We start from the raw sequence: 115343 nt of genomic DNA on the forward strand, positions 1-115343 counted from the left end.
GGAGAAAGCAGCCAAGAGCTACAGCAGATAAGAACGGTTGATAACCCTCGGAGGAGAAAAGTATCAGAATCTATAACAGATTAGAGGCATGGATAAACATACCATGCCTTTTTATTGCAAATGGTTTTAGGAATAAAACCTAAAACATACTCAACCGATAATTCTTTGATAAAAGTTCCAAAAGTTTAATTCCCGCCACACTGTTACCTTTTTCATCCAGCGCAGGACCAAAGATTCCGATTCCAAATTTACCTGGAACCGCGCCCATAATCCCGCCCGATACCCCGCTTTTCGCCGGAATCCCGATTTTTATGGCAAATTCTCCAGATGCATTATACATTCCGCATGTAACCATAAAGGTTTTGCAAATTCGGGCTACATCTTCAGGCATAATCCTTTTACCATTAAGAGGATCTATTCCATCCATGGCAAAAATCATCCCGATGCGACCTAAATCCAAACAGTTCATTTCAATTGCACACTGTTTTGTATATAAATCCAATAATGCATCGACATCCTCTGTGATGATATGATGCTGCTTAAGAAAATAACATAATGCCCGATTTAAATCCGCTGTTTCAAATTCGGATTGAGCTACTTGCTCACAATATCCAATGGAAGAGTCATCGGCCAATTCCCGAATAAAGCTTAATAAGCGATTAAAGCGATCCGCTATAGAATCCCCTTTGATCATATGCGTCACCACAAGTGCTCCTGCATTGATCATCGGGTTTAACGGTTTAGCAGGAGCCATTGTTTCCAATTTGGCAATTGAATTAAACGGGTCTCCTGTCGGTTCCATTCCCACCCGTTCAAATACATAATGAAATCCTCTTTCCATTAAAACAAGGGCTAAACTTATTACCTTTGAGATACTTTGCAGCGTAATCTTTTTATCAATATCTCCGGCCGAGATACACCTTCCATCGGGATAATGAATCGCAATGGACAAATCATCCCGATTTGCTTTCCCTAGCTCCGGTATATAGTCTGCAACCTTGCCATCTTTTGTATAACGTTTTGCTTCTTCGACTAATAGCTTTAATTCGCTACTTTTTTGACATGGCATTTTCATCACCCATAGTAGTATAGGCCTGTGACATCACCCTCATTCATCAGCGATAATGGACCTTGTATTAAAAACGATTGGGAGTATGTGATTATGATGAAAAACTGTTTAATAATAGACAAATCGATGTCGTTTAACACATGTATGAAACATTGCCAAACCATCAGATTATAATAAATGATTTTACAAAAAATTTAGAAATTGGTATTTCGAAGCTTTTTTCTTGAAAAAAGTGCTCAATTACTCTATTATATTTCTTTGTTAATTAATTTTTTAATAGTGTATATATTGTTTAATAAAAAGGCTCGTGGGAAGATCACTTTTATAAAAATGTGCTTTTTATAATTGTTTTTTTAATCGATTCACCTATACCATCCATACCGGCCAATCGAAAGGGGAATTAGAGATGTTAGAAGTTATGGAAAAATCGAAGGAATTGAAAGCAGAGCAACTGGATGTCCTTGACCAATTGTTAAAGCCAGAGGTTCAGGAGTCCTTGACTACTTTAGTGGAGCAGCTTCCAAAATTGACCGAACTTGTGAATGTTTTAACAAAATCGTATGACTTTGCTCAGTCAGTTGCTACGGACGAAGTATTAAAAAACGATACAATCGGTGCCATTACAGAGATTGTTGAACCTATTAAAGATACAGTGAAAAGCGTTGCTGCAACAGTGATCGAAGCAAAAGATCGTGCAGAGGATAGTAATGAAGTGATTGGTTTATTCGGACTTTTGAAAATGATTAAAGATCCTCAAGCTCAAAAGCTTTTCCGTTTCGTTAACGCATACCTTGAAGTTTCCGGAGAACGTTCAGCAAAATAATTATTATACTACATCCATAGAGACGGGGGAGAGACCATGTCAAAAAAAGTTGTCATCTTAGGTGCCGGTTATGGCGGACTATTAGCTGCAATGAATATTCGTAAGTATTTAAATAAAGATCAAGCACAAGTAACTGTGATTAATCAGTACCCTACACACCAAATTATCACAGAGCTTCACCGTTTGGCTGCAGGAAGTGTGGCAGAACAAGCTGTTGCAATGCCTTTAGCGAAGCTTTTCAAAGGAAAAGATATTGATCTTAAAATTGCAAAGGTTGAATCTTTCTCTGCAGATCAGAAAGAAGTAAAACTATCAGATGGATCTTCTTTATCCTACGATGCTTTAGTTGTTGCATTGGGAAGCAAAACTGCTTACTTCGGTATTCCGGGATTAGAAGAAAACAGCATGGTGTTAAAATCAGCAGACGATGCCAATAAAATCTATCAACATATCGAAGAACGAATTGCTGAATATGCCAAAACTAAGAATGAAGCAGATGCAACGATCCTTATTGGCGGCGGCGGTCTAACCGGCGTTGAGTTGGTAGGAGAAATTGCGGATATGATGCCTAAACTTGCGAGAAGCTATGGCGTAAATCCTAAAGAAGTGAAGCTAATGCTAGTTGAAGCAGGTCCTAGGATCTTACCAGTGTTACCAGCAGCATTAATCGAACGCGCAACTGCAAGTCTAGAAGCTCGTGGTGTTCAGTTCTTAACAGGTCTTCCGGTAACAAACGTAGACAAAAATGTCATTGATTTAAAAGATGGACAAAAGATTACGGCTAATACGTTTGTTTGGACTGGCGGCGTACAAGGTAATCCACTAGTAGGTCAATCAGGCCTTGATGTGGATCGTGGACGCGCAACCGTTAATGAATATCTTCAATCTACTTCTCATAAAGACGTATTTGTTGTTGGTGACAGTGCGGTTGTTTTTGGAGAAGATGGACGCCCATTCCCTCCTACTGCCCAAATAGCTTGGCAAATGGGAGAGCAAACAGGTTACAATGTATTTGCTTTCTTGGAAAATAAATCATTTAAAGAGTTTACTCAAGTTAATTCTGGAACACTAGCAAGCTTGGGACGTAAAGATGCAGTTGCTTCCATTGGTGCAAACTCCATCCCCCTTAAAGGACTTCCAGCTTCGTTAATGAAAGAAGCTAGTAATGTTCGATATTTATCACATATTAAAGCATTATATAGTTTAGCTTATTAATTCTATGGGTTTTAACGTTTTGTTCGGTAGGACGTTATTTCTATCTTTCCATAATATTCTCTTTAAGGAGATTAGGCTTATTTATAGTAAAACCACGGCGTTCCATTAAACGCTGTGGTTTTATTATTATTTAAAAAATAATATAAACATATTGTCACATACCTACAATCGTGTTACTATTAGATGAAATTAATTCCTTTAACTTGGTCCAGAGAGGCCAAAAAGGCAAAAGTAAACTTTATATATATATTTATGTATATAATGCCCTTTTGTCCATTGGATAAAAGGGCTTTTATTTTGCCGACTATCTTTTAATCAAAGTCCCGTGAGGCTTGAAAGGAGAACGACAAAAATGGATTATCGTAAAAAAACAGTAGTTGCATCAGTAGCAGGTTTAACACTAGAGGGTATGGATATTATGTTCATCTCCTTTGCAATGTCAATGATTATTGCCCAGTTTCATATTGACATGGTATCCGGAGGTCTTATTTCCTCAATTACAAACATAGGAATGCTAGCAGGAGGAATGATTTTCGGTATTTTAGCAGATAAATTCGGGAGAGTTCGAGTATTTACCTATACAATTCTACTTTTTGCGATTGGAACAGCGTTAACAGGGCTGGCTCAAAATATTGAACAGGTTTACGTTTTTCGATTTATAGCCGGTTTAGGTGCAGGTGGAGAATATGGGATTGGTATGGCGCTTGTCGCGGAAGCATGGCCAAAGAATAAACAGGGTCGCGCTTCTTCCTACGTTAGTATCGGTGCTCAATACGGTGTGATCCTTGCAGCACTTCTTAGTGCCATGATTCTTCCTGCCTGGGGATGGAGAGGATTGTTTTTCGTTGGTTTGGTTCCGGTTATCTTCGCTTTTATCGTAAGAAGGAAATTAGACGAATCTCCTGTTTGGGTAGAAACTCAAAAGCAAAAACAACTTCTGCCTCGGCAGGGGAAATTAAAGCAATTGTTTGCTGATCCTAGAACTTCAGTCACAACGATTGCGTTAGCCATCATGGCAACTGTCCAAATCGCTGGTTATAATGGTTTGATGATTTGGCTGCCATCGATGCTTCAACAATCTCAAGGATTATCCGTATCCAATTCGGCTCTTTGGACAATTAGTACGGCTGTAGGGATGATTGCCGGAATGTTAACCTTTGGCCAATTTATCGATCGATTTGGAATGAAGCGGTCATATGGAATTTTCCTTGCTGCTTCTGCTTTAGCGGTGTTCTTATATTCCTATGCATCAGGAAGTGCGGGTCTTTTAATCGGCGGGGCGCTTGTCGGATTCTTCTCAAATGGAATGTTTGCCGGATATGGTGCCTTAATCAGTAATTATTATCCAGTTGAAGTTCGCAGTACAGCAACCAATACCATCTTTAACTTTGGCAGAGCATTGGGCGGATTATCTCCCATTTTAGTGGGTTACATCCTGCAGCATACGAATGTTAAGGTCGCAATGGGCTATCTTGCCGTACTTTACTGCATCTCCTTTATCGCTATGATTAGTTTGAAAAAAGGAAAAGGTTCCAAAAAACAGCTCCCTGTATTTTCTAAAGTGGAGTCCTTTTAAGAAAAAAACCCAAGTGAATGTACTTCACTTGGGTTTTTTGTCTAGTTGGATGATAATAATATAAGAGGGCATTTTAACTTATTTATATAATAAAAATGCGTATAAAAGTGAATTAGGTATTTAGAAAGAAGTGAAAAGAATGAAAGAAATCCCCTCGATCTCTTCATCGATTATTAAACAGGCTTTATCGGTTAATAAAAAGCCGTTTCCATGGTTAAAGGCATTTTCTGCAGGAGTAGCTGCGTCTTTGCCTATTTTAATTGGCTTATTATTAGGCAATTTTAAATATGGGTTGATCGCTGGAATGGGTGGTTTTACCTATCTTTACGTATTTAATATTCCATATGCTCAAAGGGCTAAAAAAATATTTTTTGTCTTAGTTGCTTTGTCAATACTAACTGCGTTAGGGACACTTGTTGCTCCATATCCAATGGCAATTGCCATTTTAATGGGGATGATTGGAGCAGCAGCCATATTCACTTTTGGAGCATTAAGAATTACAGGTCCTTCGGCCATCTTTTTTGTTCTAGTTTTTTCAATGACAACAGGTATGCCTGTTCAACCAGAACAAGCCCTTGTTCGAGCAGGACTTGTTTTCCTTGGCGGAAGCCTGTCGTGGATTATTGCGATGCTAGGTTATTTTTTTGACCCGCATGGTCCAGAAAAGAGTGTAATGAAAAGGACCTTAATCGAGCTAGTAGCCTTTCTTGATTCTGTCGGAACTGAGCGTTTTAACGAGTCGAGACATCGTGTCATGTCAGTCTTGAATGAGGCCGAAGAAACACTTGCTTCGGGTTATATCTCCTGGAATCAAACAGACTTTTTTAAAAGATTATATGTATTAAATAATTCGGCTCGTACGTTATTCACATACATTCTTGAAAATTACTCCGAACATCCTGTCAAGTTGCCGCCTGAATTAGGGCATTCGCTTCGGAAAATGACTTTATCGTTAGACACTAAAAGGAAAGGTCATTATTCCGAACAGAAAATTTTACAGCCGGATCTAATGGATGATCAAATTGCTTACTTGTTTAAACTCATCTATGATGCAGATGCAATCTTTAACGAACCCGCTTCTAAAATTAATAAAGAAGTTGAATTTGCGAAGTCCTCCACAAAGACTGTGCTTGGGGGGGCATTTGACAAAAATTCGATCATTTTTATTTCAGCTTTAAGGTTTGGTATTGTCACAACGATAGCTGCCATTATCGCTTTTCAATTTGGACTGGTGCGGTCTTATTGGGTACCGTTATCCTGTGTGGCTGTTATGTCAGGAGTCTCGATTGTGGCCACTTTTCATCGCGCTATCCAAAGAGGAATTGGTACATTGCTAGGGATCTTAATCGCAAGTGTCATACTCTCCTTTCATCCGAGTGGTTATTTAATCGCTTTGCTTGTTTTATTATTAACGTTTATAACAGAGCTGTTTATCGTGAAAAATTATGGATTAGCCGCACTGTTTTTTACACCGAACGCTTTACTTATGGCTGAAAGTACCAGTTTGGGGAATTTTAACTTTACCTATTTTGCTTCTGCAAGAATAATGGATGTTATAATCGGCAGTTTCATTGGTCTCTTGGGAGTATGGTTAGTAGGGAGGAGATCGGCCTCTAGTCGTATTCCTCACCTGATATCGAAAACGATTCGGAGTCAAGCACAATTGTTAATTATTCTGTTCTCTGACCAAGGAAAAGGGGTCAAGGCAAGAGAAAACAGAGGGTTAAACAAGATAAAAACGAATATCAATAATTTAAAAACCCTTTATAATACAGCTTTAGGTGAAATTCCTGCTGATCGAAGTGCGTTAGATTATTACTGGACTGTGGTATTCTCCATTGAACATTTAGGCTATTTATTGGAAGATTGCGCTAAAACAGGTGCACGACGGGCCCTTTCGGATGAGATACTAGCCCAATTGCTTTATGTTTGTGAAACAATGGCCATCGCGGCAGAGCTGAAAAGGTCGCCAACAATGAGAAGAGTTCCTGAAATAGAAGCATTTCCAGGCATCCAAAATGAGATTGTAAATTTACAAAAAGGACTTCAAACAAGCGACTAGTATGCTAAAAAAATAAAGAGAAACAAAGGCCTATCAACGAGATAGGCCTTTGTTTCTCTTTATTATGGAATTTTCTGTTAGCTTTTCTTACCAGTTTTGATACAACTTACGATTCTTTCAGTAGAATACAATCAATAGTTGTACTTATATCACGAAAGGCAAAAAAGGGAAGGGGGGCTATATTGCACAGATGAAATTCAGAACACTCAGGAAGAATACGAAGATTTTAATCTATCCTTCAATGATGAAAAGAAAAAGGAGTGAATGCAATGAGTACCATATCTATGGAAGAACAAGAAACCTTGATAGAAAAGGACCCCTCTTTATACAATGAGGATCTTGCACCACTTGAAAAGGGAAAGAGGAATTGGAATTGGCTGAACTATACGACCGTTTGGATGGGGATGGTTCATAATATTGTCGCCTATGAAACAGCAGGTAGTTTGCTTGGTTTAGGAATGAGTGTGTGGCAGGCGCTAGCGACAGTAATAGCCGCAAATATCATCCTCATTATCGCGATGTGGCTGAATAGTGCAGCTGGAGCTAAATACGGTATTCCATTTCCGGTTCTCATTCGCGCTTCTTTTGGCTATAAAGGGGCACAGCTTCCCATCATTATCAGGGCGTTTGTGGCGATCTTCTGGTTTGCCGTTCAAGCCTATTTGGGCAGTAAAGCTGTTGGTGCCGTTCTAGGGGCATTAATTCCAAGCTGGAACAGTTTGTCTTCTATTCATGTTTTAGGTATGGGATTAAATGATGCCCTTGCAGTGGCGCTTTTCTGGATCCTACATGCGTGGGTCATCTCTCATGGGATGGATAGAGTTAAATTCTTTGAACTTTGGGCAGGCCCCCTTGTAATTGTTCTAGGTTTAGCTTTAGTCATTTGGGCGATTTCTGTATCAAATGGATTGGGACCACTATTTGATGAACCAGCAAAATTAACAGGTGGAGCCTTTTGGAGTGCATTTGGGATATCGATTACCGGACTGATTGGAACGTGGGCGACTTTAATATTGAATATTCCAGATTTTACGAGGTTTGCCCGAAGTCAAAAAGATCAAGTCATAGGTCAGGCAATTGGTTTGCCAGGAACAGCGATTATTTTTGCCATTATGAGTATTATTACCACTTCGGGAACGATTATTGCTTTTGGCAGACCGATTTGGGATCCAGTCGAATTACTTCAGCAATTCGGAAATCCAATTGTTTTATTCCTAGGTGCTTTTGCCCTGCTTATAGCTACTTTGTCTGTCAATGTGGCTGCAAATGTAGTTTCTCCTGCCTATGATCTAGTAAATTTATTTCCTAGAAAACTTAATTTTGTTAAAGCTGGACTTATTTCGATTGTGGTTGCTTTATTTTTTGCACCATGGCTTTGGTATAACAACTCAGGTACCATTTTTAATGTACTAGGGGCAATCGGCGGCGCACTTGGACCAGTCGGTGGTATTATGATTGCCGATTATTATTTGATTGCACGTAGAAAATATGATTTAGCTAGTTTTTATAAAAAAGATGGAATATACGAGTATACAAATGGCTGGAACGTTAAGGCACTTATTGCCTTGGTGATCGGGCTGATTGCATCCTTTATTGGATTAATAATCCCTGCTTTGAAGGAGCTTTACACGTATTCATGGTTCTTTGGGATTGGTCTCGGTTTCATTTCCTACCTTCTCTTAATGAAATCAGAAAAATGGTCGAAAGCAAATCTTGAAAACGTAGAGACTACGATCTAATTTCTCATTCAAAAACAAAGGCCCATCAATATAGACGGGCCTTTGTTTCTGTTCTTTACATTTATCTAGGTGCTTGCATTTGCTTGTCCTGAACCCAAGTATTATACTAAAGTCAGTTTGTTTACCATAAGTAGAACCGTTTGCTTTATAAGGGGGAAGGACTTTTGAATCGCGACTCACTCCAATCTATTGAATATGAAATTGCCTTGTTGGTTCGGCTTACAACAGCTTATAGTCCTAAATTAGGTGAATTGGACCGTTCGGAGTATCTTATATTGAGTGAAATTAATGAAAATGGCCCGCTGGCCATTAATGTTATTGCTGAAAAACTAATGTTAAACATATCAACAGCGAGCAGGCAGGTTGGTACATTAGAATCCAAAGAATATATTAAACGTTTTCCAGACCCAGACAATGGCAGGATTAGTCTAATCGAAATTACCAATAAGGGACAAGAGATCCTAAACATTGTTCAAAGTGCTCGCTATAAGTTTTATTCCGAAGTACTTCAACATTGGTCTAATTCGGAATTAAAACAATTGGAGGATAATTTAGTTCGTTTAAATATGGATTTTAAAAAGAGGAAATAATCCTATTTTTTTTATATTTCCAAAAAAATAAGAAGAACTTTACATAGAGAAGGATTGTGGCCCGTTGTCACGATCTTTTTTATTTTCACTAGTACTTAAAAAGTAAAGTTATCATTGATTTTTTTTCTATAAGTTGTATAATACAAGTTGCTATATACAATATAGATATAGTGATTATGTTGATAAGCATTATGAAACAAAACTATTACGAAAATTTTCAAATATTGAAAGGAGGAAAATCAATGAGTCGACAAATCAATACGGCAGCTTCAGAGACTGAAAAAGTTGCTGTCCCACAATATTTGGTTATATCCATCTTGACAATCCTTGCGATTGGTTCACAGTATTTTTCTAATCTGTCTTACATCTTAAACCAAGGTATTATTCAAAATGGGCTGGGGCTAGGTTCAAATCATTTGCTAATCCCATCTACCTTATCGAATTTGGCATTTGCACTTGGTGTTCCACTGGGTCCAGTACTTACGAGAAAGTTTGGATTAAGAAAAAATTATTTAACATTTGTGTTTATTTTTTTATGTGGCTCCATTATTTCTGTACTCTCACCTGGATTGATTATTTTAATTGTAGGTAGAATCATTCAAGGGTTGAGTGCGGGTATGCTTTTTTTAACCATTTTGCCAGTGAGTCTGAGATCTTTCCCAAATGCCATCCGAAATACCTTTTTGTTTATGGTCATTACCGGATTATTTGGATCAAGTGCCATTGGAGCTTTATTTGGTTCGATTTCTTTAAGAGCTGATGCATGGCGTTGGTTATTTGTTTTAAATGTAATTGCATCAGTATGCTGCTTAATAATTGGTTTTTTTGGTTTACCTAAGCATGAAGAGCCTGTTCATGATCATAGTCCTGTGGATAAAACAGGCGTATTTTTGTTGAGTCTTCTTATGATTGTACTCGCTTTTCCACTCTGTAACCTATTAGAAAAAGGGTTTACTTCCTTATATGTTTGGCCCTTTCTTCTTGTAGGGCTAATCTTGCTGCTTTTGTTTGTTTATGTGGACGTAAAAGCCGAAACACCAATCGTTCCGTTTAGGACATTAAAGGCACCAAAACCTATTTCTGGTACCATTATGGCTGTCGCATCCCATGTTTCCCTTATCGTAGCCATTGCAGGGATAAACGGATTTTTAAGAAATAATTTGAACCTGCCATTTTTATATCTAAGCCATTTTTACTTTTGGTTTTTTGTAGGCATTGTGTTTACTGCCATATTCAAAACCCTATTTTATGATAAATGGGGGGCCGGCGTACTTGGAATAATGGGCTCACTTATCGTTTTATATATAAGCATTAAGTGGAGAGTGATTGGTCCAGAAACAACTTTATCTTCATTATATTTTCAAGTTGCCTGTTTGGGCGCCGGGATCAGTATGACTCTCGTTTCAGGTGCACTTGGAACTGCGCTAGCCGGAGATATTCATCAGGCATCGATGAGGTCCGTCACCTTGCACTCTATTCGAAATTTTATTGGTGCAGTTATTTCACCAGTGATTGGCTGGTTTTTAACAAGACAAAATGCTCAAAACTATGAAGATATACGCGGACAAGTTGACCCAAATAGTTCAGAATTTAAATGGGAAATGACAAAATTAATTCATTCCTTAATGGGTAAACACGTGTCTTTATCGGATGCAAAAAGTACAGCGGCATATGAACTAGTCGCCAATTCTAAAAAATCGGCTATTTTGGGTGCCTATCATGATTTGTTTACGTTCTTACTTGTTCTCAGCATTATCATGCTGATTGGCTCGATAGGAAAAACTTTAACTGGCAAAGGACGGTCATTGGTTCAGAAACAGAAGAAAGTACTCTTATCAGATAAAAAAGTGAAAGCTGGAATGGAGACATCTGTTTAAATTTACAAGGAAATTTTTAAAAAATGTGAGGAGAGATTTCAAACATGAGTAAAGGTCGTTTATTACTGATTAATGTTGTTGGGATGATCGTTGTTTTGGCTTTAATTGCAGCAGGTGGATACTTCTACTATGAAAATCAGAACTTTGTAAAAACCGATGATGCCGTTGTATCAGCAGAAATTAACCAAATCGTCGCAACTAATTCCGGCATACTGACTAATTGGACTGCGAAAGAGGGGGAAGTTGTCACTGGAAATCAAGAAATTGGAAAAATTGCAACGGGACAACAAGCTCTTCCTGTCGATAGCATGGCTAAAGGAACCATCATCAAAAATGAAGCAAAAACAAATCAAATGGTACAGGCTGGTCAGGTTTTGGCGCAAACAGCGGATATGGATCATTTATATATTACAGCCAACATTGATGAAGACCAATTAAACAATATTGTAGTAGGAGATACTGTCGATATTACAGTCGACGGAGATGCTGAAGCAACCTTTAATGGTCAGATCGAGGAAATTGGTTATGCGACCAATTCCGTATTTTCTGCTCTTCCGTCTCAAAACTCGAACGGTACCTATACAAAGGTAACTCAAAAAGTACCTGTGAAAATTTCAGTTGAAAATCCTTCAAGTAAGGTACTTCCAGGCATGAATGCCGAGGTCAAAATTTCTATTTAGTACTCCTCCAAATACCCTTTTGCTCTTTCAATGGAGGATTTTCTTTTTACCTAATGAAAAAGGCCACCTCCGAGTAGGGAAGTGGCCTTTATGTAATTACATAGATTGTCGATCTTCGAATGGGAAATCATCTCTTGAGATTCGTTTTTTCAGCAGTCCAAAGAAATTTTCAATTTCTCGTTCGGCACTTAAGAGAGAATCAGAGCCATGGATCACATTTTCTTCTTTTGAAAAGGCAAAGTCACCACGAATGGTGCCTGGCACTGCTTCCGTCGGACTTGTCTTTCCAATCATGAGACGAGAAACTTCGATAATATTTTCTCCTTCCCAGACCATGGCAAAAACAGGACCTGAGGTAATGAAATCCACTAATTCTCCAAAAAACGGCTTTTCCTGATGTTCCATATAATGATATTCAGCTTTACTGCGGTCCACTGTCATTAGCTCGGCATTCAATAGGATAAAGCCCTTTTGTTCAAAGCGGCGGATAACTTCTCCGATTAACCCGCGTTTCACCCCATCAGGTTTAACCATGATAAACGTGCGTTGTAAACTCATACGATCACCTCGAAAAAAATAGATAGTTTGATGAGAACCACCGGACAGCACATAGAATGCTATATTTTTCAAAGGTGGATTCTACACATATTCATTATGGGAAAATAATATAGATTTCAAACGAAGAAAATAAAAAAGGAATATACCTATAGTATATTTGGAAAGCTCTTTCAGTTAACTAGGAGAGAAATTTTTTTGCATCCTCATGAACGAATTGATCAATACTAAATACTAGTTGATAAATTCCTGAGGAGTGGAACATATTGTGTGTCGATGGATTGAAACAAACCTACATGAAAGTAGATAATATTAATTTGTACTGTGAATACCTACTAACTGATAAACCACCCATTCTTCTGATCCACGGCTTCGCTTCTTCTACTTATACGTTTCGTCGTATCATCCCTTTATTACAAGAGAAGTTTTCAATACTGGCGATTGACCTCCCAGGTTTTGGGAAAAGTGAGAAATCTACCTCGTTTGTTTATAGTTTTGAAAACTATGCAAAGTTAATGATTGAATGTATCCACCATTTTGGATTTGCTAGCACCTGTATAGTTGCCCATTCGATGGGCGGTCAAATTGCTTTAAATATGGCGCGCATCGCTCCTGAGAAAATTAATAAACTAATTTTATTAAGTAGTTCAGGCTATTTAAAGCGTGCAAAAAAACTTCTCATTTGCAGTTCCTATTTACCATTCTTTGATAAAATCATTCATTATTATATTGGAAGAAAGGATGTCAAATATCACTTGGGCAATGTTTTTTTTAATCAATCCTTAATCAATGATGAATTGATTCGTGAATTTGGCAGGCCCCTGGCGGAAAAAGGATTTTATAAAGCTTTAATCCGACTAATTCGTCACCGTGAGGGTGATTTGTTGCCACAACAACTAAAGGATATTCAAGTTCCAACATTATTATTATGGGGAGAAGAAGATCGAGTGGTACCAGTGGAGGTTGGCAAACAATTAGTTCAGGATTTACCAGATGCCAGGTTAATTACTTATGAAGAAACAGGACATTTAATTACGGAGGAAAGACCAGAGTTTGTTTTCAGAAATATATTGATGCATACAAACTAATGATTAAAACAAAATTCCAACATTCTAGTGAAAAAGGAAGCTGACTCAAAAAAGTTGTTAGTTAACGATTTTATGAGCCAGCTTATTTCTTTTAAAAAAGTTATGGAAATTAGGATAGTTTAACTTTTGCCTCTTCATAATAAGGCTCTCCGACTTTCAGAATAAATTGTAGAATGTCATCAGCTGCATTTTCATTTATAAAATTTCTCTGGCAGTTGATAATTTTAGTTAATTTATCACCATCATTTTCAAGTAATTTGGTTATAGTCTGCTTTATGTCCTTTGGGTTTTTACATACCACTCCCAAACCGAAATTCTCAGCAAATGCTGGATTATCCTCTTCCTGGCCTGGCAATGCACCCGTAATAATTAGCGGTGTATTGGAAGCTATTGCTTCAAACATGACATTCGGACTTCCACGAGTAATAGCGATATCAGAAGTGATCATTAAATCTTGTATATTTTGCGTGAAACCATAAATCTCTACTCGATTGCCATATTGGGCTTTAAGGGATTTTTCCAGCTTGGTTTTTAGTTTTTCATTTTTCCCGGCTACAAGTGTTACGGTACAGTCAAAATGATCAAGCAGGTTTTCTGCTATTTTCTTCATATTTCCTACACCTTCACCACCACTCATGATCAAACAGTTTAAAGATTGGCCATTTCTATAGAAGGTGCGCTGATTGTAGTTCTTCGGAAAAAATCGTGATCGGACTGGAAATCCCGATACCTTAATTTTCTCATTAGGAATTCCAAATTCAATACACTTGTTTTGGGCTTCAAACGTTGGGCTAATAATGTAATTTGCCCTTTTATCAGCCCAAAGAGGATAAATGTTTACAAGATCGGCAATGAGAGTGATGAAAGGAATATCTATATTTTGCTTTTCTAATATATTCAGTATGGAGCCATTAAAATTAGGATGAACGGATAAAATTAGATCTGGTTTAACTTCGGACAGCAATCTGAGAAAATTATCCTTTATATGTGTTTCAATAAAATTGTCTATTATAGAGGGTTTCAATGCTGTGATTTTCCAAATCATCTTCCATAACTGTTCTGAATTTCTTGTGATGGGACCATAGGATTTTCCAATCTTTAAGAGTAGCTGTTTACCAAGCAAAAAACCATCTACTACATGAATGTTGACGTTATGATGAGCTTTGACTCTCTCACACAGAGATTCTGTAATACTCTTATGTCCATGCCCTGTATGGTTGGAAGAAATGATTAATAATGTTTTTTTCATCCTATCATCCCTTTTTAAGAATATGATTTGGAACGGTCACTCTCATGCATCCAAAGCTTTTTATTGAATCGTTTCATTCTAAATTACTTACCTTAACTTAACTTTAACTTACTAAGTGGGACCATCCACTTTTAATTGAAGGAAGAAGGGCTGTTGGTTAGATTTTTTACGACTTTCTTATACTGTTTCAACGAATTAACTCTGCCAATATAACAATTCTTTTTCTCAAAGTCAGACGTGAAAAATTGTATTGCTTGTGTAGGGAAAAATCTTTTTGTACGGAAACGAAGATCCTTCCAATACACGAAATAGCCATTTTTTCTGACATCTACAAATGGATAGGCATAATTAGTACATGATAGAAAATCTGAAACGATTTGATCATTCCGACTAGTTGAGACCAAACTAGGGAAGTTGATTTTTTTGGTAAAGCTATGCTCAATGGTTAAATTTTTAACAGAATAAGTACCAAATAAGAAATCTTCTTCGGTCTCGATGATGACATCCCATTTAAACAACGAAATACGGGGGATTAGTTTGATTCGTTCTGCATGGATAAAATGACTTTGTAGGTGTCTTTTTGCGAATATGGCAGAAAGAGTGCGGATAACAAGGTAGAAAAATAGGAATAGATAAATGATAAGAAAGGTGATTCCTGCTTGATAGAATAAGATTAGCGCGAAACCGAGAAAATGGAGAAGTAAAATGTAGGGATCTACTAAAGGAACAGCATCCAATGCAATCCATTTTCGAGAAAAGGGCCGCAGTATTTGTGTTCCGTGTACATTAAATAAATCAAAAACTACATGAAGGATAACAGCTAAAAATGTCCATAAAAATAGATGTGAAAATGATGTGCTAGTGAAGAATGGGTATAGCATACCGGATACAAGAATCCCCCATAAGGGAAGAGCAGGAAGTGAATGGGATAGGCCTCTGTGATTCCGAAAATAATTTCCTTTTCCCTTCAAACGATAGAGAAAATCAAAATCGGGAGCATTTGAACCAATAACAGTACCTAAAATGACAGCTTGTGATAAGGTATCATTTGCAGAGACGGACGGATCAATTTGAGAAAGAGCACCTATGCCTAAGCCAATCACAACATGCGAAAAAGTATCCACACTATCACTCCTTAGACTTAATCTTAATTTAACAACCTGTCAAATTTCTAATCCCATGATTCCTAGAAAACTAATTCCCTTTATCATACTGGATAACTAAGAGATTTCTTCCTAAGATATCGTTAAATAATTGTAAATATTTTGTATTCCACTTTTGCTCCCTACCTTTAAGTAAGAATATACAAATTCAAATAAACACTTGATTGGTAAAAGAGGTACTTTCAGCAGAGTAACTGTTAATAGATTACTAAGCTATTCATTTTTATTCTTTTTAAGTAAATCTTTACCGGGCCTTAACAATAGATTAACAATCTTGATTTATATTAGGGAATGAGAAAGATTAAAATTTGATTAAAATATTTAATCTACTTTTAATAATTAACCAGAGGGGGATAGAAGAGGTTACTACTAGGGATATTTAAAGTTGCCATTGTTGTTTATGAATCTGGCAATCTAATGAAAATGTAAACAATGGAAGATACTGCAAACATACTTGGGAGGTTAGGGGAAAATGAAATCTCGTTTTAAGAAGGCTATACCTTTAATCGCAACAACGGTTCTTGCAACAACTGCACTTACCACACAAACCATATTTAATGACAGTGGTAACCAAAATGCTAAGGCACAATCGTTATCAAAAGAAGAAGTGAAAAAGAATGGTGCATCATGGCTCGCAGGTGACCACCATGTACATAGTGAATGGAGTGTAGGCTGGGACAATTCTACAAACCCTCCAACTGCCATAAGAGGTGGCGATGCCATTTATCCAATAGTGAAAAATGCAGAAAATGGTAAGAAGTATGGCCTTGATTGGATGATGACAACCGATCATGGGGGTCCTAACCATTCCAAAGTTAACTTAGAACAGGCTTATCCTGAATTATTAAAATCCCGTGAAGCTGTTCCTGAAGTTCTTCAATTTTACGGAATGGAGTTAGACACACCGGGAGCTGATCACAGCACGCTAATGATTCCAAAAGGTGAAAATGAATCAGAAGTGCTTTATGACCTTGAAAGCAAGTTTAATTCTCGTGAAGCTTATCCAAATGACCCAAGTCGTAACACTGAATCAAAAATGATTGACGCTCTTAATTATATGAAACAAATGGACGAACTTCCGATTTCTATCGCACATCATCCATCTCGTTCTGCGACAGGTGTTGGTGTATGGGGACAAGATACTCCGCAAGAGTTCCGTAATTGGAATGATACTGCACCAAATATATCTATCGGTATGGAAGGTGCTCCTGGTCACCAAGCAGGTGCTATTAATCCAGATGGCTCTCTTGACCCTAAAGGATCTCGTGGTAGTTACTCAAACGCAAACGCACAAACCATGGGTGGATTTGATCAAATGTCAGCTATCGTTGGTGGTTTATGGGATTCGATGTTAGGGGAAGGAAGACATTGGTGGATTACGGCTACGTCTGACTCACATGTTAACTGGCGTGATGGAGGAAGTGACTTCTGGCCAGGTGAATATTCTAAAACATATGTAAAAGCTGAGAAAAACTATGAAGATGTAATGGAAAACCTTCGTAAAGGTAATGTATTTGTTACAACGGGTGACCTTATCTCAGAACTAGATGTAAAAGTACAAGCAGGAGGCAAATCACCATTACATGCAGTGGCAAAAGGAAATTCAGCATCAATCGGTGAAACACTTACACTTCCAAGTAAGCAATCTGATGTAACTGTTACAGTTCGTATCAAAGATCCAAACGCTGCGAATTCTCATGGTGATAAGCCAAATGTTCAACGTGTTGACTTAATCATGGGAGAAGTTAAGGGAAAAGTGGAAGACCGCTCAACGGCATCTAATCCGACAACAAAAGTCGTAAAGCGTTTCACAGAAAGTGACTGGAAAAAAGACGGTGAATACATCTCAATTACTTATACTTTAAAAAATGTCGACAAAGATAGCTATATTCGTTTACGTGGTACTAACACTGACCAATTAGAACCAGTAGCAGATCCAAAAGGTGAAAATCCTTGGAATGATCTTTGGTTCTACTCAAACCCAATTTTCCTCAAATCTAGTAAATAATTATTTATACGAACAGAATAAAGACGGGGGGTCTTAATACTCCTCGTCTTTCCATTATCTAAATTAACAAAGAAATGGACGTTGATACTATGAAAAAAATACTAGTTCCTTTATTGCTCATTCTTCTTGCATTAAATTCACTTTGGTCCAATACCGCTTGCGCACATACAAATAACAGTGAGGGTTTTTCCACTATAAATGTCAAGGATAAAACACTGGATTATGAATTGAAACTGGATTTAGAAGAGCTTGGGCATGCCTTAAATAAGGCAACGGATGAAAAGGAATTAATTAATCACAAGGTTCTGCAAAAATATATAAATTCTCATATAAAGCTTTATGCGGACAGCGAGCTGGTAGAGGGCAGCCTGTTAGAAACGAATATAGAAACGATTAATGAGCGTCCGTTTGCGGGAATTAATTTGGCGTATAAGATCGGGCATAAACCTGAAAAACTTGTGGTTGAGTATAATATGTTTATGGATGATTCCGACCCAAGCCACGCGAACTATGCAACCATTAAAATGGATGGGGAACAACAAGAAAAGGTTTTAACCTTCGAATCAAGAGAAATGGAAATTGGTGAAATAAGCTTCTTGCAAAATGTTAAACAGTTTTTAATTCTTGGATTAAAACATATTTTCACAGGTTATGATCATATTCTGTTTGTCATTAGTTTGCTATTTGGGGCAAAAACGATCCGTCATATCCTCTCTTTAATTACAGCTTTTACAGTAGCACATAGTATCACTTTGGCTTTGGCAACTTTTGATATTGTCCAGCTTCCTAGTAGATTTGTAGAATCGGCTATCGCTCTAAGCATTATTTATGTGGCACTCATAAATATTTTTAATCAGGACTCGAATCACCAGCCATGGCTTGCGTTTGCCTTTGGTTTAATCCATGGCTTTGGTTTTGCGGGGATTCTTTCAGAAATGAGATTAGATACGGGTCATCTGGCAGCGTCATTACTTTCTTTTAATATCGGGATTGAAATGGGCCAACTTTTAATTGTCTGTCTAGCTTTCCCATTAATTTTGTGGATTAGGAAATTAACCTTGAGACCGATAAAATGGGTTATCCCTGGAACTTCGGCAGCAATCTTAGCCTTCGGTCTTGTATGGTTTATACAGCGTGCTTTTTAAGTTGGTGAAACATCGATTCCTTCACTGAGTGGAGGAATCGATTTAGTTCGGGTGTTTTTTTTAAGGGAAAATATCAAAATCCTCAAACCTTAATTAATCAAGACTACCAGACATTATTGGAGTTCAAAGTGCCGGCTGATCGCTTGACAAGTATGAATCAGGGCCGCCGCTAGTCTTTCTTCATGGCCATAAAAACGAGTGGATGGGAGCGGAATCGAGACAGCGCTTATATTCCCCATGCGATCAACAACCGCTGCGCCCACTGCACAAATCCCTAGAATATGCTCTTCCCTTACAAAACTGACTCCTTTTATCCGAACTTGTTCTAACTCCCTTAACAGCTCAGTCCGGCTTGTGATGGTATGTTCCGTATACTGTTGCAGGTGTTCAGGCAACAAATTTTCTACCTTAGCTAAAGGCAGAGAGGCGAGGATGGCCTTCCCGTTTGCTGTACAATGAAGTGGAAAAGACGCCCCAGGCTGTGAAGTTGCTTGCAATGGATGTGGCGCAATAATTTGATCAACAAAAAGCACCTTCCCATTGTCTAGTACGGAAAGGTCTACTGTTTCATTAATTTGATTGGATAATTCTATTAAAAATGGCCTGATTTCTTCTCGTAAATCACTATGAACAGCACCTGCAAGCATCGCAATCTCAGGTCCAAGGCGGAAACCGCCTTTTACAGACGCGGAAGCAATAAACCTTTCTTGTTCGAGTGTTGTAACAATTCTTTGAACTGTTGATCTGGCCATGCCCACTTCTTTCGCAATTTGCGATAAGCTTAATCCTTTTGGATGAGCTCTAAGAGTCCTCAAGATTTTAGCAGCACGAGAAATTACTTGTACATTAGCTGCCTTAGATTGATCCTGGTTATCATTTGTCATATGTATGTTTTCCTTTCACTGATATATCCTTTTTTTTCTATCAATTCCATTTTATACTAATACCTGTATAAGGGAAGAATAGTACATAGTTATTGACTAGTATTTTAATCTTTCATTATAATGAGTATAACCATTATGTGATACAAGTGTACCACTATGTGGTTAAAAATAAAAATTTTTCAATTACTGTCTCCATTTAAGATTATTTGTTTTTGGGGTAATTTCCTAGATTGATATATTGTGGCAATAATAATTCTTAAAAAGAGGGAATTTAGATGAGTATTGTTAAAATTGGTGTGATTGGAATTGGAAATATGGGCAGCTCACATGTGCAAATGTTGAGCGAAGGACAAATTAAAGGAGCACAGTTAACTGCCGTTTGCAGCAGCAACGATAGCCGAATTGACTGGGTAAAGAACCATACAAAGGGAGAGGTAAGGGTTTTTAAAAATGTCGAGTCTTTTTTAAATGAATCAGCAATTGATGCTGTCCTCATTGCAACCCCGCATTACAGTCATCCGGAGCTAGCTATAAAAGCCTTTGCAAAAGGAAAACATGTGATGATTGAAAAACCAGCTGGGGTTTATACCAAAAATGTGCTGGAAATGAATGCTGCAGCATTAAAAAGTGGAAAAGTATTCAGTATCATGTATAACCAAAGGGCTAATCCACTTTATCAAAAAGTACGCGAACTTATTCAATCAGATCAACTGGGTGAAATTAAGCGGACCAATTGGATCGTTACCGATTCGTACCGTCCACAAAGCTATTATGATTCAAGTAAATGGAGAGCTACCTGGAAAGGTGAAGGTGGCGGGGTCCTCTTAAATCAGGCCCTTCACCAATTAGATCTTTGGCAGTGGACGACAGGTTATATGCCAAAGCGCATTCGTGCCATAACCAGTCTTGGAAAATATCATGATATTGAAGTGGAAGATGATGTAACCGCCTTTGTGGAATATGAAAATGGGGCAACAGGTGTGTTTATTGCATCTACTGGAGAGGCTCCTGGTACAAATCGTTTTGAGATTGTCGGAGATCGTGGGAAAATCGTCATTGAAAATGAAGAACTTATCTTTTACCAATTAAGCGAATCAGAACGTGAATTTAATTCTTCGTACACAGGCGGATTTGGTCAGCCTCCATGTGAAAAAATTGAGATTCCCGTCAAATGTGATAATGGTAATCATGCTATCATTGTTCAAAACTGGATTGAGGCCATCCTTAAGGGTACACCTTTACTTTCACCTGGGGAAGATGGTGTCAAGGCGCTAGAAATTTCAAATGGTATCTACTTATCTTCATGGTTAAACGAAACGGTTGATTTGCCCGTAGACGCAGACCTTTATTATGAAAAATTACAGAAGAAAATCCATTCTTCCTCTTTTAAGAAAAAGCATGTGACAAATACGATATTAGATGTCAGTGGGACGCATTAAGATGAAAGATATAGAATTTTACGTAGAGAAGGGGAAGATATCTATGAAATTTGAAAAAGTACGTTGGGGTATTATTGGATGCGGTGATGTAACGGAAGTGAAAAGTGGACCAGCATTCCAAAAAATCAGGCATTCAGAGTTGGTCGCCGTGATGAGAAGAACTAGTAAACTTGCAAAAGACTATGCGGAAAGACACCATGTTCCAAAATGGTACGAAGATGCTGATGCGCTTATTAACGATCCAGATGTGGATGCAGTCTATATTGCGACACCACCGAGTTCACATAAAGATTATGCAATAAAAGTCGCAAAGGCTGGCAAACCAGTTTATGTAGAAAAGCCAATGGCACTTAATTTTGCTGAGTGTAATGAAATGATTGCTGCTTGCAAGGCAGCTGGTGTTCCTTTATATGTAGCTTACTACCGTAGAGCGCTGCCTCGTTTTGTAAAAATAAAAGAGTTGTTGGAGACGAAAGCAATCGGAGATGTTCGTTTCGTCTCGACGACGCAGTATCAAAAAGTATCTGAAAATGTAAAGGATTCACAAACTCTCCCATGGAGGGTTCAGCCTGAATTGTCAGGAGGAGGACTATTTTTCGATTTGGCTAGTCATACACTCGACTTATTAGATTTCTTACTGGGGCCAATTAAGGAGGCGCAAGGTTTTTCTTCCAATCAAGCAGGTTATTATCGTGCGGAAGATATCGTCACAGGGACGTATCGATTTGAATCTGGGGTCCACGGTGTTGGAAACTGGTGTTTTTCTGCGTTTGAAGATGTGGATGTGAATGAAATCGTCGGCAGTAAAGGGAAAATTACTTTTTCCACTTTTGGAAATGAGCCCATTATGTTAACGACATCTAGTGGAACAGAGCAATGGAGTTTTGACCCGCCGATGCATGTCCATCAATACCTTGTAGAAACCATTGTGGCTGAATTAACAGTAGAGAGCAGCCAGTGCCCAAGTACGGGAGTGACCGGTGCAAGAACCAATTGGGTGATGGGTGAGATTGCTTACTAGTTACTTACTCTATTGATGACTCTTATGGATTATTTTTGAGGAAGACGGTCGACAATAGGAAACTCTTGACGACTCTGATAGATTATTTTTGAGGTAGAAGGTCGACAATAGGAGCTCTTGACCACTCAGATGAATTATTTTTGAGGTAGAAGGTCGACAATAGGAGCTCTTGACGACCCAGATGATTTATTTTTGAGGAAGACGGTCGACAATTGGCACTCTTGACGACTCTGATAGATTATTTTTGAGGTAGAAGGTCGACAATAAGCACTCTTGACGACTCGGATGAATTCTTTTTGATCCTGACGGTAGTCAATAGACTCACTTGACGACCCTGCTGAATTCTTTTAGAGCCAGACAGTCGTCAATAAGTTCTATTGACGACTCTAATTTTTCTTCATCATTTAAGGTTAAAAAACAAAACATAGTCACCAGGACCGATTAGAGCAACGCCAATAACAGCAGCAATTAACACAAGATTATATTCAAATCCATTGTTGGTCATCCAGTAGCCATTTTTTCCATGAACAGTAAAAATAGCATCAATCATCACAATCACAATCATGATTGCACCAAGCCAAGTACGAAAACCAGCGGCAAAAAGTAATCCGCCTATCAACTCAAATAGGCCCGCCAAAGTCGCCCAAACCTTGGCTCCCTTTTCGAGACCAAGTGTTTCAAGCCAGTTTCCCATACCCGCTATACCAGGGCCGCCAAACCAGCCAAATAACTTTTGTGCACCATGCCCAAAAAAGGTTAGCCCGATCACGAGCCGAATAAGTAACAGCCCGATATTAACCAGTGCCATATTTTCAGTCATATTATACCTTCTTCCGCCTTATGTAATTTCAAAAAAAGTGTCGAAAAGAAATGGATATCTTATTTTGGCTAATTAATCCAATTCTTATTCTAGTCTAGTTGTTAGATTACTATTTAATCAACCAAAAGACTAGAGTAAAAAGACCTCATCTTTTCCCAATTAAATACATGAAAAAAGATCTGCCGCACCTGGCAGACCTCTTTCTATCCTAATTTTTCACTTCACTTATGGTTTGTCCTGAGACATCAATCAAATAGTTCTTCGTATTTTTATTAATGGATCCGCCATCACCTTTAAAAATTGTTGACTTTGTTTCGGTAGAAGGCTCGATGTGAACAGGTACAGAAGTTTGACCTGCTTGGAGTGTGAAGGATTGTGTGAAATTCATATCCTTGCCCACTGCCACTTTTTCTCCATTGATAGTCAAGTCTGAGCCTTTAATCGCATTTCCAGTTACCGTCATCGTTGAACCATTCACATTGATTTGACTTAAGACTAATGGCATATCAATCCAGCGCAGGATGGTGTCTTGGACAACCATTTTATTGTTGCCTTGATTGGTAATGACAATCTTCATATCCGTTCCTTGGGCACCATACCCATAGTAACTAATATCGTCATCCGAAGGATCGTTTGGAGTATGGTCTGTTAAACCTTCCTGATCCCAAGAATTGTTTTTTACATATTTATAGGTGAGTTCGGTTCCTTCTTCTAACTCCATCGTATATTCCCAATCCGGTGTAACCGCACCATTGCGGCTCATCGACCAAGCGCCTGTATTCCATCCATTTAGGCTGCCAGGTATATTGACTTGAGCGGACAATGGAGTGTAATCCGGTGCATGCACCTTAAAGGTCACTTGAACCATGACAATTTCCGGTGTCACGCTAACGGTGTTTGAATCTACATAATTACCAGCCTGGTCAAAGACACGGATTTGGTACTTATAGTCCGTGCCATTTGCTACCTGATAATCACGGAAAGAGGTAACATCCCCATTTAATGTGGTTAGAACTTGGCCGTCTCGGTAGATGAGCGTTTTAAATGGCTGATCTGGATCCGATAGTTTCCAGGTTAAGTTAACCTGACCAGACTCTTTTACTGGTGTATCCAATACAACTTGTTTAGCAGGTGGAGTGGTATCAGACGTACTTTGAGTATAGGTCACTTCTCTTGTAGTGGAGTAAACCCAGGTTGTTCCTAGGTCCGGCGTAAAGGCCATCCGGTATTCATACGTGCCCGCTTCAAATGCCGTGAAGTTTCCTTGAAATTCATTTGCCACGCCATCTTGTGTCTGGCCATTATATAGGGCAGGGGAGGATTGCCATTCTGTTTGTCCTTTTAGCCTTACTTGAAGCTGAGCTGTCACTCCTTCAGCTGCTCCTGTTTCTGTCGCGCCAGACAAGTAAAAAGTTGCTTTTACAGTTGAGGATTGAGCAAGATTCAGTTCACTTTTTTCTAATCCAGTTAGATCTTTGATGCTGGCCTTCGACACATCGAAATGAGGGACTAACCCAGAAGTGGTAACAGGGACAGATTCATTCCCATTTCCATCCACAGATGTAACAGCAAAATAATAGGTTCGGCCATTATCTAAGTTAGATATGGTGACAGATGGATCAGTTGTTTCTTGTACTTTTGTCCATAAGCCGCCAGAGACTGTCGATTGATAAACAGTGTAGTGGGCACTGGTTCCTGACCAGTTTAACATCACCTTTTTTGAACCTGCTGTTCCGGTTAGAGCTTTTACGGAAACTGGCTTCTTGACTTCATTAACTGATACTAGCATACGGCCTGATTCAGCCGGTACAGTTAAGCTCAATTTTCCATCCTTTGTAGCAGCTTCATATTTCTTATTTAATTGATCAACAAAACGAAGACCATTCCCTAGCAGTTCTTTTGTATCGATCTCGACCGTTTGAGCGTTTTTCCCTCTATTAATGATGACAAGGCCGGACTTTGCTTCTTTTGTCCGGACATAGGCTAATACATCGCCTTTAGCATAAATGTGGTGTAAATCCCCATAAGCAAATAGGTCGGCATTTTCTTTCCGGATTTGACCAATTTTTTGATAATGGGCAATAAGGGACTTATCTTCCTTGCCCCAAGGATAGGTCCTGCGGTCATCTGGATCCTTCGATCCTGTCTGGCCTGCTTCATCTCCATAATAAATGGTCGGTGCTCCTGGATAGCCCATTTGAAGGATGGAAGCCAGCTTCAGTCGCTTAACACCTTCATCATAATTATAGTTCGGGTCTTGTTCTGCCCGGTAATACGTATCTGTTCCATTGCCTAACAGAAAAATGGCCCGAGCTGTATCATGTGATCCCATTAGGTTCATAAGGGCATAAAACGCTTCTTTTGGATAGTCCTCTTGTACAGCGAGAAGGGTGTTCTCCGCATTAGCAGCGTTACCGTTTTTTAAGTAATCCAAAATGGCCCCGCGGAACCGATAGTTCATAACTGAATCATATTGATCTCCCAAGAAATACTTGGATGCATCATCCCAAATTTCACCTAAAATAAGGGGTTCTTCCTCTTTTTGAAGTGTTTTTCCCGCACCGGTCATCGCCTTGGATTTCATTTGCTTGCGGAATTCCTGCCAGAAGGAGCTGTCCACTTCATTGGCTACATCGAGACGCCAGCCAGAGGAACCTTGATCAATCCACGATTTTGCAACGGAATCTTTGTCATAAAAAATATAATTCGCTAATTGTGTATTGTTTAGCTCACTTGGGTGGTCGACCTTCGCACCGTCCACTGATTTAAACACTGGTAGACTGTCATATCCCCACCAGTCATCATATTTATAATGCTGACCTGTTGAAACGCCGTTAACTTTTTCGTTGTCTACCTTTTCGTTTTTGATATCGAACCAGTTTTCAAAGCCGTAGGGACTAAAGGTTTGGCCTTCGGCTAGAAATTGCTTCTTAGCCTTATCCTTGGCTGCTGTTTCGGTCATCTTTTCTTGATTCATCAAGTCATAAATACGGGACCAATATTCATATGCACCAACGGTTTTATATTTATTGTAGCGGTCAAAATAGATGGAATCGTCGGAAACATGGTTAAAGACCCCGTCTAAAATAAGATGCATATGACGTTTTGATAATTCCTTTGCAAAATCCGCGAATTCTTTCTGCGTCCCAAACATCGGATCGACTTGTTTATAATCAGTAGCATCGTATTTATGGTTGGATGGTGCAAGTGCGATTGGATTTAAATACAGAGTATTAACGCCAAGAGACTGCAGATAATCAAGCTTCGCTTTAATACCAGCAAGATCGCCGCCAAAAAAGTCATTAGTAAACTCTCCATCCCCCGTATAGGATCCAGTACCTTGTTCATATGGATTATCCGGTAATGAACTCCAAGAAGCTGGATGTTCGATTGGCTGGCTGCCACGTGCGCCAATTTTGTCCTTCGCATGATCGTTCGCCTTGTTTCCATTATAAAAACGGTCTGGAAAGATCTGATAAACGACAGCTTCTTTCATCCAATCCGGTGTTTTGTAGGCAGGGTCGTAAACGGTCAATTGGAATAGTCCTGCATTTTTATCTTCTGCTTTTCCAGTGTGGCCTTCCTGTGTATCTTCACCGTATTCGGCTGTAGCATCTTGATCCCCAACAATGAATTTATACCCATAGATCCCTTTTTCAGAAGGGGTGAATGAGGCTTTCCAAAACTCAAGAGGACCTTTGTCGGTTGTATCGGTCCAGCCGGCATTCTTCATAGAAATGACATTGGATGTTCCTGTATTATAGTTTTTTACATACAGACTCGCCCTTGTCAGGTCACCCTTCTTAGCGGATACACGCATGGTTACAGGCTGTTGTGCAGGTACTGCCCCGAAAGGAGTCCGGTAGAGTTTGTCCCATGAATCATGAGATAGTGCAGACATATCAATTAAACCATCAGACCCAGCTGGTCTATAATCTGTATACACTTCATTTGTTTGCTGGTTATAAAAAAAGGTGATCGTAGTATCTGCTAGTACATTTAGTTTTTCATTGGAAGATGGGTAAGACTCCGTCCAGTCCTTGCCCAGAACAATCTTGTATTCATAGCTGCCTCGGGGTACTTTTGTGGTGAAAGAGTAGACATTGTTAAAATGATCATCTGATAGCAATGCAGTTGATTCGGCAGGGCTCCATGCTGAACCGGCTTGAATGGCAGGCTGTATGGTTCCAGCAATACGAGGCTGTTTGTCTCCTGTTAATGGAGTGTAATGGCTGCTGTCGGCAATGGAGTGGGTGTTATCATTGTAGTAGAAGGTTACCTCTTTTTGTTCAGTGAGTGATAGTTTAATATTGTTCCCTCCTGGAGTACCGCCTTCTCCGTAATTTTCATTCCAGCTGCCGCCGATGGCGATCTTATACTCATATGTACCGGCTGGTAATGTCCCAGTTAAGGTATAGAGACCATTTCCTTTGTCAGTCATTTTTGTAATGGCGGAGGATGGATCCCAATCCCCTGAATTTCCTAAAGCGGTTTGCAGGTTTCCAACAAGTACAACCTGCTTAGCTGACGTTTCTGCTGCCTTTACAGTTCCACTTGAGAGACCTGTTAACAGCTGGAGTATTAATCCGGTAATGGTGACAAGCGACAGTAGTGTGCGCTTCTTCTTTTTCATAAAAAAACCCCTTTCCCCTTGTTCGATTGTTTTGCGAAATCGTTTGCACAAAAATGTGATAGAAAGATCCTCCTGAGATGAATAAAGGAGGATCTTTATAAGTAGTGCAATCGTTTTCACATTCAAATAATACTATTTTTGGAAGGTTAATTCAATAGAAAATTAGTATAATAGTCGAAAATTTCTGTGAAATGTTAGAGGTTTGTAATTAAAAAAAGAGATTCATATGAAGCCCAATGTGCTTGGCCTTTTTATAGTGCTACCAAAGTACTATTTCTGTTATGATAAAATTAAATAAAATCCCTAGTAAGAAGGGTGAAAAATATGACGGTAACAATAAAAGATGTCGCAAAGCTTGCAAAGGTTGCCCCTTCAACGGTTTCAAGAGTTATTGCTAATAATCCGAGAATTAGTGAAGCAACGAAACGAAAAGTTAAACAAGTAATGGAAGAGCTGGGGTACCATCCTAACCTGAATGCAAGAAGTCTATCTAGTAAAACAACCCAAACCATTGGGCTTGTAATGCCAAGCTCTGGAGATGTTGTTTTCCAAAACCCTTTTTTTTCGACGGTGTTACAGGGGATTAGCGAAGGGGCACACGAAAAAAAGTATGCCTTGCAAATGACAACAGGAAGATCAGAACAAGAAACTTTTGAAGCAGTTATTGAAATGGTTCAAGGAAAACGCGTAGATGGGATGATTCTCTTACATTCTAAAGTAGAGGATCAGGTCATCATGTACTTAAGAAAAATGGATTTTCCGTTTGTTGTGATAGGAAAACCAGCTAAATATACAGAAGAAATTGCACATGTTGATAATGATAATGTTGGTGCAATGAAAGAGGCGACCGATTACCTGATTAAACTGGGACACCAGCAAATTGCTTTTATTGGCGGCAGTACGGAACTAATGGTCACTGTAGATCGTTTAACTGGCTATAAACAAGCTTTAAATGAAGCAAACGTTCCTTTAAATGAGGAATATATCAAACATGAGGAATTCTTAAGGGAAGGGGGCCAAGAAGCTGTTAGTGAGTTAATGGCACTTCCACAACGGCCTACCTCGCTTTTAGTGGTTGATGATTTCATGGCACTGGGAGTCCTTAATAAATTGGATGAATTAGGAATCAAAGTTCCAGATGATATCTCTGTTGTTAGCTTTAATAATATCCTGCTGTCAGAAATGGCAAAGCCGCCTTTAACTTCCATGGATATCAATATTTTAAAGCTTGGAATTGAAGCAGCAAAGAGCTTAATCCAAAAAATAGAACATAGTTCAGAACCTACTAAACGCATTATTGTTGCACATAAATTGGTAGAACGTTCATCATGCAGCCCACTCAATATTTCAAATAATTAAGAAATAGAGGTTTCCATCCAACACACCGTTATAGTCACGGGTTTAGAAGGAACCTCTAATTTTTTTTGTTTTTTTATCCTAAATATCTATGATATAGCGCCTTTGCTTCCGATATATCCTTCGTTCCATGTATTAAAACTCTACCATCTTTAAAAACGACCAATCTGTGAGGATCTACATTAAACGATAGGAGGTAGGGATTTCGCTGGACGATCCCCCCTTGATTCACTAATACTTTTTCTAATGCCTCTAAATCCCGGGCAATGGGAAGGGCAGGGCGTATCTGAACGGAATCTCTGCCGCACAATACCGCTGTTTTTGTTTGATTCTCAAACGACAAGTAGGGATAGGAGCGGTGTTGCCCACAAGAAGGACAGTCCTCTTTTTTTAATTTATCTACTTTTATGGCACTATGTTGGTTTTTCCACAAATCAAAAGAAACCAGTTTGTTCCGCAAGGACTCCAGGTCGCCAACCAAAATTTTTAAAGCTTCACTGATTTGATATGAAACAACCATGCTCACAGCTGGACTGATAATTCCAGCCGTATCACAGGTTAATCCTCCTAGTGGAACTGTTTCTAATAAACAAGTTAGGCAAGGAGTTTTTTTAGGAATAATGGTGTAGGAGATTCCATAGCTTCCCACGCAAGCACCGTAAATCCATGGAACTCCAAGCTTTTGCGAAACATCATTAATCATCATTCTTGTTTCAAAATTATCCGTTGCATCAATAATAAGATCGACTTGTTTAGCCCATTCTTCAAGTTCTACCACAGAGGCATCGGCGATAACGGCCTCAATGGCCACAGAAGAGTTAATCGCTGTTAATCGATTTTTAGCAGCAATGACTTTGGGTAATCTATTTTTTGCCTCTTCTTCTGTATACAATTGCTGCCGTTGTAGATTCGACCATTCAACATAGTCACGGTCAACGATGGTTAGCTGACCAATTCCGGAACGGACAAGTGCTTCGGCACATGCGGATCCAAGAGCCCCAGCTCCGATGACGAGAACATGTTTCGATGAAATTTTTTCCTGTCCGCTTTTTCCGATTGGAGGGAAAAGTTCTTGGCGTGAGTACCGATTATTCACCCGATACTCATTCCTTCTTTTGGACTGCTGGCAGCAGCGTACCGCTTTTTCTCAATTCGTCCAGCTTCATAGCCTAAGCGTCCAGCTTCAATCGCTAAACGCATCGCTTTGGCCATTTTTACCGGGTCTTTTGCGGCTGAAACAGCTGTATTTAATAAGACACCATCGGCTCCTAATTCCATGGCAAATGCAGCATCGGCAGGGGAACCAACACCAGCATCAACAATAACCGGCACCACTGCTTGTTCGATAATAAAATTAAGGTTTACTGGATTGATGATTCCCTGACCAGAACCAATTGGTGAGGCTCCTGGCATAACCGCATGACAACCAGCTTCTTGTAGTTTCCTTGCTAAGACGACATCATCAGAAGTATAAGGGAGGACAATAAATCCTTCTTTTACTAACTCTTCCGTTGCTTTAAGAGTTTCGATCGGATCAGGAAGCAATGTTTTATCACAGCCAATAACCTCGACTTTAATCATGTCACAGAGACCGGAAGCTTTTGCTAGTTTAGCAATTCGCACGGCTTCTGCGGCAGTCTTTGCCCCAGCTGTATTCGGCAGCAAAGTATATTTATTGGTGTCCAGCTGCTCTAAAAAATTAGGCTGGCTTGATTCAAAGATATTCATTCGCCGCACAGCAAACGTTAGAATCTCAGCTTTAGAAACTTCTACCGCTTCCTTTTGGATTTCAAAGCTCGGGTACTTCCCAGTTCCTAGTAATAAACGAGAATTAAATGATAATGGACCTATTTTTAACATTTCAACCGCCTCCTACAAAATGGACAATTTCGATTCGATCTTTATCTGATAATCTAGTACATTGGTGATTTTCACTAGTTAAAATTTCCCCGTTCACTTCGACGACAACGACTTTATCATGGACTTGATAATGTGTAAGCAAATCAGAAACGGAGACAATGTCATCTGGTAATGTAATAAACTCTCCATTTAATAAAACGTTCATGTTTACCCTCCTAATGTACCAATGTTTTATGTCGGTCAATTCGGAAAGACGAGAGCAGGTTTTCATCTGGTCTGCCATCCAATAAATCAGCCACCAGCGTACCTGTAACCGGGCTTAGTAAAATTCCGTTCCGGTAATGTCCGGCTGCAATGAACAATCCTTTCCATAATGGATGTTCACCTAAATAAGGGAGGCCATCTCCAGTTTGGGGTCTAAGACCAGCCCAAACCCGCTCCCAAGGGGCATCCTTGATTTGTGGAACCAATTGACTGGCTCTTTCCACTAATGTAGCAATTCCGCTTGGTGTCACTCTTTTATCAAATGTGTGATCAATTTGGGTAGCACCTATTAAGATTTCACCATTGCGTTTTGGGACCAAGTAACATCGCTTATCCGAAAAAATAGTTCTGTTTATAATCGGTAAATCTGTCTTAACAGAAAAGCACTCCCCCTTGACAGGATAAATTGATAGATCCCGCCCAGTTTCACGCATTAGCTTTGAAGCCCATGCCCCGGTGGCAAGGACAACCTGGTTACAATCGATATTTCCTAAAGTGGTTTTAACCCCGTTGACTCGGTCATTTTCATAGTTGAATGAGTATACCTCTGTGTTTTCCAGAATGGTCGCCCCGAATTGTTCAGCGGCCTTTGCAAAAGCCTTTGATAATTTAGCTGGCTGGACATGACCATCGTTAGGGATGAACATCCCGCCAGCAACGTCAGGGGAGAGGAAGGGTTCCAATTCTCGTATACTATGAGAATCAAGCCATTCTATTTCTGAATCCCAAAGTCGTTGAAACGCTGCCTGTTGTTTAACTTCTTTTGCTATTTCTTCTGTTTCGGCAATTTTAATCATGCCTTTACGAACAAACTCAATATCAATTCCGGTAATCTCAAATAACTCGTTTGAGAGGGAAGAAAACATTGCCTGGCTTTTTAAAGCTAATTGAAAAAAGGGACCATCTTCTTCAATCTCTGCTTGTGCTGCCAGCATTCCGGCAGCGGCACTGGATGCTTCACAAGCCAAATGGTTCTTCTCAATCATAACCACTTTTTTCCCAAGCTTTGAAAGTTGATAGGCAATAGAACTCCCGTTTATTCCGCCGCCAATAATGGCAACATCAAATGAATTTTTCACCTTTTACCATCTCCATCCTTTAATGCACGTACATATGCTTTTACTGCCATAATAGGATCGCTTGAATCTAAAACACCGGACATAACCGCAATACCATTTGCGCCGGCTTGAATGACTGGTTTAGTATTTTCAGGTGTGATCCCGCCAATGGCAATGACCGGAATAGGCAGTTTAGCTACCCTTGATAATTCCTCTATACCTTTTGGTGTCTTGCCTAGTTTAGAGAGGGAAGGGTAGACGTGACCGAACAGAACGTAATCTGCACCATCCCGCAGGGCATTTTCCCCATCCTGAAAAGAGTGAATGGAACTTCCAACTCTTAAACTTGAAAACTCTTTTTTTACAATCGCTTGATCCAAACTATGATAGGCTAATTGGACCCCTGCGACTTTTGCAGCGATAGCAACATCCACCCTGTCATTTATCATGATTTTTGAAAGGGGGATGTCCTTAGAAAGCAAATCAACCGCTTGAAAAAGTTCCCGTGCTGTTTTTTGCTTTTCCCTTAAGTGAATAGATGTCACATCAGGGTGAATATCGATTAAGATTTCCCGTAACTGCTCGATTGGCATCTTACCGTTTGAAATGATATGTAACTCTTTAACATTTGTTAAAATTCGCGTCACCTCTTTAGAAGATTCCGCTAATTGACCTAGTGAAAAACAAAAAAACCACTTTCCGATGTTTAGAAAGTGGTTTGGTCATTTGAAAGAGATAAGAACGCATTCAAATATCCTGTTTTCCACTTCCCTACGCTGGTATAACCCAGATCAGGTTCATAGAGTCCCGAAGTAGTACTTCAATCTCAGCCCTTTAAAAAGGCACCTCTAGCGGATTTATTTTCCATATAAATTTGTAATCATTTCCTGCATGTATAATATTATCAACATTGTTTAAAATGTCAAATAATTTTATTTAGTAAAAAGTCTGTATCTTTTGCTGTCATCGGTTAAGCTTTTTATCTGAATTAGCGTATAATGAATAGGTAAAGGCTCCATCTTCGCTATTACCATGATAGCCACTTATATGAGTTCCGCTTATTTTACAGAAATTTAACAAGGATATTTTTCATTTTTAACAAATTATATACGTATGTATTTATAAGGGGAAGGAGTGGAAAGAATGAAACATCAGAAAACTTTTTTTGTAATCGACGACCTGATTTTTGAAGTCGAGAAACCAGAAATAACCTTAAAGAAAATTAAAGTAACACAGGTGAAATTTGAAAATGAGGAGTATAAATTACTTAGAAAAAAGTTTGATGAAAATTTGTTTCATATTGAAAGAAAACCTGATGGATGGTTTATAACAGAGAAAGATAAGCCTTTTTAAGGAGTGATGAAGGCGTGGAAGATACGTTAATGGAAAATAATCCGTTACCTGCGGAGTTTTATAACCAGCCAACGCTTGAACTAGCAAGGGCATTACTCGGCTGCCTGCTTGTAAAAGAAACGGCAGAAGGAATGACGGCAGGTTATATTGTCGAGACAGAGGCTTACATAGGACCTGGAGACAGGGCTGCCCACAGCTATCAAAACAGGCGCACGAAAAGAACCGAAGTCATGTTCCAGCGTTCGGGACTTGCCTATACGTATTTAATGCATACCCACTGCCTTTTCAACGTGGTTAGCGGCGGGGAAGAAAAACCTGAAGCAGTCTTGGTCCGGGCACTTGAACCTGTGGCTGGTATCGAGCTTATGAAAAGAAGAAGAGGAATTGAGGTCCTGACCAATCTGACAAATGGCCCCGGAAAATTGACTAAATCAATGGGTATTACAATCGAGGACTATGGCCACACCCTGACTTCTTCCCCTTTATTTATTGCTAAGGGCATCTGTCCGGAAAGTATATCAGCTGGAAAAAGGATTGGAATTAACAATTCTGGTGAAGCAAAGGACTATCCATGGCGTTTCTGGGTGACGAATAATAAATATGTTTCAAGACATCAAAAAACCTTATCCTTTCGGTACATCGAATAGTGATTAGGTTTTTTTGTTCTAAAATGTATCCGTTTACATAAATTTCAATGTGAGCTTTTATTTCAAAGTGATGGATTAGTTTAAACAGTCTAAGGATAATCAGGCTAACGAGCTAGTTAAGGCACAAGTGAAGATGCTTTCACTACTATTGAACAGAAGGTGATAATGATCAAACTGACAGTAGTCATTGTCGGACCAGAACCGTTAGTCCATAAAATAAGCAAGATTGCCTCAGAATTTAAAGAACTTAAAACAACATCACTTTTCTATGAAAAGGTAGAGGAATCAGTAAAATTAGTTAGGGAACTCCAAGAACCGAAGGAGATTTATATTTTTGCTGGTCCAACACCTTTTTTTATTGCAAAAGAGACGATCCCCTTGGATGTAATCTCCTATTATATTCCGTTTGAAGGCTCGGATATCTATCGCCTTTTATTAGAGGTTTTTGAGATGTACCATCACTATCCGATCATTAGTTATGATATTGTCGAACCCCATTACTTAGAAGAAATCTATGAGGAAATGGGGATCTCTAGCATCCCCTATCAATTAATCACCTTTAACGAAGATCCAGTGGATAGTGATGGATTAGCAAACTATCACTTGAACTTATGGAAAGAGGGAAAAGTACAGGTGATTGCTACCACGCTAAATTCTGTCTATGAAAGATTAACATTCCTAAATATACCCGTTTTTTTAATCAAACACACAAATGCCAATATCCGAGATACATTACGCAAAGCGGTGCTAAGTGGGCTGAATCAGAAACAGGAAGAGGCTCAAATTACGGTCCTTCAATTTCAGATGTTCCAAGACGGGAGTGAACGAAATGACCGATTACAACAAGAATGTCTTTTTATAAAAGAAAGAATCGTAGAATTTGGTAACCTGCTGTTTTCAAGCACGAATTTATCGGATAACGAGATCATTACCCTTTATACAACCCGCGGTGTTTTTGAAAAAGTAACGAAGAAATGGAGCGATTTCTCCTTTTTAAAAGAATTAAATGAACTTTTTACCGTTACGGTTAATCTTGGAATTGGCTATGGAAATACGGCTGAAAGTGCTGCTTACAATGCAAGAAATGCCCTTGAATTTTCACTCAGAGAGAAGAGAGGGAGCAGTTTTTTAATTGATGCAGACAAAAGAATTTACGGACCACTTGGAACGGAAAAAACGGTGAATTATCCCTTACAAAAATCTAACGATAATCAGCAAAATTCATTAACACTTCGTAAATTTTATGCATGGTTGTCAATGATGCAAAAAAAAGAAGTTACCACAAGGGAATTAAGTATCGGGATGAATACAAGTGAACGCCATGCAGCAAGAATTTTAAAAAATTTATGTGAAAAGAAGATTGCTAACATCATAGGGAAAGAGTCGTTACATCAAAAAGGACGGCCACGGATTGTGTACGAAATTGATTTTACAGAATTAGCAAAACTAGTGAATGAAGAAGGAAATCCAAATCTTGATCCATACTTGTTAACACCCTAACATTTACTGGGATGAGCCAAATAAAGGGTGCCATCATTGCAGGCGTTATCGTAAATTATTATGTTAGATTACCTTACCAGATAATGGAATGCACTTCCTATAAGGAAGATAATCAATCTAGAACGTAAATTAAAGACATATAAAAGACATTAGGTTAGCGCATAGCAAATAGGAGGAAATCTCAGATTAGGAAAATAGGAGAAAAAAGCCTTTGCAGACAGCTAGTGAGAGGAAAGGGGCGGAAATAAGATGATGGAACAACAAAAAATTTTAATCAGCGCCGAACGATTACAATCCACGCTTGAGCAATTTGCTAATTTCGGCCGTACCGAAAACAATGGCGTAACTCGTTTAGCCCTATCGGAGGAGGATCGTTTAGCGAGAGATTACTTTATTTCATGCTGTAAAAAGTTAGGGATGATGGTTGAAATTGACGATATGGGGAATATTTATGCGACATTAGCAGGGATTGAAAATATGCCGCCGCTTGTAATTGGCTCGCATTTAGATTCAGTCAAAAAAGGCGGACGGTTTGATGGCGTATTAGGGGTAGTCGCAGGTTTAGAAGTGGCCCGCGCGTTGGTTGAAAATAATGTTAAGCCCCGGATTCCGCTTGTCATTGCCGATATCACAAACGAAGAAGGAGCCAGATTTGAACCATCGATGATGTCATCTGGAGTATTGTCGGGAAAATTCGATAAAGCCGCTATGCTCCAGAAAAAGGATGTCGATGGTATCACGTTTAAAGACGCATTACAGTCGATTGGCTATGTTGGTAAGGAGGAATCTCGTTTAAAGAAAGCTGCGGCCTTTTTAGAATTACATATCGAACAAGGACCGATCCTTGAACGGGAATCTTTATCAATCGGGGTAGTGGAATGTGTGCTGGGAATGGTTTGTTATGAAATCACCGTAACAGGGGAATCGGACCATGCCGGAACCACTCCAATGGATATGAGAAAGGATGCACTCTTTGCGGCAAATAACTTAATTACCGAAGCCCGCCAAAAGCTTAGGGCTCTAGATAAGGATTTAGTTTTCACGATAGGACGGATGAATGTCCTGCCAAACATTCACACCGTTATCCCTAATAAAGTAGTTTTTTCACTAGAGGCTAGACACAAAGATCCAGCGGTAATCAAGCGAGTAGAAGAGATTATTGTTGGTCTTACACAATCCTCGGGAAATGAAGGCTGTGATATTCGAACCGAGAAATTATGGGATCGTTCTACTGTATTATTTGATAATGATCTATGCGATTTATTAGAGAATGCTGCTAAGTCATTAAACTACTCGTATAAACGAATGGATAGCGGCGCCGGTCATGACGCTCAATTTCTAGCAAGTTATATTCCAACAGCGATGATTTTTGTTCCAAGTATCAATGGAAAGAGTCATTGTGAAGAAGAGCTTACTACTTGGGAAGATTGTGCCAAGGGAGTAAATGTCCTGTTGGAAACGGTTTTGTCGTTTTAACCAACAATCTTTAAAGGAGGTTTTGGCAATTGGCTGTTATCAATCATTTGAACATCTCAACTGAAGATTTAAGTCTGAATTTTCGAGAAATAGTCCCTGAATTAACCAAGCAGGAAGCAGTTGAAGAGGCGAATCGATGTCTCTACTGCTACGATGCACCTTGTATAAAAGCATGTCCAACAGGAATTGATATCCCGTCGTTTATTAAGAAAATCACTTCTGGGAATTTAAAAGGATCTGCCAAAACGATTCTAACGGCAAATCCGATTGGTGCTAGTTGTTCACGCGTTTGTCCAACAGAGGAATTATGCGAGGGCGCCTGTGTCCTGAACCATTCTACTAAGCCCATTATGATTGGGAACCTGCAGCGTTATGCGACCGATTGGGCGATCCGGAATGAACAATCCCTGTTTACAGCTGGAAAGGAAAATGGAAAAACCGTGGCCATTGTTGGCGGGGGACCAGCAGGATTGTCTGCTGCAAGGGAACTAGCACTGCTTGGGTTTAAGGTTACTATTTTTGAAGCAGAAGAAATGGCAGGTGGAATAAACACCTATGGAATCGTACCATTCCGACTGCCGCTTACCATCTCCTTCTGGGAGGTAAAGCAGATTGAGAGCTTAAATGTTGAAATCCGCACCGGCACAAGAGTTGGGCAAGATATAGCAGTTGAAGAAATAATGAATAACTATGATGCTATTATCCTCGCGATTGGTATGTCCAAAGTTCCGGAATTGGAGATAAATGGTGAGGATTTAACAGGAGTGTTTGACGCGATTGAATTTGTTAAAGAAACGAAAACTAAACCACTAACTACACAGCTTCTAGGAAAAAAGGTTGCCGTAATTGGCGCAGGAAACACCGCCATTGATGCAGCAACCAATTCCATTCGCCTCGGTGCTGACAATGTCAAAATCCTCTATAGACGAACAAGAGAGGAAATGACTGCTTATCAATTCGAATATGAATTTGCTAAACAAGATGGCGTCGAATTTCGTTGGCTTACGGCACCTGTTAGAATTTTAGGTGATGAGCAAGGAAATGTTACCGGGATTGAATGTATCCGCATGGAGCTGACAGAACCAGGAGAGGATGGCCGCCGCCGGCCTGTTCCAATCAAAGGAACTGAATTTATCCTTGATGTCGATACAGTCATTAAAGCAAATGGCCAATCCAGATATGTGGAACTAATCGATCAGTTTCATTTAGAACATAACGGAGGCGTAGTCAAGATTCATCCCACTACCTATCAAACCTCCAATCAGAAGGTGTTTGCTTGTGGCGATGTTATTTATGGAAAGGGACTACAGGGGGATGCGATGGTCGTAACGGCTGTTCAACAAGGGAAAGAAAGTGCTTATGCCATCCATCAATTACTGAAATCTTCAGTTGTTGAAACAGAATAGGCTTACGGATAAAGAATAAAAGGAGGTAGGTTTATGGCAGATTTAAGGATTAATTTAGCTGGAATAACATCACCTAATCCATTTTGGCTTGCCTCAGCACCCCCGACAAACTCAGGATATCAAGTCCAACGTGCCTTTGAGGCCGGCTGGGGCGGTGCCGTTTGGAAGACATTGGGTGAGCCTATTATCAATACATCGTCCCGATTTGCAGCTGTGAGCTTTAATGGCCAAAGAGTAGCCGGCTTTAATAATATCGAACTGATTACGGATCGTCCTTTAGAAGTGAACCTGAAAGAAATAGCCGAAACGAAGAAGCGTTTCCCCAATCACGCCATCATCGCCTCGTTAATGGTCGAGCCGAAGCAAGAAAAATGGCATGAGATCGTAAAAAAAGTAGAAGCAGTTGGTGTCGATGGTCTTGAATTAAACTTTGGGTGCCCACACGGAATGGCAGAACGAGGGATGGGATCGGCCTCAGGCCAAGTACCAAGCCTAGTTGAACAACAAACCTATTGGGTAAAAGAAGTAGCGAAGACTCCGGTCATTGTAAAACTCACACCGAATATAACCGATATTACGGCAACGGCTGAGGCTGCGGTCAAGGGTCGTGCAGATGCCGTTAGTATGATTAATACGATTAATAGTTTAGCAGGGGTAGATCTTAATACCTGGAATACGATTCCACATGTTGCCGGTAAAGGTGCACATGGAGGTTACTGCGGGCCGGCCGTTAAACCGATTGCGTTACATATGGTGGGGGAGTGTGCCCGAAATCCTAGGATTAATATCCCGATCTCTGGGATTGGTGGAATCTCAAACTGGCAAAACGCTGTCGAATTCATGTTGATGGGTGCAAGCGGGGTCCAAGTTTGTACCGCAGCTATGCATCATGGCTTTAGAATCGTTGAGGATATGATTGAAGGATTAAATAATTATTTAGATGATAAGGGCATCGCCTCTGTCATGGATTTAATTGGTAAAGCGGTACCGAAATATTCTGACTGGGGCAATCTTGATTTGAACTATAGTGCGGTTGCCAAAATCAATAATGATGTTTGCATTCATTGCAATAAATGCCATATTGCCTGTGAGGACACTTCCCATCAATGTATCGATATGCTGAAGGATGAACACGGAAACAGCATCCTCAAAGTAAGGGAAGAAGACTGTGTCGGCTGTAATTTATGTTCCATCGTCTGCCCGGTAGAAGGTGCGATTGACATGATTGAAGTACCAAGTGAACTGCCGCCAATGACCTGGAATGAACGCCAGGCAGCGCTCGGGGCGCTTTCTTATGAAACCGATATTGTTAAAAAATAATAGACTCATATTCTAACAAAACAGGGAGGGTCATTCAGTATGAAAAAAGTAATTAAAAATGGAACCGTCGTAACAGCAGCCGATACCTATCGAGCCGATGTCTGTATTGAAAATGGAGTCGTCACGCAGATTGGCGAGAATTTACCTGCTTTAGAGGCAGAGGTTATTGATGCAAAAGGCTGTTACCTGTTCCCTGGCGGAATTGATCCCCATACCCATCTAGACATGCCATTTGGCGGAACTGTTACAAAAGATGACTTTGAAACCGGTACGATGGCAGCCGCTTTTGGGGGAACGACCACCATCATTGATTTCTGCTTAACGACCAAAGGGGCAACATTGAAAAGTGCCGTTGATACCTGGCATGCCAAATCAAAAGATAAAGCGGTCATTGATTATGGATTCCACCTGCAAATTGTTGAGATGAACAATGAAAAGCTAGCCGAGTTGCCTAAAATGATTGAAGAAGAGGGCATCACCTCCCTTAAAGTATTTATGGCCTATAAAAATCAGTTTCAAGCTGATGATGAAACCCTTTTTAAAACTTTGATTGCTGCAAGGGACCTTGGCGCCCTCGTCATGGTTCATGCGGAAAATGGCGATGTAATTGATTATTTAGTGAAAAAAGCCTTAGAAGAAGGAAATACCGACCCCATTTACCATGCGCTGACAAGGCCGCCGGAAGTAGAAGCGGAAGCAACAGGCCGAGCAGCAACATTAACCGAATTAGCAAAATCTCAACTATATGTTGTCCATGTTTCTTGTGCCGAAGCTGCCCGTAAGATTGCTGAAGCGAGGAGCAAAGGCGCCGATATCTGGGGAGAAACGTGCCCGCAGTATTTGGTATTGGACCAATCTTACTTAGAAAAGCCAAATTTTGAAGGAGCAAAATACGTTTGGTCGCCTCCATTACGTGAAAAATGGAATCAAGCCGAGTTATGGAATGCTTTAAAAACAGGACAGCTGCAGACCTTGGGTTCTGATCAATGCTCCTTTGACTTTGTCGGTCAAAAGGACCTTGGGAAAGGTGATTTTTCAAAAATTCCAAACGGTGGACCGATCATCGAGGACCGTGTAAGTATTCTGTTCTCCGAAGGGGTTAAGAAAGGAAGAATTTCCATTAACCAGTTTGTTGATCTTACCTCAACTAAGGCGGCTAAACTATTTGGTTTGTATCCAAAAAAAGGAACGATTGCCATAGGCGCTGATGCTGATATCGTCATTTTTGATCCAAATGTGGAACGCGTCATTTCAGCTGAAACGCACCATATGGCTGTTGATTATAATGCATTCGAAGGGTTCAAGGTAACTGGTGAGCCTGTATCTGTTCTATCGCGTGGTGATTTTGTGATCCGTGATAAACAGTTTGTTGGGAAACCAGGTGCAGGGCAGTTTTTAAAACGAGAGAAATACGGTTCAAATCAAAAAGCAGCATCGGAAAGAACGGTAACATTGTAAGAGACTGTATGGGGAAAAAGGGTTAAGGATTAAGATTCTTAACCCTCTGACGAGTGGGAGCAAAGGAAAGTTAAGGGAGGAGAAAAATGTCTGATTATCAACAGTATTTAAAAGAACGGGATCTTGTTGATTTTTACCTTCAAAAGGGGTATCAAATTAAAAATAGTACCGAAAATTTAAGCGGAGCCTTTGTACTTTTTGAGAAAAAAAACAGCAATGGCGAAATGGAAAGGGAAACGGTCCACCTATTAACTCCTGCGGCTCGGAAGTATTTTTCCGTGAGAGTGATTCAGCAACAAAACGACCAACCAGAAAGGGATGTAGGAGCATGATTATCGGCATACCCAAAGAGATTAAAAACAATGAAAATCGAGTGGGAATAACACCTGGAGGAGTATTTGAATTTATTGCCAATGGGCATGAAATTTGGATTGAAAACCATGCGGGAATGGGCAGTGGTTTCCCGAACGAGGAATACATGGCAGCCGGTGCCAAAATCGTTCAGACTGCGAAAGAAGCCTGGTCAGCAGATATGGTCATGAAAGTAAAAGAGCCGCTGCCAGAAGAATTTGAATTTTTTCGAGAAGGATTAATCTTATTTACTTATCTCCATCTGGCCCCAGAATATGATCTGACGAAAGCTCTTATGGAAAAGAAAGTAATCGCGATTGCTTACGAAACCATTCAACTCGAAAATGGATTACTCCCATTGTTAATGCCGATGAGTGAAGTTGCGGGCAGGATGTCGATCCAAATCGGTGCCCAATTTTTAGAAAAGCCGAAAGGTGGTAAAGGAATTCTACTTGGAGGTGTTCCTGGTGTTGCCCCGGCTGAGGTTGTCATTATCGGCGGCGGGATAGTCGGAACGAATGCAGCTAAAATGGCTCTTGGACTAGGTGCTAAAGTAACCATCTTGGATATTAATGCAAACCGTTTAAGGGAAATAGATGACCTATTTCAAGGACGGTTAACGACACTTATGTCCAATCCTTATAACCTTACTGAAGTTGTTAAAAAAGCAGATCTAGTGGTTGGTGCAGTTCTTATTCCTGGGGCACGGGCACCCAGACTTGTCACGGAAGACATGATAAAAACGATGCAGCCCGGTTCTGTTGTGGTCGATGTGGCAATTGATCAAGGCGGCTCCATTGAAACAATTGATCGGATTACTACTCACACAAACCCAACCTATGAAAAGCATGGCGTGGTCCATTATGCCGTTGCCAACATGCCAGGTGCTGTCCCTCGTACGGCAACCATCGCCTTAACAAATGTAACTGTTCCATACGGTATTGAGATTGCCAATAAAGGGATAGATCTTGCCGCATGTTCCAAACCTGCTCTAATGAAAGGAATCAATGTGATCGGTGGAAAAGTTACCTTTAAAGCAGTAGCAGATGCCCATGGATTTAGTTATACCAAGATCGATCAAATGATTAATAATGATAGTTTATCAGTTTAATCGGATAATCGAACATACAACCTTATATATCAAAAGGAGACCGTTTGAATGACAATTTTTACACAAGGAATCAAGCATTTAAAAAACTACATTGGCGGAGAATGGGTTGGCTCAAAATCTGCTAAAACGGAACTTGTTGTCAATCCAGCAACAGGGCAAGCAATTGCTGAAATACCGCTATCTACAAAAGAAGACGTTGATTATGCCGTTGCCGTTGCAGGGGTGGCCTTTAAAACTTGGTCACAGACACCTGTTCCTAGGCGGGCCCGAATTTTATTTAAGTATCAGCAGCTGCTTGTGGAAAATTCAGATGAATTGGCGAGGCTGGTCACAATAGAAAATGGGAAGGCTCTATCGGAAGCAGCGGGTGAGGTACAGCGTGGAATTGAGTGTGTTGAATTTGCTGCTGGTGCCCCTTCCTTCATGATGGGTAAACAGCTGCCCGATATTGCCACCAATCTTGAATCTGGGATGTATCGCTATCCTCTCGGAGTGGTAGGCGGGATTACTCCCTTTAATTTTCCGATGATGGTTCCGTGCTGGATGTTCCCGATCGCGATTGCCTGTGGAAATACTTTTGTATTAAAGCCATCCGAACGGACACCACTTCTTGCAGCTCGCCTCGTGGAATTAATGACGGAAGCTGGATTACCAAAGGGAGTCCTCAATATTGTCAATGGTGCTCATGATGTGGTCAATGGGCTGCTCGAACATAAAGACGTTAAAGCCATCTCATTTGTCGGTTCACAGCCTGTTGCCGAATATGTCTATAAAAAAGGAACAGCCAATTTGAAGCGTGTCCAAGCACTTTCTGGTGCCAAAAATCATTCGATCGTCTTAAAAGATGCAAACCTAGAGCTTGCGGCAAGGGAAATTACGAACGCTGCCTTTGGTTCCGCAGGCGAACGCTGTATGGCAGCGGCCGTAGTTGCTGTTGAAGAAAGTATTGCTGATGAATTGGTCCAGCGTTTATCTATGATAGCTGATGAAATCAAAATAGGGAATGGATTAACCGAGGGGGTTTTCCTTGGACCAGTCATTCGTGAGGGGAATAAGACCCGTACGATCGAGTATATCGAGTCAGGTATTACTCAAGGTGCTACACTGGTCCGGGATGGACGAAGGGATGAAGCGGTTAACGGTCCCGGCTTTTTCGTGGGACCAACGATTTTCGATCATGTGACGAAAGAAATGAAAATCTGGCAGGATGAACTTTTTGCACCGGTTCTCTCGATTGTTAGAGTCAAAGATTTAGCGGAAGCAATTGATGTGGCAAATGCCTCACCATTTGCGAACGGTGCCTGCTTATTTACTGATCGTGCTTCCGCCGTGCGTCAATTCCGAGAAACGATTGATGCAGGAATGCTCGGAGTTAATGTTGGGGTGCCAGCTCCAATGGCTTTCTTCCCATTTTCCGGGTACAAGGATTCGTTCTATGGGGATTTACATGCAAATGGCACAGACGGATTTGAATTTTATACAAGAAAGAAAATGGTGACAGCTCGATTTCAATAGGATGAGAGACAGTGTTGGTTTTTATGTACCTTCTACTTAATGCTGATTGCTTTCTAGGTCAATTAGAGAGCGGTTCATTGCCCGAAGAAAGGAAAAAGAGCCCTTCTAGGTCAATGAGAGAGCAGTTCATTGCCCGAAAAAAGGTAGTAGAGCCATTCTGGGTAAATGAGAGAGCGGTTCATTGCCCGAAAAAAGGTAGTAGAGCCATTCTGGGTTAATGAGTGAGAGGTTCATTGCCCAGAAAAAGGAGATAGAACCCTTCTCGGTCAATGAGAGAGTGGTTCATTGTCCGAAAAAAGGAAATAGAGCCCTTCTCGGTCAATGAGAGAGCGGTTCATTACCCAGAAAAGGAAAAGGAATCCTTCTCGGTAAATGAAAGAGCAGTTCATAGAACGATACGAAAAATGGCCAACCCAGGGTTAATGAATGACTGGTACACCCTATATATTTAACGGAAAAAACGTTCCCGTTTTCATTATAATCTTAAACAAAAGCCTGAAATTTCTAAACAGGAAGGACAATGTCCATGACCAAAAATAAAGCAGAGGTAATGCTCGAAAAAGACCGGCAATATTTATGGCATCATATGACCCCCTATAAAGAAAATGCCTCACCAACTGTTGCTGTTGAAGGAAAAGGATCGTGGATTACGGATATCCATGGCAATAAATATCTAGATGCCATGTCAGGGTTATGGTGTGTGAACGTTGGATACGGAAGAGAAGAGTTAGCACAGGCCGCATATGAACAACTAAAAAGCATGCCCTATTTTCCACTTTCACAAAGTCATATTCCGGCCATCAAGCTTGCAGAGAAATTGAACGAGTGGCTAGAAGGAGATTATGTAATTTTTTTCTCGAATAGTGGGTCGGAGGCAAATGAAACCGCCTTTAAAATGGCGCGTCAGTATCATCAGCAAAATGGAGAACCGACTCGTTATAAATTTATTTCACGTTATCGAGCGTATCATGGGAATTCAATGGGGGCTTTAGCTGCAACAGGCCAGGCTGTTCGAAAATTTAATTATGAACCACTGGCTCCAGGCTTTATTCATGTCAGCCCGCCGGATCATTATCGCCGTCCAGACGGGCAAACGATAGAACAATTTAATCTGCAATGCGCACTAGAAATAGAAAAAACCATCATTTGGGAAGGCAAGGAATCGATTGCTGCGGTCATTATGGAACCAGCTATTACTGGTGGAGGTATTCTAGTTCCGGAGCCAATTTATATGGAAAAGGTAAAGGAAATCTGCCAAAAGTATGGCATCCTCTTCATTATTGATGAGGTCATTTGCGGCTTTGGACGAACTGGGAAAAAATTTGGTCACATGCATTTTGACATCAAACCTGATATAGTCACCATGGCGAAGGGGCTAACCAGCGGGTATCTTCCTTTATCGGCTACTGCCGTTCGTCGTGAGTTATACGACAAATTCAAGAGTTCCGATGAATATGGTTTTTTCAGACATGTAAATACCTTTGGTGGAAACCCGGCAGCATGCGCAGTCGCTTTAAAGAATATCGAAATCTACGAAAAAGAAAACTTAGTGGAGCGTGCTCAACAATTAGGTAAACAGTTGAGACAAGAACTGAATGAACTCATGGATCATCCACTTGTTGGTGATATCCGTAGTTTTGGTTTCCTGCTTGGAATAGAACTGGTTGAAAATAAACAAACGAAGGAACCCGTCTCGCCTGCGAAAATTGATCAAATCATTGCTGAATGTAAAAGCAAGGGATTGATTATTGGTAAGAATGGGGCTACAGTTGCGGGGTTTAATAATATACTTACGCTATCTCCACCATTATCCTCAACAGATCAAGATTTGGCGTTTATTGTAATAACGTTAAAAGAAGTTTTCAGGAAAATCCTATAAGTAAAAAACGAAAACAGCTGCTTGCTCAGAATGGTTCAATTAAATAGGATTTTCCACTACCTGTATAGAATTAATTCTATACGGGTTTATTTTTGGGTGAATTTATTTATTAATTTAAATCTTTTTGTTTCTTATTAACAAAAAAGTATAAGGAGTGGTCATTATGACGAACATTAATGAGTTAATACTATCAGATACCTTCATTCTTAATGCACAAAGGTCAGATTCCACTTTTTCAAACATTATTCACCAATCATTAATACGATCAAGAGAAAACAAAATCGATCCCAATCGAAAAAAAGGTAAGGTTAATAAAGAACTGTGGCAAAGAAGTGTACTACATAATAAGGAGTTAATTCATACCACACTGCCATTAATGAAGGATATATTTCAATTAGTTGCAGGTACAGGGTTCATGGTGGTAATTTGTGATAAAAATGGATTATTACTGAAAACAATTGGGGATGAAGACACTCTGCAAAAGGCTCGAGAAATCTCTTTTATTGAAGGTGCTGATTGGAGTGAAGAATCCGTTGGCACTAATGCAATCGGTACATGTATTAAAGAACAAATCCCCCTTCAAGTATTCCATGATGAGCATTACATGAAAATTTGCCAGGAATGGACTTGTTCAGCTTCACCGATTTTCGGTAATGATGGAAAATTATTGGGTGTCTTAAACGTTTCAGGTCCGTATGAGAAAGTACATCAACATACGCTGGGAATGGTGGTTTCCACTGCAAGGGCCGTAGAAAATTTGATGAAATTGCAAGATAAGATTAAAAGAAATGAATTAATGAAGAGTTACCTAGAAGCAACCATGAATACACTTACCTCAGGCATTATCCTCGTAAACCATCAGGGAGAAATCATACAGGCTAATAAAACCTTGCTCGATATGCTTCAGCTAGAAGAGGATATAATCGATAAAAAAATTTATGAGCTGTTTATGAACCAAATTTTCCAGGATGGTAACTATGCGATAAAAATAAAAGATAAAGATATCCACTTAAAATTAAAAAGAGGTAATTCAAAGCATGTAGTGTTAAATAGTCAATCTGTCTATCAAGGAGAGAAACAGATAGGATCTCTGCTAACTTTACAGGAAATTCAAAAAGTTCGGCAAATGGTTAACCGTTTTACTGGAAACCGAGCCAATATTACTTTTAAGGAAATAATTGGTGAAAGTGAGTTATTTTTAACTAGTCTAAGAGAAGCCAAGTCCGCTTCTAATTCACCATCAAATGTTTTGCTTTTAGGTGAAAGCGGGACGGGGAAAGACTTGTTTGCCCAGGCAATCCACAATGAAAGTGATCGTCGTAATATGCCTTTCATTGCCATAAATTGCGGAGCTATTCCCAGGGATTTACTAGGAAGCGAATTATTTGGTTACGTAGATGGGGCCTTTACTGGTGCAAGAAAAGGTGGTAGTTCAGGAAAGTTCGAGCTGGCCGATGGTGGAACCATTTTTCTTGATGAAATCGGAGAAATGTCGTTAGATATGCAAGTCTTGCTTTTAAGAGTTCTTCAAAACCGGGAAATTAATAGAATTGGGGACCATAAGGTAATTCCTGTAGATGTAAGAATTATTGCTGCTACTAATAAAAATTTGAAAGAAGAGGTTCGGAAAGGGAATTTTCGAGAAGATCTTTATTTTCGCCTTAATGTCCTCCCTATTCATATCCCAGGTTTACGTTTTCGGGAAGAGGATATCTCGCTACTAGCCTCTCATTTTGTCAAACATTATAATCAAAAAATCCCTAAACAGATCGAAACCATTTCACCGTCCTACATGAAGGCAATTGAAAAATATAACTGGCCTGGAAATGTCCGCGAACTACAAAATGTAATTGAAAGATCCCTGAATCGGTGTACTACAGAGGTTCTCTCTATAGAGTGTCTGCCTGATGAAATCAAGACCGTTAATATTGACACACCATCTGACCAAAATCTTGAAAGTAAAAAAGACGTTCTGCAAAAACAGGCTTTACTTGAAGTGTTAATGAATTGTGACTATAACTATAGTAAAGCTGCGAAGAAATTAAACATATCAAGAAGCACCTTATACAGAAGGCTAGAACGTTTCAGCCTGAGATAGAAGTGTCTCGTTTTGTGTCAGTGTATCAAATTAAATGATACACTTTGATACAAAATGGGACACTTTTATTTAATCATTACCATTCAAAAGTTTATTTTACGGTTAGGGGCATTATAAAAAAAGTAGTTTTAACTATATTTTACAAGTGCTTAAGGCATTTCCTATTAATTTTTTTTCTACTAATGAAAACGCTGCCAAAATTGGCATGGTTCTTGCAACTAAAGGAAAGTGAGCATTTATTTAACAAAAGGAGGATCTATCATGTCAATCCCTAAGGAAAAGTTGCTTTGGATGTATGAAACAATGGTGAAAAGCCGCTATTACGAGGAGATGCTTGTCGAGGCTTATGCTGATGGGAAAAAACCGGTTTTTAATATCGGGGCGGGCCCTGTTCCTGGAGAAATGCACCTTTCTAATGGTCAGGAACCAGCAGCTGTCGGAATCTGTGCCCATTTGACAAAAGATGATACCGTTGCTTCACCGCACCGTCCTCACCATCATGCAATTGCTAAAGGTGTGAATTTAAACCGTATGACTGCTGAGATCTTTGGGAAAGAGACAGGTCTTGGAAAAGGGAAAGGCGGTCATATGCATTTATTTGACCCAGAAGTGAAATTTTCATGTGGCGGTATAGTTGCTGCCGGAATACCCCAAGCGGCAGGAGCAGCACTTGCGGCAAAGCAAAAAGGGGAAGACTGGGTAGCTGTTGCTTTTATCGGTGAAGGAGCAGCGAATGCGGGTGCCTTTCATGAAACACTTAATATGGCAGCGCTCTGGAAACTTCCACTAATAGTTGTTGTAGAAAATAATTCTTGGGGTATTTCTGTTCCAAAGACAGCTTCAACGGCCATTGCTTCGAATGATAAGAGAGCAGCAGGCTACGACAATACAGTGGGTTACCATGTAAAAGATAATGATCCTCTTGAAATGTACCGCGTTTCCCAACAAGCAGTGGAAAGAGCACGGCGTGGAGAAGGACCTTCTATTATTGAAATCGAAACATATCGGTTTTTAGGCCACTTCCAAGGAGATCCTGAATTGTACCGTGAAAAAGAAGAAGTTCCATCTTTACGTGAAAGAGATCCAATTGATAGATTAAGAAGTCACATCTTTTCTAAAGGAATCGCCTCCGAAAATGATATAAATCTGCTAGAGAACAAGGCAAAAAGTGAGGTGGATTCAGCTTTCCAATTTGCTAGGGAAAGTGAGTATCCTCGTCCAGAAGCCGCACTTGAAGATGTATTTTGTTAATTTACTAGATGGGAGATGAATGAGATGCAAACAACTAAACGTATGCTCACAGGGAACAAAGCGTTAGCAGAAGCGATTGCTCAAGAGATGGAAAGAGATTCAGGTGTATTTGTCCTGGGTGAGGATGTTGGAAAATATGGCGGTATATTTGGAGCTACCCAAGGATTGATTGAGAAATTTGGCGATAAACGAGTGCTGGATACACCAATTTCCGAGACTGCCTTTATCGGTGCAGCCATTGGCGCTGCGGCAGAAGGTATGAGACCAGTTGTTGAACTTATGTTTGTTGATTTCTTTGGTGTGTGCATGGATCAAATTTATAACCATATGGCAAAAATTCCTTATATGTCAGGCGGGGCGGTCAAATTGCCAATGGTCTTAATGACGGGCGTTGGCGGTGGGTACAGTGATGCTGCACAGCATTCACAAACCCTTTATGGAACCTTTGCCCATTTACCTGGAATGAAAGTAGTTGCACCATCTACTCCATATGACCTCAAAGGAATGATGACGTCAGCGATTCGAGACGATAACCCAGTCGTGTTTATGTTCCATAAAACATTGCAAGGGTTAGGCTGGATGGATCAGATTGATGAGTCGGTGGGGGAAGTACCGGAAGAGTCTTATACCGTTCCGCTTGGAAAAGCAAAAGTGGTACGGGAAGGAGCGGATGTAACGATTGTAGGTATACAGATGATGACCCACCAAGCAGTTGCCGCTGCAAAAATGCTGGAAAGTCAGGGGATCAGCGCGGAGGTAATTGATATCCGTTCGCTTGTCCCGCTTGATAAAGAAACCATTTTAAATTCTGTTCGCAAAACACATCGCTTAGTGGTAGTGGACGAAGATTATCTGTCGTTTGGGTTTACTTCTGAAATTGCTGCAATCGTTGCTGAAGAAGCGCTCTATGAATTGGAAGCTCCCATCAAGAGGCTTGCAATTCCCAATGTACCAATCCCATATAGCCGTGATCTCGAAAAATATGTGGTACCAAACGCACAAAGTATTGCCGAGGCAGTCATTCAATTAATGGAAGAATAGAAGTTTGATTTTAGCAGGCGGCTGTTCGGGATCAGAATAGCCGCTTTCTTATGATTTTATTAGGAGGAATTGAAATGCAAGACACAAAAAGCTTACGTGAGATTAAATTACCTCGTCTGTCTGATGCTGATGAAGAAAGTCTTATTACCTTTTGGCATAAATCAGAAGGGGAATTTGTAAAAAAAGGGGAGGTTCTGGTTGAGGTTCAGACCGAAAAGGCTGTTTCGGAAATTGAATCCGATACGGATGGTGTCATTGTTACCATCCATAAAAAAAGAGGGGAAGTGATATCAGTCGGTGATGCCCTCGTTAGCATAGCGGAAGAAGATGGAGATACATCTAATTCTTTAAAAAAACAATCCAGCTCCACTTCTATAGAAATTAATAATGAAAACCAGCAAACTCAGAAATCATTTGTAAAAGCATCCCCAAGAGTACGTAAAATGGCAAAAGATTTAGGTGTTGATTTAGCTGCTATTTCTGGATCAGGTAAAAAGGGAGAAGTATCGGTTGAAGATGTACAAAAAGCGGCAAACGAACAGCTTTGTAATGAAAGGCCTCACGTAAATCCTTTAAGTGAAAAACCAAGGGTAATTGCATCCCCTTCTGTTAGAAAGCTAGCCAGGGAGAAAGGGATAGATCTTGAAGAATTACATGGAAAGGTAAATCGGAAAATTCATCGTGAAGATATTTTAAGTTTAGCCGGAGAACAGGAGGTGGTGAAGGAAGAAAATGCCCCTGCTGAGGAAATGGCATCAGAGACCCTACATGAAGTTGAAATAGTAAAACTTGGGGGGATTCGTAAAGCAATTGCTAAAGCAATGACACATGCACAACAAACGATTCCTCATGTCACCCATTTTGCGGAGGCGGATGTAACAGCGTTGGTGCTTCATAGAGACAGGCTAAAAGAAATCGCGAAGTCAAAGCAAATTAAACTAACATTCCTTCCATATGTCATAAAGGCCCTGATAAGTGCTTTAAAAGGTTTTAAAGAATTAAATGCATTCATAGATGAAGCGGAAGAGAAAATCTATTATAAAAAGTATTATAATATTGGAATCGCTGTTCAAACAACTAATGGTCTAATTGTCCCTGTTATTAAGAATGCAGACCAGAAAAATATCTCGGGACTCGCAAAAGAAATCGAATTACTGACAAATACTGCTAGAGAAAACAAATTAACGATGGAGCAAATAAAAGATGGTACTTGTACGATTTCAAACATAGGCTCGGCTGGTGGACAATGGTTTACACCGATTATAAACCATCCTGAAACCTCCATCCTGGGATTTGGTGAAATTATTGAAAAACCGGTCGTTAAAAATGGTGAAATTACAATTGGAAAGACACTCCCTCTTTCCCTCAGCTATGACCATCGCGTCATTGATGGGGTCATCGCCCAAAATGCATTAAACCACATAAAAAAATTAGTAGAGGACCCTGAACTTCTTTTATTGGAATTAGAATGAAATAATCTTAAATATGAAAAGACTTAACCCCCGTGGTTAAGTCTTTTGCGTATAGTAACGTTATTCTATTAAACGTCAGCGATATATCCTTTCCTTAATATTTTTTCCATCGAAACGGATTATCCTTTTAATCCGTTTGTTTCGATAGATACTAATATGAAGTTGTGGAATCCATCATGGACAAACCTATTCACCACCCCCTCTTGATTAAGATTGTTTGGATCTGATCACCCGGACCGATAAAATCTAATGCGGCAGGAGAAAATACGGCAACTTTTCTTTTAACGCCCTCTAAGAGAATTCGGATTGGCTCTATAACTAGATGATCCTGAAAGAGATGGCCTCCTAAGATCATTATCTGTTTGGCTCTCCTAGCTAAGCCAACCTTATTTATTTTACGTTCCATGATAAAGTTGACCGTTTCGATCGCTTTCTCTTTATGATGCATTGATTCTTTCACTGGCTGTAATCCTTCTGCTTCAACTGAAGCAACTAAACCAATTTCACGTTTATTTAATACTAGGACGAAGTTATACCCTGTGTCCGTTTTCTTTTGGACAATTTCTACTTCATCCGTAATAACCGTGACAAATTCATCAGGTTCTTTTGAGTGAGAGTCTTGAGAATTCTCTTTTAGCTTGATTACTCGGTAAGATGCTTTTGATCCAATTCCTTCAGCTGTGAAGTCGAACGGTTTTATACTTTGAGTACGGACAAAGTATAGTTGATTCAGCTTTTCTTTACTGTCTAATTGGACACATAAAGCAACATCCTCTTTCACCGCCTTTCCCTCACCGTTCGAGAGCACTGGGACATTCATTTTCATTCCTGGAAATTGAACGAAGATGTAGCTGAAGTTTTTCTTAGGCTGTACATCTGAAAGTCTCATAAACTCACAACCTTTCTGAATTGTTTCAAGGGTATTTTCCTTGTAAAAGTATAATTCCATATAAAATCTTTTCTTCCTGTATGGGTATGAAGAGTTTTCATCGTCACTTTCTTATGAAATGTGAGGGTTCCTCCTATTTGTTGAGTAATTATGAGGAAATCTACTATCGAAAAATGTAAATCGTCAAAAATTTTTCTATCTAAAACGAAATTTATAGACTATTCGCTAAATTATGTATTAAAATAAACTTTATATATTTTAAATCAAAAAAAGAATATAGTAATCTTATGAGATAAAAATGGAACAAGTATGATCACCAAGACCTACTACTTTAATATAAACCTGGAGGGCGCTATGAACTTTGTTAGTACACGAGGAAAAGTAAATAAAATTGGATTTATTGAGACAGTCTTAATGGGACTGGCAAATGATGGGGGACTATTAGTACCGGAGAACATCCCGCAAATTCCTGCCGAAAAGTTAGAAGCCATGTCAAAGTTAACGTATCAAGAATTGGCCTACGAAATTTTTTCCTATTATGTGGATGGGGAAATTCCTGACAATGAGCTAAAGGCATTAATCGAGAAAAGCTATGCTACCTTCCGCCACCCGGAAGTAACGCCTGTACAAAAAGTAAAAGATAATCTGTATGTGCTGGAACTGTTCCATGGTCCAACCTTTGCTTTTAAAGATATTGCACTGCAATTTTTAGGAAATTTATATTCCTATGTGTCAAAGAAGACAGGTGAGACGATTCATATCCTCGGAGCAACTTCTGGTGATACGGGTGCATCTGCCATTGAAGGTGTTAGAGGAAAAGAAGGCATTCGCATTTGTATCTTGCACCCGCATGGCAAAGTAAGTAAGGTACAAGAATTGCAGATGACGACTGTTGCGGATAAAAGTGTGTTGAATTTAGCTATAAAAGGAACATTTGATGATGGTCAGAGAATCATTAAGGAATTGTTCGCAGATGTAGACCTTAAAAACAAGTATCATCTTCGCGCGATTAATTCTATTAACTTTGTACGTATCCTAGCGCAAACCGTTTATTATTTTTATGCGTATTTCCAAGTGAAAAAAGACAACGACCTAACCAGTGTTAACTTTAGCGTACCGACAGGAAACTTTGGTGATATCTTTGCTGGTTATCTTGCCAAGAAAATGGGTCTTCCTGTAGGTAAACTGATTGTTGCAACCAATGAGAATAATATATTAGAAAGTTTCATTCAGGATGGCGTGTACATGCCTGGTGAATTCCGAAGCACCTACAGTCCTTCGATGGATATCCAAGTAGCCAGCAATTTTGAGCGTTACCTGTACTACTTGCTTGGCGAAGATCCACAAGCAGTGTCCGACTTAATGGCCAAATTTAAGGCAGAAGGAAAAATTGTTGTGAACGGAGAGCTGCTCCAACAGGTTCAAAAAGATTTTGCAGCACATGGAGTGGAAGGGGAAGAATGCTTACAGACGATCAGTAAGTATTATAATGAAACGAGTTATTTATTAGATCCACACACTTCCTGCGGTGTCGCGGCTTACGAAAAATGTAATCATTCAAATGAGGTGTGTGTAACACTGGCAACAGCTCATCCGGCAAAGTTTAATGAATCGATTGAGCTTTGTGATATTAAGCAGACATACCCTGAGGAAATCAATCAATTGTTTAATAAACCACAGTATTTAGAAGTGGTTGAAGCGGATAATAATGAAGTGGTTCGTAATTTAGAAAAGCTTTTTAGTTTTTCTGCTAACTAAATTTTATATAAAAGTGATGAAAAGGAGTAAGAGTTTTACTCCTTTTTGTTTTGATATAATTAATTTTGTACTTACTATCCTCTCAGAAAAGGAAAGAGCGCGATGTTGAAAATTACAGAGCTCCCCATAAGGATACGGAATTTCCAGCAAAAAATTCTTCGTAAACTTGCAGGAAATATCCGCTATAAATTAATGTTCCTATTGTTATCTGTCATGATTTTCCCGTTACTCATCCTCATTATTTTTTCAATCAATGTATCACAACGTAATTATGAAAAAGAAATCATCAGTTCAAATGAGTCAAGGATCGTTTTAGCAGGAAAGTATGTAGATGAAAAATTAAAAGAAAGTGACAAAATCCTATTTTCTAGTTTACTTGATGAAAAATTAATACCAAGTATTAGTCAAACTAATGATGAAAATACCCCTTTGAATTTTAGTACACTAAACTACATAAAAGACAAATTATATTCCATTTATTATCGAAATGAAAATCTAGATCGTTTTTCCATCTATTCCAAAGAAAAAAGTACCGTTTATTCTCTAACAGCAGAAGATTTCAAAGTTTCAAAGATAGTCAATCTTTCGGAAACAAACTGGGCTAAATTAGGTGTCAATCCCCATTATATTTTTGAGAGTAAAGATTCAAAACAAAGTTTTTCACTAACAAGAAGTATTATTCGGTTTGAGGATCGAAAAATAGTTGGCGGGGTATCCATTGATGTGAATTGGAATGTGGTCGACAATGTCATTGAGATGCTGGAATCAGAAAAAGAAAGCTCTGTTTATCTACTAAATAACCAAGGGCAAATCATATACAATCCAAACCATACTAAAACCCCATCCGTTGATTTCCAAAAAATAATAAAGCAAATCAACAATAGTAAGAAAGATGTTTACTATCTTAATGATAAAAGTGGATATATTTTCTTTCAAAAGGCATTTAACCAAAAAGTGATAATTGTGAAAGTTATCCCTAAAACCCTCATCATGAATGGTGTAACGAAGACATTGATTTATGCCATTATCATCGGTGTATTTTCTATCATTCTAACCATATTTTTATCTATTTTTATCTCTTTAAGAACGACAAAACCCATTATTCATTTAGTTGATGCGATGCAAAAAGTGGAAGAAAACAACTTTGATATAAGAATTGAAACCGAACGATCTGATGAAATTGGCCTGCTTGAAAAAAGATTTACATCTATGGTTTATCAAATAAATGAATTGATAGAAAAAGAGTACAAAAGTGAAATTGCTACAAAAGAGGCTCAATTTAAGGCGCTGCAAGCACAAATCAATCCTCACTTTTTATATAACACACTTCAGTTAGTCGGGGGAATGGCAGTCGCTCATAATGCTGAGCGGATATACAGGGTGATCAGTGCCCTAAGTGATATGTTCCGCTACATTACAGGGAAGCAAGGAGACATGGTGCTAATTGAAGATGAAATCGAACATATAAAAAATTACCTCTATATTCAAAATCAACGTTTTGATGGAAAAATAGAAACGGATATTTATATAGAAGAAGGTACTGAAAGGTACGAAATTCCTATGTTAACGATACAGCCTTTGGTGGAAAATGCATTTAATCATGGGTTTGAACCAAAAGTTGGTCTATGGAAGCTCACTGTTGAAGTGCAACAAGTTTTTGATGATATTGAAATAACCATTAAAGACAATGGTGTAGGAATACCTGAGGAGAAATTAAGAACACTGATAAGTCAAATTAACGATATATCCCAGCCCTTGAATACTAAAGGAAGTATTGGAATTAAAAATGTTGCAGCTAGAATTGGATTGTATTTTGGTAAAGAATACGGTCTTGATATCTCAAGCGGAGTGGGCCATGGAACGCAAATCGTAATTACAATCCCTGCAAGGATGCTATTGGAGGTATAACATGATAAAAACATTACTTGTTGACGATGAAAAATGGACAAGAGAGACGATTAAGCAGTTTGGAAAATGGCAGGAATATGGGATTGAGGCCATTGAGGAGGCTGCTGATGGACAAGAGGGGCTGAAATTAATCGAACAATGGTCCCCGGACATTGTGATTACCGATATGAAAATGCCTGGTGTGGACGGCATGGAATTACTACGGATTGTAGCTGAACGTTTCCCTCAAATTAAGTTGATCGTAGCCAGCGGCTATGATGACTTTCATTATATGCGCCAGGCGATTCGCTCGAAAGCCAATGAATATCTGCTTAAGCCAATCAATCCAGATGAATTAAATCAAACTTTAGAAAAATGTGTGAAAGAGATACACCATCAATCCAGGCAGCAGTTAACGCCTTTATCATTTTTAAATAAAGATATCTCAGTATTAATGATGGACTATAGAAAACCCATTATCTCTTTTTTGGATGAATTAAATGCAGAGGGCTTTAAAAATATCATGGAGCGTTTTTTTTATGAATTAAAGAAAGTCGATGCGATTGACAACCATGTTCTGGCTAAAATTGAACACGAGTTTATTCTGATTTTAGAAGCACAAATGATTAAAAATGATTGCAATGTCCAAGAAGTGTATAAAAATGAAGAATTAAGCTATGATAGCGGCTTGTCCCTTGAGTTAATCATGAAGAAACATCAAAATCTAGGAAAACGTTATGTGGAATTTATGCTCCAGGTTAAGAAACGAAAAGGCCGAGTAGATCTCCAAGAAATAAAAGAATACATAGAACGGAATTTTACAGAATCCCATCTTTCTTTGGATGTATTAGCCAACAAGTTTTTTGTTAGTAAAGAATACTTAAGCAAAGCATTTAAAGCTATGTATGAATGTAATATCACAGAGTATATTGTCAGCAGACGAATGGAATACGCGAAAAAATTAATTGAAGCAAATGAACTTCAAATCAAAAGCATTGCCCAAATGGTGGGCTATGAAGACTTGTCCTATTTTTATCGTGTTTTTAAAAAATATTTCAAAATTTCCCCGGGAGAAATGAGGCAAGGTTAAAAAAATCCAAATGTAAGCGCTAATATTTTCAATATTCGAAACCTAATGGAGTGTTTATGATAAGAGTGTAAGTTAAAACTTTATCAGGGGGCCATAAAAGATGAAGAAGGCGATTTCAACAGCACTTAGCTTGATTCTTGGGATTGGTTTGTTAGCAGGTTGTAGTTCAAATGATACTGCTTCAGGTCAAAATGACACAAAGGCGACAAAACAAGTTGAACTTAAAGTTTTTATTGGACAACCACGATTTAAGACACAATATGAAACGTATTTTGATCAGTTTGTCAAAAAAGAGAAACAGGATAAAAACATTGATGTCAAAATCAAATTGGAATTACCAAATGTAAATCAGGCATCCCAGCTACTAAAAACAAGATTAGCTTCAGGTGATAGCCCCGATATTTTCAGTCTTCATGCGATAAATGATATCCCTCTTTTTAACAAGGCTGGTTATCTAGAAGATTTATCAAAGGAACCGTTTGCTGATAAGTTGTATGACACGGTTAAACCAGCTGTCACCACAACCGATGGTAAAGTCGTAGCAGTTCCATTAGAGACTCTTCAATGGGGATACTTATACAATAAGAAAATCTTTAGTGACTTGGGTTTAAAATTACCACAGACGATGTCTGAAATGAAAGAAACGATAAAGGTATTAAAACAACATAAGATCACACCATTTTTGCTAACTTATAAAGATGCATACATCCCGCAATTATTTTTGCCACTTACTGTAGGTGGGGACGTCAGTACAACGACTCCTGACTTTATTAAAAGCATGAATGAAGGTAAAGGTTCGTTTAAAGAGGTTAAAGACTTGTTTAATATTATGGATTTAGTTAACTCCAATGGAACAACACGTGCCTTTGAAAACGGACAAGATCAAGGGGCTTCTGATTTTGCAAATGGCAAAGCTGCGATGTGGGTACAAGGACCTTGGATGGCAGATTCCATCGTAAGCGCGAATAAAGACTTTGAATTTGGGGTTGCACCACTGCCTATTAATGATGATCCAAAAGCAACTTTATTGAATTTGAGTACATCAACATCGCTTGCTGTTTCCAAAATGAGTAAAAACAAAGCAGTGGCAAAAGATCTCATCAATTATATTCTTGATGATAAAGATTCTAGCGATTTCTATAAAAGCCTTGGATTTAATCCTATCTCAAAAGTTCATACGTTTGCACCATTTCCATGGTTAAAAGAATCATCTGAGTATGTTTCACAAGGAAGAGCTTATCAGGATCCTGCCATTCCATCTGCTGTTAAAGACGAATCACAAAAATTATTCCAGAGTTATCTTGCAGGGGATGCATCCAAAGCTGAGGTCATCAAGGGGTTGGATCGTGCCTGGGATCAATTCAATAAAAACAATAAGTAATTTGATTTTAATCAGACAACGATAAAGGCAGCTCTACACAGCTGTCTTTATCATTATCAAAAATTAACTGTCAGTGGGGTGGGTGCAATGCCACAGTTAGGAAAACAAAGCAATCAAATCGCTATTAACCAAGTTCAACCGAAACTAAGCTCTAAAAGCACATTAAGTTTGAAAAAACAAAAAGGTAATCTTAGTTTACTATTATTTGTTCTTCCGGCCTTTATCTTTTATTTTGTGTTTTTATTGATTCCAACGATCGGCGCAGGTTTTTATAGCTTTACCGATTGGAACGCCTTAGCGCAAACTTTTCATTTTGTTGGTTTTAGTAACTATATTGAAGCATTTAAAGATGACCCTGATTTCCGTCATTCCTTTTTCTTCACTTTAAAATATACGGCTTTCATGTTTGTTTTTCAAAATGTAATCGCGTTGCTTCTTGCACTTTTTATTGAAACCAGGGTTAGGACGAAAGGCTTTTTTCGAACCCTATTCTTTATGCCAAATATGTTAAGTTTAATTATTAGTGCATTGATGTTTTCGTTTATTTTTTCGAATGTACTTCCTGAACTTTCGAAAAAAGCGATTTTTCATCTGCTAGACCAGCCATGGATCGGTGATGCAAAAGTTTCTTTCTATTCCATTCTTATCGTGTCTTTGTGGCATGGAATTGGCTATATGATGGTCATTTATATGGCAGCACTGCAAGGTGTTCCGTCACATCTTAAAGAGGCAGCCATGATTGATGGAGCAAATCCGTTTCAACGACTTATTCATATAACGATTCCAATGATTATGCATGCCATAACCATTTGTGCCTTTTTGACATTGAATGGTGCCTTTAAAGTGTTTGACGTAGTGTATGCACTCACTGCAGGCGGCCCTGGAAGATCCACACAGGTAATGGCCCTAAATATTTATGAAGAGGCATTTTCAAATAATTTTAGATATGGTTATGCCAATGCAAAAGCAATGATACTCTTTCTCATTGTTCTAGTGATTACCTTGATTCAAGTGAAAGTGTTGAAAAAGAAAGAGGTGGAAGCATAATGAAAAAACTATACGGGGCAGCAGCTACTCTTATTCTAGCAATCTTTGCGGCCATATCGTTTTTCCCCATTTACATGGCTTTTATTAATTCCTTTAAAACACAAGGAGAAATCTTTAAATCTGTTTTAAAACTGCCGACAAAATTACATTTTGAAAATTATACAGGTGTGTTTGAACAGTTAAATTTATTTCATAGCGCCTGGAACACGGTCCTTGTCACGGTAATAGGATTAGCAGGAATTGTTATTTGCGGTTCACTGGCCGGTTATAAATTAGCAAGGACTCCAGGGAAATTAAGCAATTTCATCTTTACGCTATTCCTAGCCTCAATGCTGGTACCTTTTCATTCCATCATGATTACCTTGACCAAGGTAGCCAAAGGGTTACATGTACAGGGGTCGATTTATGGGTTAGGACTCATTTATATTGGACTTGGGGTAAACATGGCCATCTTTCTATATCATGGTTTTGTGAAAACCATCCCTAAAGAGCTCGAGGAAGCGGCAAGAATTGATGGATGTAATGACCTTCAAATCTTTACGAAAATCATTTTTCCTCTTCTAAAACCAATCACTGCCACAATTCTAATTTTAGATATTTTATGGTTGTGGAATGACTTCTTATTGCCGTTGATCATGTTGACGGATGTGAATAATTATACCTTAATGTTATCCGTTAACATGTTATTCGGGGAATATAACAGTGATTGGCCAAAGATCCTCTCGGGACTTATCATTACAGCGCTGCCTGTGGTTGTGTTTTATGCAATTTTCCAAAAATACATTCTTAAGGGAATTGCAGATGGCGCGATTAAATAAGCAAGCTGCTTAACAGATTAGGAAGGTGAAAATGTAATGAAACAGTTGTTATACGGTGTAGCGTACTATGATGAATACATGCCCTATGAACGATTAGAAAAAGATATCGAGATGATGAAGGATGCGGGCATTAATGTAGTTCGAATCGCAGAATCGACGTGGAGCACCCATGAACCGCAAAATGGTGTTTTCGATTTTACGTCAGTGGACCGAGTACTGAATGCTATGCATAAGGCCGGAATTAAAGTAATTGTTGGAACTCCCACCTACGCAATCCCAACTTGGATGGTAAAGGAACATCCAGATGTATTGGCGATTACCCAAAAAGGACCAGGAAAGTATGGGGCTCGTCAGATTATGGATATCACCAATCCTACCTATCTGTTTTATGCTGAACGGATTATCAGGAAATTAATTGGACATGTAAAGGACCATCCAGCCATAATTGGCTACCAAACGGATAATGAAACAAAACATTATGACACTGCAGGTCCGAATGTGCAGGTGTTATTCGTAAAATACATGAAAGAAAAGTTTAAAACACTGGATACAATTAACAGCGTATTCGGATTAGATTACTGGAGCAATCGCATTAATAGTTGGGAGGATTTCCCTTCTGTAGTTGGAACCATAAATGGAAGTTTAGGAGCGGAGTTTGCAAGATTTCAACGGCAGCTAGTAACAGATTTTCTCTCTTGGCAGGTCTCTATTGTGAATGAGTATAAACGACCAGACCAGTTTGTGATGCAAAACTTTGATTTTGAATGGCGAGGCTATTCCTATGGGATTCAGCCAAGAGTAGATCATTTCGAATCAGCTAAAGCATTTGATGTAACTGGAGTGGATATCTATCATCCTTCGCAGGACGATTTAACCGGAATTGAAATTTCGTTTGGCGGCGATGTTGCTCGTTCTACAAAGGGCACCAATTATCTAGTTGTCGAAACGGAAGCACAGGCATTTACCAATTGGGTTCCGTACCCAGGGCAGCTAAGGCTGCAGGCGTTTTCGCATTTAGCGTCAGGTGCTAACATGGTCGCCTATTGGCATTGGCATTCCATCCACAACTCGTTTGAAACCTATTGGAAAGGGCTGTTAAGCCATGATTTTGAGCCAAATCCTGTTTACAATGAAGCAAAAACAATCGGCAGGGATTTTGCAAGACTTTCTCCAAATCTCGTAAACCTGAAGAAAAACAATAAAGTAGCAATTTTGGTTAGTAACGAATCATTAACAGCTATCGATTGGTTTAAATTTAATGCTTCCAGTCCGAAAAATTACAATGATATTGTTCGTATGATGTATGATGAGCTTTACAAAATGAATATTGGCTGTGATTTTGTCAATCCAGCAAGTGATAATTTTGAAGACTATGAGATGATCATCGTTCCAGCATTATATACGGCCCCTGATAGTTTGCTAGAACGATTAAACGAGTTTGTTATCAATGGCGGCCACGTCTTTTATACATTCAAGAGTGGGTTTACAGATGAAAATATTAAGGTAAGAACAACTCATCAGCCGGGGATTATTAATGAGGCATGTGGTGTTTATTACAGTATGTTCGTAGAACCGAAGAATGTTTCATTGAAAGATGATCCTTTTGAGGTGGGGCCTGAAAATAATACAGTGGAAACTTGGATGGAACTATTAACCCCAACCACGGCTGAGGTATTAGCTTATTATGATCATCCTCATTGGGGGAAATATGCGGCTATAACGGAAAATCGTTATGGTAAAGGAATGGCAACTTATATTGGTTGTATTCCAAGTAAAGCCGTTATGCAGAAGGTACTCAAGCAAGCCGCTAAAAAAGCAAATTTATGGGGAGCGGACCAAGAACTAGCGTTTCCGTTAATTGTCAAGTCAGGTATAAATGAAAAGGGTAACAATGTTCACTTTTACTTTAATTACTCTGATCTTCCAAATGGTATCAAGTATTTCCATAAAGATGGCGTCGAATTGTTAACCGATCGCCCTGTATCAATCGAGCAAACAATCAATATTGAACCTTGGGGAGTTCTTATTATAGAAGAAGAGTAAATATATGTTTGGTTCTGTCGTAAGTGATATACAACAGAACCAATTTTATTTAATGATCAAATTGCAATACATGAGGAATGGAGGAATCCACGAATGAGTATTCAATGGGTATCTAGCACAAAACAAGGAAGTTGGAACACACGAGAAATCTATGATACAGAAACAAGTTCTCCTAATTTATCTTTAACGGATGTGACTCAACGAAGGATCGAAGGTTTTGGAGGCTGCTTTAATGAACTGGGATTAACAGCCATGCAACATTTAAGTGAAGAAGATCAAAAGACTGTATTTGATGCATTATTTGATCCAGAAGGTGAGTGTAAATTTACTATTTGCAGACTTCCAATTGGCGCAAGTGACTATGCATTAGAATGGTATAGTCATAATGAAGTAGAAAATGATTATCACATGGAGCATTTCAATATTGACAGGGATCGAAACTATTTAATCCCATACATAAAAGAAGCGCTAAAACGAAATCCGGAAATGAAATTATTTGCCTCTCCTTGGAGCCCGCCAACATGGATGAAATTTCCTAAAGCTTATAATTATGGAAAGCTGCGCTGGGAAAAAGAAGTATTAGAAGCATATGCCTTATACTTTGTAAAATTTGTGGAGGCATACAAGCAGGAAGGGATTACGATTGATCAAATACATGTGCAAAATGAAGTCGTTGCTGATCAGAAATTTCCATCCTGTGTCTGGACAGGTCAGCAGCTTCGGGAATTTATCAGCGATTATTTAGGTCCAGCTTTTGAAAAACACGGACTTCATACTGAAATTTGGCTGGGTACTATTAATGGAATAGTAGAAAAACTATTTCAAAAGTCGGCTTCCGACTATGATCAAATGGTAAATACAGTTCTAATTGACCCCAAGGCTTATCAATATATTAAAGGTGTAGGTTTTCAGTGGGCAGGTAAATATACAATTCAACAAACGGTACAAAGTTATCCAGAATTACGTTATATGCAGACCGAAAATGAATGTGGAGATGGAAAGAACTCTTGGGAATATGCACACTATGTCTATAATTTGTTCCGGCATTACTTTGTAAATGGAGCTAATTCCTATGTTTATTGGAATATGGTACTGGAGCCGTTTGGCCGGAGTACATGGGGCTGGGAACAAAACTCTATGATTACGATAGATCCAGACACGAAGGAAGTAATATTTAATCCAGAGTTTTATGTCATGAAACATTTTTCCCATTTTATTAAACCTGGCGCTGTTAGGGTGGATACAAAAGGGCGTTGGACTGGTAATACAGTAGCATTTCAAAATCCTGATGGTTCTAAGGTGGTCGTTATTGCCAATCCATTTAATGATGCACGTGAACTATGTATGGAACTAGATCATAAAAGTTATCGTGTTACATTAGAACCTGATTCTTTTAATACCTTTGTATTAAGATGATTAATCAAAAAGGATTGATTATTAACTCAATAAGAAATAGGCAACTGCCTCATTACTAGTGGTAGTTGCCTACTACCTAAACCCCAAAATATTTCCTCTGTCATTCTTTTTACAACTCCTCCAACTTTTGTGCAATTTGCCCATATACCAAATCTTCAAAATAATTTAGAATTTAACAGATTAAAGCGCTTTCTAATTGGAGGGGAGGTTCCATCTACCTAGGATCTATTGCATATTTAGTTTTTCATGAATAATTTAAAAATGACGGTGGGATGATCATGAAATTAATAAAGGAAATTCTTCGTTTGGCGATTCCATCGATTGCAACCTTCTCCTCCATGACGGTTACAGGTCTGCTTATCTTGATGATTATTGGAAAGCTTGGGGCAACTGCGATTGCAGTGGTCGGAATCACCAATGTTTTAATGTACAATTTATGGGCCTTGTTTTCCGGCAATCAGGGAGCCATTAACTATTTAGTTGCCCAAAACTATGGATCTGAAAACATGAAGCAGGGCAATCAGCGTATGCAAATTGCAATTATTTTAGCAGCCTTGCAGGCGTTCCTTTTATTCTGTGCCAGCTTTATGATTCCTCATTTCATTTTAGATGTCATGGGATCAAACACAGCAATTTTAAAGCTTGGTGTACCATATGTTCAAGTCCGGATGTTTGGGATGATGTTCACTGTTTTTAATATTATTTTTTATGCCTATATGAGGGCAACAGGTGATACCCGAACCCCCATGAACATCTCCTTAATTAATAGTGTACTTGTGGTTTTTTTAACTTATGTGTTAGCTTATGGAAAGTTTGGCTTTCCAAATTTAGGATTGCAAGGTGCGGGCTGGAGTATGGTGGCAGCGGAAGGAATTACATTCTTGCTAAATGTACTTGTTTATTACCGCTTTTTAAATGAAAAATATTTTACCCGTTCATGGGTTCGGATTGAGCGGCAGCAGGTTCGATTACTGCTGTTTGAAAGTTCAAAGCTAGGGATAACAGAATTGTCCAATAGTATGGGGATGCTGATATTTACTGCTTGTATTACTCGGCTTGGGACAGTGGCGATTGCCGCCAATGAAATTGCTCTCAATCTTCTATCTTTTGGGTTTATGCCGGCAAATGGATTTGGAGCGGCTTCCACTGTTGGGATTGGTCAAGAAATTGGTAAAGGGCGGCCGATGGAAGCAAAGCGGTTTGGGTTGGTAACGGTCTACCTTGGCTTAGGGTTTATGTTATTAATTTCGATCTTATTGTTTATTTTTTCCTTACCGGTGGCTAAATTGTATACCTCTGATTCTGCGGTGTACTTAACTTCTGTTTCCCTGATTCATCTTGCTTCGTTTACCCTATTATTTAGTGGAGCTGGCATTATCCTTGCCGGCGGGCTGAGGGGAGTAGGAGATACAACCTTCTTGTCTCGGGCTTCCTTATTATTGAATTGGATTTACTTTATCCCATGTACGATTTTGTTAACTCAAGTTTATCATTTAGGACAAACTGGTGCCTGGACCGCTTTTTGCAGTTTAATTGTGCTCCAATTTGCAGCAAATGCCTGGCGATTTAAGTCTTTGAATTGGACATTGGCCAAAAGCAAATCAGAACCTATATCTCGTAGCAAGTCCGTTAACGCATAATTTTTAGGAAATCAAAAGAGGGTGTGCCGAAAGGAAACGTTTCGGCACACCCTCTTTTTGTCTATAACAATTTTATCTTTCCTTTTTAAGTTGGATCTCTCTTACTCTCTGTTTTTGTTCGTCCGGCCACCATGCGCCGCAGTCATCTGAAACGATACAAGCAGCGCATTTTTTCAGGTCATACACAATCATTCCGGTAATAGGAGGTGAATAAAGATGAAGGGTAATCAAATCTGTTTGATTGGAGGCTTGCATTTTATGGATCGTTTTTTTCGGTGCATATAGATATTTCCCTTGATGGTGGTACTCCTTAAAAAATTCAGCGGGTAAGCTAGTTCCCCTCATTTCATAAACCGTATTAAGAGAGGTGCCGGAGAGGACTTGTATCCAGCCGTGTGAATGGCCATGGTCATGTGGGGCGCATTCCAACTGAGACCAATTCATCACGAGCATCTCGACATCTTCATTTTTAAATAATAGTTTTCGGTTATACGGTTTACCTATGGTTGGTTCTGGCAGGTCGTCAAAATCTCTAAGTTGTATATTTAGTTCTATTAATGCTTCTTTTAACTGTACTTTTGAGGGACTTTTTAAGGGATCTAATACATTCTTTATCCTACTTTTCAAAGTCATAAAGCTATCCTCCTATGGACGTTTTTTCTTGAAGAGGCTGAACAAAAGAGGCACTAGCTGACCGTTAACCATAATCACTCCCATTATAATTATGATTCCTCCGGCAATACTTATGAATAAAACTTTTTCTTGTAATAGTAAGACTGACGCAACCAAGGTTGAGACAGGCTCTAAATATAGAAACATGGATACCTTAGAGGCTTCTAAAACATCGAGCGCCTTTCCCCAATATCAATAAGCAATCCCGGAAACAAAGACACCAAGAATACCCAGTACCATTAAATGGGGAAGATATTTAATAGAGACAAGCAGCCGGGTACGCTGGATTAGTAATAGCAGCAGTAAAAATAAAGCACCTATTCCAAAGCGAAAGACAACGATCGAAAACGGATCAAGTTCTGCTAAAACAGCCTTCGTTGATACAAAGGAAATTCCCCAGAAACTAATTGAGATGAAAGCATAAAGCGAGGCAGTTAACTTAGAACCAGTAAGGGCCATGGACTAAACATTCCTCTCAATAAAAAAAGGTGTTATTCCATTTTATGCTTGTCCTGAGAGAAGATGATTGTTTATACCGAACGTTGGAAAGATAAGGATAGATTTGGTAACTTGACCTTTGTTATTCTACATGTTACCATAAAGTCACTTATTATATGTGACCATTAGGTCACATGTAATTTGCTATATTTCTTTGAAAGGATCGTTGGAATGGAAGACGAACTTTCCACAGTTTTTAAAGCATTAGGACATCCAATTCGCAGACGAATTCTTGATATTCTGAAGGAATCACCTAAAACAACAGGAGAACTGAACGACTATTTTCCGGAGGTCACTAGATATGCGATTATGAAGCATTTGTCATTACTTGAGGAAGGAAACTTAGTGGTCGTCAGGCGTGAAGGAAAATATCGGCGCAATTTTCTCAATGCTGTTCCACTTCAGAAGATGCATAATCGCTGGATTGGAAAATACATGCAGGCAGCAGCCAGTTCATTGTTAAATTTACAATCAGTAGTTGAAAAAACAGGAGGAGAATTAGATATGAACGTAACAAACCAAGATCAAAGCCAAGTTTTTAAAATTGAGCAAGAGGTATTCATTCATGCTCCACGTGAACAAGTTTTCAAAGCCTTAACAGAACGGGCCGGCGATTGGTGGGAGTTCCGTTTGGCGCCAAAAGGGGTCCCATCTGAGTTTACCTTTCATCCTGTTCCGGGGGGACAATTTATTGAAAAGTGGGGTGAAAATCAAGGTGCTGTCTGGGGTAATGTTTACTATGTGAATGCACCTGAAGAAATCCGCCTGCATGGTCATCTCGGAATGCAAGGGGCGGTAAACAGTTCCTACACGTATCGTCTCATTGAGAAGGATGGGGCGACAGTGCTGCAGCTTTCCCATCATGCATCTGGTATCATTCAGGAAAACTGGGAACAAGAACATTCAGAGGGCTGGAAATATCTGCTTGGTACTCTGCTGAAAAATTATCTAGAACAAAATCATTCATCAAAATAATAGTTGTTAGGAGATTAAATCGAATATATGGTAGACGTGTTAACAGAAATAACCATCCGATGCCCGCTACAACAAGTTGCGGAGTATGCAGCAGATCCTGATCATGCTCCGGATTGGTATGTAAATATTAAATTTGTTGAATGGTTGACCCCTAAACCACTAACAATGGGTTCAAAAATTGCCTTCAAAGCTCAATTCTTAGGCAGAGAACTTGCCTATGTTTACGAAGTAGCCGAATTTATATCGGGACAAAAGCTTGTTATGAAAACGGCAGACGGTCCTTTTCCAATGGAAACAATCTACACTTGGGAACCGATTGAAAATAATCTAACTAGAATGACGCTGCGGAACAAAGGGAACCCAACTGGTTTTTCAAAATTGTTTACTCCCTTCATGGGTCCGATGATGAAAAAAGCAAACAATAAAGACCTGCAAAAAATAAAATTTATCCTTGAAGAATTACTAGATTAACTAGTATTCGCAAAAAAAAGAACTGTCCAAAAAAGAACAGTACTCGTTTTCTAATTCACCATAAAATCAGACGAATTGATACCAGAAACCAGTGAATCTCGTGCTGCTTCTAACTCAATTTTAATAAAGATAAGCTGCCCTTGGAGTTTATCATTTTTACCGCTTTGTAAAATAGCTTCGTTAATGAACGCAATGGTGTCGTTCATCTTGTTAAATGCCAAAGTAATTCGATTGTCAGACAGATTAATGAGTAGTTGGTTATCTTGAATTTCGGGGGCAATCGGTATATTTTGGAATATTGGGTCGCTCGGAAAATAAGTATCAAAAGGTAAACCTTTAATTGCAAGATAAACCTCTGTGAGACTATCAATGGCATCTTGGTAGAATTGTTCTTTAATCGGATTTGGCGGGAAAGGGAAGGCATTCAATTCTCGGAAAAAAATTAACGCACTTTCAGTATATCGAATCGCTTGTACTGTGTAAGCCAAGGCAAATCTTACAGTTGAAATAATGTTAGAGGACATGGTCTTCACTCCTAGAGATGAATTCCTATTAGTGTATGTAAGGAAGACGAGCCCGTAAAGGACAATTAGGTAATTTATTCATGGGAGTTCGAGTTTTAAATTAATATGATCTGTTTAACCTCTTTCTTATTTTTAAGGAAGGGGTTTTCCTACTATCTAAAAGCAAGATAATCCATGAAACATGGCGGGGAAATCCATTGTGATTGGAGGTTAGGTAGGATATTCTAAGCATAATCCTTTATGAAGGAGTGGTTTAATGAAAAATGGTCCAATTTTTAGAGAACATTTTGTCTTACATAAATGGAGTTATTTGCTTGGAACAGTTTTGTTATCCATATCACTTGTTATGCAATTATCAGTTCCAAGTTTATTAAAGGCGTTTACCGACGGGCTTCAAAACGAGTCCATTCATGTTTCAGATTTACTTAAATTGTCGTTTTGGTTTACGATTGCTGGAATTGGAACCTTTTTATTTCGGTCAAGTGGCCGTATTTATATATTCCGCATGTCCAGAATGCTGGAACGGGACTTGCGGACGCAGCTATTTTCACATTGGGAGAAGCTTGAGGCCGATTATTTTCAGAATCAACGAACTGGGAATTTAATGGCCCATGCCGTAAATGATGTGAATATCCTCAGGCAAATCGGGATGCAAGGATATTTTCAAATGGTAGAAGCCGTAGTATTAATATCTATAGCGGTTATTATGATGGCGGGTACCATTAATCTTTACCTCACATTTCTTGTCTTATTACCATTACCGGGGTTAACCTTCATTGCTTACCGTTTTCGAACCAAAATTCAAATGCATTCTCTAAATGTACAAGAGGCAATCGGTATATTGACGAGTCGTGTTCAAGAATTTTGTTCGGGAATTAGTGTAATAAAAACCTATGTACAGGAAAAAGAAGAAATAAACAAGTTTACAAAAGAAAATGAGTCCAATGTCGAGGTAAATAAACAACTAATTCGCTCGAACTCACTTTTTACTTCATTAAGTCAAGGTATCATTGGATTTAGCTATTTACTTTCTATTGTAGTGGGTTCTATCTTGGTTATGAAAAGCATCATCTCACTTGGTGACTTTGTTGCTTTTAATACCTATTTATCTATGTTGATCGGTCCCATTGAAAACATAGGTAAGGTCATTAATCTTCTCCAACAAGGAAAAGCTGCAGATCACAGGATTCGTCAGGTTCTATCAACTGATCCGGATATTCGTGATACAGAAGAGCTGCTTCCTTTAACTTCAATAAAGGGGGATCTGAAAATAAAAAATTTATCTTTTAAGTATCAAAGGAACACTCGTTATGCCTTGCGCAATATTAACGTTACCATCCCCAGAGGAACAAGTTTGGCCATTGTTGGAAGGGTAGGCAGCGGAAAATCCACTCTAGTCCATTTACTTTTACGTTTATACAATCCCCCCAAAAATACCATCTTTATCGATCATCATGATATTCACGATGTTCCATTAAAAACACTGCGATCTTCCATTGCTTATGTCCCGCAAGACAATTTTTTATTTTCCTCGACGATTAAAGATAATATTTCCTTCGATCCGAGCCCTTATCAGGATGAGGAAGTATACCAAGCAGCAAGGCAAGCCCAAGTTTATGCTGATATTATTGGGTTACCTAACAAGTTTGAAACCGAATTAGGTGAGCGGGGTCTTTCGTTATCTGGGGGACAAAGGCAGCGTGTCAGTATTGCTCGAGCGTTAATTAAACATTCACCTATTATCATCTTTGATGACAGCCTTTCAGCAGTAGACTCTAAAACCGAAGCAAATATTTTAAAAACACTCCGTACTGAGATGAAAGGTCGAACATCCATTATCATTAGTCATCGTATTTCTACCATTCAAGAAGCTGATCAAATAATTGTATTAGATAAAGGGGAAATAGTCGAAAGGGGAACGCACCAGTCTCTATTAAAGGGAGATGGTATTTATAAAAAAATGTATACACAGCAAATAACGGGACTTACCTCCGTTCAGTCAAAAAGCTCAGTTATTTATGAAAAAAAATTGTGATTAAAAGAAGGAGGAGGGATCATTCGAAATAAAAAAGAGGGAAATAATCCTAAAATGGGTGATCGTCAATTAGCAAAGGGAATGCTATCTTTCGCAAAACCATATTGGAAACTCCTTTTATTCTCGATTCTGTTAACTGGCTTTATTGTTATCGCAAGCTTAGCTCAGCCTTTCATCTTAAAAGTGGCAATTGACAATCATATAAATGGATTATATGATCCAATGATTTCCGCCCAGCAGTTCAAAGCTGCTGAAGTGAAAGAACAATTAGAGAATAAGAATATTCTATATAAGGAGATAGCGACAATCGACCATATCGTTTATTTTCGATTGGAATCCTCTAATCCCCACTTCCAGCCAGGTTTAAGAGCAGAGAAAACGGCCATTGTTTTGATAAAAAATAACTATTATCTTGTTCATGGGTGGAATGAAGGACTCAACCAAGTAAAAGGATATCAACTCCTTCGGAATAACCAAGAAATTAAGATAAGTAATCATACCTATCCTGTTTCTATTTTAACGACAAAGGACGTTGACCAATTCCGAACTAATGATTACCAAGGACTCATTTATTTAGGAATCCTGTATTTTTTATTAATTATCGCTTCTTCAGTATGTACGTATTTTCAAAATAACACTCTGCAATTTACTGGACAGTATGTCATCTTTGACTTTCGGCAAGCCATTTTCCATCATTTTTCCCAGATGTCAATGTCATTTTATCGCCGAAATCCGATTGGCAGATTAGTAACAAGGGTGACTCATGATGTCGAATCCCTCAATCAACTTTACTCACAAGTAATTGTTAACTTAGTAAAAGATGTCCTTATTTTGATAGGAATTCTATTTTTGATGCTTTATCTGAGTGTTAAACTAACGCTCATCTGCTTCATTGTCATTCCTGTTATTGGAGTGGTCACCTTTTATTTTAAACGGGTGTTGCGTACCTCACAAAGGAACTTGCGAACGATTCTTTCAAGGCTTTTATCTTTTCTTGCCGAAAATCTCTCAGGGATGAGTGTAATTCAACTTTTTATTCGGGAAGGAAGACAATTGGAGATGTTTAATGAATTAAACGAGAAGCATTACCGGGCTGGTATGCGTCAAACGATCATTAATTCCATTTTTAACCCTTCGATAGGTCTTTTCGGAAATATCTCACTTTCGCTGCTGGTTTGGTATGGCGGAAGGAGTGTTTTAGACGGGAGTATTACGTTTGGAACTGTCTATGCGTTTACCCATTATGTCAGGCAGTTTTTTGAACCGCTTAGAAGTCTAGCAGACCGGTTTAACCAGATACAAGCCGCGCTTGCATCAGCTGAACGGATATTTGATACGCTTGAAACGAAACCAACCATCCTAAACCCTGTTCAGCCTAAGAAACTTTCGGAAAAGGTTCAGGGCAGGATCTCTTTTCAAAATGTATGGTTTGCCTATGAGAACGAAGAGTGGGTTTTAAAGGATATTGAATTTAGGGTGAATAAAGGAGAAACAGTTGGGATTGTCGGGGCAACCGGGGCAGGCAAGAGCTCGATTATTCAACTCATCAACCGATTTTATGATAACCAAAAGGGGATCGTCACCCTAGACGGGATCAATATTAAAGAAGTTCCCTTAAATGAGCTTAGAATGCACATTGGAATTATACAACAAGATCCTTTTGTTTTTTCAGGTACTGTTTTTGAAAATATTCGCTTAAATCATCGGGAAGTCAGTGATGAAGCTATTATAAAAGCGGCTAAAGCGGTAAATATTGATTTGTTTTTTAGTAGACTGCCGCAAGGATATGAAACATTGCTCGGAGAGGAAGGGACCGTATTATCGGCTGGTCAAAAGCAGCTGCTTGCTTTTTTAAGAGCAATGATTGCCAACAATGATGTCCTAATACTGGATGAAGCTACGGCTAATATTGATACAGAAACAGAACAGGCCGTTCAAGATACCTTAAAAGAAATATCAAAAAATCGAACAACGATGATTATTGCACATCGACTCTCTACGATTCAGCATGCGGATAAAATAATCGTCTTAGATAAAGGTAGAATTGTAGAAATGGGAAATCATCAACAACTATTAAAAAACCAATCGGTTTACTATCAATTATGTCTTAATCAGAGTAAAGGAATTCGAATGAAGGAAAGAGTTTGACTGAACTCATTGCCATTAGGTTTATAGTTCTTTTTATAATCGGTTGAACGGTTCTTTCAACTGAGGAAACAATATAAGGATGGTTTAACTATTCATTAAGCCACCCTTTTTCACTAATGCGGAAAGGGATGTTTTTTGGTCATCACTAAACTGAGTAGGGGATAGCCCTACTATTTTTTTGAAAATCCGGCTGAAGTATAGTTCATCCTCATATCCGACACTTTGACTGACTTCTTTAATCCGTATATCTGAATGGGCGAGCAGCTCTTTTGCTCGATCAATACGCAGATGGGTCAAATATTCAATCGGGCTATAACCCACATTCTTTTTAAACAGTCTAGAGTAGTGACTCTTACTTAAGCCAGCTAACTTTGCTAAGTCTGTTAAGGTTATTACCTGATTATAATGATTGCCGATGTAATCGATCGTTTCCTCAATCACTCGATTTGTATCCCCAGGTATAGTTTGAGAATGAAAGTCATGGATAAAGGAGAGTAATAATTCCTGGAAAAGGATTTTTTGTTTAAAGGCAATGGTTGCACCTCTTCGTTTTGATAGCGAATTGATTTGTTCTAATAAAAGGACAACTCCTGCACTATTTTTAATGGTATAAACTCCGTGTAATGGAAAGGTGATTTCCTGTGGGAGTTTAAAATGCCATTGTTCTTTCCTTTCAAATGCCACGGCAGGAGTAAAACGAATAAAATAAAATTCGAGTGGATCAGAAGGGGAAGTTTTTTTATCACAAATCATCCCTGGCGTAAAAACGACGAGTTTTCCTGTTGAGAGTGAACTATTTTTCCCGTTAATCACAATTTCCCCAGTTCCTTTTGTAATAAACCAAAGGGAATGATAGAGAGGTTTTTTCCCTGTTTTAGACCAATTAGGCGGACACGTTTTATAACCTGCTAACAATAACGAAAAAGTCATCTCATTTAGTTTTGATACTAGGCAGCCTAATTCCATAAAATAGAAATCATCCTTTACTGATAGATTGCTAATTTAGGTTAATTATATGCGAAAATAGCAAAACTATAACTTGTTCGTTTGTCATAATAAACTATGAGGAAGGAAGCCTTTTTTGTCATTAACTCTTTGGCTCTTCCAATTTATAACCAATTCCTCGATATGTTTTAATATAAACTGGCTTTTTTGTCTCCTCTTTTAACTTTTCTCTTAATCTTGAAATATGGACATCCACAATTCGCGTGTCGCTCGAAAAATCATTTTTCCACACAGTGTTGAGCAATTCATCACGACTTTGAACTCTACCCCTATTTCTCGCTAAATATAGTAGTAATTCAAATTCCTTCAAAGTTAGTTCTATTGGCTTCCCTTTGAAATGGGCTTCAAATTTCTGAGGAAACATCACTAATTCACCAATTTCTATTTGTGATTCTTCTGTGGTAGTGTCAATCGCTGTCTCTAATTGAATCTGAGCTCTTCTTAGTATCGCTTTAACTCTCGCAATCACCTCTCGCGGGCTGAATGGTTTAACCATATAATCATCCGCACCTAACTCAAGACCGATTATTTTATCAAGTTCGTCGTTTTTTGCAGAGAGCATTAAAATGGGGGTCATAATCTTTTTCTGTCGAAGTTGCTTACAAACCTCCATACCATCTAACTTTGGAAGCATTAAATCTAATAGAATAACATCTGGTGCCTCTGTTTCAGCTAGTCTTTTCCCCTCTTCACCATCCATAGCTGTTATAATTTCAAATCCTGCACGGCTCAAGTTGAATTGCAGCAACGTTATTATGGATGGTTCATCATCGATTACTAGTATTTTACGTTTCATAAAATCCCCCGTTATTCTAATAGGATGACAATCTTCAGTTCTTGTTAATTTTACCCTTTGTTAGGCTTGGTCTCTTTAATGATAATTTTAGCTGTTGTTTTTTACAATTTAATCTAAAGAAACTTTACAAGGAATTAACCTAACTTTACGAACCCTTAACAATCTGGAAACCCTAGGTTAATATATTTTTTATTTAATAGATTACGTAATCAAAAAGTTTATAGAAACTAGGGGGAGAACAATGGGAATACATACTATTAGTAAAAAAGCGACTACTATCGCACTAGGATTAGCTTTAACGATTCCGGCATTAACACCTGCTGCTGCCGCAGGCAATGGTCATGTTACGATTGATTCCGTTAAGTTTAATGGGATGGAAGCACCGAAAACAATCGAAAAAATGGTTCAAACCTATACGAACGCTTCAATGGATGTAAAGTATAGTAATGGTGAAGTAAAGAATTTCCCACTATCTTATAAGAGGCTATTTAAATCTGAAGATAAAGTAGCAATGAACAAAGGAAAATTGATTCCTGCAGGCACACCAATCGATGTGAATGGTGACCCCATCATGGATACAAGCGTGGAAGGAAAACCTACCTATTATGTATCAGATGCACCTGATTCCAATAGTCTATTGAACCCAATCCATGGACAACAATATATGGTTACCCATTATGAATACCAAACAATTGATGCTGCTGGTAAATCAGCATATGGTATTGTTCCTGCTTCCATGTCATTATCTACATTGGAACAAAATAAAAAAACTGGGGAATTAACCCCTAAAGAGGTTAAGAAAATTGATTTTTCAAGTGTAAATGGATTGTGGATACCATGTAACGGTTCTCTTTCACCATGGAATACACATTTAGGTTCTGAAGAATATGAGCCAGATGCACGCAGTTTTGAACTTGATCCAAATTCCTCTGAAAGAACTGGGGTAGAAAGTTTTGCAAAGCTTTATTTTGGGGACAAGTCAAAGGCAAATCCGTATTTTTATGGATTCATTCCTGAAATTAAAGTAGATAAACAAGGAGAAGCTTCTGTTGCAAAACACTATAGTATTGGCCGTTTCTCTCATGAATTAATGAAGATGATGCCTGATCAGCGTACAGCATTCTTTGGAGATGATGGTTCCTATACAACTATGTTTATGTATGTAGCGGATAAAGCAAAAGATCTTACAGCGGGTACCCTATATGCAGCGAAATTCCATCAAACCGGCACAGAAAATGGCGGATCTGGGAATCTAGAATGGATAAAGATTGGTCATGCTACAGATAAAGAAGTGAAAAAAATCATTGACAGTGGCGCTAAGTTTAGTGATATTTTCGAAACTTCTGATGTACCAAAGGAAGGCTTCAAAGCGATCAAGCAATACTCATATGGAAAAACAGAATACTTAAAGCTTAAGCCTGGCATGGAAAAGGCAGCAGCATTTTTAGAGTCTCGCCGCTATGCAGCCATGCTTGGGGCAACATCTGAGTTTAACAAAATGGAAGGTGTGACCCTAAACGAAAAGGATAAAAAAGTTTACATTGCGATTTCCGATCAAAGTAATGGTATGGTCGAAAATTCTGCCGATCCAGTCGATGATATGAAGCTGTCAAAAATAAAATCAGGTGTTACGTATCAATTAGATTTAACTGAGGGTCAAAAAGATAGCACAGGTCAAAAGATTAATAGCAAATATGTGGCAGCCAGTATGTCTGGACTAATCGCAGGTGAAGACATGCCATCTGCGGACACATACGGAAATACAGCGAATGTCAATAAAGTAGCCAATACAGATAATTTAAGCTATTCAGAAGCATTAAGGACCTTATTTATTGGCGAGGATAGCGGAATGCATACAAATAACTTTGTATGGGCATATAATGTGGATACAAAAGAATTAACAAGAATTTTATCTGTTCCAGCTGGAGCTGAATCAACTGGTTTGTTTGCTGTGGATAACCGAAATGGATTCTCTTACATTATGAGTAATTTCCAGCATCCAGGGGATGAATTAGAAGGTAAGAAGATTACAGCAGTCGATAAAACCGAATTAGAACAAGCGATGGAGAAAGAAATCGGAATTGATCGAACTGGTGGAGTAGGTTATATTTCCGGGTTACCTTCTCTAGAAGACTTGCAAAATACCAATAGAGATGTAAAAAGCGATTTAAATAACAAATAAATTATTACTCACTTGGAAATAAATAGTTTTCTCTGATTAACTCCGGTAATCTAACGTTACCGGAGTTAATTTTTAAGAGGGCTCTTTTGTGGGCTAAACTTTCATTTTTAATCCAACTAGGGGTGTTTACATGAAGAAACGAACAACGATTTTATTTATATCCATTTTTTGCTTTTTAGTAGTCCTGGCTGTTTTAGGCTTGAATGCAAAGCGGGAATCAGCCTCTGTTCAAATTAAAAAAGGTGAAACAATGATATTTCATTTATATGCAGCAGATATGGAACAAGAAGTGTCTCAAGGAAATACCCTATATTCTTGGGGCTTTGGCTTATGGGATCCTAAAAAAAATGCACCTGCTTCTCCGCCAAGTGTGCCGGGTCCAGAAATTCGTGCCAAAGAGGGCGATCACGTAAAAGTCGTGTTCCATAATCAACAAAAAGAATTACATACTATTCATTTTCATGGAGTCGACAATAGTTTTGCTGGGGATGGGACACCTGATATGAGTCAACACCCCACCATGAAAGGTGATTCCTTCACTTACGAATTCGATGCTAAAAAAGCAGGAACATATTATTATCATTGTCATGTTGAACCGGACAGGCATCCAGAAATGGGTTTATATGGGGCTTTTATCGTGGAGCCAAAACCAGCCAAATATAAGACAGATGGTGAGTTTACATTGCTCCTATCCGAAAGAGATCCGCTTTTAAGCTTAGCGGAAGGTACAGAAGCACATCAATATGTTGGTACAGCTGCAGAGCATCTTCACCTAGAGGGTGAATATGATACAACCGAACGAAAAGCTAAGTACTATATGATTAATGGGAAAGTAGATCCTGAAATACCGCCTCTTCATGTTAAAGAAGGAGGAACCTATTTAATCAGGTTAATAAATGCTGGTTCAGAAGTTCATACCTTTCATACCCATGGGCATCATTTTAAAGTGGTAGCTTCTGATGGTAGAGATATCGCAAACCCAATGACAAAGGATTCGATTACAATCGGACCAGGCGAAAAGTATGACCTATTGCTGAAAGCGGACAATCCTGGAATTTGGCCGATTCATTGCCATATGGGGCCGCATGATACACATGGCATGCACATGATGATGGTTTATGAACAATACCATGATAAAATGAACCATGGAAATATGAATCCAGTCAGCGATGTAAGACACCATTTTGCATTGTTGAAACAATATCAATTTGAAAAGAACTATGAGGCAATGAAACCAGAGATAAAGGATATTATCCAAGGTATACAAGGATTTTATAGTGTTTCATCCGATGATCACTTTGAAGAGTGGACAGCCCTTGACAACGCAGCTGCCACTGTAAGTAAGCAATTAAATAGCTCACCAAATCCTGAAGCTTTAAAGAATTCAATTAATGATCTTGAACAAAAGATTAATACCATGGATCAAGCGCTACAAGCTGGAGATCCAAGCTAATCATTTACTGAAAATTATAGGTATCGAAAAGAATCTGAGTGATATACTCAGGTTCTTTTGTTTTATTCGGAGTTCATTAACTAGAGTTTAAGGACAAAAAAAATAACCTTAACACTGAAAGGTTAGTTTCTTACAATTTAAAGCATTAATGAATTTGTTTAATACCAGATAAATGGATGGAATGGAGCACTTTTTTTTCATCTATTAATGAAACCAGTTGGTCTTTGAGATTTAAGCGGCGAACCCGTCCTTTAAGGGTCCTTAAAACTCCATTTTTATAATATTCAACCGTAATCAGTCCACCTTGAGCTAACTTTTTCAAGAACATTCTATTGCCTCCTTTTTTGTCGTAATTCATTACATAATCAAATTATACGGTAAGTATTTTAAGAGAAGATGAAGCAAGTGTTAAAGAATTATTAATTATAACTATGTAAAGATGACTTAACTACTATAATAGTAGATTCGCGTAAAAGAACTAGTTATATAGTTATGGATAAATAGTCAGAATTTTATTTATTTATCTTTAACATTGCTTCAACTATTCCTTAATAAAAGAATTGTATTCTATTAAAGTATTAAAGAAAGGGGATGGTAAGGATGTTAAAGAAGCTTAGAAAAAAGAAAAAGCTGCTTGCTGGACTTACTTTATGCACTGTGTTGATGGGGTCAGCAGGGGTTTACGCTGCAAATGATGGAGCATTTGGAAGTAATTTAGTTGGGACACAAGCGGATGGTTCCGTGCAAACACCTGTTAATCAATTGATTACACCGGCAGGAAAGCAAATTGAATTTGGCGGAAACCCAATTTCTGTTGCTGTTAATCCAAAGGGAAAAACGGCAGTAACCATTGTTGGCCGTAACAATTATGGCGGCAAGGGAATCAACGTCGTCGATCTTGCAACAGGAAAATTGACATTAAAAGATTTCAATTTAGGCCTTTCTACAATGTGGGGATTAACCTATTCGAAAGACGGTAATCAGCTATTTGCAACAGGTTCTAAGGGAGGAAAAGGGAAATTGGTGGTTATGTCTGTTGGTACAGACGGAATTCCTGCTATTCAAAAGACTTATACTCTTCCAAACGCAGCTGTAGGTGGAAATATCAACCCGCTTGATCTAACAGTTGGACCACAAGGCCAGCTATTAGTAGCTCTTAACCGTGATAACAGCCTTGGTGTGTTCGATCCGCAAACAGGCGTATTAACAGCTAAAATTGCAGTGGAAAATGCCCCAACAAGTGTTTTAGTTGATGGTAATACGGCGTATGTTACAAACCAAGGCGGACGGGTAGCGAAGGCTGGGGATACAACAGTTGATTCTTCAGGAACTCAAGTAGTCGTCGACCCTAAGACAGGAGCGACGTCAACAGGAACAGTATCAGTTATTGATCTGACAACAAACAAAGTTACAAAGACCATTGAAGTTGGTGTACAGCCTGAACGTATGACACAATCCGGTCAGTACATATTCGTTACAAATACAAACAGTGACACGGTTTCCGTTATTGACTCAAAGACAAATAATGTCGTACAAACAATTGATATTAAACCGTATCCGAATGCGCATAAAGGTTCTGCACCAAACGCTGTTAAGGTAGTAGATAACAAGTTAATGGTCAGCCTTGGCCGTGATAACGCCATTGCGGTGTATGACTGGCAAGGCCCTGATAAGTCTCCAGAATTACAAGGCCTCTTACCGACTGCTTGGTTCCCAGTCGATATTGCAGTAGATGCGGAAAATAAAAATCTAGTAGTTGCTAATGCGGATGGTATTGGTTCACAAGGACCAGCACGGGATTTAACGATTCAAGGAATTAAGGTTTCTGGCCACTCTTCCTATGCGCAAATGGGATCTCTTTCCTTAATCCCATTCCCTTCGGCTGAGGATCTAGCTAAGGGAACAAAACAGGTTTACGCTGACAACAACTGGTTTGGCTTAAAGGATCTGAACGCAAAACCGCGTACTAATAAGAAACCTGTCGCAATGCCTGAGCGTGTTGGCGAGCCATCAACTATTAAACATGTATTCTATATTATCAAAGAAAACCGGACCTATGACCAAGTACTAGGTGATCTAGGGAAAGGTAATGGAGAAGTAGGATTAACACAGTTCCCTAAAGCAGTAACTCCTAACATTCATAAACTTGCGACTACCTTCCCGCTTCTTGATAATGTGTATACCTCAGGTATCCAATCAGCGAGCGGACACCAATGGGTCATGCAAGGAACGAACACTGACTATGAGGATAAAGAAACCGATACAGCTAATGTTAAAAGCTATCCTGGCGGCGCCGGGGATCCAATGGCATATGCTCCTACAGGACATTTATGGGATCAAGCAGCTAAATATAATGTATCCGTCGAGAACTTCGGAGAAGATACAACCGGGTTCATAGGCTCAGCACCATTTGGTACTTGGACTGATTGGTATAACGATTACTTAATCCTTTCTGGACAAAAGCAAGGTACTCTTCATGTACCAATCGGAAACTATTCGGCTACTTATGATATTCCGTCACTTGGACCTATCACGTATAAACCGTTCCCGACGTTTGATACGAATATTCCAGATCAATACCGATTCGAAATTTTTAAACAGCGCTTTGAAGAACATGTTAAAAATAATGATCTACCAGCATTAAACACGATGTGGGTGATGGATGACCACACGGCAGGAAATGCTACAGGTTCTCCAACACCACAGGCAATGGTGGCAGATAATGATTTGGCTATTGGTAAAATCGTTGACCTGATTTCACATAGCCCATATTGGAAAGATTCTGTCATTTTTATTACTCAAGATGATTCACAGAATGGGTTAGATCACGTGGACGGCCATCGTGAGCCGGCACATGTCATCAGTCCTTGGGTGAAGAAAGGTATTACAGACAGTCACTACTGGACTGTCATCAACATGGTTCGCAGTATTGAGCAAATTCTTGGTCTTCCTGCCATGAACCAAAACGATGCAGCGGCAGAGCCAATGAGCGAACTTTTTACAAATAAGCCTGACTTTACTCCGTACAATTTTGAACCAAACCAAATCCCGCTTGACACTCTAAACGGTCAGCCTGGGTCTAATACTGCTGCCCTTGCCAACACAGAGCAAGTGACACCAGAGACAAAGGAACTTTCTAAAAAGTGGACGGAATGGTCTAACAAGAATAAGGACAAGTTTACCGGTAAACATGCTTCACCAGATGAAGTTAACGCCAATATGCTGAATCATGCTGTTTGGTATTCAACAGAAGGTTTTGATAAACCATATCCAGGTGATAAAAAGGTTCATACACCAGATGAGGTAGAAAAGCAGCCGGAAAGCTTTGCTCCAAATCCTGCTGAAAATGACTAATCGTCAATGGTGTTGAAACAGTCAATAAACAACAATAGCTATCCATAAGGGTAGCTATTGTTGTTAAACCAAGTACCAATTACATAAAAGAGGGGGGAATTTGGGCTTCCATTGTCCAAATAAATCATATGAAACGATTGATAAATGAAACGATGAAACGTTCGATTCTCATTGTCACTTTAATAGTTCTTATCCTTATATGGGGTGGAATGTCGGCTCGACAAATACAGCGTGATTATCTGCCGGAAATTAATAATTCAACTCTCTCTCTAACTGTTCGTGCCGATCAATATCAGGCCGATCAAATAAAGGCGAAAATTACAGAACCGATTGGGCAGGCTCTCCGGATCGTGGACGGTCTTCAAGATGTCGAAACCAACTCATTCAATGGCGGGTCGTTGATCAGTCTGAACTTTCCCATGAATTATGATATGAAGCAAGCAGAGGAACAGGTGACAAAAGCATTAACGGATATCAAATTGCCGGACGGTATTGAAAAGCCGCTTGTAACCCGTCTTAGTACTCATTCCATGCCGATTATAAGAATGAGTCTGATCAGTTCGTCTCAAAATATAACAGAAAATATGCTCAGAACCTCTATTCAAGAAGATTTCGTCAATCGATTGAAAACAGTGCCAGGGGTTAAAGATGTACACGTATCCGGTGGGGGAACAGCCGGTTATGCAGTTAACTTGCGGATGGCAGATTTAAATAAGGCGGGCTTAACAATAAATGATGTAAAACAATCACTCGAAGAAAACTATACGACTGGAATAGAGGGAAAAGTTTCTAACAACCAAGTATCCATTCCTGTCCAGGTCTCCGGCTGGGTATTAAATCAACAAGATTTGTTGCAGTTGCCTATTCAAAACAGAGAAGGTATAACAGTTCCACTTTCTAAAGTGGCCGACATTTCAACTTCTATTGTCAACCTAGAGACTATATCAAGAACCAACGGGAAACCGAGTGTTCTAATCGATGTTTTAAAGACTCCATCCTCCAATATTACCGATGTTTCTAATCGGGTCAAGGAGAAAATGAAGGATATTCCTGCATTGAAAAATAAGGATATAAATGCGTCTATTCTCTTTGATCAAGGAGATCAGGTCAATGCGTCTTTAAAAGGTTTAATCAAAGAGGGTCTATTAGGCTGCTTGTTTTCGATGATTTGTGTTTTTCTGTTTTTCCGTAAAGTCCGTTCCACCTTACTAATTGTTATTTCCTTGCCAATCTGTTTATTAGCTACGACTGGTTTATTAAAAACAATGGGAATCAGTCTCAATATTCTTACCGTTTCTGGTCTTATTGTTGCAATGGGCAGGGTAGTCGATGACTCAATCGTCATTCTTGATAATATTAATCGGAAAGTGAATAAAGCACAGGGGAAAAACAGTCTATCATTGCTGACAGGTGCCGTGTGTGAAATGATCCCTGCGATTGTTTCATCTACGGCCACTACTGTAGCTGTCTATATTCCAATTGCACTTATAGGTGGTTTAGTTAGTTCGGCTTTTTCAGGTTTTGCATGGTCTGTGGTGATTGCTTTGATCATCTCACTATTTGTTTCTATTTTGGTTGTTCCAGCGCTCTACAACCTTTTTTGGAAAGGAAAACCAATCTCAAACGATGATAATTTAGAACCGGTTGCCTATAAAATAATCACATGGGTGTTTGCTCACAAGAAAAAAGTGTTTTTGACATTTACAGCTTTATTTTTATTATCATCAGTGGGTGCCGCCTTTCTTCCTGTGAATTTTTTACCAATGTCTAATAACAAAGGACAAATCGCGGTACAGGTGGAATTGCCACAAAATACTTCATTAACAGAAGTAGACGCTAAAGTAAGAAGGTTGGAAGGATTATTGGAAACAAACTCCAAAGTCGACTCGTTTTCATCAGGACTCGGTTCCTCTTTTACCCCCCAATCGGATGATGTATTTGATGCGGGAGGAGGGTGGCTTCAGAAACCGAACATTGCCAATTTGTCCATAACGGTAAAGAAGGATAACGACGTTGATAGCTTTATCCTGAGTCTTCAGAAACAATTAAATACATTATCAAGCAAAGCTGTATACACTGTTTCCAATCAAAGCATCGCAGGAGACGATTCCCAGTTAAAGATCAATCTTACCGGGGCGGATAGTCAGACATTGGAAACAATGGCCCAAACCTTGCGAACCAAGCTTAAGCTCGTACCGGGACTATCCGTACAGGGGATTGCCGATGATGAAGATCATATACCCCAGTATCAGATTACATTAAACCGCAAGGCGATCGAACATTATAACATTAAGCTAGATGATGTTTTAAATCGAATTCAGCAATTTACTGCAGAGGGAACACAAGGGTTCCTCTCTATTAATCGATATACATTTCCAATTGTCATTCATACGGATAAACAAAATGGCAGTACAAAGGATATTTTTACTTTAATGGGCGGCGAGACCTTTTTAACTAATCAAGGACAAAAAGTGACATTAGATCAACTTGCTTCATTAAAACCAGTAGGTTCCTCGGTGATTCAAGAGAAGGACGGAAAACCGTATGCGGTGGTTACAGCAAACATCATTTCCCGTGATATAGGAAAAGTTACGAAACAAGTCAAAAGTACCCTAGGGAAAATTCCGCTGCCAGAGGGGATCGAGTATTCCTTTGCAGGTGCACCTCAGCAAGTATATGAAATGATCTATGAGATGGCGATCGCTTTGTTCTTTTCCATTTTGCTTGTTCTGCTAATTATTAGTGCTGTATTCCGGGGGTGGAGAGCACCTTTAGCCGTTTTAGTGTGCATTCCATTAGCGTTTATTGGCTCTGTTATAGCAATGATTTTTTTTAGACTTGAATGGAATCTCGCCGCACTAGTAGGACTGATGATGTTAACGGGAATTGTGGTCACAAACGGGATTGTCCTAGTCGATAAGATTGAAAGAAACCTTTCGGAAGGATTAGAACTAAATTTAGCCATTCTGAGCGGCACGGCAACAAGAGTTAGACCTGTGTTAATGACTGCGGTAACGACTATTTTAACAGTCCTCCCGTTAGCTGTGTCAGGGAAAGGGGACACGATCATTTCTCAAACACTTGGTATTGTGGTTGTTGGAGGTATGATCAGTTCTACGCTTATTTGCCTGTTGATCATTCCAATTGTTTATAAATGGTTGAGTGGAAAGGTAGAAAATTCAACTATAAAACAGCAGCAAGGGTTATCAGCATAATTAACTTCATTCTAAGCATAAAATGAGCGGAACTCAGGCGCCAAAGTGTAGGAGTTCCGCTCTTTCGCCCTTCTTTGATTCAAGACATAAAAGATAGTATTTGCCAAATCTATCAAAACAACAAAAAGAGAACTTTACAAAACCTTTACATGCAATTAAAACTGAATTAATACTTATGGTCTATATTTAGTCTTGTAAGGAAAACAAAATAGATTCATAAATTGATATGAATCACTAGGGGGAAATAAAGCAAATGAAACGTTTGAAAAATCTAAGTCTACTTACACTTTTCGCAGCAGTAATGGTTTTCATGGCTGCATGTGGTGGCGGAACATCTACTGACAAATCAACAAGTAGCACAGAAAAATCAACAACTAAAACTGAGGAAAAGAAAGAACTTTCAGGTTCATTATCTATCTCAGGTTCATCTGCAATGCAGCCTTTAGTAGCAGCGGCGGCTGAAGAATTCATGGCGGCAAATCCAAAAGTTGATATACAAGTACAAGCTGGCGGATCTGGTACAGGCTTATCACAAGTTGCTGAAGGATCAGTTCAAATTGGTAACTCTGACGTATTTGCTGAAGAAAAAGAAGGCATCCCTGCGGATCAACTAGTGGATCATAAAGTAGCAGTAGTAGGTATGACAGCAGCTATTAACCCTAAAGTAGGGATTAAAGATATTAAAAAAGACGATTTAATCAAAGTATTCACTGGTAAAATCACTAACTGGAAAGAACTTGGCGGAAAAGACCAAAAAATCGTTCTTGTAAACCGTCCTGACTCTTCAGGTACACGTGCCGTATTCAATAAATTTGCTCTTGATGGTGCAACACCTGCTGAAGGAATTACAGAAGATTCATCTAACACAGTTAAAAAGATTATTAATGAAACAGATGGCGCCATTGGTTACCTTGCATTCTCATACTTTACTGATAAATCTGTAACACCTCTTTCCATTGATGGTGTTGAACCAACTGCAGAAAATGTACAATCTGGTAAATTCCCTGTATGGGCTTATGAGCACTCCTATACAAAGGGTGAAGCTACTGATCTTGCTAAAGCATTCCTAGATTATATGATGTCAGATGATATCCAAAACAAACTATTACAAGATCAAGGATACCTTCCTGTAACAAAAATGGAAGTAGAACGTGACGCTAAGGGAAATCAATCAAATAAATAAGATTTATTATCCTAAAAAAGGTAAATGCAGCAAATGCATTTACCTTTTTTTAATTTGTAAATAGGGTTATCGCTTACTTCCAAGCTTCGCTGAAATACGTATACCATATTGTATTACTTGTTCAATTAGATAACGTTGCCTTTCATCTGTTAAATTGAAATTAACATAACCGATGCTGACCGCTCCGATTAGTTCATTTGAGTGATTAAAGATGGGGGCTGCAACCGAGGAGGTGCCTTTGGTTCTTTCCTCATGGCTTTCCCCATATCCTTGCTTACGAATGGACTCTAACAGCTGAATGAATGATTCTGTATCTTCTTTCGGAACTAGTTGATTTACAATAGTTAAGGCTTCGTTTTTTGGCATATTCGCTAACATTACCTTATTGGCAGCACCGATATTCAGCGGGATACGAATTCCCAGCTGGTCATAGATTCTAATGGGGTTAGTAGGACAGTCAATCCGCTCCATCACTAAGGACTCTATGCCTATAGGTTTGCTAAAATAAACACACTCTTCTACCTCATACATTAATTTCTCCATTTCGGGACGAATCAGCCCGACAAAATCATAAGTGTCATACATCTTTAAGCCATACTCTAACCAGGTATTGCCCATTGAATAAAGTTTTAAATCTGGATCTTGCTGAACTAATCCATGTTTAATCATGGATTGTAATAGACGATGCATGGTACTGACCGGCAGTTCACATTCCTTAGCTAAATCTGTTATAGAATACCATCTTTTTATCTCGCTATCATTTAGTACTTTAATTACGTGCATGGCTCGGTCGATTGTTTGCATGAGGCCACTCCTATCCACTATCTTTATTCTTTTTATAAAGAAATCTGTAAATTCAAAATATATTGACATGTAACTCCACCTACTATAATATCATATTATGAAATTCCATTCTAAGAAAATGTTTTCCACTATGCGGAAAACGAAAGGAGAGGTTGATTTGGTTTCTTCCATGTATAAAAAGTTAACAAAAGTTATTCTGAAACATCCCAAGGATGCTTTTATCAGTCAAGAACATTTGAATAATGCCTGGAAAAATTTCAATTACATCCAAGAACCAGATTACATAAAGGCACATCAAGAATTTGAGCAGTTTCTTGCCATTATGAAAGAACATGTAGGTGAAATAGAGTTTTTACCTGCAACAGAAACAGTAGGATTAGATTCTCTTTATGCCCATGACCCTGTTAAATTCACCAAAAAGGGAGCCATCATTTTAAAATCAGGGAAAAGACTCCGTCAGCCGGAAGCACAAGCTTATAAACGTTTTTTACATGACAAGAATATTCCGATCCTAGGAGAACTTACCGGTGATGCGGTGGCTGATGGAGGAGACCTAGTATGGTTCGACGATCGTACGTTGTTAATTGGCCGAGGGTATCGTACCAATGATGAAGCCATCCGCCAAATTCAAGAAATCACAAAAGATATAGTGGATGAATGCATCATTGTTCAGTTGCCGCATCATCAAGGAGAAGAGGAATGTCTTCATCTTATGTCGTTCATCAGTATCGTAGATGAAAATCTAGCAGTGGTCTATTCCAGGTTAATGCCTGTCTTCCTAAGACAGTTACTTATCAAACGATGCTTTGAATTAATAGAGGTACCCGATGAAGAATACGAGCGGCTTGGCTGCAATGTACTTGCTTTAGCTCCAAGAGTGTGTGTAATCGTCAGTGGAAATCCATATACAAAACAACAATTAATTGAGGCAGGGGCAGTTGTTTATGAATATGACGGAAATGAAATCTCGTATTTAGGAACGGGCGGACCAACTTGTCTTACCTGTCCAGTTGTTCGTGAATAAAAATAGAGGAGGATGAAACATGTTTAAACATACGATTGTAAAGATACCAGGTGAAAGTTATGTGAATGGTTTGACTACTGCCAATCTGGGAAGACCAGAATTAGCAAAAGCATTAGAACAGCATAAAGCCTACATTCGTGCTTTAGAAAAATGTGGAACGGAGGTAACGGTTTTACCGAGTACGATTGAATTTCCAGATTCCACTTTTGTCGAGGATACAGCAGTACTGACTCCAAGTTTTGCTGTTATTTCCAACCCAGGAGCTCTTTCACGGAACGGAGAAATCCATGAAATGGAACCTGTCATAAAGTCTTTCTATGAAACTATTTATTATATTAAAGCTCCGGGAACTCTTGATGGAGGAGATATTTTACAGATAGACGATCATTTCTATATTGGTGTCTCTGTGAGAACCAATGTTGAAGGGGCCAGACAATTAAAACAAATTTTTGAATCAGAGGGTTATAAAGCGACGATTATTTATTTGGAGAAATTTTTCCATCTAAAGACAGGGATCGCCTATTTAGGTAACCAAACCATTGTTGTTGCTGGAGAATTTATAGATCACCCTGACTTCAGCTCTTTTAAAAAAATTATTGTTCCACCTGATGAGGAATATGCGGCCAATTGTATCCGGGTCAATGACTATGTCATTATTCCTGCTGGCAACCCGGTAACGAAACAAAGAATTAATGAAGCCGGCTATCCAACCATTGAACTCGACATGTCTGAGTTTCGAAAGTTGGATGGCGGATTAAGCTGTTTGTCACTGCGTTTTTAGTAAACTGCATTTTCAAGAGGGGTGGGAGAGCGAATGGGTAATCAAGGGGTTCATCAGGAACTATTAAATCGGTCAATGAAACGCCGTCATTTGTTTATGCTTTCATTAGGGGGAGTCATCGGAACGGGGTTGTTTTTGAATGCTGGTTATACGATTAATCAAGCAGGAGCAGGCGGTGCCTTAATTGGGTATATTTTCGGCGGCATCATTTTGTATCTTGTTATGGTCTGTTTAGGGGAGCTTGCTGTCTATATGCCTGTTACCGGTTCCTTTCAAACGTATGCAAGTAAATTTATTAACCCATCTGCCGGCTTTTCGCTGGGTTGGATGTATTTTATTGGCTCTGCGACTACGGCAGGAGTAGAATTCACCGCAGCTGGAATCATTATGAAGCGATGGTTTCCGGATGTATCTGTATGGGTTTGGTGTGCTGTATTTATTCTCCTGTTATTTTTATTGAATGCCTTAACAACAAGAGGATTCGCTGAAGCTGAATATTGGTTTTCGGGAATTAAAGTGGTAGCCGTGATCTTTTTTATTATCATTGGTGTAGGAGCAATAATTGGCATTATTCCGTTAGAAGATCGGCCGGCTCCTTTATTGCAAAACCTGGCCCCAACTAGTTTATTCCCTGCTGGGATTGCCATTCTGTTTGTAACGATGATGAATGTGATCTTTTCGTATCAAGGATCTGAATTGATTGGCATTGCAGCGGGTGAGAGCGAAGAACCTCAAAAGAACATACCTCGTGCCATTCGCAACGTGTTATTTAGGATTATTATCTTTTATCTTGCCTCTATTATTATCTTATCAGCCATTTTTCCAACAAAGGAGCTTGGATTACTGGAAAGTCCATTCGTGACCTTAATGGACCTGGCTGGAATTCCTTTTGCACCTGATATCATGAACTTTGTGATCCTGACCGCCATTTTATCAGTCGGAAATTCATGTATCTATGCATCCACTAGACTTCTGTGGGCAATGTCTCATGATGGGATGGCGCCGAAAGTGTTTGGTAAATTATCCAAACGGAAGGTCCCGTTTACAGCCCTAGTCTTTACCATGATTTTTTCATTACTATCTTTGTTAACGAGTGTGCTTGCTGCTGATACAGTTTTTGTATTATTGATGTCGATTGCAGGAATATCAGTAACCATCTCATGGATCGGAATTGCCCTTTCCCAATTCATGTTTCGCCGTAAATACCTGCGGCAGGGTGGGAAATTAGAAGATTTACAGTATAGAGTTCCCTTCTATCCATTAATACCCCTCGTTTGCATTGTATGTTGTGTTTCAATCTTAATATTTTTAGCATTTGACCCAACCCAATTAATAGGACTCCTCATTGGATTAGGATTCCTGCTAATTTGCTACCTATCCTTCTATTTCAAAAATAGGGTGTCAGGCACCACAAATATACAGAGTCCATCACAGGTGGACAATGATCTTTCACAAAAACATTAAGTTTAACTATTAAGAGAGTAATTATTATTTTACGAATTGATTTCAAAGGAGTAAATGAACATGGAGCAGCTTAGGTGGGGAACACCGGAAGCATTAAGAGGATTGTTGTGTGAGCTAGTGAGTTGGCATAGTATGACCTTAACGGAGGGTGAACGTGAATTTCCCTTAAAGGTTATGGCGAAGTTGAAAGAACTCCAATATTTTCGCGACAATCCAATTAACCTGAAACTGAATGAAGCCGATTTGGATCGTCGTTTTTTAACCGCATTATATAGTCATAAGGAAGTAAAGGACACAATTGTTTTAATCAGCCATTTTGATACAGTAAACACGGAAGAATATGGAGACCTTGAGCCATTTGCCTATCAACCTGAAGCTTTGACTAAATTACTTTTTGATAGAATGGATGAATTAAACGGAGATGCACAGGTTGATCTTTTATCGGGTCAATATTTATTTGGCCGAGGGACAATGGACATGAAAATGGGACTCGCGATGCACATGGGGTTACTGGAAAAAGCAGCGGTTGAAAAATGGCCGATTAATCTCTTGTTGCTTACCGTTCCTGATGAGGAGGTTAATTCATCAGGTATGCGAGCGGCCGTGACCAAACTATTAGAGCTAAAAGAAGAACATCAACTCGACTATAAGTTATTCTTAAATGGAGAGCCCGTCTTTACACAAGAACCTGGGGACAGAAGTTATTATGTTTATTCTGGTTCCATCGGAAAAATTATGCCTTCCGCACTTTTTTATGGGAAAGAAACCCATGTAGGTGAACCGCTTAGCGGTATTACGGCACCCTATATTGCTTCCTTTTTAACGCAGCGGATGGAGTGGAATATGAACCTGCAGGAAAATGTGATGGGAGAAACCACACCGCTTCCCGTAACACTTCAGCAAAAGGATTTACGATTGGAATATTCCGTTCAAACTCCATATCGATCTGCAGCCTTGTATAATGTTTTCTTAATGAAACGGACTGCAGAAGAAATTATGGAGATATTTGAAAAAATCGCTCAAGATGCAGCGATAGCATGCAACCAATCCTATAAAGAGGTTTGTCTTAAGCAATCCGCCACACCGATTGGTGAAGTCCGGGTTTTGCGTTTTGAAGATTTACAAATGCATGCGATTCGAAAATTTGGTCTGGAACTAGTCGAGAAAGTGAAGGATGGGGTTCAAGCTAATTCCAATTGGGATGACCGTGAAAAATCCTTAAGAATTGCAGACAGTCTAATGATTGAGTGCCAAGAACTTGCTCCAGCGATTGTATTAATTTATGCACCGCCATATTATCCAGCAGTCAATTCTTCTCACGACCATCTTGTGAAAAAGTGTGTTCAATATGTGAGGGAAGAAGGATGGAAGAAATTTGCTTTACCTGTCAAACAAGTACATTATTTCAATGGAATTAGCGACTTAAGTTATCTAAACTATCAAGATGATGGAAAAGGCTGGACTGCCTTTAAAGCAAATACGCCTGTATGGGGGAGCAGCTATACCATTCCTTTCGATGCTATGGTCCAACTCCAAGCACCTGTTTTAAATGTCGGTCCGTTTGGAAAAGATGCCCATAAACGCACGGAACGACTACACATGAAAAATGCCTTTGAAGAGGTCCCACTCCTTGTTGAAGGCATGATCAAAATGATTGCCGCTAGTAGGTGCCAGATACCGAGTAATTCAAACTAAATGGAAATGCCCCCAGCTTGGGGGCATTTTTCATGTGTATTAAAACAATAGTACGATAGTTTCTTCAACATATTTGGAATCGAACAAAAGTATTCTAAAATATAAAAATAATACGGAGAGAATACATTATTTGTATGTACTCAAGCCATACTGTATGGCCCCCATATACCCTTGCTTCGCTGATTCAATGATTAATTCATAAGCTTCTTCAAACCTTAACTGATTTTCAAGCAAAACGGCAAGGTTTAACATAGATGGTGGATACCCTAAACGAATGGCATGCTTATAGTAGCTTTCTGCTTTTTTATCATCTGGTAAAATATCAGAATAGCCGAACTGATAGATTTTACCTAATGCATTTAATGCCTCAATTTCCCCCTGGGTTGCAGCCGTATTTAGGGAATGTAATGCCTGATTAAGATCCAAGGCAACCCCTAAACCTTTAAGATACATCATCCCTTGATAATAAAGAGCACCTGTATGCCCTAAAACAACAGCATCAGAAAAATACTCAAATGCCCTTAGGTAGTCCTTGGTAATTCCTAACTGGTCACTTCCAAAATAATGATGTTTCCCCATTTCAAACTCTGCAGCTGGAAAACCTTTATTGATAATTTGAGAAAGAAGATTGAATGCTTCCAGGAAGCTTTCAGTTTCATAGAATCGTTTGTATTCTTTAAAGAGATCCTCTGGAGTAATGTTTTCTGACCGAATTTGATCAGTATTGAGCATTTTATTAAAGTCATTATTAATGGTAGATTCATTAAATTTCAAATTAATCCCTCCTAATACTTCTTGTTAAAATGGAAATGTTGCCGCAAGTAAAGAAAATTAAACCACTAGAGATTGGTTTTTTTATAGGAGAACCTATTTGTTTTCAAGAGATCGTAGGTTAATAAGTAAAATTAGGACGGATAAATGAACATCCCTTGTATTCTTTATAAGAGAATCATCAAGGGATGCCTAATTAACTTGAATAAAATGCTGACTTCCATTTACCTGTTATTCTCAAAGAATAGCTAGATAAGGACTGTTTCTCTTCCAGTCGTCCTTCTTAAAATTTTATGGAGTTTAAATGTTCTCCACAATTGTTGCGACACCTTGGCCTCCACCGACGCACAAGGTAGCTAAACCAAAACGATTCTCACGTTTCTTCATCTCATGAATTAAAGAAACCAAAATTCTTGCTCCGCTGGCCCCAATTGGGTGACCTAGGGCAATCGCACCGCCATTTACGTTTAATTTTTCCTTATTAAAATGCAATTCCCGATCTACTGCGATTGCTTGGGCAGCAAATGCTTCATTTGCCTCAATTAAATCCACCTCTTCTAATGATAAAGAAGCTGTTTGGAGAGCTTTATTTACTGCTGGGACTGGACCAATTCCCATAATACTTGGATCAACCCCAGCAACCGCATTCGCTTTAATAACGACTAATGGTTTAAGCTGCAGTTCCTCGGCCTTTTTCCGGCTCATAACCACTAATGCAGCAGCACCATCATTAATTCCTGAAGCACTTGCGGCTGTAACCGTTCCATCCTTTTTAAAGGCTGGGCGAAGTTTTTCTAGCCCGGCTGCAGTTGTTCCAAACTTAGGGAACTCATCCTGGCTAAAGACGCTTACTTGGCCTTTGCGACCTGGGATTTCAACAGGAACAATTTCATCTGCGAATCGATTGGATTCAATTGCAGCTTGGGCCTTTTGTTGACTCCAGGCAGAAAATTCATCTTGCTCCACGCGGGTAATTTCATATTTTTCAGCGAGATTCTCAGCTGTTACACCCATGTGATAATCATTTTCGGCGCACCATAATCCGTCAGAAATCATGCTGTCGAGAATTTTTTGGTCTCCCATTTTAAATCCGTTCCGGCCGCCTTTTAATAAATAGGGGGCTTGACTCATATTTTCCATACCTCCAGCTACGACCACTTCAGCTTCGCCGGAAAGAATGGCTTGTGTTGCCAAGTGAACCGCTCTTAAGCCAGAACCACAAACCATGTTAATCGTCATGGCAGGTGATTCCTGTGGTACTCCCGCTGCAAGAGAAGCTTGTCTAGCAGGGTTTTGGCCCGCGCCGGATTGTAACACGTTACCCATAATAACTTGATCAACATTAGTAGGAGATATTCCTGCTCTTTCAATAGCCGCTTTTATCACTGTGGTCCCAAGTTCTTTAACCGAAACATTTTGTAAACTTCCTAGAAAACTTCCAATTGGTGTTCTAACAGCACTTACAATAACAACTTCATTTACTGCCATCTGAATCACTCCCATAGCGAATTTATTATACTCCTATGTATAATTTCTCCCATATGATACTACATCTAGTAGTTAGTTTTCTAAGTAATTCTTCGACAAATTTAGTAGCTTGATTTTTTATATGATTAATTGGATGGCAGTAAATTTACTCGATTGAGAGGAATGTCTTTTGGGAGGTAATTTCAGTTGGGAGTGGGAGAAAAGGATAATTCTCTACTCAAAAAAGAACCAAAATAAGAAGAGATAAATCGAACAAAATAAATAGAGCGAATTTTGTTGGAATTTCATATAATTTAGCGGTTGTTGTAGAAATAAATTTTTGGATGAGTAGTCAACTGTCCGGTTTACAAGACAAAATTCTAGTAAATCAGCCAAAACAGTTTGTTACAATAGTAAAAGTGTTTTTCCTTGTTTGTTGCTAAAAAAAGAAGGGAAAAACATGGAGGTTTTTCCCTTGTATCTTATTTCTTTTCTATACAAATCTCAGCTAAGTTATCGGACTCAATCTAAATAACTAAACCGCCATCTACACTTAAAACCGTTCCATTAATATACTTGGCGTCATCTGAAGCTAAGAACAGGTACGCAGCTGCAATATCTTCTGGTTGACCAAGTTTTTTAAGTGGTGTTTTATCTTTCATATAATTAAGAACCTTTTCTGGAACAGCTGCAGTCATTCCTGTTTCAATGAAGCCAGGTGCAACGGCATTCACTCTAATTCCTTTCGGTCCAAATTCCTTCCCCCAGCTTTTGGTTAACCCGATTACCCCAGCCTTTGTTGCAGCATAATTAGTTTGGCCAATATTTCCATATACTCCAACAACGGAAGAAGCATTCAGGATCACGCCCGAACCTTGTTTTAGCATAATAGGAGCGACTGCCTTGGTACATTTAAATACACCTGACAAGTTAACAGAAATCACTTTCTCCCAATCTGATTCGTCCATCTTAGTAAGAAAGCCATCAAGGGTAATCCCTGCATTGTTGATCAGGACATCAATTTTACCATGCTTTTGGATAATTGATTGAACCATTCCTTCGATTTGGGAGCTGTCCGTTACATTGACTTGGAAGAATTCAGCTTTTTCATCATTCAAATCTTCCAATGCTTTTCTTCCAGCTGCTTCATCATAATCACATATAACAACAAACGCTCCTTCTTGTAGAAATTTTTTTGCTGTTTCTTTTCCAATTCCTTGTGCTCCGCCGGTAATCAAAACAACGCTTTCATTAAACTTCAAACTTACCACCTCTTTTTTTAAATTCATCCATACACCAGAATTCACGAAGAGAAACCAATCAGTCTGAAATTTGTCTAAATTGTGAACAAAATAACAGCAAAGAAAATAAATTTGTCGATTCGTGTTGAAAGAAGGCTGGATCCAGCAGCTTCAAACAAGGAATTATCCTCTTAAAAGCAATTGCGATTTGCTAAAAATATTATTCAATTCATAACAAAAATAGAACTAAGGAAAAAATATCCTCCGTTTTGAAAACGCTTAAACCATTGCCGTTATTGGGTTTGTTTAGGTTAGAAAAAATTCTATATATGTAATCTACATAGAGGTTAGAAATTTGTCGTAAAATGCAATAATATTTTTTGATTATTTTCAATGTTTGTTCTTTAATTGTTTGAAGGATGTTAGTATGATTAAAATGTCGATAAAAAGTTTAAGGAGGAATAAAATTGACGACAAATTTTAATGTTTTTGAAGCTTGGAAGGATCTATATAACCAAACTAGTAATTTATACGATGAAAAAATCATGGAATCCTTTCCTTCCCAGGGGATTGGCCAACTTTTGGACATGAATCTACAATTTAAAAAATTTATTGATGAGTCAACAGAAAAGTATCTAGAACTGAGCAACCTGCCATCCCGTAAGGATCTTGCTAACTTATCTGCTCAAATTGTTAATGTCGATGCTAAGGTTGATAGCATAGAAGAATTGCTTGAGGATAAACTCGAGAGCACAGATAATCAAGTGCCATTAAAAAGTGAAATAGCTGAATTGAAATCCGAAATGAAGAATTTAGATAAGAAACTTAATCAAATTCTATCCGCTTTAAAAGCTTAAGAATAACTACATACTAACAACTAATGGGGGATAATAACATGACAAATTTAACTGGTAAAGTAGCTATTGTAACAGGCGGCAGCAGAGGCATTGGTGCAGCGATTTCTATGGAACTTGCAAGACAGGGTGTAAAAATTGTTCTAAATTATGTTTCTCGTGAAGAATTAGCAGAAAAAATGGTTGCCGATATAAATGAAATCGGTGCAGAAGCTTATGCAGTTCGTGCAGATGTTTCCAATACTGATGAAGCTGCCCATCTTGTTCAAGAGGCCATCGAGCATTTCGGAAAAGTAGATATCTTGGTTAATAACGCAGGAATTACAAGAGATAGCACATTTAAAAAGCTAAGCTCAGAGGATTGGAGAAAAGTAATTGATGTTAACCTAAACAGTGTTTATAACACAACATCTGCTGCACTTCCTTATCTGCTTGAATCGGATGCAGGCCGTATTATCAATATTTCTTCCATCATTGGACAAGCTGGCGGCTTTGGTCAAACTAACTATGCAGCAGCAAAAGCCGGACTTATTGGATACACAAAATCTCTTGCCCTTGAGCTTGCGAAAACAAATGTAACTGTTAATGCGATTTGCCCAGGATTTATCGGAACGGAAATGGTTCAAGCAATCCCTGAGAAAGTTCTTGCTGGAATTGTAGAAAAGGTTCCGCAAAAACGTTTAGGAAAACCGGAAGAAGTAGCTCGTGGCGTTGCTTTCCTATGTAGTGATGGAGCTTATATTACTGGTCAGCAGCTTAATATTAATGGCGGACTTTACATGTAATTGTCATGAAGGCAGAAATCTATGTATATAGTAAATAATAATTAAGAAATGGAAGGAGTGAACTTTCGTGAGCGTACTTGCGGAAAAAGATTGGGACATGTTTCTTGACGCACTCCCTGAAGAGTATGGTAAGCAAATGAAACGAGTGATGAAGGCAACCCAAGTGTTAACTGTTGATCCTCAGCCAGAGGTCGGACCAACTCCAAAAGAGGTGGTTTGGACTAAAAATAAAACGAAACTATATCGTTATATTTCGGAACAACCAAAAAAGCATAAAATTCCATTATTGTTGGTGTATGCATTAATCAATAAACCATACGTTTTAGATCTGACTAAGGGTGGAAGTTTAATAGAATATCTAGTAAATAATGGGTTTGATGTTTATCTTCTTGATTGGGGTACTCCTGGTTATGAAGATCGAAATATGAAACTAGATGATTTTATTATTGACTATATCCCTCGGGCGGTAAAAAAGGTCTTAAAGACTTCGAATGTTGATGAAATTTCCATTCTTGGTTATTGCATGGGCGGTACGATGACATCCATTTTTGCAGCTCTTTATCCAGAATTACCAATCCGCAATTTGATCTTTATGACAAGTCCGTTTGATTTTGCGGATACAGGATCATATGGCGCTATGCTAAATGAAAAATATTTTAACATTGATAAAGTAGTAGATACCCTTGGTGTGATTCCTCCTGAAATGATTGACTTTGGAAACAAGTTAAGTAAGCCGATGGGTAACTTCTATGGACCATTTGTCAGTCTAGTTGACCGTGTTGAAAATGACAATTTTGTAAAAAGCTTTAAACTTCTACAAAAATGGTTAAACGACGGAATACCATTCCCAGGGGAATCTTATCGTCAATGGATTCGGGACTTTTATCAGAAAAACAAGCTGATTAAAGGGGAACTGGTCGTTCGCGGTCGCAAGGTTGATTTAAAAAATATCACTGCTAATGTATTGAATTTATCAGGTCAAAACGATCTAATTGCTCAGCCGCATATGGTAGAAGCTTTGATGGACGCGATTTCTAGTAAAGATAAACAATACAAAAACTTGCCAGTAGGTCATACCTCGATTACATTTGGCTCGCAAGCTTCCAAAATTACCTACCCAACCATTGGAGAATGGCTTGCTGAACGTTCTAGTTAACGTCCTGCTTTAAGAAATATTTACCCTAAAGTGAGTGGTTTAAACACACTCACTTTTTATATAGGTAACAATTATTATATTAAATTATCAAATAATACACAAGAAATAGATTTTTTTACCTAAAATATTTCCTATTCCCACTTTACTTATGGGATTAATTAGGTTAAGATTTAGAGAATTCAAAAAGTTAAGCTGATTGGTCAACCAAAGGCTCCTAAACGCATTTTGCGTAGAGGAGCCTTTTTTATTTCTTTGGCTGTGTTAAACTAGAATGTTGATTTCCGCTCCAGGCGGCTTCGCTTTCCGCGGGCGTGCCGGGGAGCCTCCGCGGCGCACTTGCGCCTGTGGGGTCTCCCCTGCCCCGTACTCCCGCAGGAGTCTTCGCCGCCTTCCGCTCCAATCAACATGATAAAAACCCACAATAACCTTTAACACAGGATTTTCTTTAAAAGCCAAAGACCTTTTTATTACCTATAGGAAGTCAAAAAGGGGGAATTGTTGTGAATATTGATCACCTTGAAGCGTTTATGTATGTCGTTCATTTGGAAAGTATTCATAAAGCAGCGGAAGCACTTTATTTATCACAGCCAACTGTTACAGCTAGGATTAAAACATTAGAACAGGACTTGGGCATCGATTTATTTTTACGGAAGGGAAGAAGCTTGACCTTATCGGGGGAGGGAAAAACGTTTATCCCATATGCAGAACAAATTATTCATACGTATCAACAAGGGAAGAAGCTGCTAAAAAAGGAAGACCATCCCGAGGAGCTAGTTATTGGGGCGAATCTCATTACCTCACAGTATTTTATGCCGTTTGCCCTTCCTCTTTTAAAAAAAGCGCATCCAGAGTTGCGGTTTAAATTTATCTCAGCTCCAAATGAGGTACTGCTTGAAAAATTGCTGCAGAAGCAAGTGGATATCGCCTTCATGAAGGATGTTTCGCATCGGGGGATACAAAAGCAAGAGTTTCTCGATAATTCACTTAAATTAGTTGTTTATCCCGGGCACTCTTTGCAATTTCAAGAGAAAATCTCTTTTCAGCAAATTGCAAATGAACCAATGGTATTTTTTGAATGTGGATCTTTTGACTGGAATCGTGTGTATCATTTATTTGAAGTGGCCAATATTGAACCAAAGATAGAATTTCTTGTGGACCATCTTGAGGTAGCTAAATCTATTATTCTAAGTAAAAATGGCATTGGATTTTTACCATCCTTAAGTATTAAAGAGGAACTGCAGCGGGGAGACCTTATTGAAATCGATGTGTCACATATTCTAGAAATTAATCTGCCTATTTTTGTAGCCCATTTACACAATGGATTCACACATTCGCTGGTCTGGGAAGATATCCTTGAGTCCGTTAAAGAATTTGAAAATTACCGTTATCTCGCTATAAATTAAATTTCCCGATGAATTGATAAATTTTTTCTATCATCTAACGTATTGCGGGATCCATCTTTTCCCTGATAGGATTAATCTCATGAAAGAACAAATCAGTATTCTAGATGAATAGTGGCAAAATAGTATTTAAATTCCGACTATTCAAGTGTGTATTCTTGGTTATTGGTTATTAAGGGAGGCAAGAAAGTATGAAAACACAAAATATATATGATGTAAGCCCATTGTTAAAATCCAAAAAGCAAAACTCCTTTGCAGCATATAACTATCTTAATATGCCTGATTTACAGTTTTTTAATTGGTGTAATCAGCAATTCAGGGTGAATCGAGGGATATACAATACGATTGATCAATGGTTTTACGAATATGGGGTCGTTAATATCTATTCCCGCAGAATTCAGTTATTAGCATTCTTAGATTCTGTTAAAGATCAGTTAAATGAACCATATTCATCTAAATTTATTCGATTTGGTCATGGAGGTCTTACCAAAAAGCTAAATGATTTTATCATGGATAACGGTTAGATTTAATTAACATTATTGATAGATTTTTTTAATCAAAAATTGATAATTTCCTATCAGTGAAACTATTGCCAGTTCCTTATTTCCGATGATAGGATAAACAACAATAAATCAAAAACCAACTTATCTGGTTGGTAAAGTCGGAATAAAACGGAGGGAACGTAAATGAGTTATAAGTTAAGTATACTGGATCAGAGTCCAATATTCCCAGGTACTACTGCTTCACATGCATTGCAACAAACCGTATTACTAGCTCAAAAAGCAGAAGAATGGGGCTATACACGTTTCTGGGTATCAGAACATCATAATGCAGAACAATTAGCAGGATCATCGCCAGAAGTATTAATATCCTATTTATTGGCACAAACCAAGACCATCCAAGTTGGCTCAGGTGGGGTGATGCTTCAGCACTACAGTCCATATAAGGTGGCTGAAAACTTCCATGTCTTATCAAACCTTGCACCTGGAAGAGTTGACCTGGGGATTGGGAAAGCACCAGGCGGTCTTCCACTGTCAACAAAAGCCTTACAGTATGGAACAGTCAATGATGGGAAAGACATTTCAGATCGGCTCTCCTTTTTAGTAGACTTAATTGAAAACTCGGTTGATAGCGCAGATCCGCTTGCGGGAATCCAAGCAACCCCAATTCCTCAGGAAAAACCTGAAATATTTCTGCTTGGGGCTAGTGCAACCAGTGCTCGGCTTGCTGCTGAATTGGGAATATCATTTGTTTTTGCTAAATTTATCAATAGTGATGACCGGGTCCTTGAGAGTGCAGCCAATCAGTATCGGGCAGGATTCCCTAATGGAAGATTTATTGTTTCACTAGCTGTTATTGCGGCGCCTACTCAAACAGAAGCAGAACAATTGGTGGGGGACAGGAAAATAGTCAAAGTTCATCTCCAGAGTGGACGTTCGGTTACGGTACAATCCATTGAACAAGCAGAGGTTTTTGGAAAGCAATCAGGGGAGCCATATGAAATCACGGAACAAGAAGCAGACATTATTGCGGGAACACCGGGTTATGTAACGGAAGTTTTAAGTCAACTTCAAAAAACCTACCAGGTCGATGAATTCATCATACATACACCTATTGAACGAGAAGCAGAGAGGTTTCAATCCTTTCAGTTGTTAAGCCCACTAGGTATAACAACTGTTCAGCCGCTAAACAGATAAGGATTCAAAGATTGCTTATTTTTTTAAAAATACAGCCATCGTTCCCTTTAAATCCTACTAATTCGATAAGTTTAATTAATTTCAATGAATTTAACTGTATTTCGATAGAATTTATCTATATAAACTATATGTTTTTCTATCAGTGAAAGTATAGAAACGCACCTCTATCCGTGATAGGATAATCCACAACAAAAGTATTCCTATCAAATAACTAAGAATTAAATGTAAAAAAGGAGGAACTTCAATGTCAAATCCAAAAAAATTGAAATTTGGGGCAATTATTCATGGAGCTGGCGGAAATATTGCTGGATGGAGGCATCCTGCTATTCAAGCAGATGCAAGTGTAAGTTTTGATTTTTACTCCAATCAGGCGCAGAAGGCTGAAGAAGGAAAATTCGACTTAGTCTTTATCGCAGATGGCTTGCACATTAATGAGAAATCCATTCCACACTTTTTAAATCGGTTTGAACCACTAACGATTTTATCAGCTCTTGCTGCTGTCACCTCAAGAATTGGTCTCGTAGGGACACTATCCACTTCCTATAGCGAACCGTTCAATGTGGCAAGGCAGTTTTCGTCCCTTGATCATATCAGTCATGGCCGGGCCGGCTGGAATGTTGTTACTTCACCACTGGAAAAAACGGCTTTAAATTTTAGTAAAACGATTGAAGAACATCCCGACCATGGAAAAAGGTACCGTATTGCAGCTGAATATTTGCAGGTCGCGAAAGGGCTTTGGGATTCTTGGGAAGACGATGCATTTGTTCGGGATAAAGAAACAGGCGTGTTTTTTGATCCAGATAAATTGCATCCATTAAATCACAGAGGGGAGTTTTTCTCCGTACAAGGACCACTTAATATCGGCAGATCGAAGCAAGGCAGACCGGTCGTATTTCAAGCAGGTTCTTCAGAGGCAGGAAAAGACCTTGCAGCTAAAGAAGCTGATGCGATCTTTACAGGACATCCAACATTAGAAGCCGCTACAGCATTTTATCGGGATGTTAAAGCGAGAGCAAAAGATAACGGACGTAATCCAGATGAGCTCGTCATCCTTCCAGGGGTCTCACCCATTATTGCTGCTACAGAAGAAGAAGCAGAAAGAAAATATCAAGAAATCGCAAATCTGGTATCAATTGATAAAGCACTTGACTATCTGGGCCGATATTTCGAGCATCATGATTTCTCACAATATCCGCTGGATGAACCATTTCCAGACCTAGGGGACTTAGGAAAGAATAGTTTCCAAAGTCATACTGATCGAATTAAACGGCAATCGAAAGAAGAAAATTTAACGCTTCGCCAAGTTGCTTTAAGAGAGACAACGCCAAAACCTGCTTTTCTTGGAACACCGGAAAAAGTAGCGGATCTTATCCAGGAATGGTTTGAAGCAGGTGGAGCTGATGGATTTATTATTGGTTCAGCTGTTCCAAATGGATTGAATGATTTTGTAGACTTTGTCGTGCCGATTCTGCAAAAACGAGGGCTATTTAGAACGGAATACGAGGCTGAAACCTTACGAGGTAATCTTGGAATTCCTTTTCCAGAAAACCGTTATACGAATACGGTGGTAACGCATTGAATAGTAAATACAATCAGTCTATATGCCGGCTAGTCAACTAGAGGCTCTCTATATTAAGATGATAAATCTTAAGTGGGGAGCCTATTTGTTAAAAATAAAACATGAATGGAGAAATTTAAGATGAGTAAAGAATTATCAGTTGTGGTTTGGGCTAAAGAAGGATGTCATTATTGCAGAGAAGTAAAACAATATTTAGATGATAAAGAAATAAAGTATAAAACCATTGATGTCACACATCATGATGAGAGTAGAGATATTCTGGAAATTAAGTATGGTGTTCGTCATGTGCCTGTCGTTGAAATTGGTCAAGGTGAAGTGTATGAAGGGGTAACGAAAGTGGGAATCGAACATCTTGAAGAAGTACTTGAAAAATTTCAAAAGCAAAATAGTCTAACCTAATTCCAACTAAATTCATATGTTTACTAGTTTAAGGGGTATTAGGATGCACTACATAGTACAGCAACGCTAGTAACTTTGAAAATAGTTGGGGAAAAATGAGAATAAAGGGTGGATCATAATGAAAGTTAAAAAACTATTTCTATTAACGTTAACGCTAGCAACTGCACTAGTGGCGGGGGCATGCTCGTCACAAGAAACAAGCAAAACCTCCAAAGCAAGCTCGAATATAGCTAAAGGAGAAACTAAAGTACAAAAAATAATTGTGGGAACAGGTACACAGTTTCCAAATGTCTGCTTTATCGATAAAGATGGAAAGTTAACCGGTTATGATGTGGAACTAGTTAGAAAAATAGATAAAAAACTGCCAGAGTACAAATTTGAGTTTAAAACAATGGAGTTTTCCAACCTGTTAATCAGCTTAGAAACCAATAAGATCGATTTTATTGCCCACCAGATGGAAGTCAATGAAGAACGACAAAAGAAGTTTCTTTTTAATAGCGAACCGTATAATATTTTTCCTCTTCATGTAACAGTAAAACAAGATAACAATGAAATTAATTCCATTAAAGATTTAAAAGGGAAAAAGGTTATCGTAAGTCCGACAAGTAACTCAGCTGTATTTATTGAAAAGTATAATAAGGAACATAACGCAGGTATACAAATTGTTTATGCAGGAAATGGGCCAGATTCTACGATTAATCAAATCAAAACCGGCAGAGCAGATGCCACCATTACGACACCATTTTCAGTGGATTTCCTTAATAAGCAAGTGGATGCTCAAGAAAAAGTAGTCGGTGAACCACTCTTAAATTCAAAAGTTTATTTCCTGCTTAGAAAAGATGAAACACCACTACAAAAGAGAATTGACGAAGCACTGGTTGAGTTGAAAAAAGAAGGGGTTGTTGGCGAATTAAGTAAAAAATGGTTAGGAGCTGACTATACCGTCAACTTTTAAATCATAGATTGTTATTGTTTGGAGGTTGGTTACCAATGGGCAAAGCGTTTGATCCTTTATTAATTATTGAGTTTTTACCAACACTACTGCATTATCTAGGGGTAACTCTTGAGATTTTAGCAGCATCTATTTTTCTAGGATTGATCCTCGGTGTAGCAGCCGCTATACCGAGGCTGTTTAAAATTCCTGTCTTAAATCAACTGGTCATTTTATATGTTTCGTTTATTCGCGGGACCCCGATTTTAATCCAATTATTTCTGGTTTTTTATGGCTTACCCGCCGTTCTGATGATGGTTACTATTGATATCTCTAAACTAGAGGCCATTTACTTTGTGATTATTACGTATGCAATTAGTAATGGAGCAGGATTTTCAGAAATTTTTAGAAGTGCCATTCGCGCTGTAGATAAAGGGCAGACGGAAGCCGCCTACTCAGTAGGAATGACCAGCACTCAAAACTTCTTTCGAATCGTTATACCACAGGCCATGCGGATTGCGTTTCCAAATCTGGCAAACTCAGTGATTGGATCTTTAAAGGACACTTCGCTTGCTTTTACACTTGGGGTGATGGATATAGTCGGCAGAGGAGATACGCTGATTTCAGCAACCGCTCATGCTTTGGAAGTGTACATATCCTTGTCTATTATCTATTATGCAGTGGTTTTATTGTTTGAAAAGATATTTAGTAAACTAGAAAAATATTTCAATCGTTATCAGAAAGCTGATTTATCAGCTGCCGCTTAGTAAGGAGGGGTATACATGACATTCGATCTTCCTTTTATATGGACTGCTCTTAAAGAAATTATTAAATCTCTTCCCATTACACTTATCTTAACGATTGTTCCCTTATTAGTAGGCTTTTTAATCGGAATGGTGGTTGCATTCGTCAGGATTTATCAAACGAGGTTTCTATACCGGGCAGCAAATGGCTATGTTTCCTTCTTTAGAGGAACTCCCATTATTATGCATATCATGGTCATTTATTATGGAATTCCCTTATTAATAGACCAAGTATCGTTAAAGTTTTCATTCAATATACAATCTAGCAAAATCCCGATTATTTTGTTTGTTTTAACTGCTCTGTCATTAGCAGCAGGTGCCTATTTATCAGAAATTATCCGCTCTGGGATTATTAGTGTTTCGGCTGGTCAATTGGAAGCTGCTTATTCGGTGGGGATGACGAAACTTCAAGCGATGTTTCGAATCATCCTGCCACAGGCGTTGGCACAGTCTATCCCAAATTTCACCAATATTTTTGTGGGATTTTTGCACACTTCGTCGATAGCCTTTCTTGTATCAGAAAAAGAATTGACAGGTGCTGCTAATATTGTGGCTTCCACTAACTTGAAATTTTTAGAGGCCTTTATCGCGGCAGGAATTATCTATTGGGGACTAACGATTATAGTTGAGGGAATTTCGTTATTACTTGAAAAAAGGGTGACATCGTATAATCGAGGAGGCGTCGCATGATTATTTTAAAAGAAATAAAAAAATCATTTAACAACCTACCCGTGTTAAAAGGGATTAATCTCAAAATAAATCGTGGTGAGGTGGTGACGATTCTTGGCCCAAGTGGTTCAGGGAAAACAACGTTACTTCGCTGCTTAAATTTCTTAGAAAGACCCGAAGCCGGTATTGTGCAAATTGGAAATACTCAGGTCAATACAATTAAGGCAACGAAAAAGGAAATGTTGTCGATCAGAAAGCAATCTGCTATGGTCTTTCAACATTATAATTTATTTGCTCATAAATCAGTGGTAGAAAACGTAATGGAAGGACTAATTGTTGCAAAAAAAGTAAAGAAAAAGGATGCCAGAATTCTAAGTGAACAAGTATTGGAAAAAGTGGGTCTCAGTGATAAATTACATTTTTATCCGTCGCAATTATCAGGTGGTCAGCAGCAGAGGGTAGGGATTGCTAGAGCATTAGCATTAAATCCAGAAGTCATTTTATTTGATGAACCGACATCGGCCTTAGATCCTGAATTAGTTGGAGAAGTGCTTTCCGTCATTAAAGAAATAGCTCAAGAAGGCATTACGATGGTAGTCGTTACACATGAAATGAGTTTTGCGAGAGAAGTGTCTGACCGTGTTTTGTTTATGGATGGGGGAGTAATAGTAGAGGAAGGAACTCCGGTAGAGATATTCCATGCACCAAAGGAAGAACGGACACGTCGATTTTTACAACGAATTTCAGGTGAATCCTTGTTTACACCGTTAAAACAGCAGATTAATTAAAAGCCAAATTTATTTTTTGGAAGGGTGATAATGACGATGGCGATTAATCAAATTATGATAGATGAATTAAAAGAAGAAGAAAAAGAAACCGTTCGGCAATTATTAGTGGAGAGTTATCAACAGTATGAGCATGAATATCAATCCGCTCAAGTTTGGGAGGAGTATTTAAGAAATATCAAGGCATCGGTTGATAATCCAGACGTCGAAAAAATCCTAATTGCCAAAAGTGAGGATCAAATTCTTGGGACCTTACAGTTATTTCTTTCATCAGATAAGGCCTATCAAAAGCCTGAATTACAGATTTCCTCACCCGTGATCCGATTATTGGCTGTTCATCCGGAAGCACGGGGACAGGGCATAGCACAAGCATTAATAAATGTTAGTCTTCAGTTTGCAAAGTCGCAAGGAGCAAACCAGTTGTATTTGCACACAGGTGATAAAATGCATAAGGCGATCCGCTTGTATGAATGGTTTGGCTTCAAGCGTGATCATACCAAAGAATTTTATAATCATGATATTTTGGTAAAATGCTATCGATATGATTTATAAAAAAGCAGCATATTTCTTATATGGAAGTGCGCAAGAATTACTAGAGCGCTGATTTTGCTAGCTTATATTTATAAAAGTCTATGATCCAAACGAAAAACGTTTCATTTATACCTAATTTCATAAATTGGAGTGATTCGGGTGGGGAATATTCTTCGAGACGCTGTTGAAAATAAGCGTAAAAAGTTAATCGATAAACTAATTGCCTTTAATGTATATAAGAAAGAAGATAAACACCTATTTGAATTATCACTAACCGAACTAGAAAATGAGTATAAAGCATTCAAAGCGATTCAACATCCACATTGTAATTTAGGTTCCCTAAAAATAATCAATAAGAAATCGAAATTCATCCATATATAATAGAAGAAAGGACGATTAACAATGAGCAAAGTAACAATAATTTCTGGAAGTCCTACAGAGGTAACAAGACTAAATGGAGTTCAACACGAGGTATTCAATCATTTTAATGGGAATGGGATTGTACCTGAAATTATAAATGTCCGCCATCTTCCATCAGAGGATTTAATTCAAGCGAAGTTTGATTCGAAAGAAATTATCGAGGCAAATAAAAAAGTGGAGGATGCGAACATTATCGTCATATTAACTCCGGTCTATAAAGCTTCATTCTCTGGTGTTTTGAAAACTTACCTAGATCTTCTCCCGCAAAGTGGTCTAGATGGGAAAACCATTTTACCCATTGCTGTCGGTGGCACGTTTGGGCACTTATTAATGATTGATTATTCCTTAAAACCGGTTCTGACAGCTTTAGGAGCAACTCATATTTTAAAAGGAGCCTTTATATTAGATAGTCAAATCAAAAAATTAGAAAATAATCGTTACGAATTAGACTCTGTGGCCAAAAGTCGCTTAAGTTCTTTATTAACTAGTATTAAACCATCCTTATTAACTGTATGAAGTTATTAATTTAGACCCAAAAGAGGCAAGTGAGAATTTGCCTCTTTTAGATCTGACAACTTTTATACAACGTCAGGTAAGATATCGCTTGCTGCTTGTTCTTGATAACTAGACATATTAAGAAGTGGAGGGGAGTAGACATGGAGTGAAATCATCCGTTCATCTTGAAGATTACTCATTTTATGGATCAACCCCTGAGGTGCGAAAAGACAATCTCCTTTTTGAACAAAATAGGCAGCAGCTCGTTCAGTTTGATTCTCGTTGTTACGGTAAATGGAATTAAGCAGTTTTCCTTCGACAACCATTGCGCAACCAATCGAATTACCATGATCATGGATGGCCGTTTCTACATGTGGAGGGAGATTTATTACGATCACTTCTAAATTTTCGTTTAAATAAATTACATTCCTCCCATATGAAAACTGGTCTGGATCGGTAATAAAGGGTTGGACTAATTCATAAATATTTGAAATCCTTTTTAAGGAAGTTTCTAACTCCTTAAGTGTAGGACTTGTTAACTTACCTAATTGTTGATGAATACAAGCGAGCAGCTCCATGTATAAATCCTCCTCAAATTCTTCTGAATGTTGATTCAAATAGTCAAGATTAACTGACCTTTCTGACATGATATTTACCTAACATGTCAAAAGAGACGGCAAATGCCCATATAAAACCGGAGAAAAAAAATAAAACCACAAAGTGAGCGTTCACTAGTGGTTTTATGTAGACAAGCTTTTTTATTCATGCTCTTTTTCAACTTTGTGATTATTTATTTAGATTTAACTTTATTGAAGCGCAGTTAAAATAACCCCAATGGCAATTAATGCTACCCCGACTCCGTTAACGAGGCTAAGTTTCTCTCCAAAAAAGATAATCGCTAAAACGGTCGCAATAACGACACTTAGTTTATCAATTGGACCCACCTGTGATACTTTTCCAGTTTTTAAGGCTAAAAAGTAAAACAACCAAGAAGTGGCACCGGCTAAACCACTAAGAACAATAAACAGCAAGGCTTTTCTTTGTCCGATAATCTCCGGGATTTTGCCCAAATTCCCCTGTACACTAACAACCCCAATTAAAAAGAGCGCCATTATGACAGAACGAATGGCGGTGGCCGTATTCGCGTCAATATTTTGTAAGCCGATTTTTCCAAAAATAGAAACTAACGCTGCTGAAACTGCAGATAGAATCGCAAATATCAACCATGACATAATGACACCATCTTCCCAGTTTTAATTTGATTTTTATGCGAACTATTAGGCAGTAAACATTTCTAAAAAATTCCCAATTGCAATGGAGCTTGCCCCTAAGGCGGGGGCGTTTTTACCTAAGGATGAGGTTACTAGTTCGTAACTATTTTCAAGTTGTTGGTAGGTTCTTGATGCCACCGAATTTTTGATTGAGTTTAATACCATTGGTAAAGCCTCAACAATATTGTTTCGGATGATAACGGCTTGGGGATTAAAGGTATTTAATATGCTTGTTAATCCAATCCCTAAGTAAAAACCAAATTTTTGAAGTGCCGTTAGAATGTCTGGGTTATTTTGGTCAGCGAGAGAAATGATCTCCCGATTAGATAGTTTGCCTTGTAGATTTTTCGATAATGATTTCATTAAAGCTTTCTCGGAAGCATATAACTCCCAGCAGCCCCGATTTCCACAACTGCATTTGAGCCCATTCAGGTCAATCGTTAAATGGCCCATTTCTCCAGCAAAACCTCGGACTCCATGATAAAGTTCATTATTAATGATAATGCCGACTCCAATACCTGTATGAACGCTTACGTAAACTAGGTTTTCGTAGTTTTTCGCAGCTCCATACTCTTTTTCACCGTAAGCTCCGGCATTGGCCTCATTCTCTAAAAAGACAGGTACGTTAAATTCCTGTTCGATTAGAGGTTTTAAGTCTAATTCATAATTCCATTCCAAGTTAGGAGTGAAGATGACTTTTTGCTCAGTATTGACAAGTCCAGGGATACATAACCCGATCCCTATTAGCCCGTACGGAGATTCAGGCATTTTTGCTTTTAAGTTATTAATTTTTAAGAATAAGACATCCTTCAAATCTTCAGAGGACTGGTTAACTAATTTCTGATAATCTTCCAGAACAATATTTCCTTTTAAGTCCGTTAATATACAATTGAGATAATCGACACCAATATCAATCCCGATAGAATAACCTGCATTTTTATTGAATACCAACATCACAGGTTTTCTTCCTCCGCTTGATTGCCCTTGTCCAATTTCGAAAATAAGATTTTTTTCAATTAAGGTGGTTACCTGGGAAGAAACAGTCGATTTATTTAAACCAATGGTTTCAGATAATTTTGCTCTTGAAATAGGGGAGTTGGACACGATTTCATTTAATATAAGCTTTTGATTTATTTTTTTGACTAGCATCTGATCAGCAGTTATCACTTCTAAACACCTCATTTAGTATAGCGGCTCAATTAAGTTAGAATTACTTTATATAAGCATTATATCTTATAATACAATGGAAAACGCAAGGTTCTTACATAAAAAGACCTTCTGTAAGAAAATATTTACAGAAGGTCTTTTTATGTTCCTGTTAGGCTGTTCGATTATTTAACTTGGAATGCTTTCTTCCATAACTGAAATAAATGACTAAACCTATGACAAGCCAAACTAAAAAGCTAATCCAGGTTATGCCTGGGAGCTGAAGAACTAGGTATCCACATGATAAAAAAGCAATTAACGGAATCCACGGAACAAGCGGTACTCGGAAGCCTCGTTTAGGTGCTCCTTGTGTCTTGCGCAAATATAAAATTCCAATTGAAACAGACATAAACGCAAATAAGGTGCCAATATTTGTTAATTCTGCCAGCTTTCCAAGTGGAATCAAACCGGAAAAAATAGAAACAAGCAGGCAGATGATCCATGAATTCACCACTGGAATTTGTTTTTTCTGATCAACTTTGGAAAATATTTTAGGAAGCAAGCCATCACGGCTGATGGCATAAAATAACCGAGTTTGTCCAAAAACCATCACGGTTAAAACAGTCGTAATCCCAGCGATAGCCCCAAGGGAAATAAGTCCTGCAGCCCAATCTTGGTGAATATAGTTTAAGGCAAATGAAACGGGATTTTTTACATCAAGCAATTGATATGGAACAATCCCGGTTAATACAGCGGAAACGGCTACGTATAAAATGGTACAAACTATTAGTGAGGCGATGATCCCAATGGGCATGTTCCGTTGCGGGTTTTTTACTTCCTCAGCGGCGGTTGAAACAGCATCGAACCCGATATAGGCATAGAACGCTGTTGCAGCACCAGATGCGACTCCTGAAAAGCCAAATGGCATGAAAGGTGTCCAATTGTCTGGTTTCACATACCATGCTCCAACAGCTAGAAAAATGACAACCACTGCTAATTTAATGATGACCATGGTGGCATTAAAACGTGCAGAATGTTTCACGCCTCTTGTTAATAAGAAAGTTATCACAAACGTAATTAGAATGGCCGGCACATCCACATAGGTACCATTCGCCGGATTAAATGCACTAGAGATCGCTTTTGGAATGTGAATCCCAAATCCTGCAATCAACCCTTGGAAATAACCGGACCAGCCACTTGCCACCGACGCACTGGCAAATCCGTATTCGAGAATTAAATCCCATCCTAAAATCCATGCTATGAATTCTCCGAATGTTGCGTAACTGTATGTGTAAGCACTCCCAGATACGGGAACGGTTGATGCGAATTCTGCATAACATAGTGCAGCGAATATACAGACTAGCCCTGATAAAATAAAAGATAGAATTAAGGCTGGGCCAGCATGTTCGGCTGCGGCCACTCCTGTGAGAACAAAAATCCCAGTTCCGACAATCGCTCCTATTCCAAGCATGGATAAATCAAAGGCGCCAAGCTCCTTTTTTAAGGACCCTTCTTTTTTTTCAGCTTGGTTTATTAAATCCTCTATGGACTTTTTCCTGAAAATCTCCATAAAAACTTCCCTTCTTTTCGTTCCCTTGTTAAAATATTGTGAAAATATAAACAATGAAAGTAGTGCAAAATTTGTCGAAAGAAAATCAACGAGTCTTATAATATAATTTATTTTAAAAAAAATCAATATTCTTGCAAAAGAAATTGTATAAATTCTTCAAGTAATTGTTCTTTTAATAGTTCACAGTATTGACATATTTATTCAAAATTTTTAATTCATATTTCGACAAGAGTAGTGAAAGTTCTACGAATAACCTCCTAAACTTCCTTTTCGAATAGGAAATCTAACGTGGATTTTGTAACTTTCAGGTATAAATAGTCGACTTTTTGAAATTTCTTTTACAAAATTTGTTTGCTACAATAGATACACAGCCACTTATATCTATGCTTTAGGTTATAAAATGACATGAAAATACATGATCCCTGAGAGGAGAGGTATATTATGGTATTCAAAGCAAGATTATGGAGAATCTTAACAAAGAACCAGAAATTAAGACTACTAAAACAAAAAGCTTCTTATAAATCATTTGTTTAGGGCCCTTATGAAGGGCTCTTATTTTTTTTCTACAGATAAACACTAAATTAACTGGGGTATTTTGTTGTACCGTTATATTAAGTAGTTTCTTATTGTTCTGCACTAAAAAAAGGACTGGCCGTTCCTTCCTATTTTCTTAATAAAATGTTAATAAGGAGAATAAAATCTTACATTAGTGGGGGTAGCAATATGGAGGAGGAATAAATATGAATGAGGTCTTTGAAAGGACAGCACGATTTGAACACCGTTTTTGGCTGCAAATTTTAGGTGATCATTCTCGGTTTATTTATGAGGCCCTGGCACCAGTCCAAGAAGAGGAAATTATAAAAGCTTCCACTTTTATTCAAGTCTTTGATACACTTCTAGATCGTGCAAGATCTGCTGATTTGATGTCATTAACTACTGATGCTGAGTCAGCGGTTTTAAATCTGCGGGAATTTAAATTAGAATTAATCAGCCAGCATCTGGTTGGTAAAATTAAAATTCACCTTACCCCGACCTTTATCAATCATATGGTTAATGAATTAGAGGAGTATGTAAGAATATTAAATCACCTTCAGGCTGGTCAAATACCGCCTGTCTACCACGAGCTGCACCATCATCTATTATGGTTATTGGATGCGGCAGGGCATTCTGAGGCAATTTCCTCCAATTTAGATGGTGTTGAAAAGAAATTAAAAGAAAAAAGTCATTTATTTATGAAGGATTTTGAAGGTTTTTATCTTAAAGCGGTTGAACTAGCTGGATACCTAAGGACAGGATTGACTACGTTTCCTGCCTTATCAAAGATGAATGTAGACAGCCAGTTAGAAATAAAGTTATTTCAAAATTTTTTAGCTGAACTAGAGGAACTTGAATTAACCAAGCAGGCATTAGGGACCTTCGCACCGTTAATGGCAGATCATATGTTTCGTGAAGAATGTTATTATTTGATGAAATTAGCGGAATCGGCTAGCCTAGATCCGCCAATCTGTGATCCTGCCAAACCAAGACTACAGGATTAGATGGGTCTTTAAAAGAATTGCATCCAAAAAGAGGGTATACCAAAACGGATACGTTACTTTGGTAGACCCTCTTTTTTAATTTTATTAGGCGATTTTATTAAACGGAACTTCAACTGAGTTCGCTTTGGATTTGTCTCTTATAACCCTTATAAAGATAACACCAGACACCATCACCAAAAATCCGCTTAAAAGAATGATCAACTGAATGGTTGCTTGGTGGTTATCCGTTTGAACCTCGACCGACTGTTCACTTTCACCTATGTCATTCTTTGCCGTTACGACATATGAATAGTTGCCATCATGTACAGCGGATTTATCTTTAAAGTTTGGAGTGGTTAGATTTGTTGCAATCAGTTTGAAGCGGCTGAATCCTAGGATGTTTACCTTTTTACGGTAGACTGTGTAGGATGTTGCTCCAGCAGTTGGATTCCAGGAAAGTGTAACTGTTTCACTGTTATTCTTGTTTGCCATTACCCAATCTGGTGCAGTGGGAGCTGTTGTCCTTTTGGTATGGAAGGAATAAATTCCTTTCAGTTTTTCGCTTTCACTCGTAAAAGATGAAACTTTCCAGTAGTATCGTGTATCATTTGCAAGGTTCTTAATCGTTAAAAAAGCAGAAGAAACTGTTTGATCGAAAATAATATGTTTCATGCCAGGATCTTGTGCTACCTGGACATGATAGCTGTCAACTCCGGATTCTGCACCCCAACTTAATGTTACGTTTGATGGGGTAACCTCGGTTTCACCACTTTTTGGAGAGACTGTAAGGGTAGAAGCAGGGACCACATGAATCAATTGAGAAGCATGGCTAGAAAGAGCAGCCGTGAACCCAGATTCCTTATTACCTAGATCCTCATGGCTCCACAGATCATGTACCATTGCTGAACCAGTGAACCCTAAATCTTTCCATCTAACGGAAACTTTTAGTGGCGATAAACCAGTATTAAAAAGACTGATGTTGTAAGAACCATCCGGCAATTCTTGATAAAAAACTTGAGAGGAAGGTGTTTTGGATAACCGTTTCCCAGCAACTCCACTTTGGTTGACTCCAATCACTTCGTCATTTGTAAGAAGGCTAATTCCATAGTTATCCAGTTTCGTTAGATCACTGCCAATCACAAAATGGGAGGCAGCAATGGCCCAAAGTGATACATAAGAACGTTTTTCATCAGCTGTTAGACCATCCTTACTGCCGTTTGCTACGTTGAGTGAGTCAAAGTCATTCCAGCCGCCTGGTTCAGCATGAGGCTGCCACTTTGCCGCATGATTAAATCTTCTAAAAACATGTTCCCAATCGGTAAGTGTTGGTTTTCCATAACTTTCGACATCATGGTCCGTCCGCCAGCCATTAGATAATTGCTGCCAGGTTGAAACTTGGTCAATATCAAGGTTATTGGATAACTCAAGATGAATGGGTCTTCCTGTCTTGTTCAATGCTTTAGCCCATGCCTCGATATCTGGGATATCCTCGTTTCGGACACCATCAATTTTAAGGTAATCCACCCCATAAGACGCAAATAGTTTAGCCCACGAAT

95 protein-coding genes, 1 pseudogene and 1 riboswitch (1 of these 97 only partly in view) are annotated in these 115343 nt (G+C 38.8%); of the genes and pseudogenes, 68 read left to right on the forward strand and 28 right to left on the reverse strand.

Features of this window, described 5'->3' with window-relative positions; genetic code table 11:
- Positions 1-139 precede the first annotated feature (139 nt).
- Entirely contained in the window at positions 140-1069 is a 930-nt protein-coding gene (gene glsA, locus J7E81_RS05230; RefSeq protein WP_215041046.1) for a glutaminase A, read from the reverse strand.
- Between the two features lie 406 nt (positions 1070-1475).
- On the opposite strand from glsA, the gene J7E81_RS05235 reads away from it, so the two are divergent.
- From J7E81_RS05235 to J7E81_RS05270, 8 genes are all read left to right on the forward strand, one after another.
- A complete protein-coding gene (locus J7E81_RS05235; protein WP_215041047.1) occupies positions 1476-1892 on the forward strand; it encodes a helical membrane plugin domain-containing protein in 417 nt (138 codons plus the stop codon).
- Between the two features lie 36 nt (positions 1893-1928).
- On the forward strand, positions 1929-3107 hold the full coding sequence (locus J7E81_RS05240) for an NAD(P)/FAD-dependent oxidoreductase (protein WP_215041048.1): 1179 nt from the start codon (positions 1929-1931) through the stop codon (positions 3105-3107).
- A gap of 352 nt (positions 3108-3459) precedes the next feature.
- On the forward strand, positions 3460-4683 hold the full coding sequence (locus tag J7E81_RS05245) for an MFS transporter (protein ID WP_215041049.1): 1224 nt from the start codon (positions 3460-3462) through the stop codon (positions 4681-4683).
- A 139-nt stretch (positions 4684-4822) separates the two neighbouring features.
- Positions 4823-6745, forward strand: coding sequence for an FUSC family protein (locus J7E81_RS05250; RefSeq protein WP_215041050.1), 1923 nt, complete (start codon positions 4823-4825; stop codon positions 6743-6745).
- Positions 6746-7014: 269 nt separating this feature from the next.
- On the forward strand, positions 7015-8484 hold the full coding sequence (locus J7E81_RS05255) for an NCS1 family nucleobase:cation symporter-1 (protein ID WP_251028432.1): 1470 nt from the start codon (positions 7015-7017) through the stop codon (positions 8482-8484).
- A gap of 164 nt (positions 8485-8648) precedes the next feature.
- The gene (locus J7E81_RS05260; protein WP_215041051.1) at positions 8649-9074 is read left to right on the forward strand and encodes a MarR family winged helix-turn-helix transcriptional regulator; all 426 of its coding nucleotides are present in this window, start codon (positions 8649-8651) and stop codon (positions 9072-9074) included.
- Between the two features lie 242 nt (positions 9075-9316).
- Entirely contained in the window at positions 9317-10951 is a 1635-nt protein-coding gene (locus tag J7E81_RS05265; protein WP_215041052.1) for an MFS transporter, read from the forward strand.
- Between the two features lie 44 nt (positions 10952-10995).
- Entirely contained in the window at positions 10996-11631 is a 636-nt protein-coding gene (locus J7E81_RS05270) for an HlyD family secretion protein (protein ID WP_215041053.1), read from the forward strand.
- A gap of 96 nt (positions 11632-11727) precedes the next feature.
- Here the strand turns inward: J7E81_RS05270 and ndk are convergent, their stop codons facing one another.
- Positions 11728-12189, reverse strand: a complete 462-nt coding sequence (gene ndk, locus J7E81_RS05275) for a nucleoside-diphosphate kinase (RefSeq protein ID WP_215041054.1) — start codon at positions 12187-12189, stop codon at positions 11728-11730.
- 263 nt (positions 12190-12452) lie between these two features.
- Here ndk and J7E81_RS05280 point away from each other — a divergent pair, with 263 nt between their 5' ends.
- The gene (locus J7E81_RS05280; RefSeq protein ID WP_251028433.1) at positions 12453-13274 is read left to right on the forward strand and encodes an alpha/beta fold hydrolase; all 822 of its coding nucleotides are present in this window, start codon (positions 12453-12455) and stop codon (positions 13272-13274) included.
- A 109-nt stretch (positions 13275-13383) separates the two neighbouring features.
- On the opposite strand, the gene J7E81_RS05285 is transcribed toward J7E81_RS05280, so the two are convergent.
- Positions 13384-14523: an MGDG synthase family glycosyltransferase gene (locus J7E81_RS05285; protein WP_215041055.1), complete on the reverse strand. Its 1140-nt coding sequence runs from the start codon at positions 14521-14523 to the stop codon at positions 13384-13386.
- 131 nt (positions 14524-14654) lie between these two features.
- Positions 14655-15647: a metal-dependent hydrolase gene (locus J7E81_RS05290; RefSeq protein WP_215041056.1), complete on the reverse strand. Its 993-nt coding sequence runs from the start codon at positions 15645-15647 to the stop codon at positions 14655-14657.
- 511 nt (positions 15648-16158) lie between these two features.
- Between J7E81_RS05290 and J7E81_RS05295 the strand changes: the two genes are divergently transcribed.
- Positions 16159-17694, forward strand: coding sequence for a CehA/McbA family metallohydrolase domain-containing protein (locus tag J7E81_RS05295; RefSeq protein ID WP_215041057.1), 1536 nt, complete (start codon positions 16159-16161; stop codon positions 17692-17694).
- 89 nt (positions 17695-17783) lie between these two features.
- The gene (locus J7E81_RS05300) at positions 17784-18839 is read left to right on the forward strand and encodes a HupE/UreJ family protein (RefSeq protein ID WP_215041058.1); all 1056 of its coding nucleotides are present in this window, start codon (positions 17784-17786) and stop codon (positions 18837-18839) included.
- Positions 18840-18952: 113 nt separating this feature from the next.
- Here the strand turns inward: J7E81_RS05300 and J7E81_RS05305 are convergent, their stop codons facing one another.
- A complete protein-coding gene (locus J7E81_RS05305; protein ID WP_215041059.1) occupies positions 18953-19723 on the reverse strand; it encodes an IclR family transcriptional regulator in 771 nt (256 codons plus the stop codon).
- A gap of 275 nt (positions 19724-19998) precedes the next feature.
- On the opposite strand from J7E81_RS05305, the gene J7E81_RS05310 reads away from it, so the two are divergent.
- Together J7E81_RS05310 and J7E81_RS05315 are read left to right on the forward strand one after the other, a co-directional pair.
- Positions 19999-21162, forward strand: a complete 1164-nt coding sequence (locus J7E81_RS05310; protein WP_215041060.1) for a Gfo/Idh/MocA family protein — start codon at positions 19999-20001, stop codon at positions 21160-21162.
- A gap of 43 nt (positions 21163-21205) precedes the next feature.
- Positions 21206-22183, forward strand: a complete 978-nt coding sequence (locus J7E81_RS05315) for a Gfo/Idh/MocA family protein (protein WP_215041061.1) — start codon at positions 21206-21208, stop codon at positions 22181-22183.
- Positions 22184-22583: 400 nt separating this feature from the next.
- Here the strand turns inward: J7E81_RS05315 and J7E81_RS05320 are convergent, their stop codons facing one another.
- Positions 22584-22985 carry a DoxX family protein gene (locus J7E81_RS05320; RefSeq protein ID WP_215041224.1) on the reverse strand — a complete coding sequence of 134 codons (402 nt, stop codon included), beginning with the start codon at positions 22983-22985 and terminating at the stop codon, positions 22584-22586.
- Between the two features lie 226 nt (positions 22986-23211).
- Positions 23212-27636, reverse strand: coding sequence for a pullulanase X25 domain-containing protein (locus J7E81_RS05325; RefSeq protein ID WP_215041062.1), 4425 nt, complete (start codon positions 27634-27636; stop codon positions 23212-23214).
- A gap of 324 nt (positions 27637-27960) precedes the next feature.
- Between J7E81_RS05325 and J7E81_RS05330 the strand changes: the two genes are divergently transcribed.
- Positions 27961-28995 carry a LacI family DNA-binding transcriptional regulator gene (locus J7E81_RS05330; protein WP_215041063.1) on the forward strand — a complete coding sequence of 345 codons (1035 nt, stop codon included), beginning with the start codon at positions 27961-27963 and terminating at the stop codon, positions 28993-28995.
- Positions 28996-29068: 73 nt separating this feature from the next.
- Here J7E81_RS05330 and J7E81_RS05335 read toward each other — a convergent pair whose 3' ends face one another.
- From J7E81_RS05335 to J7E81_RS05355, 5 genes are read right to left on the reverse strand one after another with little or no spacing between them, the layout of a single operon-like run.
- Positions 29069-30088, reverse strand: coding sequence for a thiazole biosynthesis adenylyltransferase ThiF (locus tag J7E81_RS05335; RefSeq protein ID WP_215041064.1), 1020 nt, complete (start codon positions 30086-30088; stop codon positions 29069-29071).
- Positions 30085-30852, reverse strand: coding sequence for a thiazole synthase (locus J7E81_RS05340; RefSeq protein WP_215041065.1), 768 nt, complete (start codon positions 30850-30852; stop codon positions 30085-30087). Before J7E81_RS05340 ends, J7E81_RS05335 begins: the two co-directional genes overlap by 4 nt.
- A 1-nt stretch (position 30853) precedes the next feature.
- Positions 30854-31057: a sulfur carrier protein ThiS gene (gene thiS / locus J7E81_RS05345; RefSeq protein WP_215041066.1), complete on the reverse strand. Its 204-nt coding sequence runs from the start codon at positions 31055-31057 to the stop codon at positions 30854-30856.
- 10 nt (positions 31058-31067) lie between these two features.
- Complete coding sequence (gene thiO, locus J7E81_RS05350; protein WP_215041067.1) at positions 31068-32195, reverse strand: glycine oxidase ThiO; 1128 nt, start codon at positions 32193-32195, stop codon at positions 31068-31070.
- Positions 32192-32821, reverse strand: a complete 630-nt coding sequence (locus tag J7E81_RS05355; RefSeq protein ID WP_308162142.1) for a thiamine phosphate synthase — start codon at positions 32819-32821, stop codon at positions 32192-32194. Before J7E81_RS05355 ends, thiO begins: the two co-directional genes overlap by 4 nt.
- A 104-nt stretch (positions 32822-32925) precedes the next feature.
- A riboswitch (TPP riboswitch) is annotated at positions 32926-33034 on the reverse strand.
- Between the two features lie 283 nt (positions 33035-33317).
- Between J7E81_RS05355 and J7E81_RS05360 the strand changes: the two genes are divergently transcribed.
- From J7E81_RS05360 to J7E81_RS05435, 16 genes are all read left to right on the forward strand, one after another.
- Positions 33318-33527, forward strand: coding sequence for a hypothetical protein (locus J7E81_RS05360; protein ID WP_215041068.1), 210 nt, complete (start codon positions 33318-33320; stop codon positions 33525-33527).
- A 29-nt stretch (positions 33528-33556) separates the two neighbouring features.
- On the forward strand, positions 33557-34174 hold the full coding sequence (locus J7E81_RS05365) for a DNA-3-methyladenine glycosylase (RefSeq protein ID WP_215041226.1): 618 nt from the start codon (positions 33557-33559) through the stop codon (positions 34172-34174).
- A 165-nt stretch (positions 34175-34339) separates the two neighbouring features.
- Positions 34340-35674, forward strand: a complete 1335-nt coding sequence (locus J7E81_RS05370) for a hypothetical protein (protein ID WP_215041069.1) — start codon at positions 34340-34342, stop codon at positions 35672-35674.
- A gap of 252 nt (positions 35675-35926) precedes the next feature.
- Positions 35927-37150 carry a Zn-dependent hydrolase gene (locus tag J7E81_RS05375; RefSeq protein WP_215041227.1) on the forward strand — a complete coding sequence of 408 codons (1224 nt, stop codon included), beginning with the start codon at positions 35927-35929 and terminating at the stop codon, positions 37148-37150.
- Positions 37151-37179: 29 nt separating this feature from the next.
- On the forward strand, positions 37180-38556 hold the full coding sequence (locus tag J7E81_RS05380) for an NAD(P)-dependent oxidoreductase (protein WP_215041070.1): 1377 nt from the start codon (positions 37180-37182) through the stop codon (positions 38554-38556).
- Between the two features lie 33 nt (positions 38557-38589).
- Positions 38590-39876, forward strand: coding sequence for an NAD-dependent dihydropyrimidine dehydrogenase subunit PreA (preA, locus tag J7E81_RS05385; protein ID WP_215041071.1), 1287 nt, complete (start codon positions 38590-38592; stop codon positions 39874-39876).
- A gap of 39 nt (positions 39877-39915) precedes the next feature.
- Entirely contained in the window at positions 39916-41334 is a 1419-nt protein-coding gene (gene hydA, locus J7E81_RS05390; protein WP_215041072.1) for a dihydropyrimidinase, read from the forward strand.
- A gap of 86 nt (positions 41335-41420) precedes the next feature.
- A complete protein-coding gene (locus J7E81_RS05395) occupies positions 41421-41666 on the forward strand; it encodes a hypothetical protein (protein ID WP_215041073.1) in 246 nt (81 codons plus the stop codon).
- Positions 41663-42796 (forward strand): alanine dehydrogenase, encoded by a 1134-nt coding sequence (ald, locus tag J7E81_RS05400; protein WP_215041074.1) that lies wholly within the window; start codon positions 41663-41665, stop codon positions 42794-42796. Before J7E81_RS05395 ends, ald begins: the two co-directional genes overlap by 4 nt.
- Positions 42797-42844: 48 nt before the next feature.
- Positions 42845-44311: a CoA-acylating methylmalonate-semialdehyde dehydrogenase gene (locus J7E81_RS05405; RefSeq protein WP_215041075.1), complete on the forward strand. Its 1467-nt coding sequence runs from the start codon at positions 42845-42847 to the stop codon at positions 44309-44311.
- Positions 44312-44322: 11 nt separating this feature from the next.
- A complete protein-coding gene (locus J7E81_RS05410; RefSeq protein ID WP_215041076.1) occupies positions 44323-44529 on the forward strand; it encodes a hypothetical protein in 207 nt (68 codons plus the stop codon).
- 308 nt (positions 44530-44837) lie between these two features.
- Positions 44838-46190 carry an aspartate aminotransferase family protein gene (locus J7E81_RS05415; protein ID WP_251028434.1) on the forward strand — a complete coding sequence of 451 codons (1353 nt, stop codon included), beginning with the start codon at positions 44838-44840 and terminating at the stop codon, positions 46188-46190.
- 163 nt (positions 46191-46353) lie between these two features.
- Positions 46354-48288: a sigma-54-dependent Fis family transcriptional regulator gene (locus tag J7E81_RS05420; protein WP_251028435.1), complete on the forward strand. Its 1935-nt coding sequence runs from the start codon at positions 46354-46356 to the stop codon at positions 48286-48288.
- A gap of 261 nt (positions 48289-48549) precedes the next feature.
- Entirely contained in the window at positions 48550-49539 is a 990-nt protein-coding gene (locus tag J7E81_RS05425) for a thiamine pyrophosphate-dependent dehydrogenase E1 component subunit alpha (RefSeq protein ID WP_215041078.1), read from the forward strand.
- Between the two features lie 24 nt (positions 49540-49563).
- Complete coding sequence (locus J7E81_RS05430; RefSeq protein ID WP_215041079.1) at positions 49564-50580, forward strand: alpha-ketoacid dehydrogenase subunit beta; 1017 nt, start codon at positions 49564-49566, stop codon at positions 50578-50580.
- 74 nt (positions 50581-50654) lie between these two features.
- Complete coding sequence (locus J7E81_RS05435; protein ID WP_215041080.1) at positions 50655-52052, forward strand: 2-oxo acid dehydrogenase subunit E2; 1398 nt, start codon at positions 50655-50657, stop codon at positions 52050-52052.
- Positions 52053-52242: 190 nt separating this feature from the next.
- Here J7E81_RS05435 and J7E81_RS05440 read toward each other — a convergent pair whose 3' ends face one another.
- Positions 52243-52941 (reverse strand): hypothetical protein, encoded by a 699-nt coding sequence (locus tag J7E81_RS05440; protein ID WP_215041081.1) that lies wholly within the window; start codon positions 52939-52941, stop codon positions 52243-52245.
- 354 nt (positions 52942-53295) lie between these two features.
- On the opposite strand from J7E81_RS05440, the gene thrC reads away from it, so the two are divergent.
- The 9 genes from thrC to J7E81_RS05485 all read left to right on the forward strand — a co-directional run bounded on the left by thrC (position 53296) and on the right by J7E81_RS05485 (position 66021).
- The gene (gene thrC, locus J7E81_RS05445) at positions 53296-54699 is read left to right on the forward strand and encodes a threonine synthase (RefSeq protein ID WP_215041082.1); all 1404 of its coding nucleotides are present in this window, start codon (positions 53296-53298) and stop codon (positions 54697-54699) included.
- Between the two features lie 102 nt (positions 54700-54801).
- Positions 54802-56607, forward strand: coding sequence for a cache domain-containing sensor histidine kinase (locus J7E81_RS05450; RefSeq protein ID WP_215041083.1), 1806 nt, complete (start codon positions 54802-54804; stop codon positions 56605-56607).
- 1 nt (position 56608) lies between these two features.
- Positions 56609-57676 carry a response regulator gene (locus J7E81_RS05455; protein WP_215041084.1) on the forward strand — a complete coding sequence of 356 codons (1068 nt, stop codon included), beginning with the start codon at positions 56609-56611 and terminating at the stop codon, positions 57674-57676.
- A gap of 100 nt (positions 57677-57776) precedes the next feature.
- Positions 57777-59057 carry an ABC transporter substrate-binding protein gene (locus tag J7E81_RS05460; protein WP_215041085.1) on the forward strand — a complete coding sequence of 427 codons (1281 nt, stop codon included), beginning with the start codon at positions 57777-57779 and terminating at the stop codon, positions 59055-59057.
- An 87-nt stretch (positions 59058-59144) separates the two neighbouring features.
- Positions 59145-60104: a carbohydrate ABC transporter permease gene (locus J7E81_RS05465; protein ID WP_215041086.1), complete on the forward strand. Its 960-nt coding sequence runs from the start codon at positions 59145-59147 to the stop codon at positions 60102-60104.
- On the forward strand, positions 60104-60922 hold the full coding sequence (locus J7E81_RS05470; protein WP_215041087.1) for a carbohydrate ABC transporter permease: 819 nt from the start codon (positions 60104-60106) through the stop codon (positions 60920-60922). Before J7E81_RS05465 ends, J7E81_RS05470 begins: the two co-directional genes overlap by 1 nt.
- A 36-nt stretch (positions 60923-60958) precedes the next feature.
- Positions 60959-62965 carry a beta-galactosidase gene (locus J7E81_RS05475; RefSeq protein ID WP_215041088.1) on the forward strand — a complete coding sequence of 669 codons (2007 nt, stop codon included), beginning with the start codon at positions 60959-60961 and terminating at the stop codon, positions 62963-62965.
- Positions 62966-63058: 93 nt separating this feature from the next.
- Positions 63059-64381: a glycoside hydrolase family 30 protein gene (locus J7E81_RS05480; RefSeq protein WP_215041089.1), complete on the forward strand. Its 1323-nt coding sequence runs from the start codon at positions 63059-63061 to the stop codon at positions 64379-64381.
- A gap of 278 nt (positions 64382-64659) precedes the next feature.
- Positions 64660-66021: an MATE family efflux transporter gene (locus J7E81_RS05485; protein ID WP_215041090.1), complete on the forward strand. Its 1362-nt coding sequence runs from the start codon at positions 64660-64662 to the stop codon at positions 66019-66021.
- A 72-nt stretch (positions 66022-66093) separates the two neighbouring features.
- Here J7E81_RS05485 and J7E81_RS05490 read toward each other — a convergent pair whose 3' ends face one another.
- Both J7E81_RS05490 and J7E81_RS05495 read right to left on the reverse strand, forming a co-directional pair.
- A complete protein-coding gene (locus J7E81_RS05490; RefSeq protein WP_215041091.1) occupies positions 66094-66654 on the reverse strand; it encodes a cysteine dioxygenase in 561 nt (186 codons plus the stop codon).
- 12 nt (positions 66655-66666) lie between these two features.
- Positions 66667-67152: pseudogene (locus tag J7E81_RS05495) on the reverse strand (EamA family transporter).
- A gap of 210 nt (positions 67153-67362) precedes the next feature.
- On the opposite strand from J7E81_RS05495, the gene J7E81_RS05500 reads away from it, so the two are divergent.
- Together J7E81_RS05500 and J7E81_RS05505 are read left to right on the forward strand one after the other, a co-directional pair.
- Positions 67363-68166 carry an SRPBCC domain-containing protein gene (locus tag J7E81_RS05500; protein WP_215041092.1) on the forward strand — a complete coding sequence of 268 codons (804 nt, stop codon included), beginning with the start codon at positions 67363-67365 and terminating at the stop codon, positions 68164-68166.
- A 27-nt stretch (positions 68167-68193) separates the two neighbouring features.
- Positions 68194-68637: an SRPBCC family protein gene (locus tag J7E81_RS05505; protein ID WP_215041093.1), complete on the forward strand. Its 444-nt coding sequence runs from the start codon at positions 68194-68196 to the stop codon at positions 68635-68637.
- Positions 68638-68687: 50 nt separating this feature from the next.
- Here J7E81_RS05505 and J7E81_RS05510 read toward each other — a convergent pair whose 3' ends face one another.
- Positions 68688-69161 carry a hypothetical protein gene (locus J7E81_RS05510; protein WP_215041094.1) on the reverse strand — a complete coding sequence of 158 codons (474 nt, stop codon included), beginning with the start codon at positions 69159-69161 and terminating at the stop codon, positions 68688-68690.
- A gap of 256 nt (positions 69162-69417) precedes the next feature.
- Between J7E81_RS05510 and J7E81_RS05515 the strand changes: the two genes are divergently transcribed.
- The gene (locus J7E81_RS05515; RefSeq protein ID WP_215041095.1) at positions 69418-71196 is read left to right on the forward strand and encodes an ABC transporter ATP-binding protein; all 1779 of its coding nucleotides are present in this window, start codon (positions 69418-69420) and stop codon (positions 71194-71196) included.
- Between the two features lie 54 nt (positions 71197-71250).
- Positions 71251-73344: an ABC transporter ATP-binding protein gene (locus J7E81_RS05520; RefSeq protein ID WP_215041096.1), complete on the forward strand. Its 2094-nt coding sequence runs from the start codon at positions 71251-71253 to the stop codon at positions 73342-73344.
- 84 nt (positions 73345-73428) lie between these two features.
- On the opposite strand, the gene J7E81_RS05525 is transcribed toward J7E81_RS05520, so the two are convergent.
- Positions 73429-74310 carry an AraC family transcriptional regulator gene (locus J7E81_RS05525; protein WP_215041097.1) on the reverse strand — a complete coding sequence of 294 codons (882 nt, stop codon included), beginning with the start codon at positions 74308-74310 and terminating at the stop codon, positions 73429-73431.
- Between the two features lie 121 nt (positions 74311-74431).
- Entirely contained in the window at positions 74432-75145 is a 714-nt protein-coding gene (locus J7E81_RS05530) for a response regulator transcription factor (RefSeq protein WP_215041098.1), read from the reverse strand.
- A gap of 241 nt (positions 75146-75386) precedes the next feature.
- Here J7E81_RS05530 and J7E81_RS05535 point away from each other — a divergent pair, with 241 nt between their 5' ends.
- Together J7E81_RS05535 and J7E81_RS05540 are read left to right on the forward strand one after the other, a co-directional pair.
- Positions 75387-77327, forward strand: a complete 1941-nt coding sequence (locus tag J7E81_RS05535; protein WP_215041099.1) for a PhoX family protein — start codon at positions 75387-75389, stop codon at positions 77325-77327.
- Between the two features lie 130 nt (positions 77328-77457).
- Positions 77458-78780 (forward strand): multicopper oxidase domain-containing protein, encoded by a 1323-nt coding sequence (locus J7E81_RS05540; protein ID WP_215041100.1) that lies wholly within the window; start codon positions 77458-77460, stop codon positions 78778-78780.
- A gap of 145 nt (positions 78781-78925) precedes the next feature.
- Here the strand turns inward: J7E81_RS05540 and J7E81_RS05545 are convergent, their stop codons facing one another.
- The gene (locus J7E81_RS05545; RefSeq protein WP_215041101.1) at positions 78926-79108 is read right to left on the reverse strand and encodes a YolD-like family protein; all 183 of its coding nucleotides are present in this window, start codon (positions 79106-79108) and stop codon (positions 78926-78928) included.
- A 272-nt stretch (positions 79109-79380) separates the two neighbouring features.
- On the opposite strand from J7E81_RS05545, the gene J7E81_RS05550 reads away from it, so the two are divergent.
- From J7E81_RS05550 to J7E81_RS05560, 3 genes are all read left to right on the forward strand, one after another.
- A complete protein-coding gene (locus J7E81_RS05550; protein WP_215041102.1) occupies positions 79381-82134 on the forward strand; it encodes a bifunctional YncE family protein/alkaline phosphatase family protein in 2754 nt (917 codons plus the stop codon).
- A 152-nt stretch (positions 82135-82286) separates the two neighbouring features.
- Complete coding sequence (locus J7E81_RS05555; RefSeq protein WP_251028436.1) at positions 82287-85349, forward strand: efflux RND transporter permease subunit; 3063 nt, start codon at positions 82287-82289, stop codon at positions 85347-85349.
- 253 nt (positions 85350-85602) lie between these two features.
- Positions 85603-86532: a phosphate ABC transporter substrate-binding protein gene (locus tag J7E81_RS05560; protein WP_215041104.1), complete on the forward strand. Its 930-nt coding sequence runs from the start codon at positions 85603-85605 to the stop codon at positions 86530-86532.
- A 66-nt stretch (positions 86533-86598) separates the two neighbouring features.
- On the opposite strand, the gene J7E81_RS05565 is transcribed toward J7E81_RS05560, so the two are convergent.
- Positions 86599-87336: an IclR family transcriptional regulator gene (locus J7E81_RS05565; protein ID WP_215041105.1), complete on the reverse strand. Its 738-nt coding sequence runs from the start codon at positions 87334-87336 to the stop codon at positions 86599-86601.
- 169 nt (positions 87337-87505) lie between these two features.
- Here J7E81_RS05565 and J7E81_RS05570 point away from each other — a divergent pair, with 169 nt between their 5' ends.
- The 4 genes from J7E81_RS05570 to J7E81_RS05585 are packed head-to-tail and all read left to right on the forward strand — an operon-like array spanning position 87506 to position 92300.
- Positions 87506-88360, forward strand: coding sequence for a dimethylarginine dimethylaminohydrolase family protein (locus J7E81_RS05570; RefSeq protein WP_215041229.1), 855 nt, complete (start codon positions 87506-87508; stop codon positions 88358-88360).
- Positions 88361-88379: 19 nt separating this feature from the next.
- The gene (locus tag J7E81_RS05575) at positions 88380-89141 is read left to right on the forward strand and encodes a dimethylarginine dimethylaminohydrolase family protein (RefSeq protein WP_215041106.1); all 762 of its coding nucleotides are present in this window, start codon (positions 88380-88382) and stop codon (positions 89139-89141) included.
- Positions 89142-89174: 33 nt separating this feature from the next.
- On the forward strand, positions 89175-90605 hold the full coding sequence (locus J7E81_RS05580) for an amino acid permease (RefSeq protein WP_215041107.1): 1431 nt from the start codon (positions 89175-89177) through the stop codon (positions 90603-90605).
- Positions 90606-90665: 60 nt separating this feature from the next.
- Positions 90666-92300, forward strand: a complete 1635-nt coding sequence (locus J7E81_RS05585) for a M20/M25/M40 family metallo-hydrolase (protein ID WP_215041108.1) — start codon at positions 90666-90668, stop codon at positions 92298-92300.
- Between the two features lie 126 nt (positions 92301-92426).
- Here the strand turns inward: J7E81_RS05585 and J7E81_RS05590 are convergent, their stop codons facing one another.
- The 3 genes from J7E81_RS05590 to fabG all read right to left on the reverse strand — a co-directional run bounded on the left by J7E81_RS05590 (position 92427) and on the right by fabG (position 95800).
- Positions 92427-93074: a tetratricopeptide repeat protein gene (locus J7E81_RS05590; protein WP_215041109.1), complete on the reverse strand. Its 648-nt coding sequence runs from the start codon at positions 93072-93074 to the stop codon at positions 92427-92429.
- A gap of 297 nt (positions 93075-93371) precedes the next feature.
- Entirely contained in the window at positions 93372-94559 is a 1188-nt protein-coding gene (locus J7E81_RS05595; RefSeq protein WP_215041110.1) for an acetyl-CoA C-acetyltransferase, read from the reverse strand.
- Between the two features lie 506 nt (positions 94560-95065).
- Positions 95066-95800, reverse strand: coding sequence for a 3-oxoacyl-[acyl-carrier-protein] reductase (gene fabG / locus J7E81_RS05600; protein ID WP_251028437.1), 735 nt, complete (start codon positions 95798-95800; stop codon positions 95066-95068).
- A 446-nt stretch (positions 95801-96246) separates the two neighbouring features.
- On the opposite strand from fabG, the gene J7E81_RS05605 reads away from it, so the two are divergent.
- The 15 genes from J7E81_RS05605 (at position 96247) to ssuE (ending at position 108304) form a co-directional block, all read left to right on the forward strand.
- On the forward strand, positions 96247-96636 hold the full coding sequence (locus tag J7E81_RS05605) for a polyhydroxyalkanoic acid synthase subunit PhaR (protein ID WP_215041112.1): 390 nt from the start codon (positions 96247-96249) through the stop codon (positions 96634-96636).
- 38 nt (positions 96637-96674) lie between these two features.
- Entirely contained in the window at positions 96675-97418 is a 744-nt protein-coding gene (gene phbB / locus J7E81_RS05610; protein ID WP_215041113.1) for an acetoacetyl-CoA reductase, read from the forward strand.
- Positions 97419-97515: 97 nt separating this feature from the next.
- On the forward strand, positions 97516-98574 hold the full coding sequence (gene phaC, locus J7E81_RS05615; RefSeq protein WP_215041230.1) for a class III poly(R)-hydroxyalkanoic acid synthase subunit PhaC: 1059 nt from the start codon (positions 97516-97518) through the stop codon (positions 98572-98574).
- A 500-nt stretch (positions 98575-99074) separates the two neighbouring features.
- Positions 99075-99977, forward strand: coding sequence for a LysR family transcriptional regulator (locus J7E81_RS05620; RefSeq protein WP_215041114.1), 903 nt, complete (start codon positions 99075-99077; stop codon positions 99975-99977).
- A gap of 188 nt (positions 99978-100165) precedes the next feature.
- Positions 100166-100498 (forward strand): hypothetical protein, encoded by a 333-nt coding sequence (locus J7E81_RS05625; protein ID WP_215041115.1) that lies wholly within the window; start codon positions 100166-100168, stop codon positions 100496-100498.
- A 162-nt stretch (positions 100499-100660) separates the two neighbouring features.
- Entirely contained in the window at positions 100661-101671 is a 1011-nt protein-coding gene (locus tag J7E81_RS05630; protein WP_215041116.1) for an LLM class flavin-dependent oxidoreductase, read from the forward strand.
- A gap of 244 nt (positions 101672-101915) precedes the next feature.
- On the forward strand, positions 101916-103250 hold the full coding sequence (locus J7E81_RS05635; RefSeq protein WP_215041117.1) for an LLM class flavin-dependent oxidoreductase: 1335 nt from the start codon (positions 101916-101918) through the stop codon (positions 103248-103250).
- A gap of 120 nt (positions 103251-103370) precedes the next feature.
- Positions 103371-103649, forward strand: a complete 279-nt coding sequence (locus J7E81_RS05640) for a glutaredoxin family protein (protein WP_215041118.1) — start codon at positions 103371-103373, stop codon at positions 103647-103649.
- A gap of 118 nt (positions 103650-103767) precedes the next feature.
- Positions 103768-104604, forward strand: a complete 837-nt coding sequence (locus tag J7E81_RS05645) for a transporter substrate-binding domain-containing protein (RefSeq protein ID WP_215041119.1) — start codon at positions 103768-103770, stop codon at positions 104602-104604.
- A gap of 35 nt (positions 104605-104639) precedes the next feature.
- Positions 104640-105347, forward strand: a complete 708-nt coding sequence (locus J7E81_RS05650) for an amino acid ABC transporter permease (RefSeq protein ID WP_215041120.1) — start codon at positions 104640-104642, stop codon at positions 105345-105347.
- 15 nt (positions 105348-105362) lie between these two features.
- Positions 105363-106073, forward strand: coding sequence for an amino acid ABC transporter permease (locus J7E81_RS05655; protein WP_215041121.1), 711 nt, complete (start codon positions 105363-105365; stop codon positions 106071-106073).
- Entirely contained in the window at positions 106070-106840 is a 771-nt protein-coding gene (locus J7E81_RS05660) for an amino acid ABC transporter ATP-binding protein (RefSeq protein ID WP_215041122.1), read from the forward strand. The genes J7E81_RS05655 and J7E81_RS05660 overlap by 4 nt, the downstream gene beginning before the upstream one ends.
- A gap of 36 nt (positions 106841-106876) precedes the next feature.
- Complete coding sequence (locus tag J7E81_RS05665; protein ID WP_215041123.1) at positions 106877-107389, forward strand: GNAT family N-acetyltransferase; 513 nt, start codon at positions 106877-106879, stop codon at positions 107387-107389.
- A 138-nt stretch (positions 107390-107527) separates the two neighbouring features.
- Entirely contained in the window at positions 107528-107749 is a 222-nt protein-coding gene (locus J7E81_RS05670) for a Fur-regulated basic protein FbpA (protein WP_215041124.1), read from the forward strand.
- Between the two features lie 21 nt (positions 107750-107770).
- Positions 107771-108304: an NADPH-dependent FMN reductase gene (gene ssuE / locus J7E81_RS05675; protein ID WP_215041125.1), complete on the forward strand. Its 534-nt coding sequence runs from the start codon at positions 107771-107773 to the stop codon at positions 108302-108304.
- Between the two features lie 62 nt (positions 108305-108366).
- Here the strand turns inward: ssuE and J7E81_RS05680 are convergent, their stop codons facing one another.
- From J7E81_RS05680 to bcaP, 4 genes are all read right to left on the reverse strand, one after another.
- On the reverse strand, positions 108367-108861 hold the full coding sequence (locus J7E81_RS05680; RefSeq protein WP_215041231.1) for a cysteine dioxygenase: 495 nt from the start codon (positions 108859-108861) through the stop codon (positions 108367-108369).
- 228 nt (positions 108862-109089) lie between these two features.
- A complete protein-coding gene (locus J7E81_RS05685) occupies positions 109090-109518 on the reverse strand; it encodes an EamA family transporter (RefSeq protein ID WP_215041232.1) in 429 nt (142 codons plus the stop codon).
- A 42-nt stretch (positions 109519-109560) separates the two neighbouring features.
- A complete protein-coding gene (locus J7E81_RS05690) occupies positions 109561-110736 on the reverse strand; it encodes an ROK family protein (protein WP_251028439.1) in 1176 nt (391 codons plus the stop codon).
- Between the two features lie 136 nt (positions 110737-110872).
- Positions 110873-112270, reverse strand: coding sequence for a branched-chain amino acid transporter BcaP (gene bcaP, locus J7E81_RS05695; protein ID WP_215041127.1), 1398 nt, complete (start codon positions 112268-112270; stop codon positions 110873-110875).
- Between the two features lie 740 nt (positions 112271-113010).
- Here bcaP and J7E81_RS05700 point away from each other — a divergent pair.
- Entirely contained in the window at positions 113011-113808 is a 798-nt protein-coding gene (locus J7E81_RS05700; protein WP_215041128.1) for a DUF2935 domain-containing protein, read from the forward strand.
- Positions 113809-113892: 84 nt separating this feature from the next.
- Here the strand turns inward: J7E81_RS05700 and J7E81_RS05705 are convergent, their stop codons facing one another.
- Positions 113893-115343 carry the 3' portion of an alpha-galactosidase gene (locus J7E81_RS05705; protein WP_215041129.1) on the reverse strand. It continues 553 nt past the right edge of the window, so only the last 1451 of its 2004 coding nucleotides appear in the window; its start codon lies off the right edge, out of view; its stop codon occupies positions 113893-113895.

Origin of the sequence: Bacillus sp. ISL-18 (genome assembly GCF_018613415.1) — a bacterium.
Lineage (GTDB): Bacteria > Bacillota > Bacilli > Bacillales > Cytobacillaceae > Neobacillus.

Coding starts and splice junctions, on each gene's coding strand:
- J7E81_RS05470 (WP_215041087.1), top strand. CDS start 60,104: ATGAAAAAACTATACGGGGCAGCAGCTACTCTTATTCTAGCAATCTTT.
- J7E81_RS05660 (WP_215041122.1), top strand. CDS start 106,070: ATGATTATTTTAAAAGAAATAAAAAAATCATTTAACAACCTACCCGTG.
- J7E81_RS05635 (WP_215041117.1), top strand. CDS start 101,916: ATGTCAAATCCAAAAAAATTGAAATTTGGGGCAATTATTCATGGAGCT.
- J7E81_RS05425 (WP_215041078.1), top strand. CDS start 48,550: ATGTCAATCCCTAAGGAAAAGTTGCTTTGGATGTATGAAACAATGGTG.
- J7E81_RS05640 (WP_215041118.1), top strand. CDS start 103,371: ATGAGTAAAGAATTATCAGTTGTGGTTTGGGCTAAAGAAGGATGTCAT.
- J7E81_RS05700 (WP_215041128.1), top strand. CDS start 113,011: ATGAATGAGGTCTTTGAAAGGACAGCACGATTTGAACACCGTTTTTGG.
- J7E81_RS05245 (WP_215041049.1), top strand. CDS start 3,460: ATGGATTATCGTAAAAAAACAGTAGTTGCATCAGTAGCAGGTTTAACA.
- bcaP (WP_215041127.1), bottom strand. CDS start 112,270: ATGGAGATTTTCAGGAAAAAGTCCATAGAGGATTTAATAAACCAAGCT.
- J7E81_RS05645 (WP_215041119.1), top strand. CDS start 103,768: ATGAAAGTTAAAAAACTATTTCTATTAACGTTAACGCTAGCAACTGCA.
- J7E81_RS05455 (WP_215041084.1), top strand. CDS start 56,609: ATGATAAAAACATTACTTGTTGACGATGAAAAATGGACAAGAGAGACG.
- J7E81_RS05585 (WP_215041108.1), top strand. CDS start 90,666: ATGGAGCAGCTTAGGTGGGGAACACCGGAAGCATTAAGAGGATTGTTG.
- thrC (WP_215041082.1), top strand. CDS start 53,296: ATGAACTTTGTTAGTACACGAGGAAAAGTAAATAAAATTGGATTTATT.
- J7E81_RS05555 (WP_251028436.1), top strand. CDS start 82,287: ATGAAACGTTCGATTCTCATTGTCACTTTAATAGTTCTTATCCTTATA.
- J7E81_RS05500 (WP_215041092.1), top strand. CDS start 67,363: ATGGAAGACGAACTTTCCACAGTTTTTAAAGCATTAGGACATCCAATT.
- J7E81_RS05665 (WP_215041123.1), top strand. CDS start 106,877: ATGGCGATTAATCAAATTATGATAGATGAATTAAAAGAAGAAGAAAAA.
- phbB (WP_215041113.1), top strand. CDS start 96,675: ATGACAAATTTAACTGGTAAAGTAGCTATTGTAACAGGCGGCAGCAGA.
- J7E81_RS05690 (WP_251028439.1), bottom strand. CDS start 110,736: ATGAGGTGTTTAGAAGTGATAACTGCTGATCAGATGCTAGTCAAAAAA.
- J7E81_RS05270 (WP_215041053.1), top strand. CDS start 10,996: ATGAGTAAAGGTCGTTTATTACTGATTAATGTTGTTGGGATGATCGTT.
- J7E81_RS05310 (WP_215041060.1), top strand. CDS start 19,999: ATGAGTATTGTTAAAATTGGTGTGATTGGAATTGGAAATATGGGCAGC.
- J7E81_RS05580 (WP_215041107.1), top strand. CDS start 89,175: ATGGGTAATCAAGGGGTTCATCAGGAACTATTAAATCGGTCAATGAAA.
- J7E81_RS05235 (WP_215041047.1), top strand. CDS start 1,476: ATGTTAGAAGTTATGGAAAAATCGAAGGAATTGAAAGCAGAGCAACTG.
- J7E81_RS05650 (WP_215041120.1), top strand. CDS start 104,640: ATGGGCAAAGCGTTTGATCCTTTATTAATTATTGAGTTTTTACCAACA.
- J7E81_RS05655 (WP_215041121.1), top strand. CDS start 105,363: ATGACATTCGATCTTCCTTTTATATGGACTGCTCTTAAAGAAATTATT.
- J7E81_RS05440 (WP_215041081.1), bottom strand. CDS start 52,941: ATGAGACTTTCAGATGTACAGCCTAAGAAAAACTTCAGCTACATCTTC.
- J7E81_RS05490 (WP_215041091.1), bottom strand. CDS start 66,654: ATGACTTTGAAAAGTAGGATAAAGAATGTATTAGATCCCTTAAAAAGT.
- J7E81_RS05530 (WP_215041098.1), bottom strand. CDS start 75,145: ATGAAACGTAAAATACTAGTAATCGATGATGAACCATCCATAATAACG.
- J7E81_RS05570 (WP_215041229.1), top strand. CDS start 87,506: ATGTATAAAAAGTTAACAAAAGTTATTCTGAAACATCCCAAGGATGCT.
- J7E81_RS05300 (WP_215041058.1), top strand. CDS start 17,784: ATGAAAAAAATACTAGTTCCTTTATTGCTCATTCTTCTTGCATTAAAT.
- J7E81_RS05540 (WP_215041100.1), top strand. CDS start 77,458: ATGAAGAAACGAACAACGATTTTATTTATATCCATTTTTTGCTTTTTA.
- J7E81_RS05535 (WP_215041099.1), top strand. CDS start 75,387: ATGGGAATACATACTATTAGTAAAAAAGCGACTACTATCGCACTAGGA.
- J7E81_RS05545 (WP_215041101.1), bottom strand. CDS start 79,108: ATGTTCTTGAAAAAGTTAGCTCAAGGTGGACTGATTACGGTTGAATAT.
- J7E81_RS05450 (WP_215041083.1), top strand. CDS start 54,802: ATGTTGAAAATTACAGAGCTCCCCATAAGGATACGGAATTTCCAGCAA.
- J7E81_RS05505 (WP_215041093.1), top strand. CDS start 68,194: ATGGTAGACGTGTTAACAGAAATAACCATCCGATGCCCGCTACAACAA.
- J7E81_RS05560 (WP_215041104.1), top strand. CDS start 85,603: ATGAAACGTTTGAAAAATCTAAGTCTACTTACACTTTTCGCAGCAGTA.
- J7E81_RS05265 (WP_215041052.1), top strand. CDS start 9,317: ATGAGTCGACAAATCAATACGGCAGCTTCAGAGACTGAAAAAGTTGCT.
- J7E81_RS05415 (WP_251028434.1), top strand. CDS start 44,838: ATGACCAAAAATAAAGCAGAGGTAATGCTCGAAAAAGACCGGCAATAT.
- J7E81_RS05550 (WP_215041102.1), top strand. CDS start 79,381: ATGTTAAAGAAGCTTAGAAAAAAGAAAAAGCTGCTTGCTGGACTTACT.
- J7E81_RS05325 (WP_215041062.1), bottom strand. CDS start 27,636: ATGAAAAAGAAGAAGCGCACACTACTGTCGCTTGTCACCATTACCGGA.
- ssuE (WP_215041125.1), top strand. CDS start 107,771: ATGAGCAAAGTAACAATAATTTCTGGAAGTCCTACAGAGGTAACAAGA.
- J7E81_RS05680 (WP_215041231.1), bottom strand. CDS start 108,861: ATGGAGCTGCTCGCTTGTATTCATCAACAATTAGGTAAGTTAACAAGT.
- J7E81_RS05430 (WP_215041079.1), top strand. CDS start 49,564: ATGCAAACAACTAAACGTATGCTCACAGGGAACAAAGCGTTAGCAGAA.
- thiS (WP_215041066.1), bottom strand. CDS start 31,057: ATGAACGTTTTATTAAATGGAGAGTTTATTACATTACCAGATGACATT.
- J7E81_RS05465 (WP_215041086.1), top strand. CDS start 59,145: ATGCCACAGTTAGGAAAACAAAGCAATCAAATCGCTATTAACCAAGTT.
- J7E81_RS05480 (WP_215041089.1), top strand. CDS start 63,059: ATGAGTATTCAATGGGTATCTAGCACAAAACAAGGAAGTTGGAACACA.
- J7E81_RS05360 (WP_215041068.1), top strand. CDS start 33,318: ATGAAACATCAGAAAACTTTTTTTGTAATCGACGACCTGATTTTTGAA.
- J7E81_RS05315 (WP_215041061.1), top strand. CDS start 21,206: ATGAAATTTGAAAAAGTACGTTGGGGTATTATTGGATGCGGTGATGTA.
- J7E81_RS05630 (WP_215041116.1), top strand. CDS start 100,661: ATGAGTTATAAGTTAAGTATACTGGATCAGAGTCCAATATTCCCAGGT.
- J7E81_RS05475 (WP_215041088.1), top strand. CDS start 60,959: ATGAAACAGTTGTTATACGGTGTAGCGTACTATGATGAATACATGCCC.
- ald (WP_215041074.1), top strand. CDS start 41,663: ATGATTATCGGCATACCCAAAGAGATTAAAAACAATGAAAATCGAGTG.
- J7E81_RS05575 (WP_215041106.1), top strand. CDS start 88,380: ATGTTTAAACATACGATTGTAAAGATACCAGGTGAAAGTTATGTGAAT.
- J7E81_RS05375 (WP_215041227.1), top strand. CDS start 35,927: ATGGAACAACAAAAAATTTTAATCAGCGCCGAACGATTACAATCCACG.
- phaC (WP_215041230.1), top strand. CDS start 97,516: ATGTTTCTTGACGCACTCCCTGAAGAGTATGGTAAGCAAATGAAACGA.
- J7E81_RS05460 (WP_215041085.1), top strand. CDS start 57,777: ATGAAGAAGGCGATTTCAACAGCACTTAGCTTGATTCTTGGGATTGGT.
- J7E81_RS05285 (WP_215041055.1), bottom strand. CDS start 14,523: ATGAAAAAAACATTATTAATCATTTCTTCCAACCATACAGGGCATGGA.
- J7E81_RS05295 (WP_215041057.1), top strand. CDS start 16,159: ATGAAATCTCGTTTTAAGAAGGCTATACCTTTAATCGCAACAACGGTT.
- J7E81_RS05240 (WP_215041048.1), top strand. CDS start 1,929: ATGTCAAAAAAAGTTGTCATCTTAGGTGCCGGTTATGGCGGACTATTA.
- J7E81_RS05365 (WP_215041226.1), top strand. CDS start 33,557: ATGGAAAATAATCCGTTACCTGCGGAGTTTTATAACCAGCCAACGCTT.
- hydA (WP_215041072.1), top strand. CDS start 39,916: ATGAAAAAAGTAATTAAAAATGGAACCGTCGTAACAGCAGCCGATACC.
- J7E81_RS05405 (WP_215041075.1), top strand. CDS start 42,845: ATGACAATTTTTACACAAGGAATCAAGCATTTAAAAAACTACATTGGC.
- J7E81_RS05250 (WP_215041050.1), top strand. CDS start 4,823: ATGAAAGAAATCCCCTCGATCTCTTCATCGATTATTAAACAGGCTTTA.
- J7E81_RS05330 (WP_215041063.1), top strand. CDS start 27,961: ATGACGGTAACAATAAAAGATGTCGCAAAGCTTGCAAAGGTTGCCCCT.
- J7E81_RS05370 (WP_215041069.1), top strand. CDS start 34,340: ATGATCAAACTGACAGTAGTCATTGTCGGACCAGAACCGTTAGTCCAT.
- J7E81_RS05565 (WP_215041105.1), bottom strand. CDS start 87,336: ATGCAAACAATCGACCGAGCCATGCACGTAATTAAAGTACTAAATGAT.
- J7E81_RS05420 (WP_251028435.1), top strand. CDS start 46,354: ATGACGAACATTAATGAGTTAATACTATCAGATACCTTCATTCTTAAT.
- J7E81_RS05625 (WP_215041115.1), top strand. CDS start 100,166: ATGAAAACACAAAATATATATGATGTAAGCCCATTGTTAAAATCCAAA.
- J7E81_RS05340 (WP_215041065.1), bottom strand. CDS start 30,852: ATGTTAAAAATAGGTCCATTATCATTTAATTCTCGTTTATTACTAGGA.
- J7E81_RS05395 (WP_215041073.1), top strand. CDS start 41,421: ATGTCTGATTATCAACAGTATTTAAAAGAACGGGATCTTGTTGATTTT.
- J7E81_RS05485 (WP_215041090.1), top strand. CDS start 64,660: ATGAAATTAATAAAGGAAATTCTTCGTTTGGCGATTCCATCGATTGCA.
- J7E81_RS05305 (WP_215041059.1), bottom strand. CDS start 19,723: ATGACAAATGATAACCAGGATCAATCTAAGGCAGCTAATGTACAAGTA.
- J7E81_RS05515 (WP_215041095.1), top strand. CDS start 69,418: ATGAAAAATGGTCCAATTTTTAGAGAACATTTTGTCTTACATAAATGG.
- J7E81_RS05435 (WP_215041080.1), top strand. CDS start 50,655: ATGCAAGACACAAAAAGCTTACGTGAGATTAAATTACCTCGTCTGTCT.
- ndk (WP_215041054.1), bottom strand. CDS start 12,189: ATGAGTTTACAACGCACGTTTATCATGGTTAAACCTGATGGGGTGAAA.
- J7E81_RS05595 (WP_215041110.1), bottom strand. CDS start 94,559: ATGGCAGTAAATGAAGTTGTTATTGTAAGTGCTGTTAGAACACCAATT.
- J7E81_RS05525 (WP_215041097.1), bottom strand. CDS start 74,310: ATGGAATTAGGCTGCCTAGTATCAAAACTAAATGAGATGACTTTTTCG.
- glsA (WP_215041046.1), bottom strand. CDS start 1,069: ATGCCATGTCAAAAAAGTAGCGAATTAAAGCTATTAGTCGAAGAAGCA.
- J7E81_RS05520 (WP_215041096.1), top strand. CDS start 71,251: ATGGGTGATCGTCAATTAGCAAAGGGAATGCTATCTTTCGCAAAACCA.
- J7E81_RS05255 (WP_251028432.1), top strand. CDS start 7,015: ATGAGTACCATATCTATGGAAGAACAAGAAACCTTGATAGAAAAGGAC.
- preA (WP_215041071.1), top strand. CDS start 38,590: ATGGCAGATTTAAGGATTAATTTAGCTGGAATAACATCACCTAATCCA.
- J7E81_RS05510 (WP_215041094.1), bottom strand. CDS start 69,161: ATGTCCTCTAACATTATTTCAACTGTAAGATTTGCCTTGGCTTACACA.